108 protein-coding genes, 1 tRNA gene and 1 riboswitch (2 of these 110 running past the window's edge) are annotated in these 114365 nt (G+C 65.6%); of the genes, 41 read left to right on the top strand and 68 right to left on the bottom strand.

Annotated features, from left to right (window positions below; genetic code table 11):
• Together O1A05_RS06955 and O1A05_RS15640 are read left to right on the top strand one after the other, a co-directional pair.
• Nucleotides 1-1144: the 3' portion of a YihY/virulence factor BrkB family protein gene (locus O1A05_RS06955; RefSeq protein WP_270107305.1), read on the top strand. 113 nt of this gene lie to the left of the window's left edge; 1144 of the gene's 1257 nt are visible here — the last part of the coding sequence; its start codon lies beyond the left edge, outside the window; its stop codon occupies nt 1142-1144.
• Nucleotides 1141-2439, top strand: coding sequence for a methyltransferase domain-containing protein (locus tag O1A05_RS15640; protein WP_333482010.1), 1299 nt, complete (start codon nt 1141-1143; stop codon nt 2437-2439). The genes O1A05_RS06955 and O1A05_RS15640 overlap by 4 nt, the downstream gene beginning before the upstream one ends.
• A 112-nt stretch (nt 2440-2551) precedes the next feature.
• Here O1A05_RS15640 and O1A05_RS06940 read toward each other — a convergent pair whose 3' ends face one another.
• The gene (locus O1A05_RS06940; RefSeq protein ID WP_270107304.1) at nt 2552-3145 is read right to left on the bottom strand and encodes a hypothetical protein; all 594 of its coding nucleotides are present in this window, start codon (nt 3143-3145) and stop codon (nt 2552-2554) included.
• A 110-nt stretch (nt 3146-3255) separates the two neighbouring features.
• Nucleotides 3256-4002, bottom strand: a complete 747-nt coding sequence (locus O1A05_RS06935) for a TSUP family transporter (protein WP_270107303.1) — start codon at nt 4000-4002, stop codon at nt 3256-3258.
• Nucleotides 4003-4081: 79 nt separating this feature from the next.
• Here O1A05_RS06935 and O1A05_RS06930 point away from each other — a divergent pair, with 79 nt between their 5' ends.
• From O1A05_RS06930 to O1A05_RS06915, 4 genes are all read left to right on the top strand, one after another.
• Complete coding sequence (locus O1A05_RS06930; RefSeq protein ID WP_270107302.1) at nt 4082-4861, top strand: DedA family protein; 780 nt, start codon at nt 4082-4084, stop codon at nt 4859-4861.
• Nucleotides 4862-4939: 78 nt separating this feature from the next.
• Nucleotides 4940-7132 carry a penicillin-binding transpeptidase domain-containing protein gene (locus tag O1A05_RS06925; RefSeq protein ID WP_270107301.1) on the top strand — a complete coding sequence of 731 codons (2193 nt, stop codon included), beginning with the start codon at nt 4940-4942 and terminating at the stop codon, nt 7130-7132.
• Nucleotides 7133-7153: 21 nt separating this feature from the next.
• Nucleotides 7154-7921 (top strand): tRNA (guanosine(46)-N7)-methyltransferase TrmB, encoded by a 768-nt coding sequence (gene trmB, locus O1A05_RS06920; protein WP_270107300.1) that lies wholly within the window; start codon nt 7154-7156, stop codon nt 7919-7921.
• A 153-nt stretch (nt 7922-8074) separates the two neighbouring features.
• A complete protein-coding gene (locus O1A05_RS06915; RefSeq protein WP_270107299.1) occupies nt 8075-10150 on the top strand; it encodes a BCCT family transporter in 2076 nt (691 codons plus the stop codon).
• Nucleotides 10151-10233: 83 nt separating this feature from the next.
• Here O1A05_RS06915 and O1A05_RS06910 read toward each other — a convergent pair whose 3' ends face one another.
• From O1A05_RS06910 to dnaK, 6 genes are all read right to left on the bottom strand, one after another.
• Nucleotides 10234-13248 (bottom strand): ExeM/NucH family extracellular endonuclease, encoded by a 3015-nt coding sequence (locus tag O1A05_RS06910; protein WP_270107298.1) that lies wholly within the window; start codon nt 13246-13248, stop codon nt 10234-10236.
• A 102-nt stretch (nt 13249-13350) separates the two neighbouring features.
• Nucleotides 13351-14322, bottom strand: coding sequence for a hypothetical protein (locus O1A05_RS06905; RefSeq protein WP_270107297.1), 972 nt, complete (start codon nt 14320-14322; stop codon nt 13351-13353).
• Nucleotides 14304-14855 (bottom strand): heat shock protein transcriptional repressor HspR, encoded by a 552-nt coding sequence (locus O1A05_RS06900; RefSeq protein ID WP_270107296.1) that lies wholly within the window; start codon nt 14853-14855, stop codon nt 14304-14306. Before O1A05_RS06900 ends, O1A05_RS06905 begins: the two co-directional genes overlap by 19 nt.
• Nucleotides 14855-15832 carry a DnaJ C-terminal domain-containing protein gene (locus O1A05_RS06895; RefSeq protein WP_270107295.1) on the bottom strand — a complete coding sequence of 326 codons (978 nt, stop codon included), beginning with the start codon at nt 15830-15832 and terminating at the stop codon, nt 14855-14857. Before O1A05_RS06895 ends, O1A05_RS06900 begins: the two co-directional genes overlap by 1 nt.
• Nucleotides 15833-15901: 69 nt before the next feature.
• On the bottom strand, nt 15902-16585 hold the full coding sequence (locus O1A05_RS06890) for a nucleotide exchange factor GrpE (RefSeq protein WP_270107294.1): 684 nt from the start codon (nt 16583-16585) through the stop codon (nt 15902-15904).
• Nucleotides 16586-16774: 189 nt separating this feature from the next.
• Entirely contained in the window at nt 16775-18625 is a 1851-nt protein-coding gene (gene dnaK / locus O1A05_RS06885; RefSeq protein WP_270107293.1) for a molecular chaperone DnaK, read from the bottom strand.
• Between the two features lie 372 nt (nt 18626-18997).
• On the opposite strand from dnaK, the gene O1A05_RS06880 reads away from it, so the two are divergent.
• The 3 genes from O1A05_RS06880 to O1A05_RS06870 all read left to right on the top strand — a co-directional run bounded on the left by O1A05_RS06880 (nt 18998) and on the right by O1A05_RS06870 (nt 22785).
• The gene (locus O1A05_RS06880; protein WP_270107292.1) at nt 18998-21178 is read left to right on the top strand and encodes an HNH endonuclease signature motif containing protein; all 2181 of its coding nucleotides are present in this window, start codon (nt 18998-19000) and stop codon (nt 21176-21178) included.
• A gap of 281 nt (nt 21179-21459) precedes the next feature.
• Nucleotides 21460-21981, top strand: coding sequence for a Dps family protein (locus O1A05_RS06875; protein WP_270107291.1), 522 nt, complete (start codon nt 21460-21462; stop codon nt 21979-21981).
• A 126-nt stretch (nt 21982-22107) separates the two neighbouring features.
• A complete protein-coding gene (locus tag O1A05_RS06870; RefSeq protein WP_270107290.1) occupies nt 22108-22785 on the top strand; it encodes a hypothetical protein in 678 nt (225 codons plus the stop codon).
• Here O1A05_RS06870 and cls read toward each other — a convergent pair.
• Together cls and O1A05_RS06860 are read right to left on the bottom strand one after the other, a co-directional pair.
• The gene (gene cls / locus O1A05_RS06865; RefSeq protein ID WP_270107289.1) at nt 22771-24279 is read right to left on the bottom strand and encodes a cardiolipin synthase; all 1509 of its coding nucleotides are present in this window, start codon (nt 24277-24279) and stop codon (nt 22771-22773) included. The genes O1A05_RS06870 and cls overlap by 15 nt on opposite strands.
• A gap of 9 nt (nt 24280-24288) precedes the next feature.
• A complete protein-coding gene (locus O1A05_RS06860) occupies nt 24289-24891 on the bottom strand; it encodes a TetR/AcrR family transcriptional regulator (protein ID WP_270107288.1) in 603 nt (200 codons plus the stop codon).
• Between the two features lie 239 nt (nt 24892-25130).
• On the opposite strand from O1A05_RS06860, the gene O1A05_RS06855 reads away from it, so the two are divergent.
• Both O1A05_RS06855 and O1A05_RS06850 read left to right on the top strand, forming a co-directional pair.
• Nucleotides 25131-27767, top strand: a complete 2637-nt coding sequence (locus O1A05_RS06855) for an MMPL family transporter (protein WP_270107287.1) — start codon at nt 25131-25133, stop codon at nt 27765-27767.
• Nucleotides 27768-27928: 161 nt separating this feature from the next.
• The gene (locus tag O1A05_RS06850; protein WP_270107286.1) at nt 27929-28210 is read left to right on the top strand and encodes a DUF4235 domain-containing protein; all 282 of its coding nucleotides are present in this window, start codon (nt 27929-27931) and stop codon (nt 28208-28210) included.
• An 18-nt stretch (nt 28211-28228) separates the two neighbouring features.
• Here O1A05_RS06850 and mnhG read toward each other — a convergent pair whose 3' ends face one another.
• From mnhG to dcd, 8 genes are all read right to left on the bottom strand, one after another.
• Nucleotides 28229-28690, bottom strand: a complete 462-nt coding sequence (mnhG, locus tag O1A05_RS06845; RefSeq protein ID WP_333482009.1) for a monovalent cation/H(+) antiporter subunit G — start codon at nt 28688-28690, stop codon at nt 28229-28231.
• Nucleotides 28683-29189, bottom strand: coding sequence for a monovalent cation/H+ antiporter complex subunit F (locus O1A05_RS06840; protein ID WP_270107285.1), 507 nt, complete (start codon nt 29187-29189; stop codon nt 28683-28685). Before O1A05_RS06840 ends, mnhG begins: the two co-directional genes overlap by 8 nt.
• Nucleotides 29186-29878 (bottom strand): Na+/H+ antiporter subunit E, encoded by a 693-nt coding sequence (locus O1A05_RS06835; protein WP_270107284.1) that lies wholly within the window; start codon nt 29876-29878, stop codon nt 29186-29188. The genes O1A05_RS06840 and O1A05_RS06835 overlap by 4 nt, the downstream gene beginning before the upstream one ends.
• Entirely contained in the window at nt 29875-31593 is a 1719-nt protein-coding gene (locus O1A05_RS06830; RefSeq protein WP_270107283.1) for a Na+/H+ antiporter subunit D, read from the bottom strand. The genes O1A05_RS06835 and O1A05_RS06830 overlap by 4 nt, the downstream gene beginning before the upstream one ends.
• Nucleotides 31590-32123: a Na(+)/H(+) antiporter subunit C gene (locus O1A05_RS06825; protein ID WP_270107282.1), complete on the bottom strand. Its 534-nt coding sequence runs from the start codon at nt 32121-32123 to the stop codon at nt 31590-31592. The genes O1A05_RS06830 and O1A05_RS06825 overlap by 4 nt, the downstream gene beginning before the upstream one ends.
• Nucleotides 32120-35326: a Na+/H+ antiporter subunit A gene (locus O1A05_RS06820; RefSeq protein ID WP_442867671.1), complete on the bottom strand. Its 3207-nt coding sequence runs from the start codon at nt 35324-35326 to the stop codon at nt 32120-32122. The genes O1A05_RS06825 and O1A05_RS06820 overlap by 4 nt, the downstream gene beginning before the upstream one ends.
• A 93-nt stretch (nt 35327-35419) precedes the next feature.
• The gene (locus O1A05_RS06815) at nt 35420-36739 is read right to left on the bottom strand and encodes an MFS transporter (RefSeq protein WP_270107280.1); all 1320 of its coding nucleotides are present in this window, start codon (nt 36737-36739) and stop codon (nt 35420-35422) included.
• A gap of 101 nt (nt 36740-36840) precedes the next feature.
• The gene (gene dcd / locus O1A05_RS06810; protein ID WP_270107279.1) at nt 36841-37422 is read right to left on the bottom strand and encodes a dCTP deaminase; all 582 of its coding nucleotides are present in this window, start codon (nt 37420-37422) and stop codon (nt 36841-36843) included.
• A 63-nt stretch (nt 37423-37485) separates the two neighbouring features.
• Between dcd and O1A05_RS06805 the strand changes: the two genes are divergently transcribed.
• The 3 genes from O1A05_RS06805 to O1A05_RS06795 all read left to right on the top strand — a co-directional run bounded on the left by O1A05_RS06805 (nt 37486) and on the right by O1A05_RS06795 (nt 39879).
• Nucleotides 37486-37556: transfer RNA gene (locus O1A05_RS06805), tRNA-Gly, on the top strand.
• A 92-nt stretch (nt 37557-37648) separates the two neighbouring features.
• Nucleotides 37649-38632 carry an AEC family transporter gene (locus tag O1A05_RS06800; RefSeq protein ID WP_270107278.1) on the top strand — a complete coding sequence of 328 codons (984 nt, stop codon included), beginning with the start codon at nt 37649-37651 and terminating at the stop codon, nt 38630-38632.
• A gap of 92 nt (nt 38633-38724) precedes the next feature.
• On the top strand, nt 38725-39879 hold the full coding sequence (locus O1A05_RS06795; RefSeq protein WP_270107277.1) for a hypothetical protein: 1155 nt from the start codon (nt 38725-38727) through the stop codon (nt 39877-39879).
• 63 nt (nt 39880-39942) lie between these two features.
• Here the strand turns inward: O1A05_RS06795 and O1A05_RS06790 are convergent, their stop codons facing one another.
• Together O1A05_RS06790 and O1A05_RS06785 are read right to left on the bottom strand one after the other, a co-directional pair.
• Nucleotides 39943-40419, bottom strand: coding sequence for a flavodoxin domain-containing protein (locus O1A05_RS06790; protein ID WP_270107276.1), 477 nt, complete (start codon nt 40417-40419; stop codon nt 39943-39945).
• A 148-nt stretch (nt 40420-40567) separates the two neighbouring features.
• Entirely contained in the window at nt 40568-42679 is a 2112-nt protein-coding gene (locus O1A05_RS06785; RefSeq protein ID WP_270107275.1) for an NHL domain-containing thioredoxin family protein, read from the bottom strand.
• A 357-nt stretch (nt 42680-43036) separates the two neighbouring features.
• Between O1A05_RS06785 and O1A05_RS06780 the strand changes: the two genes are divergently transcribed.
• Both O1A05_RS06780 and O1A05_RS06775 read left to right on the top strand, forming a co-directional pair.
• Entirely contained in the window at nt 43037-44971 is a 1935-nt protein-coding gene (locus O1A05_RS06780) for an alkaline phosphatase (RefSeq protein ID WP_270107274.1), read from the top strand.
• Between the two features lie 37 nt (nt 44972-45008).
• Entirely contained in the window at nt 45009-46328 is a 1320-nt protein-coding gene (locus tag O1A05_RS06775; protein WP_270107273.1) for a WxL protein peptidoglycan domain-containing protein, read from the top strand.
• Here the strand turns inward: O1A05_RS06775 and O1A05_RS06770 are convergent.
• Both O1A05_RS06770 and O1A05_RS06765 read right to left on the bottom strand, forming a co-directional pair.
• Entirely contained in the window at nt 46250-47062 is an 813-nt protein-coding gene (locus O1A05_RS06770) for an ABC transporter ATP-binding protein (protein WP_270107272.1), read from the bottom strand. The two genes, O1A05_RS06775 and O1A05_RS06770, sit on opposite strands and share 79 nt — an antisense overlap.
• Nucleotides 47063-47116: 54 nt before the next feature.
• Entirely contained in the window at nt 47117-48241 is a 1125-nt protein-coding gene (locus O1A05_RS06765) for an ABC transporter permease (protein ID WP_270107271.1), read from the bottom strand.
• Nucleotides 48242-48393: 152 nt separating this feature from the next.
• Here O1A05_RS06765 and O1A05_RS06760 point away from each other — a divergent pair, with 152 nt between their 5' ends.
• A complete protein-coding gene (locus tag O1A05_RS06760; RefSeq protein WP_270107270.1) occupies nt 48394-49641 on the top strand; it encodes a sensor histidine kinase in 1248 nt (415 codons plus the stop codon).
• The gene (locus O1A05_RS06755; protein WP_270107269.1) at nt 49638-50249 is read left to right on the top strand and encodes a response regulator; all 612 of its coding nucleotides are present in this window, start codon (nt 49638-49640) and stop codon (nt 50247-50249) included. The genes O1A05_RS06760 and O1A05_RS06755 overlap by 4 nt, the downstream gene beginning before the upstream one ends.
• Here the strand turns inward: O1A05_RS06755 and O1A05_RS06750 are convergent, their stop codons facing one another.
• The 10 genes from O1A05_RS06750 to O1A05_RS06705 form a co-directional block, all read right to left on the bottom strand.
• Nucleotides 50250-51152, bottom strand: a complete 903-nt coding sequence (locus O1A05_RS06750; protein ID WP_270107268.1) for a hypothetical protein — start codon at nt 51150-51152, stop codon at nt 50250-50252.
• Nucleotides 51149-53341: a cytochrome c oxidase assembly protein gene (locus O1A05_RS06745; protein WP_270107267.1), complete on the bottom strand. Its 2193-nt coding sequence runs from the start codon at nt 53339-53341 to the stop codon at nt 51149-51151. Before O1A05_RS06745 ends, O1A05_RS06750 begins: the two co-directional genes overlap by 4 nt.
• Before the next feature lie 32 nt (nt 53342-53373).
• On the bottom strand, nt 53374-54030 hold the full coding sequence (locus O1A05_RS06740; protein ID WP_270107266.1) for a copper resistance CopC family protein: 657 nt from the start codon (nt 54028-54030) through the stop codon (nt 53374-53376).
• A 58-nt stretch (nt 54031-54088) separates the two neighbouring features.
• Nucleotides 54089-54739: a hypothetical protein gene (locus O1A05_RS06735; RefSeq protein WP_270107265.1), complete on the bottom strand. Its 651-nt coding sequence runs from the start codon at nt 54737-54739 to the stop codon at nt 54089-54091.
• 168 nt (nt 54740-54907) lie between these two features.
• Nucleotides 54908-55192: an HU family DNA-binding protein gene (locus O1A05_RS06730; protein ID WP_270107264.1), complete on the bottom strand. Its 285-nt coding sequence runs from the start codon at nt 55190-55192 to the stop codon at nt 54908-54910.
• Between the two features lie 285 nt (nt 55193-55477).
• Nucleotides 55478-55783, bottom strand: a complete 306-nt coding sequence (gene rpsN, locus O1A05_RS06725; protein WP_270107263.1) for a 30S ribosomal protein S14 — start codon at nt 55781-55783, stop codon at nt 55478-55480.
• 3 nt (nt 55784-55786) lie between these two features.
• Nucleotides 55787-55954, bottom strand: coding sequence for a 50S ribosomal protein L33 (gene rpmG / locus O1A05_RS06720; RefSeq protein WP_270107262.1), 168 nt, complete (start codon nt 55952-55954; stop codon nt 55787-55789).
• Between the two features lies 1 nt (nt 55955).
• Nucleotides 55956-56192: a 50S ribosomal protein L28 gene (gene rpmB / locus O1A05_RS06715; protein ID WP_270107261.1), complete on the bottom strand. Its 237-nt coding sequence runs from the start codon at nt 56190-56192 to the stop codon at nt 55956-55958.
• Between the two features lie 393 nt (nt 56193-56585).
• On the bottom strand, nt 56586-57101 hold the full coding sequence (locus O1A05_RS06710) for a MarR family winged helix-turn-helix transcriptional regulator (protein WP_270107260.1): 516 nt from the start codon (nt 57099-57101) through the stop codon (nt 56586-56588).
• Nucleotides 57102-57535: 434 nt separating this feature from the next.
• Complete coding sequence (locus O1A05_RS06705; RefSeq protein WP_270107259.1) at nt 57536-59092, bottom strand: MFS transporter; 1557 nt, start codon at nt 59090-59092, stop codon at nt 57536-57538.
• A 36-nt stretch (nt 59093-59128) separates the two neighbouring features.
• Here O1A05_RS06705 and O1A05_RS06700 point away from each other — a divergent pair, with 36 nt between their 5' ends.
• The 3 genes from O1A05_RS06700 (at nt 59129) to O1A05_RS06690 (ending at nt 61547) form a co-directional block, all read left to right on the top strand.
• Entirely contained in the window at nt 59129-59536 is a 408-nt protein-coding gene (locus O1A05_RS06700) for a YchJ family protein (protein ID WP_270107258.1), read from the top strand.
• Nucleotides 59537-59639: 103 nt separating this feature from the next.
• On the top strand, nt 59640-60608 hold the full coding sequence (locus O1A05_RS06695) for an asparaginase (RefSeq protein WP_270107257.1): 969 nt from the start codon (nt 59640-59642) through the stop codon (nt 60606-60608).
• A 72-nt stretch (nt 60609-60680) separates the two neighbouring features.
• Nucleotides 60681-61547: a transporter substrate-binding domain-containing protein gene (locus tag O1A05_RS06690; RefSeq protein ID WP_270107256.1), complete on the top strand. Its 867-nt coding sequence runs from the start codon at nt 60681-60683 to the stop codon at nt 61545-61547.
• Nucleotides 61548-61571: 24 nt separating this feature from the next.
• Here the strand turns inward: O1A05_RS06690 and O1A05_RS06685 are convergent, their stop codons facing one another.
• A complete protein-coding gene (locus tag O1A05_RS06685) occupies nt 61572-62144 on the bottom strand; it encodes a GNAT family N-acetyltransferase (protein WP_270107255.1) in 573 nt (190 codons plus the stop codon).
• Between the two features lie 2 nt (nt 62145-62146).
• Entirely contained in the window at nt 62147-63265 is a 1119-nt protein-coding gene (locus O1A05_RS06680; RefSeq protein WP_270107254.1) for a glutathione S-transferase family protein, read from the bottom strand.
• A 12-nt stretch (nt 63266-63277) separates the two neighbouring features.
• On the opposite strand from O1A05_RS06680, the gene O1A05_RS06675 reads away from it, so the two are divergent.
• From O1A05_RS06675 to O1A05_RS06665, 3 genes are read left to right on the top strand one after another with little or no spacing between them, the layout of a single operon-like run.
• On the top strand, nt 63278-64261 hold the full coding sequence (locus O1A05_RS06675; RefSeq protein ID WP_270107253.1) for an MBL fold metallo-hydrolase: 984 nt from the start codon (nt 63278-63280) through the stop codon (nt 64259-64261).
• Between the two features lie 57 nt (nt 64262-64318).
• Complete coding sequence (locus tag O1A05_RS06670; RefSeq protein ID WP_270107252.1) at nt 64319-65164, top strand: SDR family NAD(P)-dependent oxidoreductase; 846 nt, start codon at nt 64319-64321, stop codon at nt 65162-65164.
• A complete protein-coding gene (locus O1A05_RS06665; protein WP_270107251.1) occupies nt 65161-65682 on the top strand; it encodes a universal stress protein in 522 nt (173 codons plus the stop codon). The genes O1A05_RS06670 and O1A05_RS06665 overlap by 4 nt, the downstream gene beginning before the upstream one ends.
• Here the strand turns inward: O1A05_RS06665 and O1A05_RS06660 are convergent, their stop codons facing one another.
• The gene (locus O1A05_RS06660; protein WP_270107250.1) at nt 65683-67341 is read right to left on the bottom strand and encodes a mechanosensitive ion channel family protein; all 1659 of its coding nucleotides are present in this window, start codon (nt 67339-67341) and stop codon (nt 65683-65685) included.
• 150 nt (nt 67342-67491) lie between these two features.
• Here O1A05_RS06660 and hisD point away from each other — a divergent pair, with 150 nt between their 5' ends.
• The 4 genes from hisD (at nt 67492) to O1A05_RS06640 (ending at nt 71333) form a co-directional block, all read left to right on the top strand.
• Nucleotides 67492-68790, top strand: a complete 1299-nt coding sequence (gene hisD / locus O1A05_RS06655; RefSeq protein ID WP_270107249.1) for a histidinol dehydrogenase — start codon at nt 67492-67494, stop codon at nt 68788-68790.
• Nucleotides 68791-68904: 114 nt separating this feature from the next.
• Nucleotides 68905-69018: riboswitch (SAM riboswitch) on the top strand.
• A gap of 44 nt (nt 69019-69062) precedes the next feature.
• A complete protein-coding gene (locus tag O1A05_RS06650; RefSeq protein WP_270107248.1) occupies nt 69063-69629 on the top strand; it encodes a flavin reductase family protein in 567 nt (188 codons plus the stop codon).
• A gap of 18 nt (nt 69630-69647) precedes the next feature.
• Nucleotides 69648-70019: an RNA-binding S4 domain-containing protein gene (locus tag O1A05_RS06645; RefSeq protein WP_270107247.1), complete on the top strand. Its 372-nt coding sequence runs from the start codon at nt 69648-69650 to the stop codon at nt 70017-70019.
• Nucleotides 70020-70202: 183 nt separating this feature from the next.
• Nucleotides 70203-71333, top strand: a complete 1131-nt coding sequence (locus O1A05_RS06640; protein WP_270107246.1) for a hypothetical protein — start codon at nt 70203-70205, stop codon at nt 71331-71333.
• A gap of 24 nt (nt 71334-71357) precedes the next feature.
• On the opposite strand, the gene O1A05_RS06635 is transcribed toward O1A05_RS06640, so the two are convergent.
• From O1A05_RS06635 to O1A05_RS06570, 14 genes are all read right to left on the bottom strand, one after another.
• Nucleotides 71358-72635 (bottom strand): MFS transporter, encoded by a 1278-nt coding sequence (locus tag O1A05_RS06635; RefSeq protein WP_270107245.1) that lies wholly within the window; start codon nt 72633-72635, stop codon nt 71358-71360.
• Nucleotides 72632-73153, bottom strand: a complete 522-nt coding sequence (locus O1A05_RS06630; RefSeq protein ID WP_270107244.1) for a hypothetical protein — start codon at nt 73151-73153, stop codon at nt 72632-72634. Before O1A05_RS06630 ends, O1A05_RS06635 begins: the two co-directional genes overlap by 4 nt.
• Nucleotides 73153-74469: an MFS transporter gene (locus O1A05_RS06625; protein ID WP_270107243.1), complete on the bottom strand. Its 1317-nt coding sequence runs from the start codon at nt 74467-74469 to the stop codon at nt 73153-73155. Before O1A05_RS06625 ends, O1A05_RS06630 begins: the two co-directional genes overlap by 1 nt.
• A 25-nt stretch (nt 74470-74494) precedes the next feature.
• A complete protein-coding gene (locus O1A05_RS06620) occupies nt 74495-75049 on the bottom strand; it encodes an acyl-CoA thioesterase (RefSeq protein ID WP_270107242.1) in 555 nt (184 codons plus the stop codon).
• Nucleotides 75050-75080: 31 nt separating this feature from the next.
• Nucleotides 75081-76643, bottom strand: coding sequence for an o-succinylbenzoate--CoA ligase (gene menE / locus O1A05_RS06615; protein WP_270107241.1), 1563 nt, complete (start codon nt 76641-76643; stop codon nt 75081-75083).
• 125 nt (nt 76644-76768) lie between these two features.
• Complete coding sequence (locus O1A05_RS06610) at nt 76769-77791, bottom strand: ABC transporter substrate-binding protein (protein ID WP_270107240.1); 1023 nt, start codon at nt 77789-77791, stop codon at nt 76769-76771.
• Between the two features lie 142 nt (nt 77792-77933).
• A complete protein-coding gene (locus O1A05_RS06605) occupies nt 77934-79649 on the bottom strand; it encodes a thiamine pyrophosphate-binding protein (protein ID WP_270107239.1) in 1716 nt (571 codons plus the stop codon).
• A 65-nt stretch (nt 79650-79714) separates the two neighbouring features.
• A complete protein-coding gene (locus O1A05_RS06600; protein ID WP_270107238.1) occupies nt 79715-80737 on the bottom strand; it encodes an ABC transporter substrate-binding protein in 1023 nt (340 codons plus the stop codon).
• A 21-nt stretch (nt 80738-80758) separates the two neighbouring features.
• Nucleotides 80759-81697 (bottom strand): LysR family transcriptional regulator, encoded by a 939-nt coding sequence (locus O1A05_RS06595; RefSeq protein ID WP_270107237.1) that lies wholly within the window; start codon nt 81695-81697, stop codon nt 80759-80761.
• Between the two features lie 24 nt (nt 81698-81721).
• The gene (locus O1A05_RS06590; protein ID WP_270107236.1) at nt 81722-82744 is read right to left on the bottom strand and encodes an ABC transporter substrate-binding protein; all 1023 of its coding nucleotides are present in this window, start codon (nt 82742-82744) and stop codon (nt 81722-81724) included.
• Between the two features lie 241 nt (nt 82745-82985).
• Nucleotides 82986-83456 (bottom strand): MaoC family dehydratase, encoded by a 471-nt coding sequence (locus tag O1A05_RS06585; RefSeq protein ID WP_270107235.1) that lies wholly within the window; start codon nt 83454-83456, stop codon nt 82986-82988.
• Nucleotides 83457-83488: 32 nt separating this feature from the next.
• Nucleotides 83489-84673: an acyl-CoA dehydrogenase family protein gene (locus O1A05_RS06580; protein ID WP_270107234.1), complete on the bottom strand. Its 1185-nt coding sequence runs from the start codon at nt 84671-84673 to the stop codon at nt 83489-83491.
• Nucleotides 84670-85536: an amidohydrolase family protein gene (locus O1A05_RS06575; protein ID WP_270107521.1), complete on the bottom strand. Its 867-nt coding sequence runs from the start codon at nt 85534-85536 to the stop codon at nt 84670-84672. The genes O1A05_RS06580 and O1A05_RS06575 overlap by 4 nt, the downstream gene beginning before the upstream one ends.
• Nucleotides 85537-85607: 71 nt before the next feature.
• Nucleotides 85608-86531 (bottom strand): SDR family NAD(P)-dependent oxidoreductase, encoded by a 924-nt coding sequence (locus O1A05_RS06570; protein WP_270107233.1) that lies wholly within the window; start codon nt 86529-86531, stop codon nt 85608-85610.
• 171 nt (nt 86532-86702) lie between these two features.
• On the opposite strand from O1A05_RS06570, the gene O1A05_RS06565 reads away from it, so the two are divergent.
• Nucleotides 86703-87164, top strand: coding sequence for a MarR family winged helix-turn-helix transcriptional regulator (locus O1A05_RS06565; protein WP_270107232.1), 462 nt, complete (start codon nt 86703-86705; stop codon nt 87162-87164).
• 96 nt (nt 87165-87260) lie between these two features.
• Here O1A05_RS06565 and O1A05_RS06560 read toward each other — a convergent pair whose 3' ends face one another.
• The 4 genes from O1A05_RS06560 to O1A05_RS06545 all read right to left on the bottom strand — a co-directional run bounded on the left by O1A05_RS06560 (nt 87261) and on the right by O1A05_RS06545 (nt 90724).
• Nucleotides 87261-88112, bottom strand: coding sequence for an ABC transporter ATP-binding protein (locus O1A05_RS06560; RefSeq protein WP_270107520.1), 852 nt, complete (start codon nt 88110-88112; stop codon nt 87261-87263).
• 196 nt (nt 88113-88308) lie between these two features.
• Nucleotides 88309-89082 (bottom strand): ABC transporter permease, encoded by a 774-nt coding sequence (locus O1A05_RS06555; protein WP_270107231.1) that lies wholly within the window; start codon nt 89080-89082, stop codon nt 88309-88311.
• Nucleotides 89079-90086 carry an ABC transporter permease subunit gene (locus O1A05_RS06550; protein WP_270107230.1) on the bottom strand — a complete coding sequence of 336 codons (1008 nt, stop codon included), beginning with the start codon at nt 90084-90086 and terminating at the stop codon, nt 89079-89081. Before O1A05_RS06550 ends, O1A05_RS06555 begins: the two co-directional genes overlap by 4 nt.
• A gap of 152 nt (nt 90087-90238) precedes the next feature.
• Nucleotides 90239-90724: a DUF3237 family protein gene (locus O1A05_RS06545; RefSeq protein ID WP_270107229.1), complete on the bottom strand. Its 486-nt coding sequence runs from the start codon at nt 90722-90724 to the stop codon at nt 90239-90241.
• A 112-nt stretch (nt 90725-90836) separates the two neighbouring features.
• Between O1A05_RS06545 and O1A05_RS06540 the strand changes: the two genes are divergently transcribed.
• From O1A05_RS06540 to O1A05_RS06525, 4 genes are all read left to right on the top strand, one after another.
• Nucleotides 90837-92177, top strand: a complete 1341-nt coding sequence (locus tag O1A05_RS06540) for an MFS transporter (protein WP_270107228.1) — start codon at nt 90837-90839, stop codon at nt 92175-92177.
• A 34-nt stretch (nt 92178-92211) separates the two neighbouring features.
• Nucleotides 92212-93123, top strand: coding sequence for a LysR substrate-binding domain-containing protein (locus O1A05_RS06535; protein WP_270107227.1), 912 nt, complete (start codon nt 92212-92214; stop codon nt 93121-93123).
• Between the two features lie 666 nt (nt 93124-93789).
• Nucleotides 93790-95514: a sodium:solute symporter family protein gene (locus O1A05_RS06530; RefSeq protein WP_270107226.1), complete on the top strand. Its 1725-nt coding sequence runs from the start codon at nt 93790-93792 to the stop codon at nt 95512-95514.
• Nucleotides 95515-95516: 2 nt separating this feature from the next.
• Nucleotides 95517-95645 carry a putative transporter small subunit gene (locus O1A05_RS06525; RefSeq protein WP_270107225.1) on the top strand — a complete coding sequence of 43 codons (129 nt, stop codon included), beginning with the start codon at nt 95517-95519 and terminating at the stop codon, nt 95643-95645.
• A gap of 83 nt (nt 95646-95728) precedes the next feature.
• Here the strand turns inward: O1A05_RS06525 and O1A05_RS06520 are convergent, their stop codons facing one another.
• The gene (locus tag O1A05_RS06520; RefSeq protein WP_270107224.1) at nt 95729-96220 is read right to left on the bottom strand and encodes a DUF456 domain-containing protein; all 492 of its coding nucleotides are present in this window, start codon (nt 96218-96220) and stop codon (nt 95729-95731) included.
• A gap of 24 nt (nt 96221-96244) precedes the next feature.
• A complete protein-coding gene (locus O1A05_RS06515; RefSeq protein WP_270107223.1) occupies nt 96245-97078 on the bottom strand; it encodes a M23 family metallopeptidase in 834 nt (277 codons plus the stop codon).
• 277 nt (nt 97079-97355) lie between these two features.
• On the opposite strand from O1A05_RS06515, the gene O1A05_RS06510 reads away from it, so the two are divergent.
• The 3 genes from O1A05_RS06510 (at nt 97356) to O1A05_RS06500 (ending at nt 100319) form a co-directional block, all read left to right on the top strand.
• Nucleotides 97356-97637, top strand: a complete 282-nt coding sequence (locus O1A05_RS06510) for a hypothetical protein (protein ID WP_270107222.1) — start codon at nt 97356-97358, stop codon at nt 97635-97637.
• A gap of 17 nt (nt 97638-97654) precedes the next feature.
• Entirely contained in the window at nt 97655-98794 is a 1140-nt protein-coding gene (gene ald, locus O1A05_RS06505) for an alanine dehydrogenase (RefSeq protein WP_270107221.1), read from the top strand.
• A 175-nt stretch (nt 98795-98969) separates the two neighbouring features.
• Entirely contained in the window at nt 98970-100319 is a 1350-nt protein-coding gene (locus O1A05_RS06500; protein WP_270107220.1) for an MFS transporter, read from the top strand.
• 97 nt (nt 100320-100416) lie between these two features.
• Here the strand turns inward: O1A05_RS06500 and O1A05_RS06495 are convergent, their stop codons facing one another.
• From O1A05_RS06495 to ectA, 3 genes are all read right to left on the bottom strand, one after another.
• On the bottom strand, nt 100417-100842 hold the full coding sequence (locus O1A05_RS06495) for an ectoine synthase (RefSeq protein WP_270107219.1): 426 nt from the start codon (nt 100840-100842) through the stop codon (nt 100417-100419).
• A 57-nt stretch (nt 100843-100899) separates the two neighbouring features.
• Nucleotides 100900-102201 (bottom strand): diaminobutyrate--2-oxoglutarate transaminase, encoded by a 1302-nt coding sequence (gene ectB, locus O1A05_RS06490; RefSeq protein WP_270107519.1) that lies wholly within the window; start codon nt 102199-102201, stop codon nt 100900-100902.
• Between the two features lie 85 nt (nt 102202-102286).
• Nucleotides 102287-102874, bottom strand: a complete 588-nt coding sequence (gene ectA, locus O1A05_RS06485; RefSeq protein WP_333482008.1) for a diaminobutyrate acetyltransferase — start codon at nt 102872-102874, stop codon at nt 102287-102289.
• A gap of 354 nt (nt 102875-103228) precedes the next feature.
• Here ectA and O1A05_RS06480 point away from each other — a divergent pair, with 354 nt between their 5' ends.
• The 4 genes from O1A05_RS06480 to O1A05_RS06465 all read left to right on the top strand — a co-directional run bounded on the left by O1A05_RS06480 (nt 103229) and on the right by O1A05_RS06465 (nt 107039).
• Nucleotides 103229-104137 (top strand): MetQ/NlpA family ABC transporter substrate-binding protein, encoded by a 909-nt coding sequence (locus O1A05_RS06480; RefSeq protein ID WP_270107218.1) that lies wholly within the window; start codon nt 103229-103231, stop codon nt 104135-104137.
• Nucleotides 104138-104225: 88 nt separating this feature from the next.
• Nucleotides 104226-105257, top strand: a complete 1032-nt coding sequence (locus tag O1A05_RS06475; RefSeq protein WP_270107217.1) for a methionine ABC transporter ATP-binding protein — start codon at nt 104226-104228, stop codon at nt 105255-105257.
• Entirely contained in the window at nt 105254-105925 is a 672-nt protein-coding gene (locus O1A05_RS06470; protein WP_442867670.1) for a methionine ABC transporter permease, read from the top strand. The genes O1A05_RS06475 and O1A05_RS06470 overlap by 4 nt, the downstream gene beginning before the upstream one ends.
• Before the next feature lie 163 nt (nt 105926-106088).
• On the top strand, nt 106089-107039 hold the full coding sequence (locus O1A05_RS06465) for a universal stress protein (protein ID WP_270107216.1): 951 nt from the start codon (nt 106089-106091) through the stop codon (nt 107037-107039).
• Nucleotides 107040-107349: 310 nt separating this feature from the next.
• Here O1A05_RS06465 and O1A05_RS06460 read toward each other — a convergent pair whose 3' ends face one another.
• From O1A05_RS06460 to O1A05_RS06425, 8 genes are all read right to left on the bottom strand, one after another.
• Nucleotides 107350-108309, bottom strand: a complete 960-nt coding sequence (locus O1A05_RS06460; RefSeq protein WP_270107215.1) for a DMT family transporter — start codon at nt 108307-108309, stop codon at nt 107350-107352.
• A gap of 38 nt (nt 108310-108347) precedes the next feature.
• Nucleotides 108348-108890 carry a TetR/AcrR family transcriptional regulator gene (locus O1A05_RS06455; RefSeq protein WP_270107214.1) on the bottom strand — a complete coding sequence of 181 codons (543 nt, stop codon included), beginning with the start codon at nt 108888-108890 and terminating at the stop codon, nt 108348-108350.
• Nucleotides 108847-110370: an MFS transporter gene (locus O1A05_RS06450; protein ID WP_270107213.1), complete on the bottom strand. Its 1524-nt coding sequence runs from the start codon at nt 110368-110370 to the stop codon at nt 108847-108849. Before O1A05_RS06450 ends, O1A05_RS06455 begins: the two co-directional genes overlap by 44 nt.
• A gap of 71 nt (nt 110371-110441) precedes the next feature.
• Nucleotides 110442-110573 carry a hypothetical protein gene (locus O1A05_RS06445; RefSeq protein WP_270107212.1) on the bottom strand — a complete coding sequence of 44 codons (132 nt, stop codon included), beginning with the start codon at nt 110571-110573 and terminating at the stop codon, nt 110442-110444.
• Nucleotides 110574-110595: 22 nt separating this feature from the next.
• A complete protein-coding gene (locus O1A05_RS06440) occupies nt 110596-110856 on the bottom strand; it encodes a siderophore-interacting protein (protein WP_270107211.1) in 261 nt (86 codons plus the stop codon).
• Between the two features lie 131 nt (nt 110857-110987).
• Nucleotides 110988-111176, bottom strand: coding sequence for a hypothetical protein (locus tag O1A05_RS06435; RefSeq protein WP_270107210.1), 189 nt, complete (start codon nt 111174-111176; stop codon nt 110988-110990).
• 30 nt (nt 111177-111206) lie between these two features.
• On the bottom strand, nt 111207-112331 hold the full coding sequence (locus O1A05_RS06430) for an MFS transporter (protein WP_270107209.1): 1125 nt from the start codon (nt 112329-112331) through the stop codon (nt 111207-111209).
• Nucleotides 112331-112807: an N-acetyltransferase gene (locus O1A05_RS06425; protein WP_270107208.1), complete on the bottom strand. Its 477-nt coding sequence runs from the start codon at nt 112805-112807 to the stop codon at nt 112331-112333. Before O1A05_RS06425 ends, O1A05_RS06430 begins: the two co-directional genes overlap by 1 nt.
• 41 nt (nt 112808-112848) lie before the next feature.
• Between O1A05_RS06425 and O1A05_RS06420 the strand changes: the two genes are divergently transcribed.
• Nucleotides 112849-113898 (top strand): NAD(P)-dependent alcohol dehydrogenase, encoded by a 1050-nt coding sequence (locus O1A05_RS06420; RefSeq protein WP_270107207.1) that lies wholly within the window; start codon nt 112849-112851, stop codon nt 113896-113898.
• On the opposite strand, the gene O1A05_RS06415 is transcribed toward O1A05_RS06420, so the two are convergent.
• Complete coding sequence (locus O1A05_RS06415) at nt 113899-114027, bottom strand: hypothetical protein (RefSeq protein ID WP_270107206.1); 129 nt, start codon at nt 114025-114027, stop codon at nt 113899-113901. It lies immediately after the preceding gene.
• Between the two features lie 287 nt (nt 114028-114314).
• A protein-coding gene (locus O1A05_RS06410) for an ABC transporter substrate-binding protein (RefSeq protein WP_270107205.1) crosses the window boundary here: on the bottom strand, nt 114315-114365 show its 3' end. Its footprint extends 960 nt past the window's final position; 51 of the gene's 1011 nt are visible here — the last part of the coding sequence; the start codon falls outside the window, past its right edge — the gene reads right to left on this strand; its stop codon occupies nt 114315-114317.

Raw genomic sequence — 114365 nt, 5'->3', positions numbered from 1 at the left:
GCAGGTGTGGGACGTCGCCGGAACCATGACCTTCTACGCCATGCTCTCAGTGCTGCCCGCCCTGGTCTCCATCGTCTCGCTCGTTTCGCTGCTGGGATTGCAGTCGGAGACCGTAGAAGCCGCGGCCGAGCTGATCCACGAGCTCGTGCCCACCATGGAGCCGGCTGCTATCAGTTCGGCCGTGCTGGCGCTGGGCAACACCGGCGGCGGGGTACTTGGCCTGGTTGTTGGACTGCTGGGGTCGCTCTACTCGGCGTCGAATGTGTTGGCCGCGTTCCACCGGGCGATGCACCGCCTGTACGACACCCGTGAGGGGCGCCCGCTGCTGTTGTTCCGCGCCCGAGTCGTGCTGGAGACCATCGGGGTCATGCTGGTGGCTATTGCCGTGCTGCTGCTGATCACCGTCGGCGGCGAGTTCTCCGAACGCCTCGGCACCATGCTGGGCTTCACCACCGAAACTGTGGCCACCTGGAACACCGTGAAATGGTGGGTGATCCTCGCGGTACTCATCATCGGGGTCTCCACCGCCTACTATTCCACCCCCAACGTGAAGCTGCCCCGCTACCGGCTCGTCACCGCTGGTGGCGCCTTCACCGTGCTGGTGCTGTTCTTCGCCCTGCGCACCGTGGGCTGGCTACTGGACTCGGTCGGCTCTTTCTCGCAGATCCTCACCACCCTGAACGGGGTGATCGTCATCATCCTGATGACCTGGATCGCCACCATGGTGCTCATCGCCGGGGCGGCCTGGGACGCGGAGGTACTGCGCGCCCGCCAGCTCGCCGCCGGACTGCCCGCCTGGCACACCTTGCAGCTGCGCACGGTACACACCCGCGTTCTGAAGAAGCTGGACCGACAGGCCGCCGATGAATACCGCGTGGGCCGGATCATCGCCAGGGCGGCCAACACCGGAGAACCCGTCACCACGGTGAAAACCAGCCGACTCACCGAATCCGGCTCGCTGTTCGCCCTGAATGCGGGCAACCACCGCCTGACCACAGGCACCCCCTACGTGCGCGAAACGTTCCTCTCTCGCCACGCAGAACTCGCCGCGGCCGCCGAAGCCGCAGAAGCCGACAGCGACACGGGGGAATCTGATGCGGAAGACATGGCCCAAGACCTCCCCGAACGAAAGGACCGTGCATGACCACCGACCCGGCCCCGCACTACTTCCCCGATGAGCGTTCGATGCGCGAGCGCATGGAATCCGGGGACGTCTATTTGGCAGCCAGCGACGAGCTGGGCTCCGCCTCGGCTCGAGCTCAGCGGCTCACCGAAACATACAACGCCACCTCCATCGACGACGGCGCCACCCGCACCGAGCTGTTGCGCGACCTGCTCGGTGAGGTCGGCGAGCAGGTGGAGATCCGCCCACCCTTCAATGTTGACTACGGGCGCTACATTCGTATCGGGGCCCGCACTTTCGCCAATTTCGGACTGCTGGCTCTCGACGTCGCGCCCATCACCATCGGCGCCGACGTGCAGATCGGTCCGCGCGTGCAACTGGTGACTGCCTCGCACCCAGTGGAGGCCGGACCGCGTCGGGCCAAGTGGGAGTCCGGTGAGCCGATCGTCATCGGCGATAATGTGTGGTTGGGCGCTGGCGTGGTGGTCGGCCCGGGCGTGACCATCGGCGAGAACACGGTGGTCGGTGCCGGGGCTGTAGTCACCCGGGATCTGCCCGCCAATGTGATCGCCGTCGGGGTGCCAGCCCGGCCTATCAAGCCGCTGCCCGCTGATCCGGAGGCCGGATACTCCACGGTGGCTCTCGATCCGGAGCCGGAGTCCGCCGAGGCACCGGAAGCAGTAGTCGCGCCAGAGCCCGCAACCACCGGAAACGCCTGGACGCGTGCAGTCACCGCGGACCCGGGGCACTCCCAGCGCTATGCGGAACGCTGGCGGCGACTAGCAGCAGAAGGCTTCGACGTCGACGGCGAAGCCCGGCTGATCGACGCGATGGCCGAGCGCGAATCCCGCATTCTCGATGCCGGTTGCGGCACCGGCCGCACCGGAGGGTACCTGGCCGAGGCGGGTCACAGCGTGGTCGGTGTGGATGTGGATCCGCACCTGGTTGAGGTGGCCCGCACCGATTTCCCCGACGCCACCTGGTTCACCGGCGACCTGGAAAATCTGGAGTCTTCGCTCTCGGATGAGGCCCGCGAAACGCTGGCAGAGCCGTTCGATCTGGCGGTCAGCGCCGGCAATGTATTCGGATTCCTGGCCCCAGCCGGCCGGCGTCCGGCGCTACGCAGCATCCGGGAGCTGCTGGTCGATTCGGGCCGTGTGGTGATCGGCTTCGGCGCCGGTCGCGGCTACACCTTCACCGAGTTTTTCGCTGACGCCGCAGCCGAGGGTTTCACGGTGGACGCCCGGTACTCCACCTGGACGTTACAGCCCTTCACCGAGGAGTCCGATTTCCTGGTGGCCGTGCTGCGCCGCTGACCCGGACAAGCAGACAACAAGACCGCTAGACAGTCAGCAACAGCACGACGCCGGACCCCTGCAACGGAATCCGGCGTCGTCGTGTGTAGTGCTTGCTACAGAATCACGAAGCTTACTTGCCCTTGCGCTGAGCTTTCAGTTCCTTGCGGGCCTTACGCAGGGCGTCGACCTGCTCCTCGCGGGCCTGGTTGATGGCGTCCACGCGATCGGCGGCAGCCTCCTGAATGGCCTCCACCTTCTCGCTCTTGGCGTCCGAGATCTTGCGGGCACGCTTGTCGGCGGCTTTGCGCTTACTGGCCTTGCGGTTCACCAGCGAGTCCAGGGTGACAGCCACGCCGGCGCCCAGCATGATGACATCCTTGGCCACCGAGGTGCCCTCCTGCGAGGGACGCACGCCGTCGTCCTCGGTCATCTCCGGGGTGTTGAGGTACATGTTGACCAGGCCTGCGGAGAAGGCGCTCAACGCGGTACCGGCCACCCAGCCTGGAACCACCGGCAGCAGCAGGGCCGCGCCCACGCCGATCTCGCTGTAGGTCAGGAAGCGGCGGAACGTGGCGGCGTCCATGTCCTTGACGGCGGGCAGACCCTTCTCGGCCATCTGGCGCAGACCTTCGGCCTGCTCGTCGGTCAGTTTGCGCTTGTTCAGGCCCGAATTCAGCACGAACGCGCCGGTGGTCAGGCGCAGCGGGATCTGGACGATGCTCATGAGAGTCCTTCCGATGGGATCAGTTTCGACACCACTCTATAGTCACTCCCCCGTCCTCTGTCAGCCCTGGCCGCCCGCACGGGTCCTGTCGTACCCAGAATCCGGCACGCTCACAACGCGAGAATTCCCCGCACCACCGTGACAGCCGCGCCCACGCCCGCCAGCACGACGGCGAGGATCCGAGCCCGCTCGGCCTGCACGTGTCGGGACAGCACGGTGCCGAGCACAATCCCGACGACGACGCCGAGGCCCACCAGCGCGAAAAACCACCACGGCGGTAGCACCTCCACGACCGCCGCGCCGAGTAGCAGCTTGATCGCCACCGAAAACACCCCGAAGAGGAAGAACACCGGCTGCATGGTGGCGGCGAAAGCCCGTTGCGGCCACCGGGACACCTGGGCGAAAATGACCATCGCCGGCATCGCTACTCCGGCCACCGTGTTCAGGAATCCGCCGACGACGCCGGCTGAGAGTGCGGGCACCGGGCCGGTCCACTCGGGCAGCCGCGGCAGGGAGAACGTCATCACCAGGGCCAGCAACACCACCGCACCCACCACGATCTGCAACCACGCGGCAGGCAGCGCGGCCACGAGCGCCGCGCCGACGAGTGCGCCGAGCACCCCGATGGGCGCCAGCTGGCTCAGCCGTTTCCAGTCGATCCCGGCCCACACGGTGGTCATGATCAGCAACGCGGACACAATACTGGTGGCGTTGGTCAGCAGCACCCCGGCCACCGGGCCGAACAGCAGCACCATCACCGGGGTGACCACCAGGCCGACCCCCGCGCCGGAGACGCGCTGCAGGCAGGCGCCCACGAGTCCGGCGGCGACCGCTGCCAGCACCATCCACGTTTCCACGATCGCCACTCTAGCGGGAGTTCCCCCAGCAGCGGCGGCGGTTCAGCCACGGTTCAGCTTCGTTCTGCACAATGGAGCAATGCTTCCCTCGATCTCATCGTTGTCTGCTGCGGCGCACGTGCCCCTGACCACCGTTGCGCCCACAGACCAGGCGGTCGTGTCCTACGGGTGGCTCGGCGACGCCGTCGTCGCCGTTATGGAAGCCATCGGGCCCATCGGGGTCGGCCTGGCGGTACTCATCGAGAACATCTTCCCGCCCATCCCCTCGGAGCTGTTCCTGGCCCTGGCCGGCTTCACTGCCGCGTCTGGCGCGTTCACCGTGTGGGAGGCCGTACTCTGGGCCACGGTTGGTTCCGTGGTGGGCGCGGCCCTGCTCTACTGTTTGGGCGCCTGGTTCGGGCGGCGTCGGCTGTATCGCGCGGCGGATTGGCTGCCGCTGGTGGATATTGACGACGTCGAAAAAACCGAGCGCTGGTTCCTCCGCTTCGGCTACTGGACCGTGTTCGTGGGGCGCATGGTGCCCATTTTCCGCTCGCTGATCTCCATCCCCGCCGGGGTGGAGCGCATGCACATGGGGCTGTTCCTCCTGCTGACCACGGTGGGCTCGGGCATCTGGAACACCCTCTTTATCGGTGGTGGCTTCCTGCTGGGCGAAAATTTCCACCTCATCTCCGACTACGCCGACGTGTTCTCCAATGTGATTCTCGGACTGGTCGTGGCCGCGATCGTGGTGTGGGTGACGCTGCGGGTGCTGCGCAATCGTCGGCGCGCCCAGGATCCGAACTACCAGCCGCCCAGCGCCGACGAGGCCGCCCGCCGCATCGACGCCCTGGTCCAACACGGCCCCGGCCGCAAGTAGAGTCAATGCGGGCCTGACATGGACTTCACAGGCCTTGCTCCCAGGCCGAGGTGGCCCGGAACACTCTAGAATGCAAGCATGGCCGCAGCACTCACCTCACACCCTGCTTCCGCCCGTCCTGCTCGCAGGACTCGGCGCGCTCGATTTTCGTCACGCGCGCTCGGTCTCGGTGCCGCCGGCATCGCCTTCGCGCTGACTCTGAGCTCCTGCGGCACCTCCCTTCCGGATCCCAACGATACTGCTGAAGCCTGGGCTAGTCAGCTGGCCTCGGACGAGCTCACCGAGGTCGACACGGCGGCCCTGGCTGCCGACTCTTCGGAGCCGGATGCGCTCGTCGAAGCACTGGCCCAGCTGGAGTCGTACCCGGTGACGGTGACCCTGGACGAGGTCGCGGTCGATGAAGAAGCAGAGGGCACGGACGAAGCCGAAGACGCACCGGCGACCGCAACCGCCACCTACACGGTGACCTGGGACCTCAGCGGTGAGACATCCGAGGAATCTGACCAGTCTGAAGCCACCGAGAGCGCCGAGGCATCTGATTCCGCAGAGGCCTCCGCGGAATCCACAGACGAGTGGTCCTACACCGCGGAAACCACCCTGGTGTGGGACGAGGAGGCCGAGGCCTGGCAGCCGCGGTTGACCCCGGAATCGCTAGTGCCCGGGCTGGCCGAAGGCGGCGCCGTCGTCGTCGCTGAGACCGCCTCCGAGCGGGGCCGGATTCTCGACGGCGAGGGCGAACCCATCGTGACCAACCGCCCGGTGCAGCGCATCGGCATCGACAAAGCTCGGGTGATGGACGCCCTGCAGATCGAGGGCGAACCCACCGACGCCCAGCAAACCGAGGCCGAGGAGTTGCTCACCGAATCCGCCACCGCGCTGGCGGAAGTACTCGATCTCGACATCGACATCTTCACCGAGCGCACCCTCAACGCCGGACAGCGGGCCTTCGTCGAGTTCATCACCCTGCGTGCCGACGGTTCCACCGGGATTCCGTCCGAGGAGATCAACCAGATCACCGGGGCCCGAGCTATCGAAGACACCCAGATGTTGGCTCCGACCCGTAGCTTTGCCCGCTCCGTACTGGGCACCTTCGGCGAGCCCTCCGCCGAACAGGTGGAGAATTCCGATGGCACCCTGAAAGCCGGCGTGGCCACCGGGCTCTCGGGACTGCAGGCCACCTTCAATGACGAGCTCTCCGGGACCTCCGGGCTGGAAATCACCGTCGACAACGAGGCCGGATCCGACGACGCCGCGGCATCGGACACGGCGCCCGAGCACGACCCGGTCTCCTTCACCCGCGAGCCCATCGACGGCGCCTCCATCACCACCACGCTGCATCAGCAGGTCCAGCAGCTGGCCGAAGACACCCTTGCCGAGTCTGAGGTCCCCGCCGGCCTCGTCGTCGTGCGTCCCTCCGATGGGCACATCCTCGCCGCAGCGGACGGCCCGGAGTCGATGAGCTGGCCGGTGGCGATGTCCGGTAAATACGCGCCCGGCTCCACCTACAAGCTGATCACCGCCCTGGCCATGCTGCGCAACGGGATGACACCCGAGTCCACCGTCAGCTGCCCGGCCACCATCAACACCGACGGCACCGAGATCGGCAACTTCGACGGCTACCCCACCCAGTTCCTCGGGGAGATCACGCTGGCCCAAGCCATCGCCCAGTCCTGCAACACCGTGTTCGTGGGGCAGTGGAACGACATCACCGCCCAACAGGAGTACGACGCCGCGGTGGCACTGGGACTGGTGGCCGACCCCATCGTCGGATTCGACGGCGCCTTCTTGGGCAGCATCCCCGACGACGCCACCGGCGCCGGGCACGCCGCGAACCTCTTCGGTCAAGGCGTCACTCAGGCCTCGCCGCTGGGGATGGCCACCGTATCTGCTTCCATCGCCGCCGGCTCCACCGTCTCCCCCATCGTGGTGACCGACCCAGAGGTGGATCCCACCGAGAACGAGAACCTCCCCGGTAACACCCCGCTCACCGAGGAGGAAGCCGCCCAGCTGCGTGAGCTGATGGCCGGGCCGGTGAACGAGGGCACCGTGCCGATCCTGCAGCAGGTTCCCGGTGCTCCGGTGCTGGCCAAGACCGGCACCGCCCAGTTCGTCTCCGAGGGCGAGACCCTGGCCCACACCTGGATCACCTCCATCCATGGGGACCTCGCCGTCGCTCTGTTCTTCAACGAGGGCTTCGCCGGATCCCAGACCAACGGCCCGGTCCTGCACGAGTTTCTCACCGAGCTCGAAGAGATCATCCCCTCCGAGTAATCTGCTCTACCCTGGTAGACGATGACTGAGAATTCTGCCCCCGCCCAGCACCCCCACGGCCACAACCCGAACCCGGATCCCGGCCTGTACCGCACCCAGCCGGTGTCTTTCGTACGCCGCGGCGCCCGGCTGAATCCCGGCCGCCAGGCCGCCTGGGACCGGATGAGCCCGCATGCGGTGCTCGAGGTGCCCCGCGACCGCGCCGATACCTCGGTCGCCCCGAACTCCCACCTGCAACTCGAGCAGGTCTACGGACGCACCGCGCCCCTGGTGGTCGACATCGGCTGCGGGCAGGGCGAGTCCACCCTGGCCGGCGCCCAGGCCCGCCCCGAGGCGAACTTCCTTGCCGTCGAGGTGTACACCCCGGGTGTTGCCGCGCTGCTGTTGGGCATGGAGACCCACGAGCTGGAGAACATCCGCGCCGTACAGGCCAACGCCCCCGAAGTACTGGACCACCTGCTGCCCGAGGCCAGCGCGGACGAGATCTGGATCTTCTTCCCCGACCCCTGGCACAAAGCCCGCCACCACAAGCGCCGCCTGGTCAGCCCCACCCTGGTACCGAAGTTGGAGCGGGTGCTGCGCGACGGCGGCACCCTGCGCCTGGCCACCGACTGGGAGGACTACGCCTGGCAGATGCGTGAGGTGCTCGACGACGCCGCCGCCCTGCGCAACGTTCACGACGGCTTCGCCCCGCGCTTCGACACCCGCCCACTGACCAGCTTCGAAAACAAGGCCCACCGCGCCGGCCGCGAAATCTTCGACCTCACCTACACCCGCGTTCCTCGCTGAAGGGGGACCGTCGCTGAGTCGGGCTGAGCCGGCCGGCTGAGCCCCGCTCATCTGGGGCTGGTACCCTATGTGCTCGTAAACCCGCAGGTAACGACCTGCGTCGCGCGTCATCACTGAACTCGCCCTCCTCGCACCGCGGAGGTGCTGCGCCCGATGACGCTCGCACGGTACAACGAAGGGACCCCGGTGGCGACGAACCCACCCTCCACACCCGAAGACCAGCAGCCCGAGCAAGCCCAGCGCCGCACGCACCGCGGCCCGTTGGCCTCGCAGCTGCTGTCCCCGAACCGCGACTCCGCCGTCGGGCTCTACCCGCACGACATCCACCCCGGGCTGGTTCCCGGGATTTCCGTGGATGAGCAGCGCAACCGGTTCGGCATCGACTGGCTGATCTCCGGCGTCGTCGGCGTGCTCATCGTCGGGTTCGTCACCTGGGGCGTCCTCAGCCCCGAATCGGTGGGCACGGCGGCGTCGATCGGCTTCTCCTGGGCCATGGAGAACATCGGCTGGTTGCTGAACCTGACCATGATCCTCGGCGTGTTCGTGATGGTCTACGTCGCGTTCTCCCGGTTCGGACGCATCCGGCTGGGTAAGGACGACGAAACCCCTGAGTTCTCCCGGTTCTCCTGGATCGCGATGATGTTCGGCGCCGGTATCGGTGTGGGTATCTTCTTCTTCGGACCTTCCGAGCCGTTGGCCTTCTTTCTCGACCCGGCCCCGCACACCGACGCCGCTGCGCAGAACCAGCTCAACGCCATGATTGCGGCCTCCGGTGGCGAAACCGAGGTCAACCGGCAGGCTATCCACCAGGGGTTGGCCCAGGCCCACTATCACTGGGGGCTCAACGCCTGGGCGCTCTACGCGCTGGTCGGCGGCGCCCTGGCCTACTCCTCGTACCGCCGCGGCCGGGTGACTCTGCTGTCCTCGGCGTTCCGGTCCATTTTCGGCGCCCAGACCGATGGGGTTCCCGGCAAGATCGTCGACATGTTCGCCATCGTCGCCACCCTGTTCGGCACCGCCGCGACCCTGGGACTCTCCGCTGTTCAGATCGGCCAGGGCGTGACCATCATCAGCGGGCTCGGTGAGGTCGGCAATGCCGTGCTGATCCTCATCATCGGTATTTTGTCCTTGGGTTTCGTCATCTCGGCGGTGTCCGGGGTGGCCCGCGGCATCCGGTATCTCTCCAACATCAATATCACCCTGACCCTCGGGCTGGTGCTGTTCGTGTTCTTCACCGGGCCGCTGCTGTTCCTGCTGAATCTCATCCCCTCCGGCATCATGACCTACGCCGCCGAGTTTCTGACCATGATGGGCAAGTCCCTGTCGTGGGGCCCGGAGACCGTCGAGTTCCAGTCCTGGTGGACTGCCTTCTACTGGGCCTGGTGGATCGCCTGGACCCCGTTCGTGGGCATGTTCATCGCCCGGATTTCCCGAGGCCGGACCCTGCGCGAGTTCACCCTGGCCACCATGGCGGTGCCCACCATGATCCTGATCCTGGCATTCACCGTGTTCGGTGGCACCTCGATCATGAACTCCATCAACGGCGTGGAGGGCTTCGACGGCTCCGCCACCCCAGAGCAAGTGCTGTTCCACATGTTCGACCTGCTGCCGCTCAACGGCATCACCCCGTACATCCTGATTGTGGTGTTGGCGATCTTCTTCATCACCTCCGCCGACTCCGCCTCCGTGGTGATGGGCACCATGTCCTCGCGCGGGACGCCGGCGCCGAACAAGCTGCTCGTGGTGTTCTGGGGGCTGTGCATGATGGGCATCGCTGTGGTCATGCTGCTCGCCGGTGGTGAGGATGCGCTCTCCGGGCTGCAGAACCTCACGATCCTCATCGCGATGCCGTTCAGTCTGATCCTCATCCTGATGATGGTGGCTTTCCTGAAGGACCTGGCCACCGACCCGGCTGCCATTCGCCACAACTACGCTCGCACCGCCATCAAGAACGCGGTGGTGCGCGGCCTCGAGGAGCACGGCGACGAGTTCGAGCTCCAGGTCCGCCATGCCCCCGATGGCCGCGGCGCCGGCGCCGACTTCGACTCCACCGACGAGAAGCTCACCGAGTGGTACCAGCGCACCGACGAGGACGGCAACGAGGTCGACTACGACTACGAGACCGGTGAATACGCCGACGGATGGACTCCCGACGACGACGCCTCGGGCACCGAGGACAGCGCCGGTACCGAGTCCACCACCTCGGACGCCGCCGCACCGCAGCGGTAACCCTCCAGAACCACATCAGTCCCGCACTCCCAGATGAGGGGTGCGGGACCGATGTGGTTAACAGGTGGTGATGCGGTGTCTGGTCAGTCGACCGGGAACAGGGAGACCGATAGTGCACCGGTGTAGGTGCCGGCCTCGGTGTCGACCGGAACCTCAAGCACCAGATCGGCCGCGAGGTCCGAGGTGCCCAGGCGGGTCTCCTCGGTGGCCGAGCCCAGGGTGGCCGGGGCGGCCAGGCCCTCGCCGCCGACGAGCACGCCGCGGGAAACCTCACCCGGGGTGGCGCTGTTGGTGGTGTCGGTGACGAAGGGGGCCCAGCCGAGGTGGTCAGCCGTGACGGACTCGCCGCTGTCCCCGGCGATGCTCAGGTCGGAGGACTGGCCGGCCACGGCCCAGCCGGCGCCGGTACGACGGGTGTCGGTCACGGACACGGCGGGCAGTTCACCGGTCACGCGCAGCCGGTCACCGGCGTTGCGCTGGTTGCCCAGGGTGGCGGTGCCGTCAGCGATGGAGAGTACCAGCGAACCGGGCGCGTTGTCGTCGTCATCACCGGGCAGACCGGGGATCTCGGCCTCGACCGGGATATCGCCGTCCCCGGGCTCACCGGGCTCACCTGGCTCGGTGCCGGACTCGTCCAGGTTCAGACCGAACACCACCGGGTCGTGGTCCGAGGAGCGATACACATCGGGGGCATAGATGTCGTCCTGACGGGGATCGGTGTGGAACCGGGTCTGGTAGTCCAGCACCGAGATCTCGTCCGAGTTGGTGTGCCAGGAGGCCGCACCCGAAATGTAGGGCATGATGTCCTCGTGCGCCATCGCGTAGTCGAGGTAGCCCAGTTGGCCGTCAAACACGTAGGAGTAGGCTTCTTCACCCTCGTACTCCTTCTTCAGGTCCACGTAGCCGCGCTCGGTCAGGGTGGTGATCGGGGCCTCATGGTCGTAGGCGTTCAGGTCGCCCATGATCACCGGCTTCGGCAGCTCGGCGTCCACCGCCCAGTCCACCAGGGCCTCGGCGGCGGCGGTGCGCTCGGCGTCGCAGGAGCCCACCAGGTGGGTGTTGTTGTCCTCGGAGCCGCACTCGGAGCCCTTGGACTTCAGGTGGTTGGTGATCACCGTGAACTCGCCGAGCTCCCCGGTCTCCCCGGCCGCGGTGAAGGTCTGCGCCAGCGCCGGACGGTGGCGTGAGGTATTGAAGCGGGAGTCCACACTGCCGTCGAGCACCTGGTGCGCGCCGGCTGGGGTGACCGCCTCGGGGTCGTACATCATGGCGGTGGTGATCTGATCGGTGCCCAGGCGTCCGGTTTCCAGGGCCACGTAGCGGTCCTCACCCACGTAGTTGTTCACGCCATCGACGAGATCGCGCAGTGCGACGTCGTTGTTGTTTTCGATCTCCATCAACCCGACGACGTCGGAGCCAAGGTCACCGATCGCCGCAACCAGTTTCGCCTTCTGACGTTCGAACTCTTCGTCGTCCTGCGCGCCGCGGGAATTGAAGGTGGTGAAGTAATTGAGTACGTTGAACGCCGCGACCTGCACGTCACCGCCGACGTCAGGGACCTCGGACTCGCGCGGCACGGTGTTCTCGTAGTCGGCAGCCTCGGTGCGCTGAATCTTCCAGACGCTGTTGCGGAAGTCCATCACACCGGTGAGGTCGCGGAAGGTGTCGCCGCCACGGAAGTAGTTCTCGCTGCTGAACGGCTCCCCGTTGAGGTGCTCGGCCGGGTAGTAGTTCTGAAGTGAATTGCGGTCATCGATGGTGATGCGGTTCGCCTGGTTCGACTCGTAGAGTTCCTGGGCCTCCGCGGATTCCGGGGCGTGGATCGCGGTCGGGGTGAATTGGCGCTCGGGCCCGACGACGATCTCGCCGTAGCGACCGAACTGGTAGGTTTCCAGCACGATGGCCTCGGGGATCGTGACCCGCATGCCTTCGAGGTGCTCGTAGTCCTCCTCGACCGGGAAGCTGATCTCGACCGGGGCGGGCAGCTCGGCGGTGCCGCACTCGGTCATGGTGGTGTTGGAGAGCTGGGTCTGGTTGTCATACTCGCCGGCGCGGCCGGACACCGTGACCAGGGTGCCCTGCTCGGGTGCTTCGGCGTTCGGGTGGTGCACAAACACTGCTTCGCTGGTGGCCAGATCATCGTCCGCCGTCTCGTCGCGCTCTTGGACCCAGAAACCGTTGGAGCCACCCGAAGCGTTGAAGAAGTCGCCGACGACGACCCCGCGCACGGTGACATTCTGATCGTTGAGCGGGGTGGCGGCCCCGGCGCCCTGCACCTCGGAGATCGGGGTGACGTCGGCGTCGCAGACCGCACCGGGTTCGCTCGGCTCATCCGTGGGCTCTGTGGTGGGCTCATCCGTCGCCTCATCCGTGGGCTCCGGTTCTGGAGTATCCGCGCCCTCGCCGTTGGCCGTACCGGGGGTGCTCGCCACCTCAAACTGGCCCCGCGGTGCGGCGTCAATGCCGGGCAGTCCGGCGCCGTTGTACGCGTTGGGCACCCACGTGTCGGAACCGTCCGGAACGCGGGAGGCACCGCCGAGCGTGCCCGTGTACCCGTCGAAGTCGGAGGCGGACAGCTCAGTGCCCCAAGCCAGATCCCCAGAGTCGCCGTCGTGCAGACCCACGACGTCGAGCACCTCCACGCCCCGATCGGCCAGCGCGGCGTCGTCCAGCACACCATCCAACTCAGCGTCCATCTGGGTGTTAGACGCCACGGCGCCGTTCACCAGCGCTAGGGTGAGCGAACCGTTCTGGAAGCCATTCACCGGCACGGTCAGCACACCGCGTCCGTCGTCATCGAACTCCACGTCCGCCAGCGGATAGACATGCACGGCCTTGCCCTGGTTGGAGTTGCCGTCGCCCTCGATCCCCACCACGTGCAGTTCGGCGGTGTCAAAGTTTTCGGGGACCAGGATCTCCGCGAATTCGAGGACATCGGTCCCGGCGGTATCGGTGACGAACTCGTTGATCACCGGTGCATCGGTGAGCGACGCACTGGCCGCAGCTTGGATACCGACGAGCGCGGACACTCCGACGGCGGTCGCGGCGAGCCCCGCGATCACGGTGTTTCGGGTGGAAGCAGATAGGGGAACAGCCATGGAGGCCTCTCTCCAACAGGGCGAGTGAACGCCGGTGAGCACAACAGCTGTCACCCTAAGAGCCCCGTTTGGCCGGGACCGCACCCCCGCATGAACGCCCGCTTAATTCTGTGTGGCGCCGGCGATGGCCCGCAGACTGACCGTCCCCGGGTCCCGGTAGCCGCGCCCACCATGGGTGTTATGCCCGACGGCGGGGATCAGACCGGATTCCGGTGACGCAGGAGACCCCGCCTGCACGATCTGACCGCCCTGAGCAGTGTCCACGGGCACACGACGGCGTCCGGACAGCACCCGACCCAGCGGTGCCAGCAGGTCCCGGCGGGCACGGATCTCCGTGACCTGTGGGCCGCGGTGGAGACCACGTTCAGACCGTTCTGCCAGCGCCGACACCGTGCCCCACCAATGGTGCGGCGCGCCCACCGATCCGGAGAGCACCAGCGCATCGATCCGGCCCGCCGACGGCACCGTGCGCTCAAGCCGGGTGCGTGACCAGAGCGCCAACAGTCCCAACGCCCGCACAGCCACTGGCACCCCGTACGAATGGGCCTCCAGGCTGCGCCACGGGTCGAGCGCGGTTCCGGCACCCCGCCCAGCGCCCGTGCATTGCCAGAGCAGCGACGTCGTCCACACGTGCTCGGCCAGGCGTTCCCCGGCCCGGGCGGCGATCCGCGAGGAGAGCACCCCCAGCGGCGACGGCGGGCGGTAGCCCTGCCAGCTCAGCACCAGCGGGCGAGCCGCCCCCAGATGCCGCTGTTCCCGGTGCAATTGCGCCGCTTCGCGCGCCGCACCCCACGCCGCCTGCGCCGGGCCCATCGCCATGCCCGCGATCTGCCACGTCACCTGGGTGGGCGCGTGCAACTCCCCCACCGCGATCACCACGTGCGGGGTGGCCGAGTCATAGTCGATCAGGGTGCGCGCGGCGTAGTCGGCGTCCATCGAGTCAGGCTTGAGCGCGTGCACGGTGCCATCAAGCACCCGCCGTCGTCGTTCAGGCAGAGTCTCGCGCACGGCCATCTCCGCGCGTAGCGCCCTCAGTGCGACGGCGCTGCGGTGAATCAGCCCGTCCGCCGCCACGTCCGCACCTTCGGAACCCCAGCCCCCGGTTCCAGGGCCAGTGCCGGACGTCCCCGGCGGCGGACCGCCTCAGCAGCGGCCCGTTCGCGCTCCCGCTCTGCGGCGGAGCCAGTGGTGCCGGCCCGACCAGCCGATCCCTCGCCGGGGGTGGTGAACCGGGTGGTCACGTCCCCGGTGGTCCCGGCCGTGAAGGTGCGCGAGAACCGACCCTGGTCGTGCAACAAGTTCACCTGGTCCATCAGGTGCGCCACCGTCTGGCGCAACTGATCTACCTCGCCCTCTAGTTCCACAATCCGACGGATCCCTTCCAGGGAGACCCCCTCGCGGGAGAGCACCTGAATCCGGCGCAACCGGTGCAGATCCGCGCGTGAATACCGCCGCTGCCCGCCACCCTGACGCTGCGGCACCACCAGCCCGAGTCGGTCGTACTGGCGCAGAGTCTGCGGGTGCATATCGGCCAGCTCCGCCGCCACCGAAATCACGAAAATCGGTGTGCTGGCGTCGCTGAAACCGCGGGATTCGAAAGCCACCATCACACTCTGGCTTTCGCTGCCAGTCCCTCACGCGGATCGAAGCTCGACGTCGCCTCGGCCAGCGCTTCCACCGCCGCGCGAGCCTCGTCGCTGAGAGTCTTGGGCACGGCCACCTGCAGCTCCACGAGCAGGTCACCGGGCCCCTTCTTCCCGGGTACGCCGCGGTTCTTCAATCGCAGCACCTTGCCCGACGACGAACCGGCCGGCACCTTCATCCGCACCGGATCCTCCAGGGTTGGTACCTCAATGGTGGCGCCCAGTGCCGCCTCCGCGAAGCTCACCGGCACCGTGATCCGCAGGTTGTTACCCTCTCGGCGGAAGAACGGGTGCTCACGCACCTTCACCGTCACGATCAGGTCCCCGCGACCAGCAGTACCGTGGGAGCCCTTGCCGCGGGCGCGCACCTTCTGGCCATCTTTAATGCCGGCTGGGATGCGCACCTCGATCATCTCGCCGTCAGCCGCGCGCAGCGACACGGTGGTGCCGCGCATCGCCCCGCCAAAGGAGATCGTCGTCGTCGCCGTCCGATCGGGACCCTTCTGCGGTGGTGGGTTGTAGTCGCCCCCGCCGAAGCCACCGAAGCCCCCGAACAGATCGGAGAGATCCGGTCCCCCGCGCTGACCGCCTCCGGCGCGGGGGCCGCGGCCGCCGGTAAACAAGTCACCGAAAACGTCCTCGAAACCTCCGCCCCCGGCACCACCGGCGGGTCCGCCAGGTCCGGGCCCGGTGAAGCGTGCGCCCGAGCCCATGGCGCGAATCGCGTCGTACTGCTGGCGCTCCTCCGGATCGGAGAGCACCGCGTTCGCCTCCGAGATCTCCTTGAACTTCTTCTCCGCGGCCTCATCCCCAATATTCTGGTCCGGGTGGTACTTCCGGGCCAGTTTGCGGTAGGCCTTCTTGATATCGGCGTCCGAGGCGTCCTTAGAGACACCGAGGGTGGCGTAAAAATCCTTGTCCACCCAATCCTGTGAGGCCATGGTGCCTCCCTTCCTCTCTCGTGTGCTCAGCTGTTCGGCAGGCGCTGGTTCGGCACCTGCTCAGCAACCTCAATTCGCTCCGGCCGAGACCATCACCTGGGCGGCACGCAACACCCGCTCGCCGCGGACGTACCCGTTACGGAACACCTGAATAATGTGCTCCTCGGGCACCTCCTCCGACGGCTGACGCAGCATCGCCTCGTGCTGGGCGGGGTTGAACTCGGCCCCGGCCAGTGCCTCTTGGTCTTGGCGCTCCAGCCCATAACCGGTCAGCACCTGCTCCAGCTTCTTCGCGATGGCGGCAAACGGCCCGTCCGTGAGGTCCCCGGCGGTGCGTGCGGCATCGATATCGTCCAGCACCGGCAACAGCGACTCGAGCATCGAGTTCACCGCCTCCTCCTTGGCCACGCTGCGGTCCCGGTCCACGCGACGCCGGTAATTCACAAATTCGGCCTGGAGCCGCTGCAGGTCTCTGCGCAGCTCATCGACGACGGCGCCTGACGCCTCCGCGCCCTCGGATTCCCCTGCACCAGCATCGGCGTCCTCCGCCGCGGCCGCATCCTGGAGGATCTGCTCCGCCTGGCTCACCGCATCCGCGCCGTCTTCCTGGCTTGCCTCACCGGGCTGGCCCGGCTGATCGCGGCGCTTCCCGGTTTCCGGGTCGATCCGGCGCTTGTCGGTGAAGCGCACGTCCTCGCGCGGTTCCTGGGCGTCGTTGGCACCGTCACGGTGCTCATGTGGTTCGTTCGTCATGGTCTCTCCTGTCAGGCACTGTCTGATCTGGCGCTGTCTGAACTGGCGCTGTCTGGTCTGGGCTGGTCATGGGTGCTGATACCGGCCGGGCCGGCCGCACCCCATCTCCGGGGCACGGCCGGCCCAGAAACCGGATCCTTACTCGGTACGCGCCGAGCGCGGCTCGCTCTCACGAGCCGGTGGCGTCGGTCACTTCTTGGAGTCGTCGTCCTCGTCCACAACCTCGGCGTCGACGATGTCCTCATCCGCGTTCGCACCGGCCTCAGCGCCCTCGGCACCCTCAGCGGACTCCGAAGCGTAGAGGGCCTCACCGATCTTGACCTGAGAGGCCTGCAGCTTCTCATAAGCCGCCTGCACCTCGTCGTCGTTGTCCTGCTTCTCCAGGGCTGCCTTCAGCGCGTCAACGTCAGCCTGCACCTCGGTCTTGATCTCCTCGGGCAACTTCTCGTCGTTGTCCTGGAGTAGCTTGTCGACGGAGTAAGCGGACTGCTCGGCGGCGTTGCGGCGCTCGGCAGCCTCACGGCGCTTCTTGTCCTCTTCCGCGTGAGCCTCGGCGTCCTTCACCATGCGATCGATGTCCTCCTCCGACAGCGAGGTGCCACCGGTAATGGTCATCGACTGCTCGGTGCCGGTGCCCTTGTCCTTTGCGGACACGTGGACAATACCGTTGGCGTCGATGTCGAAGGTGACCTCCACCTGGGGCATACCGCGCGGAGCCGGAGCAATACCGGTCAGCTCGAAGGTACCCAGCGGCTTGTTGTCCCGGGTGAACTCGCGCTCGCCCTGGAACACCTGGATCGACACGGAGGGCTGGTTGTCCTCGGCGGTGGTGAAGGTCTCCGAACGCTTGGTCGGGATCGCGGTGTTGCGCTCGATCAGCTTGGTCATCACGCCACCCTTGGTTTCGATACCCAGTGACAGCGGGGTGACGTCGATGAGCAGCACGTCCTTGCGCTCACCGGCCAGCACGCCGGCCTGAATAGCAGCACCAACAGCGACGACCTCGTCCGGATTCACACCCTTGTTCGGCTCCTTGCCACCGGTGAGCGAGGTGACCAGCTCGGCGACGGCGGGCATACGGGTCGAACCGCCGACCAGCACCACGTGGTCGATATCGGAGACGGACACGCCGGCTTCCTTGATCACGTCGTTGAACGGCTTCTTGGTGCGCTCCAGCAGGTCCTTGGTCAGGTCCTGGAACTTGGCGCGGGAGAGATGCTCGTCCAGGTGCACCGGACCATCGGCGGTCACCGAGAGGTACTGCAGCGAGATGTTGGTCGAGGTGGCCGAGGACAGTTCCTTCTTGGCCTGCTCGGCGGCCTCCTTCAGGCGCTGCAGGGCGATCTTGTCGTTGGATAGGTCCGCACCCTTGGACTTGGCCTGGGCCAGCAGCCAGTTCACGATGGCCTCGTCCCAGTCGTCGCCACCGAGACGGTTGTCACCGGCCGTGGCGCGCACCTGAATGGTGGAGAAGTCGTCCTCGTCCTTACCGACTTCCAGCAGGGATACGTCGAAGGTACCGCCGCCGAGGTCGAACACGAGGATCAGCTCGTCTTCCTTACCGCGTTCCAGACCGTAGGCCAGGGCTGCCGCAGTGGGCTCGTTGATGATGCGGGACACCTTCAGGCCAGCAATCTCGCCAGCCTCCTTGGTAGCCTGACGCTCGGCGTCGTTGAAGTACGCGGGAACGGTGATGACGGCTTCGGTCACCTTCTCGCCCAGATACTCCTCGGCATCGTGCTTCAGCTTCATCAGCGTGCGCGCGGAGATCTCCTGCGCGGTGTATGTCTTGCCGTCCACTTCGGTGGTCCAGTCGGTGCCCATGTGGCGCTTGACCGAGGCGATGGTGCGCTCCGGGTTGTTGACGGCCTGGCGCTTGGCGATGTCGCCGACGAGCACCTCGCCACCCTTGGAGAAGGCCACCACCGACGGGGTAGTGCGCGAACCTTCAGCATTGGCGATGACGGTCGGGTCGCCGCCTTCAAGAACAGAGACGACGGAGTTGGTGGTTCCGAGGTCGATACCCACTGCACGTGACATAGCGATGTTTCCTTTCACTGCTTCGATAGTCCGCACGCTCAGGCAATGGACTCCGCGGGCCTACCGGCTGCGGCACCTTGAGCGTTCATGACTCAACATGCCACGTCGGAAAACCCTGTGTCAAGAAACCTGAGTCGCACTGACTCAACTTTGTGTCGATGAGTATAACCACGACCCCGCGAAGTTCATTCCCGACGGCGCACATTCCTCGAAAGCCACCCCTGATCCGACTCCTCCACAGACCCATGACACACGCCCTTCATCCAGAGATTCAACCCCTCTTCCCTCAGGGTCCTGCACCGCCGGGCAAACTAGTCGTAGAACTTGCGTACCAGTCATAAATCAGCAGCAGAGCAAGGAGAGGAGAACGTCATGACGGACACGACGACGAAGCCGATTCGCCCGCCGCACCCGCTCGAAGAATCGGAGAACCTCTTCGAGGAGCATCTCTCCGCCGCCGGAGACGCCCAGCAGTCCATGCGGGAAGAAGAAATCCGGGCGGCACGAGACTTTGCCGAATCACTAGGGCTCAACGATCTGACGCTCGAGCAGAAGACCGTCGTCCTTGTGGCCCTCAGCGCGGACTTGTCCCAGCAGCTCCTCACCGCACCCTCATCCGAGGTCTACACCCACCTCAACCTCATGGAGGCCGCCCCGGACGGCGACCAGGATTGGTCTACCCTCTGGTCCGCCTCACTGGAGGAACCCGCCCCCACGTCTATCGAGTCAAACGAGCACGGCGTACGCCACGCCCCCGAGTCGGACCGCCTCAATTCCTCCGCGGCCGCGCCAAACTCTTCACGCCACGCCACGGCTTGGTTGCCAGCCCTCCTGCAGCGCACCTCCACCGCCGGTCAGCTACTGGAAAGCGCCCTCACCTCCATGGCAGCCACCGTGGACCAGGTCTTCGACCGCTCCATGGAACGCTACGAGCTGCTGGGAGTCCCGGCCGGGCGGCGCTCCTTCCGCGACTCCGCCGCATACCTACGCGACCTCACCGGCCGCACCCGCACGCAGATCCGCGCCTGGACCGAAGTCGCTGAGAAAGTCTGCCCCGGACCCAAGGAACCCAACGGCCACCGGCGCCCGGCTCGCTACACCCACCTTTCGGCAAGCATTCACGACGGCACCCTGCACGTCGACAACGCGACCCTGGTCCTCAAGGCCATGCGCAATGTCGAGAAGTACGCCCAACAGTGCAAGGTCGACCCTGCCACCGCAGAATCCGCCCTTGCTGACGGCGAGCGCCTGCTGGCCAACCGTTCGCGCACGCTGCACGCCGATGGGCTGCGCAAGCTCTGTGACCAGTGGGAGACCTCCACCAAAACCAGCTTGGACCAGGACGGCGTCCCGCCAGACTCCGATGCACCGCATGAGAAGCAGGGACTGTCCTATAAGGGGTACAACGCCGAGGACGACCTCTACCACTGGGGAATGCGCCTGACGCAGATCCAGCACGAGATGCTCCTTGCAGCCACCTCAGCCGCCACCAATCCCCGCTCCCGCCACGCGCAGAAACGGGCCCAAGCCCTCACCAGCCTCTTTGAAGCCTTCCTCGAAGAGCACGGCCTGGACCCAGAAGATCTCATCCAGCCCGACGACGCCGACACCAACGATCCTGCCGGCGCCAACCCCTCGTCAGCGGATCCCGTCAGCGATAATTCGACGAATCGCACTGATCTGCCTCCGCTGCCCTCCCCGTCGACAGAGCCAGCATCACCCGAAGAGCCCACCCCATCTGGAGTGCCGAGACCACCTCAACCATCCGCCGATGATGCAGATCAACGACTTGGACAGCACACATTGCCCTTGCCTGACCTCACCGATCCTGCCGAGAATCTGCCCTTCGATCCGCTCGACGAGTCACACCTGCCCGAAATGGGCCATGTCGATCACCCCGCTGCGGTTCGAATGACGCGCCGAGTCAAAGAAGCATTGCAGCTCGAGGCCGTTTTCACGGCACTGCACCACGGAATTTCGTCACTCTCCGGCACACACCTGCTTCCGCGGTCTAATGGCGTATTGCCCAGACTGACCATCCTGATGGACTACGCCACCCTGCATCGGTCATTGACAGCAGATCCAGAGACGACGCGGGGCGACCCTCACCTGGCCTCGCAAGGACCACCGGTGTCCACCGCGCTATTCAGCGGCCACATCAATCCGCGAAATATTCGACACCTAGCTTGTGATGCCGAAATCCTGCCCGTCGTGATGGACGGCAAAAACGCCGTGCTTGACCAGGGCCGACATTTGCGCAACGCCACCGAGGCACAGCGCACCGCACTTCAAGCACGCGATCGGGGTTGCGCCGCGCCCGGATGTACCATGACCGCCGCATGGTGCCAGCCACACCACGTCACCCCCTGGGTCGATGGTGGAGAGACCGACCTCGACAATCTCGTCCTACTCTGCCCCGGGTGCCACCGAGCGACCCATGACGGTCGCTGGACGATCACCATCAAGGACGGCACACCCTGGTTCACACCAGCCAGCTACGTCGACCTCAATCAAACTCCACGGCGCAACGATCTTTGGCACACCAATAGCTGAACGACCCCGCGCAATCTTCGAAGTGAAGAATCAGCATTCCAACGCCAACCCAATCTCAAATTCGACAGCATCACCGCCGTTCAGAGAGTTAGGAGAGCCTAGGCAAACAGCCGGATCCGGGTGTTATTTTGATCCACTCAAAATACAGTTAGGATAGGCTCCTATTGCTTGCGGGGCCTGAGGTGGGGTGCTTGAATTAGATGCGTAAGGAGATGAAAGTTGAATAGTTCATCCGATATTCGACTCAGCGTCACCTTTCAATTCGCACCCTCGTGGAAGGAATGATCATGGCTGACAACGCAAGCTACACCGTACCTGGACTAGATCTCGAAGACGGCCGTCGTGTCGCCGACGTTCTGCAGAACCGACTTCACGCACTGAACGACCTGCAACTGACCCTGAAGCACGCTCACTGGAACGTGGTCGGCCGCGATTTCATCTCCGTGCATGAAATGCTGGACCCTGAGGTGGATCGTGTCCGCGATTTCGCAGACACCACCGCCGAGCGCATCGCCACCATGGGCGTCTCCCCGAAGGGAACCCCCGGCGCTATCGTCACCGATCGCACCTGGGATGACTACGCTCTGGGTCGCGCCTCCACGCTGGCTCACATCTCGGCACTAGACAAGGTCTACACCGACGTCATCGCCGATCACCGTAACGCGATTGCCGAAGTAGGCAAGGTGGACCCGATCGCCGAGGACATCCTGATCGAGCAGACTCGCGCTCTGGAACTGTTCCAGTGGTTCCTGCGCTCGTTCATCACCGACGCCGGTGGCGAGCTCTCCCATGTGGAGGCCTGAGCCTTCCGATAACACGCGCTCAGCGCATCGACCGCACTCACACCGCGGACGATGAAGCAATGGCCCCGTTCACTGAACGGGGCCATTGCCGTACCCGAAACGTAGCCGGGAGCTAGCATGGTGCCCATGTCTGTTGCGCGTCGCCCCCTGCTCATCGGCGTCGATGGTCGCTCCGGGGCGGGGAAAACTCAGCTCGTTGCCCGGCTGCGCCACCGACTCCAGGAGCGCGGCCACGTCGTCGTCGTCTTCTCACTCGATGAGATCTACCCCGGATGGGACGGGCTGGCCGCCGGCGTCAAGCAATACGCCCACTCCATCTTGCCGCAGCTGACGTCCGGGCGCCCGGTTCAGTATCGACGCTGGGATTGGTACGCGCGGGACCCCGGGGCCGGTGTTGGTGGTGCCCTCGGTCCCGCAGTGACTTTGCCGAGCGGGGACATTGTGCTGTGTGAAGGGGTGGGTGCGACCGCCGCGGAGGCCCGCCGATGGCTGGATCTGGCCGTCTGGGTGGAGGCGCCGGACAGGCTACGCCAGCGCCGAGCTCTGCAGCGCGACGGCGACACCTACCGCGGGCACTGGCAACAGTGGGCGGACCAGGAGGAACAGCTCTTCCACGACAGCACGGGGAACGGCCAGCGCGCGCCCGGGCACGACGTCGTCGTCGACACCGCGGAACCATGCGACACCCCAGATTCGAAACCGGACAGACCCGAAACGAATCCGGGAGAACCACAACGGAATGCGGGCAGCGATGAGGCGGTGGCCATGCTGGTGCGGCGGATCGAGGCGTTACTGCAGGGCTGAGGTGAGGCGGAAGACATTGTCCAGCCAGCGCTTGTGGCGCGGCCGCTTCAGCCACTCTTCCAGGGTGAGCTCCTCACACTGATCACGGTAACTGCGGATGATCTCGTTGACATCGCGGACTACGTCCTCGTCGGCCACCAGCACGGAGACCTCCATGTTCAACGAGAACGAGCGCATATCCATGTTGGAGGACCCGATCATCGCCACTTCGTCGTCGATAGTGAACAGCTTCGAATGCAGCACGTCGGGGTCGGGGTAGCGGAAGATGCGGATGCCGGCGCGCAGTAACTGCCGGTAGTAGGACTGTTGGGCGTGGTGCACCATGAACTGGTCGGCCTTGCGGCAGACGATCAACTCGACGTCGATCCCGCGCTGGGCGGCACCGGTGAGCGCGTAGAGCATCGAATCGTCGGGCACCAGATAGGGCGAAACCACGGTGAGGGACTGCTCGGCGTTGTAGAAAAGGTGGTTGAACGCGCGCAGGTTATTTTCGGTGGCGAACCCCGGCCCCGAGGGGATCACCTGGGCGATCGCCCCCTCATGGTCGTAAAATTCTTCATCGGTGACCCCACGCAGCACCTCATCCAGGTGCTCCCCGGTCTCTGAATACCAGTCGGTGGCGAACACCAGGTCCAGGCTGGCCACTGTGGGGCCGGTGACCCGGGCCATCACGTCGACCCATTCGCGGCCCATGTTCCACGACGACGGGCGCTTGTACCCGGGCTCGATCAGGTTGAGGGAGCCAGTGTAGGCCACTTCGCCGTCCACAATGAGCATCTTGCGGTGATTGCGCAGATCCGGGCGCTGGTACCTCCCGCGCCAAGGCTGGAAGGGCATGGCCAGGTGGAATTCGATGCCGCAACCGCGCAACCGGCGCAGCATTTTCCGGTAGCCTTTCACCCGCAGGGACGCGATGTGGTCGAACAGCAGCCGCACCTTCACGCCGCGCTGCTGGGCCCGCTCCATGGCCTCAATCACGACGTCGGCGTAACCTTTCCGCCCCTCCGGATCCACCGCCATGATGTAAAACATCACGTGCACGTAGTCGGTGGCCTGGTCGATGTCCGCGGCCATGCGGGCCAGGCACTCGCGGTAGTCGGTGACCATTTCGAAGCGATTGCCGTCGAGCATCGGGAATCCGGTGAGCGCGCGGGTCAGATTCGCCGATGCCTCCACGTATTCGGGCGCCTCGCCCAGCTGGTGCGGCAGTTCCAGGTGGCGGGTGGCGCGGGTGAGCTCATCGGTGACGGCGTCTTGGCGGGCTCGGCGTTGACCCCCGAGCCGGACGGTGCCCAGCAACAGGAACAGCAACAACCCGGGCAGGGGCATGATGAAGATGACCAGCAGCCAGGCCATGGCGACGGAGGGACGACGATTTCCGGGCACGATGCCCAGCAAGGCGAGCCGGATGATGATGTCGATCGTCCAGATCAGCACCGTCACCCAGGCAGGCAGGGCCACCAGGGCGGTCAGGTCATCGAACGGGGAGATCACCCTCTCATTCTAGGGGGCGCGCAACGGGGCCGGGCTGACGAAGTCCACGAGCTGATCGGCCCACTGGCTCGACGTCGGTTCGGCAAACATCAGGCGCAGCAGCAGCGAACCGGCCAGCAGTTCGGCTAGGAACTCCGGCGGGCCGGCCAGGGTGCCGGGGTGACGCTGATCATGGGCGATGAACCGCTGCTCCAGCGCCTCGCGCATTGGCATCACCAACCATTCGTGGACGGCCGCGGAGCGTTCACTGCCCCCGGCCAGCGCCACGAGCACGGCCTGAGTCAGGGAGGCGTCAGCCTCGCAGGCGATGGATTCGCGCATGGCGTCGAGCCAGGCACGCAGGTCGGCGCGCAGGTCATCGCGGCCGTCACCGCTGTGCTGCATGACCGGCAAACCGCCCGGAAAATACCCGGTAGACAGGGCCTCGACGACGACTTCCGACTTGGAGCTCCACCACCGGTACACCGTCTGTTTGGAGACTTCGGCCCGGGCGGCGATGCCTTCCATCGTCATCGCGGTAAAGCCCTGCTCTTCGAGCAGTTCGACCGCCGCACGCAACACTGCCTCCTGGGAGGCACGGCTGCGCGGTCGGCCCCGCGTGTTTTTCCTCACATCTGCTCCTGGTGGCTGGGTTAGTGGCTGGGTTAGTGGCTGGGCTGGGGGCTGGGTTGACAGCTGGCTGGCGGCTCAGTTGCGTCGTCGTGTCGCTATTGTGTCACCGCTCGCACATTTCGAGACGGTGCGTCCACTATAGTACGCTGAGTGCGGCGTCACTGTGTTTTACTGCCCAGTCACGCCCGCGCACTCACGCCGATGCACCGACCATCACCGACCACACTGTGAAGGACATCATGGCCAAACTGCTCTATCGACTCGGATTCGCCTCCGCGAAGCGCCCCTGGGTCGCCCTTGTTTCCTGGCTGGTCGCCCTGGGACTCGCTGTCGGCGGCTTCTTGGCCTTTGGTGGGACGCTTTCCTCCACCGTGACCATTCCCAACACCCCGACGGCGCAGGTCACGGACCGGTTGGCCGAGGAATTCCCGGACGCGTCCAAAGGCAGCGGCGGCATCATCTTCCAGACTGAGGACGGTTCCGAGTTCACTGACGATCAGCGCGACCAGATCGACGCGCTGCTGGACGAGGTCTCAGCGATGGAGGGCATCGACTCCACGGTGTCCCCGTTCGCCACCGAGGCGGAGCTGGAGAATCAGCGCCAGGAGCTGGCCGATGGCCGCGATCAGGTGGAGCAGGGCCGGGAGCAAGCCGAATCCGGGCGCGAGCAACTGGAGCAAGCCACCGCGCAGCTGGATGCCGCTGAGGCAGAACTCGACGCCGGCCAGGAACAGCTCGACGCCGGACGCGCTCAGGCGGAAGCCGCGGGCATGCCGGAGGCGGCCATGGCCCAGTTCGACCAGCAGCAACAACAGCTCGACGCCGGACGCGAGGACATCGAGTCCTCCCGCGCGGAGATCGCGGAACAGGAAGAGGCCCTCGAGCAGGGCCTCACCGACGCGGCCGAGGGTGAGGAAGCCCTTGACCTGGGCGAACGCATACTGGCGCTCACCGGGGATTACTCCCTCGTCTCTGAGGACGGTTCCACCGCCGAGGGCACCGTGATGTTCACGGCCGCCTCCACCGACGTCGATTCTGACACCAGTGACGCCCTGACGGCCGCCCTGGATGAGGCGGATATCGAGGGCGTGGAGATCCTGCCGAGCCAGGCCATCTCGCAGTCCATGCCGCAGATCATCGGGGTGGGTGAGGTGATCGGTCTGATCGTCGCCGCCATCGTGCTGGTGATCATGCTCGGCACCTTCGTCACCGCCGGGCTGCCGTTGCTCAACGCGCTGATCGGTGTGGGCGTGGGCGCCGTGGGTGCGCTGGCGTTCTCCTCCGCGGTGGAGATGATGTCGGTGACGCCGGTGCTGGGCATCATGCTCGGCCTCGCCGTCGGTATCGACTACGCGCTGTTCATTGTGAACCGGCACCGCCGCCAGCTGAAGTCGGGGCTCTCGGTGCTGGAATCGGCCGGGCTGGCCAACGGTACCTCCGGCAACGCCGTCGTGTTCGCCGGCACCACCGTGGTGATCGCCCTGGCCGCGCTGAACATCACCGGGATTCCGTTCCTGGGTTTGATGGGCACCGTGGGCGCTGCTTGCGTTGCCATCGCCGTGTTGGTCGCCATCACCCTGACTCCGGCGCTGTTGGGTTGGATCGGGCACCGGGCGCTGTCCCGCACCGAGCGCAAGGTGTTGGCCGAGCGCACCTCCTCCGGCGAACACACTGCATACTCTGCCGCCACCAAGAAGGCTATTCAACGCGAGCAGGTTGAGGTCAAGCCCATGTCGACGGCGCGCGCCGTGCTGACCACCCTGGGGACCGTGGCCCTGCTGGCGGTCATCGCGCTGCCGTTCTTCGACATGCGGCTCGGCCTGCCCGACGGCTCCTCCGAGCCCGAGGATTCGGCGTCGTACCAGTCGTACGTGGCCACTGCGGAGGCCTTCGGTGAGGGACGCAACGGCCCGCTGGTGGTCACCGTGGACCTGCCCGAGGAGGCCGCGGGCGACGAAAACGCGATTCTGTCCGAACAAGCAACGATCGGTGAGCAGCTCAGCGAGCTGGACCATGTGGCCGCCGTCGTGCCCGCAGCAGTGAACGACGACGAGACCATCGCGATGTTCCAGGTAATCCCGGAGGAGGGCCCGAACGCGGTCTCCACCGAGGAACTGATCCATACCCTGCGGGACACCACCCCGGACACCGAGTCCACCCACCTGTCGGTGGCGGGCATGACCTCAGGCTTTATCGATGTGTCGGAGGCGCTCTCGGATGCGTTGCCGACCTACCTCGGCGTCGTCGTCGGGCTCTCGCTGATCATCATGGTGCTGGTATTCCGCTCCATCCTGGTGCCGCTGATCGCCACGGGCGGGTTCGTGCTCTCCGTGTTTGCCGCGATGGGCGGTGTGGTCGCGATCTACCAGTGGGGCTGGCTGGGCGAGATCTTCGGGGTGCACTCCCCCGGTCCGGTGCTCAGTTTCCTGCCGACCATCATGATCGGTGTGCTTTTCGGGCTGGCGATGGACTATCAGCTGTTCATTGCCTCCGGAATGCGCGAGGCCTACGCCCACGGTTCGCCGGCACGGCTGGCGGTGCAGGAGGGCTTCCGTGCCGGACGCGCTGTGGTGGCCGCGGCCGCCATCATCATGATCTCGGTATTCGGAGGGTTTATCTTCGCCCATGACGCGATGATCCGGCCGATGGGCTTCGGTCTGGCCTTCGGTGTGCTGCTGGACGCGTTCGTGGTGCGTATGGTGCTGATGCCGGCGCTGATGCATCTGCTGGGCAACTCCGCGTGGTGGCTGCCGAAGTGGCTGGACAAGATCATGCCCAACGTCGACGTCGAAGGGGCGGAGCTGGAGCGCGACCACCCCGGATTGGCCGGTGCCGATCCGCAGCAGGTCGAGGTGGTGAGCACCGACCGGACGTGATGCTCCACGGTTGACTCAGTTCGCGTAAGACACCGAGGCCCGCACAGGTTCTGCTGTGCGGGCCTCGGCGTCTAAGGTGGAGACCAGAACGATCACCCCCGGTTCCGGCCCGTGTGCTGTCGTACGTGTGGAGGAACCGGCCAACCTGTGAAGGGGCATTCATGAACAACCTGGCCGACAAGCTGCTGACCACCGGGATCTCACTGGCGGGAGGCTACATCGGGACGAAGGTCGTGGAGGCCGGCTGGAAGGCGTTCACCGGTGAGGATGCTCCGAAAGACGTTGACGACGCAGATCAGTCGCTGGTGCGCGCCGTCGTGTTCGCCACCATTACTGCGGGTATTTCCGCGCTGATCCGGGTGGCGTCGCAGCGCGGTGCGGCGAAGGCGATCGTGACCTTCCAGGATCGCCGAGCCGCCAAGCTCGGCCGCCTCGAGGTCTGATCCGCTCGCCGAGCTCGCTTATTTTGCGGGCTTAGCCGGTTTGGCTACCTTCGCCGGGCGCGGGTGCGGGCGTTCGGCCCGGGGCGGCTTGGGCGCCGTCGTCACATCCGTTTCTTCCTGGCTGACCACGACGTCGAACAGCTCGTCGGTGTAGAGGTATTCGGGTTTGAGGTGCTTGGTCCGGTAGGCTGCGCGGCCGACCAGGTGCGCCGAGACCGGGGCGGTGATGAGCTGCAACGCCCAGGCCACCACGAGGATCGGCAGCCACACCCAAGCCTGCCACACGCAGGCGAGTCCGATCAGCACGAGAAGCAACCCGAGCACCTGCGGCTTAGTGGCCGCGTGCATGCGCGAGAGCACATCCGGGAAGCGGAGCAGACCGATACCCGCCACGGCGGACAGGGCGGTGCCGGCGATGATGAGCACGGCGGCGGCGACGTCCCACCCATCGGCGGCCTGCAGGATCCCAATATCAGCCACGGTCGTTCTCCTCTCGCTGCGCGCGCTCGGCACCCCGGTGGTCGGCACCGTGCAACGTACCCTCTGGGGAATCCGGGGCGTCCACGCTGCCGGTCATTCCCGCTACCGCACCGGTCTCGCCCAGGGTCTCCTCGGCGTTGCGCCCGGTCACCGAAGAGCGGCCTGCCTGGTGCTCATGGTCGGTGTGTTCGGCGTCTTCCATATGGCGTTTGACTTCGGGGACGGCGTCCACCGTGTAGCGCGCCAGCGTCACCGACCCCACGAACCCGATGACGGAGGCGACCACCACGAAGATGATGTAGTCGGTGGTGTCCAGCAGCACCATGGCGACGACGAGGCCGCTGGACAAGGTGATCAGCAGGACGTCGGTGGCGATGGCGCGGTCCAGGATGGAGGGCCCGCGCACAATGCGGTAGACCGCACCGATCAGACCGATGGTGAGGAACACCAGGCAGATGGCGGCGGCCCAGTTCAGCAGGCCCCATTCGGCGATCATCATGCGCGGTCTCCCTTCTCAGCCTCGGATACGGCGTCTGCCCCGGCGTCGGACCCAGTGTCGGACGCGGTGTTCTCCAGATGGCGGCGGATCACGCCGTCGCCGGCCTGATCTTCGGCACGCACCAGGGCGTAATCCTCGCGGGAGCCGATGGCGCGGATAATCCGTGCCTCAATCGACAGCGACTCTTGACGGAAGGCATCCACCTGTTCCTGGTTTTCGGCGTCGAGCACGTGCAGGTACAGCGTGGAGGAGGGCCGGTCGACGTCGATCACCAGCGACCCCGGGATCAGAGCGAGCGCATGACCGACGGCGGTGACAATCAGGTCGTCGTGGCTGCGCAGCCGCACTGCGACCACCGAGTTGATGATGTTGGGGCCCTTCACGATGGCGTCCCGGGCGACGTCGATGGAGGCGAGTACGATCTTCCACAGGAACACCACGGTGAACACGACGGTGTACCAGAGGTTGATCCGGCCCGGGAAGGGTACGCGCGGCAGCCGGAACGCCCAGAGGACGAAGAGGGCGACGACGAGGCCGATCAGCAGGGTGCCGGGGCGGAAATCCTGCCATAGGGCGCACCACAGCAGGGTCAGGCCGATGACGGTGGGCCACTGGCTCCACAGGGAGATCTGGTCTTCAATGGTGTGGCGGTAGCGCGGTGCCGCACTGGATTCGGTGGTGTCGCTCACGGCTGGCCTCCCGTCTCGTCGTCGGATTCCGAAGAGTTGTGGCCGTTGGAGTCCCCCACGGAGCGGAACTCACCGGGCGAGTCGCTGGAGTCCGCGGGCATCTCGATGCCGTAGTCGGTGAGAACTTCCAGGTCGAGGGAGCCCTGGGAGGCCGCCTCTGCGCCGAGCACCGCTTCAATGTAGGGGGTGCGGACCAGCATGTCCTCGGCGGCTTGATCGGAGAGGTCGTAGAGCGGACCGGCCACCACGGTGAGGGCGACGCCGAGGCCGACCAGCCCCATGGTGGGCAGCGCCAGTCCGGCGTTGGTGGTGCGCAGCGGTCGGCGTCCGGTCTCGACGCGCTCGAGCTCCTCGACCAGGCGCGAGGGCGGGTCTTCGACGTCTTCGACCTTGCGCCAGAACACGCGGGCCCAGATGCGCATCATCACCAGCAGGGTGAGCAGCGAAGTCACCACGGAACCGACGACGAGCAGCATCGCCAGCCCGCTGCCCTGGCCCACGCCCGCCTGCATGAGTCCGAGCTTGCCCAGGAACCCGGAGAACGGCGGGATGCCGCCCAGGTTCAACGCCGGGATCAGGTAGAGCACCGCGATCAGCGGGGAGAGCTTCAGCATGGAGCCCAGCCGAGTGGTGGAGGCGGTGCCGGCCCGGAATTCGATGAGTCCGGTCACCAGGAACAGTGAGGTTTGCAACGTGATGTGGTGAACCACGTAGAAGATCGTGGCCCCCAGACCGACCACATTGGACAGGCCGAGCCCGAATATCATGTAGCCGATGTGCGAGACCAGGGTGAAGGACAGCACACGTTTGATGTCGGTCTGCGCGAGCGCGCCCAGAATACCGACGATCATGGTCAGTAGGGCCACGATCATCAACAGGGTGTTCACCCGGTCGCCGGGGAACAGCAGGGTCTCGGTGCGGACCAGCGCGTAGACGCCGACCTTAGTGAGCAGTCCGGCGAAGACAGCGGTGACCGGGGCCGGCGCGGTCGGGTAGGAGTCGGGCAGCCAGAAGGACAACGGGAACACCGCAGCCTTGATGCCGAATCCGACCAACAGCATGATGTGCAGCACCTGTTGCAGCGCCGGGTTCAGCTCGGCCAGTTTGATCGCCAGGTCCGCCATGTTCACGGTGCCGGTGGCCCCGTAGATCATCGCGATAGCGATCAAGAACACGATGGAGGAGACCACGGAGACCACCACATAGGTGACGCCGGCGCGCACACGGGGCCCGGTTCCGCCCAGGGTGAGCAGCACATAGGATGCGGTCAGCAGAATCTCGAACCCGACGTAGAGGTTGAACAGGTCTCCGGCCAAAAACGCGTTGGACACCCCAGCCACCAGAATCAGGTAGGTGGGGTGGAAGATCGAGACGGGCCCGCCCCCATCGGATTCGGCCACGCCCTGCGCCGAGGCGTAGAGCAGCACCGCAAGCACGATCGCCGAGGAGATCACCAGCATCAGCGCGGAGAACCGGTCGACCACCAGGGTGATGCCGATCGGCGCCTCCCAGCCACCAAGGAAGACTGCGACGGCGCCGGTGTCCCAGACGTGGGCCAGCAGGGCGATATCGAGGATCAGGGTGAGCACGATCGCGGTGACGGTGACCGCGATCTGGGCCTTGGGACGGCGCACCATCATGAACGCCGCGGCTGCGCCGAAGATCGGCATGATGATGGCCAGCGGGGCCAGGGACACGAAGTGGAAATCGGTCATCGTACGTCGTCCCCCTGGGTGGAGCGGTGTGCCCGGTCAGTGTGCTGCGTCCGGGCGGGGGCCTTCGGGGAGGCTTCGGTCGCGTGCTCGTAATGGGCGTTCGGGTCTTCGGCGTCGGTGATGAACTCGGAGTCCTCTTCGTGCAGTTCGGCATCCTCTTCGGCGTCGAAGGAGGGCTGCTCGGCCACCTTGAGGTCTTCGGTGTCTGCCTGGACTTCATCGCGGCGGGCGAGCTTCCAGGAGCGATAGATCATCGCGAGCAGGAAGGAGGTGGTGGCGAAGGAGATGACGATGGCGGTCAGCGTCAGCGCCTGCGGCAGCGGGTCGAAGTACTCGTCCGGGGAGACCCCGTTGCGCACCAGCGGGGCGAGCCCGGCGTCTCCGGCCATCAGCACGATGAGCAGGTTCGTGCCATTGGTGAACAGCACCAGTCCGAGCAGCACTCGGGTCAGGGTACGCTCCAGGATCAAGTAGATCGCGCCGGTGAACAGCACGCCCATGGCCAGGATCAACACAGCGGTCAAGGTCATCGGCTGTTCCCTTCACTGGGGCCGGACGGGGCCGGAGCGGACGGGGGCGAGGTCGGTGCTGAGGCGCTCTGGGCTGCGGCGGCGTTGCGGCGGGCCTGGCGGCGACGTCGTTCGGCCTCACCGTGGCTGCGGGTATCGGCCTCGGCACGGCGGTCCACTTCGGAGCCCAGCGAGCGCAGCACGTCCACCACGAGTCCCACGACGACGAGGTAGACACCGACGTCGAACGCCACGGAGGACACCGGGTGGATGTAGCCGAAGAGGGGCAGCGTGGCTTCCAGATCATAGGACTGGAAGACCTGGCCTCCGAAGATCAGCGGCACCGCGCCCGAAATCGCCGCAATGGCCAGCCCCGAGCCCAACACCACACCTGCCGGAACCGGGAGTGCTTGTTCGAGCTCATAGCGGCCCCCCGCCAGGTAGCGGATGGTGAGGGCGAGTCCGGCGATGAGTCCGCCCGCGAAACCGCCGCCGGGGGTGTTGTGCCCGGCAAGCAGCAGGTAGATGGAGAGCACGATGACGGCGTGGAAGATCAGCCGGGTGACCACCTCGAAGATGATCGAGCGGCGTTCCGGCGCCAGAGTGCGCCCGGCGACCAGCCATGCGTCGCGCTCCACCGTAGCGAAGCGGCGCATGGTGTCCAGTTCGTTCTTGGCGATGCCCTTTTCGGGGACGCGCACCCGACCCACGGAACCATCAGCGATGTCGCCAAGCTGCCGGCGGCGGCGGTCGCGCTGCTGGATGAACACCAGCGAGGCCACGCCCGTGGCGGCCGCGGCGAGCACGGTGATTTCGCCGAAAGTATCCCAGGCGCGGATGTCTACCAGGATCACGTTGACGACGTTAGATCCGCCGCCGATGTCATACGCGAGTTGCGGCATGTCCAGCGAAATCGGATCCGCCACCCGGGAAGCCATCACGGTGGCAGCGACCCACATCATCACCAGGCCGAAGCTGACGGCGAGCAAGGCGCGGGCCCAGCGGTCGTTGCGCCCGCGGGCACCCTCCACGCGGGACGGCAGCACGCGCAATCCGAGCACCATGGCCACCAGGATGATGGACTCGACGAGCAGTTGGGTCAGCGCCAGGTCAGGGGCGCCCTGGAGTGCGAAAATCGCGGCCAGCCCGTACCCCGTCACGGAGACCAGCATGATGGTCATGAAGCGTTTGCGGGCCACCATCGCGGTGAAGGTGGCGGTGATCATGGCCAGCACCACCACGATCAGCGCTGGGCTGGCGGTGAGTTGCCAGTCGGCAAAGAATGCGACGTTGCTCAGCGTCACGGCGCCTTCGTCGTCGTGCCAGGGGAACAGCATCGCGATCAGCGGGCCGCCCACGGTGACGCCGAGAATGATGAACAGGTAGAAGCTGAGCTCACCGCGCTGGGTGCGCCCGGTGACCCACACCCCGAACGCATCGAGCTTGCCCATGAAGGTGCGGTATGCCCGGGCGGCGTCGAACCAGGTGGGCACCTGGTCCTGGGCTGCGGATACCCTGTCGCGCAGCAGGAAGGCACCCAGGCCGAGGACCAGCATCACCCCGGACAGCAGCAGTGGCACATTGAACCCGTGCCAGAGCGCCAGGTAAGCGGGCTCGTCGTCGGGCTGGAGAGGCGCGGCGGTGGCGCCGAACGCGGTGGGTAGCGCGCCGGTCCATTCGGGCACGAACGGCAGCACCAGGCAGGCCAGTGAGAGCAGCAGCACGGGGCTGAGTCCCAGCCAGGACACGGTGCGGCTGAGCTCGGTATCGGGCATTTTCTGGTTCGGGGCCAGGGTGGCGACGTCGACGTCGGGGTCCAGTGCGGCCGGTTTGGTGGCAAAACCGCCCCAGATGAAGCGCGCCGTGTAGGCCACGGTGAACACCGAACCGATGACGATGGCCACCAGCGGGGCCCACATCCAGGCGGCGTGCCAGAAGGAGTCCCCGATAGCGCCGGTGTTCACCTCGGCCCAGTGGAGCGCCTGTTCCAGCACAGACTCTTTGGCCATGAAGCCGAACAGCGGCGGAATGCCCGCCATCGAGGCAGCGCCGACGAGCGCGCAGGCAAACAGCCACGGCTGGCTGCGCCACAGTCCGGAAAGCTTGGTGAGGTCGCGGGTGCCGGCTTTCTTGTCGATGGTGCCGACGATCATGAACAGCGGCGCCTTGAACAGTGAGTGCGCCAACAGCATGGCGAGTCCGGCCATAGCGGCGTCGCGGTAGCCGAAACCATTGGCGATCATCAGGAAGCCCAGCTGGGAGACGGTTCCGTAGGCGAGCACCAACTTAATGTCGGTTTGGCGCAGGGCCCGCCAGCCGCCGACGAGCATAGTCCACATGCCGACGCCGAGCACGAGTCCCTGCCAGGTGGCCATTTCGGCGAAGCCCGGGGCCAGGCGGGCCACCAGGTAGATGCCGGCTTTCACCATCGCGGCGGCGTGCAGGTACGCAGACACCGGGGTGGGGGCGGCCATGGCGGCCGGGAGCCAGAAGTGGAAGGGGACCTGGGCCGATTTGGTGAGCGCGCCGATGAGCACCAGCGCGATGGCCCAGCCCATGAACGCCCCTGCGTAGGGCCCGGTGAGCATCTCGGGGGCAGCCAGCACGATGTCGGAGATGCGGTAGGTTCCGGCGGCTTCGCCCAGCATGAGCAGGCCAATCAGCATGGCCAGGCCGCCGAAGGTGGTGACCACCAGCGCGGTCAGCGCGGAACGGCGGGCGAATATGCGGTGACCGGCGTGGCCGATCAGCAGGAAGGAGAGCACCGAGGTGATCTCCCAGAAGATGTAGAGAATCAGCAGGTCATCGGTGGTCACCAGCCCGAACATGGCACCGGCGAAAGCCAGCAGCACCGCGCCGAAGGAGCCGAGTTTGGGGTCGCCCGCGGAGAAATACCGGGCACAGTAGACGAGCACCAGCGCGCCCACGCCGAGCACGATGAGCCCCATGAACGCAGCCAGGGTGTCCATCCGGAAGCTGAGCTGCACTCCCAGGGACGGCAGCCAGTCGAAGGTCTGGACCAGCGGGTCCCCCGCGCCGTCGGCCCCGGATCCTGCGGCAAGCAGTTCTTCGGAGTCAAGAATGTGCGGCAGCTGGGCGCAAAGCCAGATGAACCCCGCCGCCGGAACCGCAGCCAGCACCAGAAAGCCGCTGCGATCCATCACACGGAAAATAAGGGGGGCCACCATGGCGACCGCGAACAGTGCAATCAAGACTATGAGCACAGGCGGGCCTCCGTCGGGCTGGGGGGCGGGGACCTGTTTATTCTACAGTCTCGTCACCTTCGCTCCGCGCGCTTAACATGAGCTTCATCACAGTCAGCCGGCGGCGACCTCTTCGTGTTGCACCGGATCCGTCACGCGCAACAACAGCAGCGCCCCAGCCACCAGCACGAAGGCGATGGCGACGATCATCCAGCGGGAGTCCCCGAAGATCCCCACCAGCACGGCGATGAGAGCAGGAGCCAGGAACGAGACCGAACGTCCGGTGGTGGCGTAAAGACCGTAAATTTCGCCGGCCCGCTCCGGGGTGGTCAGCCGCCCCAAAAACGCACGCGACGCCGATTGCACGGGGCCGACAAAGAAGCACAGCACCAAACCGAAGATCCAGAATGCCTGAGGGCCTTCCAGGAAGAACAGGATGATCGCTACCGAAATCAGCCCCGCCAGGGAGGCCATGATCACGGATTTCGGGCCGAAGCGGTCATCGAACCATCCACCGGCGAACGCACCGGCGGCGGCGATGACATTAGCCACGATCCCGAAGATCAGCACATCCCCGGTGGCGATGCCGTACACGGTGGTTCCCAGGATTCCGCCATACGTGAACACGGCTCCCACGCCGTCACGAAACACCGCCGAGGACACCAGGAACCAGAAGGTATTGCGCTCTTCGCGCCACAGCAGGGCGATGGTGCGGAACAGTTCCCGGTAGGAATCCAGCAGGCTCGGGCGCGGTGCGTTCGCCTGCTCAGCAGAGGGCCGCGGGCTGGGCGCGGTGAGCATCAACGGCAGGGAGAAGATCAGGAACCACACGGCGGCGAACACGGCGACGATGCGGACGTTCATGGCGTCGTCGCCGGTGATGCCCAGCCAGTGGGTGTCGCCGGCGATGAATCCGACGTAGACGATGAGCAGCAGGAAGATCCCACCCAGGTAGCCCGCGCCCCAGCCGATGCCGGAGACCTTGCCCATGGTGGAGCGGGTGGCGATCTGCACCAGGATCGCGTTGTACTGGACTTCCGCGAATTCGAAGAACACGTTGCCGGCCGACAGCAGCATCACGCCGAGCAGCAGGTGGGATTCTTTCGGTTCGACGAAAAAGCAGGCCGCCATGGTCGCCAGCACCGCGAGGGTGTTCAGGGCGAGCCAAAAGCGACGACGGCCGCCGCGATCGGCGCGCTGACCCAGAATCGGCGCGCTGATCGCCACGATGACTCCGGCGATGGCGGTTCCGGTTGCCAACCAGGAGGTGCCTCGATCGTCGGGACCAAAAGCACCGGAAGCGAGGTAGGTGCCGAATACGAAGGTCACCATCACCGCATTGAACGCAGCGGACCCCCAGTCCCAGAGCGCCCAGACGAGAATCTGACGTTTGCCTCTGGAACGCGCGGGATTACTCTGAACAGTGCTGGTCATGAGCCGCATCGTAGTGCAGGTCGATCCTTCAGCACCATGCTCCGGGTGACGCAGAGGTTAACGCAGAGGTTAACAGAGCCCGACCGCAGGCTCGCCCCGCGTTAGTTCTCGATGCTGGTGCGGTGGAAGTTTTGATGCGAACGCGACGCCGTCGGGCCGCGCTGCCCCTGATAGCGATTCTTGTTCGGCCCGGTGCCATAGGGGTGCTCGGAGGCCGAGGTGAGCCGGAAGAAGCACAGCTGGCCGATCTTCGAGCCGGGCCACAGCTTGATGGGCAACGTCGCCATATTCGACAGTTCGAGAGTGACGTGGCCGGAGAAACCCGGATCAATGAACCCGGCGGTGGAATGGGTGAGCAGCCCCAGGCGCCCCAGCGAGGACTTACCCTCGAGGCGGGCGGCGACGTCGTGAGGGAGCGTGACCTGTTCATAGGTGGAGCCCAACACGAACTCCCCCGGATGCAGAATAAACGGCTCGTCCGGATCGACCTCCACCAGTCGGGTCAGCTCGGGCTGCTCTTCGGCGGGATCGATGTGCGCGTAACGGTGATTGTCGAACAGGCGGAAGAACCGGTCAATGCGCACGTCGATGCTGGCGGGCTGGACCATCTCCAGCTCGAGCGGGTCCAACATGATGCGCCCGGAATCGAGTTCGGCACGGATGTCACGGTCTGAGAGAAGCACGACACCACGGTAGCGCATTCCGGCCCGGATGCCCGGATCGGTTCTGATAGTCTTGACCCGTTCGCGGGTGTAGCTCAATGGTAGAGCGCCAGCTTCCCAAGCTGGATACGCGGGTTCGATTCCCGTCACCCGCTCTGTTTCTGCCCTCGCGCACTCCGCGTGAAGCAGCGCACCACCGGGCCCGCCACGGACCCTCTGGATCCGCACCGAGCAGGAGGTTGCATCCGTGGTCGAGGTCCTCTCCGGGTTCACGATCGTCTGGGTCATCATCCTGGTGGGGTACATGGTCGGCAAGACCGGCGTCCTCGGCGAACGCGGTCAACCGGTGCTCTCACGTCTGGCGTTCTTCGTCGCTTCCCCCGCGTTGCTCTTCGATACGCTCTCCCACGCCGATATTCAGGCGGTGCTGGGCCCGCAGCTGTGGGTGGCCGGAATTTCTGCGCTGCTGGCGGCGGTGATCTATCTCGGCCTAGCCGCCTGGGTGTTGCCGCGACGTCGGAACTCCGAGCGGGTGATTGCCGCACTGGGTGCCTCGATGGTGAACTCCGCCAACCTCGGGCTCCCGATCGCCGCTTATGTGTTGGGCAATGCCGCCTATGCCGCGCCCGTGATCATTTTCCAGCTGGCCCTCTACACCCCGGTGTACGCGTTCACCATGGACATGCTGACCTCCCGGGAGCGCGCCGCCGCCGAGCCCAGCGAGGGACCGCGCAAGGTGGGACCGTCCACGATGCTGCGCGGCACCCTGCGGTTGTTCGGCACGATTCTGCGCAACCCGATGATTGTGGGTTCCGGTGCCGGGTTGCTGGTGTCGGTCACGGGCGTGCCACTGATCGATCCACTGGCCGAGTCGATTCATCTCATTGGCGGCGCCGCCATTCCGGCCATGCTGATCGCGTTCGGTATGACCCTCGTGGGCTCCCGCCCCCTGGAGAAGTCCTCGGCCCGCCGGCTCGACGTCGCCGTCGCCTCCCTGATCAAACTGGTGGTGCACCCCGTGCTGGCCTGGGTGCTCGCGGCTTTCGTGTTCCAGCTGGAGGGTTTCGATCTGCTGTCCGCTGTGGTTCTGGGGTCGCTGCCGACCGCGCAGAACGTGTTTGTGGCGGCGTCGCGCTATAACGCCGGGCTGGTGGTGGCCAAAGACACCGTGCTGGTGACCACCGTGGTGGCGATTCCGGGCATGATCGCGATTGCGGTGCTGTTCTCCTGATGTGGGTGCCTTACACTGCACAACAGACCAGATTCTCACGCAACCCTGTTCGACACTGATGAACGACGCCGTGATCACACCAGGAGGGGACCATGACCGGTGACACCACAGCGCCCGCGCTCGGTCAGGACGCCACCCGGCCGGGTGGCTCCCGCCGCCGCTGGGGCTGGATCTGCGCCGGGGCGGCCGGGGTGACGCTGATCGCCGGTGCGGTGACCGTGGCGGTGCTCAACTCCACCGTGTTTACCCCCGAGGCCGTGGTGGAGCGCTACCTGGATGCGGTGCGTGAGGGCGACGGCGCCACCGCGTTCGGTCTGGCACAGGCCCGGTTTGCCGATGCCGAGGCTCCCGGAGAGAACCCGGATGGGCTCTCCACTGCGCTACTGGACGGCGAGGCGCTGGCCTCCACCCTGACCGGGGTCGAGGACCTCCAGGTCACTGAAGTCTCCGCGGACGAGTCCGATCTCGCCGGCACTGACGAGGCTGACGACGCTGATGCCGTGGTGCGGGTGTCCTTCACCGTGGACGGCGCCGAGCACCACAGCGATTTCGGGGTGAACCGCACCGGCCGCGACTGGTTGGTGTTCCCGCGCTGGAGCATGCAGGAGGTGGCCCTGCAGGAGGTGGTGCTGGAGCCGTCCGGGCTGCCCGAGAACGCCGCAGCGGATGCTCCGGTCGCCGATGTCAATGAGGTGCCGGTGCCGTTGACCGGGCGCGATGCCGAGTCGCAGTCACGGTTTGCGGTGTTGCCGCCGGCCGTCGTGACCGCCGAATACGAAGGTAGCTTCGTGGCCAGTGTGTCGCCGGGGCGCGCCATCGTCGAAAATACTGGAGCAGCCGCGGGAGAAGACGCCGAGCAGGCGCACCGACTGGAGCTGACACTGGGCGCCACCGAGGCCCTCACCGCGGAGATCCAACGCCAGATTTCCGAGCACCTGACGTTTTGTACCGACCAGAAGGTACTCCAACCCACCGGCTGCCCAATGCGGTACTGGACCAGCAACCGGGTGACCCCCGACAGCATCGAATGGTCCATCCCGGAGGACCCGAAGATTTACCTGGAGCACGAGAACGACGCCTCACAGATCCGGATTGCCGGGGTGGACGCGGTCGCGCGGATCACCCTGGAGGAGATCGACCTGGTCACTGGTGAGGCCCGCACCGTGGAAGAGGATCTCCCCTTCGAGCTGCAGGCCGAGCTGACCGTGACCCCGGAGCGCGTCGTCGTCCGTCCTGATCTGAGCTGAACTGCACGACGCTGCGGGCCTGGAGCGTGCCCGAGGCACACCGGGACACAGGGGGTGTGCGTGTCAGACGGCGCCGCGGGTGCCGACGTGCTTGGCCCATTCTTCGACGGCGTGCCAGTTGCGGAAATCTCCGTACTGGCCGCCCGCCACCTTGATCTGGAGCTTCTCGAGGAAACCCAGCTTGTCTTCAAACACCGCACCGCGCAGGTAGGTGACGTCGCGGGCACCGAGGGTGTCTAACTTGGCGCGGATGCCGGCGTCGAGCTCGGGGCTACCGCCGGAGGCCGCCAGGAACAGGGACTTCTTGTCGAGCTCGGCCTGGTGGGCGGTGACGAACGCGGTGGCGGGCTTATGCCAGGCGTTCCGGTACACCGGGGCGACCACGATGACGGCGTCCACGGAGTCCAGGATCTTCGAGGCGGCGGAGACGTCTTCCACGATGGCGTTGACCCCCTTGGCCTCCCGCAGGGTGGTGCAGATACGCTCGGCGATCTCGCGGGTGGATCCGTGCCGGGTGGAGGCGACAACCAGGGTGGTCATGAAGTTCTCTTCCGTCTCGTGTCTGTCTCGTCCGGGCGCCGCGCGGGCGATCGGCCCCGCAGGCGTGCGGGCACCTCACAGTCTAACCGCCACCGTTCGGCGACGTCAGCGGCTCGTCGGTCGCGGTTCTGGCGTCGGTCCCAGTGGCTCAGTGCATCCCACGCAGGTCGAGGTCGAGGCGTGTCTCACCGGCGGGCTCCACGGTGACCGGGATGCCCCAGTCCTGCTGGTACAGGTGGCACGCGGCGAAGTCCGGGATCGGCTGACCGGGTTCGCCATCACACGCAGCAGCACGGGCGGTAATGTGCAGGACGCCCTCGGTGACCTCCGGGTTCAGCCGCAGGGTGCGGGTGAGCCCGGTGGTGGAGCCGTCGCCGTCGAGCAGCAGATTCTCCGGGGAGGAGGAGATCTTCAGCTGGGTGGGGTCCCCCCAACGGTCGTCGAGCTTCTGGCCGGTGGGGGCGGCGAAGCCGATGCTGATCTCGAAATCGCCAGCCGCCACCGAGGTGCGGGGGCGTTGGGTTTGCAGGGCGCCCTCGTCAACCTGGAGAAACTCTTCCGGCACGGCCAGGCGTACGAGCTGATGCGCATTGGTTTCGACGACGATGATGCTCACAGGTTTGCCCTCGGCGTCGTGCTCGACGAGGACGTCCGAGGGTTCGGCCAGACCGCGGGCCACGGTAGAGACGCTGGCCGGAACCGGACGACCGTCGGCGCCGGTGGTCTCGGGGGCGTAGCGGCGGATCGCGCCGTTGTAGGTGTCGGCCACCAGCACGGAGCCATCGGGCAAGGCGGTGACGCCGAGGGGGTGCTGTAGGCGGGCCTCGTCCGGGTCGCCGTCGCGGAAACCGAAGTCGAAGAGTCCCTCGCCGATCACGGTGCCCACGGTGCGGGCGTTCTCGTCATCGGCCGTGTCAGTACCGGCAGCGTTGCCGGGGCGAACCCAGCGCAGCGCTGAGGTCTCAGAATCGGCCACCCACAGGGTGCCATCGGTGCCCACCGACAGCCCGGAGGACTGCGCGAACCAGGACGAATCGGCCGCGCCGTCGAGCAGGCCCTCCAGGCCGGTGCCGGCGTAAATGGCCACCGCGCCGGTGTGCGGGTCGAAGCTGAAGAGTTGATGCACGCCTGCCATGGCCACCACCACGGTCTGCTCAGCCTCGGACCACACCACGTCCCAGGGGCTGGACAGCGAGGTGTCCAGAGGTGCGGTGGCGAAGGGCTCCAGGGAGACGGAAACCTCGGCGTCAGCGGCGTCGGAGCCGGCGCTCTCCGGCCCCGGGGCGGCGGCTTCCTTGGCGCGCTCGGAGTCAATCAGGCGCTGCACGCCGTTTCCGGCCAGGGTGGTCACAGTGCCGTTGCCCAAAGAGACCCCGCGCAGCCGGTGGTTCACGGAATCGGCGACGACGAGGTCGTAGCCCACCTGCTCAGCCACCTCAGCCGGAAGCAGGGCGACACCCTGGGGCTCGTTGAACAGCGCGGTGTCTCGGCCGCCGTCGGCGTATCCCTTGGCGCCGATGTGGTCCGGGTGCTGGGCGTATTCCGGGGCCACCGGGGCTCCGGTGCCATTGCCGCCGATCACCTGCAGCACCTCGGTCAGATCAGCGTCGACCTCCACCAGGCGGTGGTGGCCGGTGTCGGTGACCAGCAGCGAGCCCGGACGGCTGCCGCGACCGGACAAATCCAGCGCCTTGGCCGGGAACTTCAGGTCACGGGCCACCGGTTCGGGGGCCACGTAGGGTCCGTCGCCGCGATGCAGGGTGCCCTTGGCCTCATGCTCGGCCACCAGCTCGGTGACCAGGGAACGCAGTCCGGCCACATGACCTTCGCCGGAGAGGTGAGCCACAATGTAGCCCTCGGGGTCGACGACGACGAGAGTCGGCCACGCGCGTGCAGAGTACGCCTGCCAGGTGGTCAGCGCCGGGTCATTCACCACCGGGTGGGTAATGTCGTAGCGCTCTACCGCGGCGGCCACGGATTCGGTCCGTCCCTCATGGTCAAATTTCGGCGAGTGCACGCCCACCGTGACCAATACATCGGAGAACTCTTCCTCGAGCGGGCGCAGTTCGTCGAGCACGTGCAGGCAGTTAATGCAGCAGAACGTCCAGAAATCCAGCAGCACAATCTTCCCGCGCAGGGCAGCCAAATCCAGGGCTTCCCCACCGGTGTTGAACCAGGTCTCCCCCACGAGTTCGGAGGCGCGCACCCGGGGGGCGCGTGGTGCGGTTCCTGCTGCTGAGGGTGAGGTCTCTGTGGTCATGTCTCCATTGTCCTCGAAGTCGCGTGGACGGCGGACGCGGTAACGTCACCGTCGGTCATCGACAGTCACAACAGGACCTTCGGCCCGGGCATTCCCACACCCGGTCCGCGCCGAACTCACCGTAGTGAACACCAGGTTAACTCGGCTTCCTCCGCGTCATGGTGCGGATGTACCGGCGCCAGCCCGTCGGAACCGACGAGTAGCGGATTCTTGCTCAGCCAAACGTTCACCTTCCGGTGCTCCGCTCGTCAAACCCGCCCCCTAGGGTGATCCGTGGTCGTCGCCCCCGCGACGACAACCGGGGGCCTACCCCGGTTGACGCACGCTCTCTCACGAACCGCACAGAACGGAAGAGAAATGATGTCGAAGAAGACCACCACCCGCGCCGCCGCCGGCGTACTGGCCACCGCCGTGGTTGCCGGCGCCTCGCTGGCTCCGGCCTACGCCGATCAGGCTGACCAGAACGGCTCCGGTGACAACGGGCCCAAAAACGTGATCGTGATGATCGGCGACGGCATGGGCTACAACCACGTCGTCAGCACGAACCTCTACGAGACCGGTCAGTCTCAGTTCATCACCGAGGGCTCTCCCGGCGCCGTGATCGAGCTCGACGGCGACCCGGTGCAGAGCTACGAGAGCTTCAACCTGCTGGGTATGTCCACCCACTCTCAGTCCAGCATCAACGCCGGCTACGACTACGATTCCGAGGATGCCTGGGGCAGCTTCGGCTGGGCGAACAACACCCCCACCGACTCGGCCGCCGCCGGCACCGCTATGGCCACCGGCACCAAGACCGACAACGGCATGCTCAACGTGGACCCCGAGGGCAACGAGCTGAAGACCGTCTCCGAGGTCGCACACGAGACCGGCCGTTCTGCCGGTGTGGTCTCGTCCGTGGACTTCAACCACGCCACCCCGTCTGCCTACGCCGTCGCCAATGAAGACCGCAACGCGTTTCCGCAGATCGGTCACGACATGATCGAGGCGGAGTACTTGGACGTCATCATGGGTGCCGGTCACCCCGGTTACGACGACGACGGCGAAGCGCGCACCCCGAACTACGGCAAGTTCGCGCAGGCCGACTTCGAAGCGCTGTCCGCCGACAACACCGGTTGGGACTACATCGAGTCCAAGACCGACTTCGAAGCGCTGGCACGCGGTGAGATCACCTCCGAGAAGGTCTTCGGCCTGGCTCAGGTGGCCTCCACCCTGCAGCAGAACCGCAGCGGCGACTCCGCGGGCACCCTGCCCGGCGAGGTGGCCTTCAACGACAACGTCCCGGACCTGCCCACCATGTCGGAAGGCGCACTGAACGTGCTCGGCCAAAACGACAAGGGTTTCCACCTCATGATTGAGGGCGGCGCCATCGACTGGACCGGCCACGCCAACCAGACCACTCGCAACATCGAGGAAACCCAGGATTTCAACGCCGCGGTCGACACGGTGATCGACTGGGTCGAGGAGAACTCTTCTTGGGACGACACCCTGCTCGTCGTCACCGCTGACCACGAGACCGGCTACCTCGGCGGCACCGAGGATGACCCGGACTTCACCCAGATGTACGGCAACGCCGGCGAACTGCCCACCGTGAGCTGGTCCTCACCGAACCACACCAACCTGCTGGTGCCCTACTTCTTCAAGGGTGCCGGCTCAGAGGCCCTGCAGAACGCTGTGGTCGGCACCGACTCGGTGCGCGGTGACTACATCGACAACACCACCCTGGCCACCCTGCTGAAGGAAGACCTCTGGGCCGATGAGACCACTCCGGTCGAGCCGGGCGAGGGCGATATCCCGGTCGAGGCCGAGATCCCCGGTCTGCCTGGTGACGATGACGACAACAACGCGCCCGGTTCGCTGGTGCTCTCCATCGCTGACGGCACCGCCACCCTGGGCAACCAGCGCAACGCCGGTGACCGGCTGCGCGTGACCGGTGAACTGCCCACCGTGTCCGTCACCGACACCCGTCGTACCGGCGCCGGCTGGGCCGTGGCCGGCCAGTCCTCCGACCTGAGCATCGCCGGCGACAGCGACGAGTCCGTCACGGCTGACCACCTCGGCTGGGCCCCCTTCGTCACCGACACCACCAACAGCGCCACCCCGGGTGAGGTTTCCCGCGGCGTGCTCGCCGGCGGCGAGGGCCTGGCCGCCCCGGCCACCCTGGGCTCGGCCACCGAGGAGACCCGCCTGGGCACCTCGGACCTCGCGGCCGATCTGGTGCTCGAGGTTCCGGTCGACACCGAAGCCGGCACCTACACCGGCGCACTGTCGGTCTCCCTGTTCCCGGTCGACTGACCAGGTGTGAACCACTGAAAACACTGATCAACCCCCGGTGACGACGCGGTCCCGCACCCCTCATCTGGGAGTGCGGGACCGGCGTCGTCTCGCCACTGCCGCCGAAATACCTGATCTTCCTGACGTCCCTGGTATCCCGGTCGACGTCGACTTGACGAAAGAACACCACCCGATGACTCTGTTCTCCGCCGCCCGGCCCTCGCCGCGCACCGCTACCTCCGGCGCCCTACTGCTCACCCTGCTGCTCGCGCTGCTGGGAGCGGGTGCTGCCACGGCCGACACCACGGATGAGGCGACCACCACTGAGGAGACCACCTCCGCCGAGCGCACCGTGTGGTCCCTGACTCCGGGCCACGACGCGGAAGAAGCCGACACCACCGAACCGCGGGTCTCTTTCCGCGCCACCGTGGACCCGGGTGCGACCTGGGAAGATGCGGTGACGCTGACGAATTTCTCCGCCGCCGAGGCAACCTTCACCCTGCAGGCCGCCGACGGGGTGGTCTCCGATTCCGGCGCCTTCGATATTCTGCGCCCCGGCGAGGAGAACACCGCGGCCGGGCAGTGGATCGAGCTGGAGCAGACCGAGGTCACGGTGCCCGCCGATGAGTCGGTGACGGTGCCCTTCACCCTGACCGTGCCCGAGAATGCCACCCCCGGTGACCACCCGGCCGGCATTGCGGCGTCGGTGTCCAGTGGCAGCGACGACGACGTCTCCATGGTGTCCCGAGTGGGCACCCGCATCCACCTGCGCGTCACCGGCGATATCGCCCCGACCCTGGCCCTCGGCGGCCCGGAGGTCACCTACCAGCAGAACTGGAACCCCTTCGCCCCCGGCACCGCCACGGTGACCTGGCAGGTGGCCAATGAAGGCAACGTGCGCCTGGGGGCCGAGCAGTCGCTGGTCTCCTCCGGACTGTTCGGGCTGGCCGGGGCCACCGCCGAGGTGGAACCGATTCGCGAGGTGCTGCCCGGCGGGCAGGCCCTGGTGAGCGTGGAGCAGCAGGTATGGCCCTTGTTCGGGCTGACCTCCGAGGTGACCGCGCAGCCCGTGGTGGTGGGTGACGACGACGTCGACGCCGAGCTGTCCGCCGCCACCGGCGAAGCAACCACGATGGCGATCCCGATCCCGCAGCTGATTCTGTTGGTGCTACTGGCCCTGCTGATCTGGTGGTGGGGGACCCGCAAGGCCCGCCAGCGCAAGAAGTTCGACGCCGCCGTGGCCGCTGCCGCCGCGAAGGCCAGTCAGAATTCCGCCGCGACCGATCAGGCCAGCATAAATCAGACCCGCGCGGTAGAGCCGGCAGCAGAACCGGCTGCCGTAGTCGATGACACGGCGCCGTCGCGCAGCACCACCTGAGCGTCCGTGTAGTCCACCAGATCCCGGTCGTGGGTGACGATCACCGAGGCCAGGTCGAAGCGTGCGGTGACCTCGGCCAGCAGCGCCATGATCTCGTGCGACCGGGACTCATCCAGGGCGGAGGTGGGCTCGTCGGCCAGCAGCAGGGTCGGCTGCCCCATCAACGCTCGGGCGATGTTAACTCGCTGCCGCTGACCACCCGAAAGCTGGTGGACCCGGCGCTGGCCCATGCCGGCGAGGCCGACGGTGTCCAACAGCTCCTGGGCGTAGTCCCGACGGGCCCGCAACCGGCGTCCGCGCACTCCCCGCACGTGGTCGGTGACCAACAGCTGTTCTTCTGCGGTGAGACCAGTGAGCAGGTTGGGCTGCTGGAAAATGATGCCGATGCGTTCGCGGCGCATCCGGGCCCGTTGCGCTTCCGAGAGGTCGGTGACCTCCACGCCGTCGAGACGCACGCTCCCCGAGCTCGGGGTGATCAGCGTGGCCAGTACCGACAGCAGCGAGGACTTACCGGAGCCCGATTCCCCCATCAGCGCGGTGACCTGCTGACGCGCCGCGGTCAGGCTCACCGAATCCAGGGCGGTGACGGTGCGCGGCCGCCCCTGCTCGTCAGTGCCATCGGGGTAGCTCAGGCTCACGTGGTGAAGTTCGGCAACGGCAACGGTAGCCGCGGCAGTAGCAGACGTGACAGGGGCGTGGGGGACGGTGGGGTTCGTCGTCGTAGGGTTCGTCATGATCGGTCCTTTCGGGGATCGGCAAGTAGGCGACAGCGGGGTGAAGGCGGGAGCTTAGTTGCCGCCGAGGGCCAGCATCGGGTCGACGCGGGTCACCTTGCGCACTGCGAGTGCGGCACCGAGGACCCCGAGCACCCAGATGCCGAGCACCGGCAACCCCACCGTCCACGCGTCGAGGGTGAAGGGCACGGCGGATCCGGCGAGCGCGCCGAGTCCGGTGCCGAGCGCACCGCCGAGAATCACGCCGACGGCGAGCACCACGCAGGCCTGGCCGAGCCCGTCGCGCAGCAGGTACCCCGGTGCGGCGCCGAGGGCGCGCAGCACGGCCAGTTCGCGGGTGCGTTGGATGGTCCACACCGTGACGAAGGAGACGATCACCAGGGCGGAGATCCCGTAGAGGAAGCCCTGCATGGTCAGCAGCGAGCCCTGTTCGGAGGAGTAGGCGGGCAGTCCGTTGAATGACTCTTCGGTGGTCACCGCCAGCATGCCGTGCTCGGACGCGCCTGCCGACCAGTCCGGGTTGCTGCCCGCTGCCGTCTCGTCCGCGGTCAGCGCCAGTACGGTGCCCACGGTGGGCCGGTCCCCGGCGTCGGCGTGGGTGAGGCGTACCCAGTCGGCCGTTTCTACCCACACCACCGGGGAGTGGGCGTAGAACTGATCCTCGGTGATCTCGGCGACGGTGAGCTGAACCTGGCCGATTTCCACCTCGTCGCCGACGCTGAGCCCGGCCTCCTCGGCCACCGTGGCGGACACGGTGATCTCCCCCGCGTGCGGGTCGGAGAGGGTGTCGTCGTCGAGGGTGGTGGACACCATTCCGGAGCCTTCGGGTACGCCGACAACGGCGACGGGCGCGGAGCGATCCTCGGCGGCGAGCAGGGTCTGGGCGAACCCGATCGGCACCGCGCTGGCCACGCCGTCGGTTTCCGCCCAAGCGTCCACTTGGTCTTGGGTGACCGCCGATTGCGGGAAGGACACCTCGTCCGGGACCTCGTCGTCGACGATGGATCCCACGGCAAAGCGGTCCGGGTTCAGGCCCTCCAGCACGGCAGTGTTCTGGTGACCCAGCCCGGAGGTGAGCCCGGTGAGCATCACCAGCAGCACGGTGATCATCCCGACCACCGCGCCCATCAGGGTGAAACGGCCGGCGGCCGCGCGGATTTCTCGAAGTCCAACAAACATGGTGCGTCCCTTCCTTCGGTTCTCGCCCGATGTTTTCGTCTGTATCCATCCCATCGCGGGCGCCCGGGTGCGCACATCGTGAGGAGGGGTGAAACCGGAATCAACCGATCGGTGGATAACCAGGCTTCAGCGCCACCAGCTACCGTGGAGGGATGAGGACTGTGTCGGGCGAGATGCCGGTATTGCGCTGGCTGCGCGTCGGGGTGCACGTCCTCACCGCGGCCCTGCTGCTGATCGGGTTGGGACGCGCGTTCACCGGGATCACCGTGGGGCTGGCGCTGGCTTTCGGTGCGGTCTATTTGTTCGGCACCGCCTGGGAGTACCGCCGGATGCGTGCGGGTGGTCCCGCACCGTCACGCAGCATGACCCTGGGGTGGCTCACCGCCGTGCTGGTGCTGTGGGCCGGTCTACTCGCGGCCGACGCCGGATTCGTGTGGCTCGCGTTCCCGCTGATGTTCCTGGTGCTGCACCTGACCGGCGGCCCCACCCACCCGATCTCGCTGACCGGGGTGGCCCTGCTGTGGAGCGCGACCTGGGCGCTGCCCTGGTGGCATACCGGCAGCTCCCCCAGCCTGCCCGAGGTGCTGGGTCCGGGTCTGGGCGCGGTGGTGGCGGTGCTCATTTCTGCCGCCTACCGGTCGCTGCACGCCGAGGCGCTGCACCATCAGCGCATCGCCGAGGCCCTGCGGGCGGCCCAGGCGGAACTGGCCGCCACCGAGCATCACGCCGGCCAGCTGGCCGAACGGGAACGGCTCTCCCGCGAGATTCACGACACCCTGGCCCAGGGGCTCTCCTCCCTGGTGCTGCTCTCCCGGGCCGCACAGCGCCCGGGGCTGCCCGCCGACACCACAGACGCCCTGGAGCTCATCGAGTCCACCGCCGCCGAGAACCTCACTGAGGCGCGCCGGTTTGTGCAGCGGCTGGCCGCCGTCGACACCGTGTCACTGCCGGAGACCCTGCAGCACCTGGTGGATCGCACCCGGGCCGAGCTGGCCCTGCTCGGACGGCCGGCTCATTGCTCTCTGAATTGGCAGGGCGACTCCGCGCTGCAGCTGCCCGAGCCCCTGGCCGCCGTGGTGCTGCGTACCGTGCAGGTGGGACTGGGCAACGTGGTGGCCCACGCTGCCCCCGCCCGCGTCGTAGTCACGGTGGGCGTGTTTGACGACGTCGTCACCGTGGATGTTTTCGACGACGGCGCCGGCTTCACCGTCTCCGACCTCGACGACGACGGCGCCCCCATCACCGCGCCGCGCCCCGATCATTCCGGCCGCGGTCTCACCGGGCTGGCCCGCCGGGTGCGGGGCGTGCAGGGCCGGCTCGAGGTGGAGTCCTCACCCGGGGAAGGCACCGTGTTGGGGGTGCGCGTCCCCCGCGGCGGCTTGTCCGAGGAGGTTTCATGAGGGTGCTGTTGGTGGATGATCACCCGGTGGTGCGCGCCGGACTGCGCGCCCTGATCTCCGGGTTTGATCAAATAACCGTGGCCGCCGAAGCCAGCCACGGAGCCGAAGCGCTGGAGTTGCTGGATGCGGGGCTGGACGTCGACGTCGTGGTGATGGATCTGCAGATGCCCGAAATGGACGGGGTGCGCACCACCGCGGAGGTGAGCCGTCGGGGCGGGCCACCGGTGCTGGTGCTGACCACTTTCGACACCCAGGCCGACGTCGTGGCCGCCCTGCGGGCCGGGGCGGTGGGGTATCTGCTCAAGGATGCCCCCGCACCCACCCTGCGCCAGGCGCTGATCGATACGGCGCAGCGGCGGGCTACCCTGGCCCCGGAGGTAGCCTCGGCGGTGGTCCAGCAACTGCATCGGCCCCAGCCCACCCTCTCGGCCCGGGAAATCGAGTTGTTGGAGGCCCTAGCCACCGGTGCGTCGAACCGTGAGTTAGCGGCCACACTGTTCATTTCGCAGGCCACCGTGAAAACCCACCTGGTGCACATCTACGACAAGCTCGGCGTGACCAATCGCACCGCCGCCATCGCCGCGGCCCGCGAACAGCGCCTGATCTGACTACTCCGCGTCCGGGATCATGCTCAGCGCACTGGTGAGCACCTGGTCGGCGATCTGCTGGAACTCGACGTCGCGCACCTGCTCGGGCCCGACGAACGAGACCATCGCCACGTAGCCGCCCTCTTCGCGCACCAGCACCAGGGCGGTGCGTTCGTCTCCCGCCCCGGAACCGGAGCCGGTGGTTTCGGGGATCCGCTGCCAGATCAGCCCAGTGCCTTCCTCGTCCTCGACCGACTCGGCGGTGAACCGATAGGAGGCAGACTCCTCGTAGCCTTCTGGCACGGTGGTGTCGCTGATCCGCATGGTCAGCTCCGCGCAATCGGTGGTGAGCTCACCGACGATATCGATGTAGTTCTGCACCTGGTCAGCCGCCTCGGCTCCCCCACCCACGTCTTCGGCGACGGCGGCGACCTCCACGGTGCCGGTGCCGTCGAAGGTCTCCGAGCTGAAGTCCACCCGGGAGGCGTACTCGCTGGTGGTCAGCAGCGGCGACCAATCCAGGGCGGCCAACGGCGCGGTGCATTCGGCCGGGGCGATGCGGGTGCCGGACTGATTCACCGCCCGGGACTGGGCCTGTTGGCGGAACGTGTCGATCTCCGCCTGGCTGGCGGCCCGCTGCTCGGTGAAGCCCAACTCTGCGGCGTGCGCTGCCGCTGCACTGGAGGCCTGCTGGTCCACCCGTTCCGACGGCGACGCCGCCACCTCTCCCGGGCCCTCGCTCGCGTCCCCGTGATCCGCTTCTTCATCGGTCTCTGTGGTGTCGACCTCGGGGTGGCCGCCGGGCAGTTCCAGGGCCGACGCCGAAGCGTCCGCATCAGGGTCCGTGTCGTCGCCGGCTCCGCAGCCGGTGAGCACCAGGGCGGTCACCCCGAGGGCGGCCGTCAATTGCAGGGTTCGGATCATCGGGGTGTGCCTCCTGAAGGCGAATCGGGGGTGCCACCGCGGCGGGCGGCGTCGTCGTGGGCAGCGTCGTGGGCGGCCAGGCGGGCGAACATGTCGTTCCATTCGGCCAGCTCCTGGTTGCCGCTGGCGTCGGCACGGCGGTCTTCGTTTTTCTCGGTTTTCTTGTCGTGGCGCCACCATTGCCACACCGTGATGACCGCCATCACCACGGTCGGGAACTCGCCGATGCCCCACATGAAGGCGCCTCCGAGCTGTTGGTCCTCAATCGCGCTGACTCCCCAGTCGCGGCCCAGCGACGAAAACCAAGCCGCCTCGAGCAACGATTCGGAGCCCATAATGGCCACCCCGATGAAGGCGTGGAACATCATGGTGGCCAGCAGCAGCACCAGCCGCAGCGGGTACATGGGCCGGTGCGGCAGCGGGTCGATGCCGATCATCACGGTGGCGAACAGGATCCCGGTGATCAAGAAGTGCACGTTCATCAGCTCGTGGCCGACGTGGGCGTCCAGGGCGAAACCGAAAATAGGGGTGTAGTAGAACAGCAGCAGCGAACCGGCGAAGTTCATGCCCACAAAAATCGGGTGCGTGACGAAGCGTCCCCAGCCGGAGTGCAACAGCGCCAGCATCCATTCGCGGGGTCCCCGGGTGCCATCCTTGCGGGCGGTCAGCGAGCGCAGCGCCAAGGTGATCGGCGCACCGAGCACCAGGAACAGCGGAGCGATCATAGTCAGCGTCATATGCGCCACCATGTGCGCGGAAAACAGCACATTCGAATACACCGCCGGCGCACCCGAGGTGGTCCAGTGCAGCACCACCAGCCCGATCAGCCAGGAGATGCTGCGCAGCACCGGCCAACGGTCACCACGACGGCGCAATCGCATCGCGGACCGCACGTACCACAGGGCGAGGAACACGATGATGGCGACCCACAGCCAGTCCAGGCGCCAGGTGTCGACCCAGCGGGCGGCGGTCAGCTCGGGCGGCATGTCGTAGCCGGTGAGCAACCGGGCCGGGGAAGCATTCGGCGGTTCTTCCTCGGGTTTGGGCGGGGCGGTGCGTCCCAGAATGGTGGCCACCGACATCACGGCCGTCATCACCAGAATCTCGACAGCGATCAGCCGCCACAGCAGCCGGTTCACCGGGGAGCCCGGGTCCCCCAGCCGCGGAATCAGCCACTGCCGGTGGGCCAGCCCGATGAATCCGAGCAACACGGTGCCCACGAATTTCGCCATCACCAGCACCCCGTAGGGGCTCAGCAATTGTTCCAGGTGCTCCATGCGCACGGTCGCGTTGACCACCCCGGAAATAGCTACGGTGAACAGGGCCAGCCCGGCCAACGCCGAATACCGCTGCAGTGTGACCTGCACCAGGGGCCGCTGCTGGTCAGCACTGCCCCGTTCGGCGGCCCGTACCTTTCCGGTGAGCACCGGCACCAGCAGCATCAGCAGAACCAGCCCGCCCATCCACAGCAGCACGCCCAGCAGGTGCAGGCCGATGGAGTTCACGGCGGCGGTGTGGTCATCACCGGAGGCGGAGTGACCGATCAGCGCCATCGGCACCACCCCCATCAGCGCCAGCACCGCGGTGAAACCCAGCGCGGTGGGCGAGCGCAGGGCGAACACCAGAGAGGTAACGACGGCGGCGATCACCGTCATCCAGAACCAGGCCTGGCCCACGGAGATCGACTGGACGTAATCCACCAACCCGGAGGTGAACCCGGCCGAGGAGTTCAGCGGCATCCCGGCCAAATCCGAGTAGGTGAACACCGCTTGACCCAGCGCCGCCAGCGTCCACACCGCACCGGCAGCGGCAGCCACGGTCAGGGTGCGGCGGTAGGCCGGATGCTCATCGTCCAGGGTGCCGGCCGAATTCTTCTTGCTGGCGCCCTTCCGCGACCGCCCGGCCGACCACCTCGGAAGAATCCCGGCCGCAAAGACCAGGGCTCCCACGGTGATCGACCAGGTGATGTTGTGCACGGTTTTGGTCAGCGGCAGCCCCCACCGGGTGATCGCGCCGGGGTCAGCGAGCTGCTGCACTGCGGTCACCCCGGTATAGAACCCGGCCAGCACCAGCACGAGAATCCCGACGACGACGGCGCCGGGCCACACCCAGGTGGTAGTGCGGCGCAGCGCGGGGTCGATTCCGCCGGGGCGGCTCGCGTCTCGAGAGGTCTTCGTGGTGCTCGGCATGGGTCCTTCAGGGGTTGCGGGGTTGTGCGGGGTCAGCCCTGTTCGGGGCCGGATCCGTTCGTGCTGGCTCCATCGTGCTGACGCACAGTACGGATCACCCAGACGGCACCGATGGCCATCACGACCACGGCGACCAGCACCGCGATCCAGATCCATCCTGGCACGGCCGGGGCCACCTCAGCTGCGTCCACCGACTCATCGGTGTCAGCAGGTTCGGCGCTCTCTACCGCACTCGCGCTGTCGCTGGGCTCAGCAGCCTCGCAACCCGCCTCGGGGGCAACGACCTCCTCCGCGCTGGGCGCTTCCGGATCATCCAGGGTGAAGGAGAAGCTCTCCTCACCCACGTGCCCGTCGGAATACACCACCCGATAGCCCAGGGTGTAATCACCGTTGGGCATGCCCGCACAGGTGTCGGTGGTCAGATCGTAGCCGTCAATCGTCACCTCGCCGCTGGTCCAGGAGTTCCCCTCGGCGTCGGTGATGTCGATGAGATTGCTCAGCCCCTCCCCATCCAGCGGGGCGCCCGAAAACGTCAGGACGACGTCTTCCGGAGTGGTGGTGAGCGTCTCGCCCCTGGCCGGCGTGGATTCCAGCAGCTCATCGTGGGCCAGCGCGGTGGTGGCGGTGGCCAACAGCAGGGCGGTGCCTAGTGCTGCGGCGGTGCCGGTGGTACGGAAAAGTGTGTTCATGAAGTGTGGTCCTTGCGTCGCCGCCCCGTGCTGAGGGGCGGATGAAAAATGACAGTGTTTAGGGCAAGGAGAGCACGGGCGGCCCGCGAGGAGTCGCGGAAGAAACCAACACCAGCCGGCGCTGGGCCGACCGCGGCGCGGTCGCCACCAGGCGCGGCGGTGTTGCGGAAGTTTGCTCGAGCGCCCGCAGTATCCGTCGGGTGCCAGCGAGCAGCAGCAGATCGATCAGTCGGTAGGCGGTGGCTTCGCCGTGATGCACGACGGCGTAGGCGCCCACCGCGGCCAACAGGTGCGCTAGCACCATCAGCCCGGACGCCACCGATGAATATACCGCGCTCTGTGAGGTGACTTCGACCGGGGCGGCACTGAGCACGCTCAGCGATTCCACGTGGTGGGCGTGCCCCGGGGTACTCACGGAATTCACCGCAGTCACGGTGGTGCCGGCGCTGCCGAACAAGGTGAAGAACAGGTGGAAGAACAACTGGCTCAACCCGATCGCGCCCAGGGTCCGCAGCCGGGACCAGCGCAATCCCGCCAGTGCGGTGCAGAGGGGCCCGGCCAGCACCAGGGTGAACACCCAGACCATGGGTGCCACACCCGTCTCGGCACCGTGCCCGGTGGCACTACCGAGGTGAGCCAGGGAGTGTCCTCCGGCAGCGAGGAGGGTGATGAGTCCGGCTGCCAGCCAGCCGCGTAGCAGCCGCTTCATGCCGACACCTCCCCGAACCAGTTCATGCGAGGGCGTCTTCGCCCTCACTATATTCTGTCACGACCCGACAGCCCGGGTTGAACTCGGGCGGAGGCAGAAGGTGGTTAAACAGATGGCGGGTGACTCACCGTGTGGTGAGTCACCCGCCATCAGGGGTGTTTCAGGAGATCACTTGCCGGAAGCAGCGTTCTTCAGCTTGGAGCCAGCGGAGATCTTCACGCCGTAGCCCGCGGGGATCTCGATGGACTCACCGGTGCGGGGGTTGCGGCCGGTGCGAGCAGCACGCTCGGTGCGCTCCACGGAGAGCCAGCCCGGGATGGTGACCTTTTCACCCTTGGAGACCTGCGAAGTGAAGACCTCGAAGACGGCATCCAGCACGCCGTTAACGGCTGCCTGGGAGTTGCCGGACTTCTCAGCAACGGCGGCGACAAGTTCACTGCGGTTAATAGCCATGTGTCCTCCTGGACGTTGATTCGTGGCCCCGACTCGTGCCGGGTTCATTGGAAAACTACCATCATCTGCGCCGACATGCCTTATTTCACGGCGTTTTCCGGCCGATTTTCGCGGATTCCCGGGAAATTTCCAGTCCACGAGCCCCGCCAGTGCACTTTCGTCACACCCTCGTAGCGGGGCGGATCAGTGGTGGATCAGTGGTTAAACGACGACGGCGGCAACGAGACATCTCGTTGCCGCCATCGTGCGGGTCTGTTCAGTGAATCGCCCTGGGAGATCCGTGGATCACCAGGAGGACTTGGTCACGCCGGGCAGCTCGCCACGGTGTGCCATGTCGCGGAAGCGCACACGGGAGACACCGAACTTCTGGAACGTGCCGCGGGGGCGGCCGTCGATCGAGTCGCGGTTACGCACGCGGATCGGGGACGCGTCGCGGGGCAGCTTCTGCAGGCCCACGCGAGCGGCTTCACGAGCCTCGTCGGTCGCGTTCGGGTCGATCAGGGTCTTCTTCAGCTGCTCGCGCTTTTCGGCGTAGCGAGCAACGATCACTTTACGCTGTTCGTTCTTAGCGATTTTGGACTTCTTCGCCATGCCTTAGCGCTCCTCTCGGAATTCAACGTGCTGTCGTGCCACCGGATCGTACTTCTTCAGCGTGATGCGATCCGGGTTGTTGCGGCGGTTCTTACGGGTCACATAGGTGTACCCGGTGCCGGCCGTGGACTTCAGCTTGATGATCGGGCGCAGGCCTTTGTCTTTTGCCATATCAGAGCTTCACTCCCTTGGCGATCAGTTCGGCGACCACGGCGTCGATACCGCGAGCATCAATGGTCTTGATGCCCTTGGTCGACAGGGTCAAGGTGACGTTGCGGCGCAACGACGGGACCCAGTAGGTCTTCTTCTGGATGTTTGGGTTGAACCGGCGCTTGGTGCGGCGGTGTGAGTGGGAGATGCTGTGGCCAAACCCTGGCCCAGCCCCGGTTACCTGGCAGTGCGCTGCCATGATCACTCCTCGTGTCAGTAGTAGTAAAAGAACGGGCGGAACCCGCTAACGAGCCCCGCCACCAGTTGTGACACCGCGCTCTTACTGCGACTTTCCGAAGGTGTACCAGGCTGGGTGAGAACCAACCGAAGTGCCCTTTTGATCGCTAGGGGAAGACGGTGAGCCCCGCGATACTGCCCACCGACAGAAGTCGGCAAGCCGAACGTGGGATCCGGTTTACGGGATTGCACTGTTTTCCGACGCCAGCTCCGACCGCTCGAGCACAGGGCTCCATCGGCGCACACTGGCACAGCGCAGTTAACGCCCTATTATCTTAGGGCAGGTCGACGCAACGATCAAACCGCGCGGGCATCTGTTATTCGCTGGGGGCCTTCGCGGCCTCCACGTCACGGCTCAGTACTCGTCGTCCTCGGCAATCAGCCAGTGCGACGGGTCAATGTTCGCCAGCAGCGCCTCGGCGAGCGTTTCCATGGCGTCCATGCCCTCGGGGGTCAAGGAGTCCAGCACGCGACGGCGAATCGATTCGGCGTAACGACCCTCAACGCGGGTCACATCGGACTTGCCCTGCTCAGTGAGCAGCGCCATCGTAACTCGCTTGTCATTGGCGGCCTGGCTACGATCAATGGCGCCGCGCTCTTCGAGCTTACGGGCCACGTGCGACAGTCGCGACAGCGAGCAGTTGCAGCGCTCAGCCAGCTGCGACATCGTCAGTTCACCGTCGGCGTCCTTGAGCGAAGACAGCACCTGGAATTCGAAGAAGCTCAGCGATCCGGCCTTCTGAAGGTCGGCTTCCAACATCGGTGCGGTGAGCATCGTCGCAGCTACCACCTTCCGCCAGATTTCACTTTCCTTCTCTGACAGCCAGCGGTAGTCCGTCTTCTCCTTCTTGCGCGTCATCACCTGTGCCATGATGGGCACCCCTTCCTGAGAGTTTTCCCTTGCCAGACTATATATTCGAGGTCACTTCAAACACGCCGACCACGACCAACTTTTGCCGGTCGTGATGATGGCGTACCGTGATTGCCCCCTCCGATGAATTCCGACACGGTCATTCGCACCACACCCACGCACCTCTGGTGCCTTCGGGACGCGTGATGACTGCCTGAAACCCTTCGGATTCGTTAAGGCCCCAATTCCTCAACGTGTGACCCTCAATTGTAAAAGAGAAAACTGTGTCATCACCCCTGAGATACTGACGAGCCCCTGAAAGTTCTGCCGTAATTCCCTGGAATTCTGTCCAGTTCAATCTCTTGTTCCCTTAGAGTAATGCCCCTGACCAGGAAGTTCGAGAATTCGCGCACAGGTTTGACCATTCCGTCGCATGATTGTCCAAATGTCCAATCTCACAGTTCTGAGTTGGTGGTCGCCGACGAAGAGCCCGCTATCGGGCTGGCTTCCTTTGGAAAAGGTGCCTCACGACGTCGCTGGCGATGATCCAGCACCGCAAACACCAGAGCCAACGCGCACATCAGCATCAACACGACCATGGAGGCGTCGAATGCCGTCCGGTAGGTCTCCAGCGCGACAGGATCGTTCGGATCCACCAGTCCGCCGCTGGTGCGTGGCACGGACGACACCAGGGCGTAGAACACGGTGGTAGCCACCGCGATACCGATCGCGTTACCGAGGCGCTGCCCGACCTGCTGAAATGACCCGGCGACTCCGGCCGAAGCCAACGGCACATGCATCAGGGTGCGCATCTGGTTGGCCGACATCACCAGGCCGGGGCCGACTCCGCATAGCGCCAGCGACGCCGCCATAGCCCAGGGGGTATGGGCGGGTTCGACAAACCGGGCGATCAACGCCAGCGCCACCAGCCCCACCAGGAATACCGAGATTCCGATGATGACCAGAACGGTGGCATGACTGAACGTATAGCGCCCCGACAGCCAGGCGATGATCGCGGAAATGATGGCGTACGGGATGGTGATCATCCCGACCACTACCGCGGGATGGCCCAGGCCCTGCTGGTTGTACAAAGTCATCACCAGGAAGGTGGCGGGCATGGCGGCAAACCACAGGCTCGTGATGATCACGCCGTTGCGGTAGGAGGGGTAGGAGAAGAGCCGGAAATCCAGCACGGGTGACCGGCCGCGATCCCGATACCGGCGCTCCCACCAGATGAAAACCGCCGCAAGCACTGCCCCGGCCAGGAGCAATAACCAGCGGGCTGGGACGTCCTGGTCGGTTCCGGTGGTGAGCACGAAGGGTAGCATGACGAGCAGCACGGTGGCCGCCAGCAGTGAAACGCCCACCAGGTCCAGATCCCGTGCGCTATCCCGTGCGCTGCGGTCGCGGGCCTGCCGTCCGGGGAGCAGTCGGATGGCCAACGGCACGATGATCAGGGCCAGCGGCACGTTCATCCCGAAGGTCCAACGCCAGCCCAGTTCCGGACCCAGGGTTCCGATGAATAGGCCACCGATGGTGGGCCCGAAGGCGGTGCCAAAGCCAATGGAAGCGCCAAAAATCCCGAAGGCCTGCCCACGCTGGCGGCCCTGAAAGAAGGTCTGGATCATGCCCAGCACCTGCGGCATCAGCACGCCGGCGGCCAGCCCCTGGATGATGCGGGCGACGACCAGGGCGTCGGCGGTGGGGGCGAGCGCCGAGGCCAAGGAGGCCACGGTGAACAGGGTGAGCCCCAGCAGGAACATCGCCTTGCGGTTCCACTGATCACCGAGCCTGCCGGCCGGTACGAGCGTGATACCGAAGGCCAACACGTAACCGGCCACGATGAGCTGGGTTTGCGTCGTCGTCGCCCCGAGTGTGGACTGCAGCGGGGTGAGGATGACGTTGACCTTGACCAGGTCGAGGATGGTGAGGATCGCTACCGAGGCGCAGACGGTGAAGCCCGCCCAGGGCGAGTGGGCACGCGAGGGTGCGGAAGACGTTTCGGACATCATCGGCCATGCTACGCCTCCACCCGATAGTCTGCTTGCATGCCCCGCGACGACGATCCCTGCCTGTGTGGCGCCGAAGCCGTGTGGACCGAATGTTGCGGTGCCGTGCTGGCCGGACGTCGGGATGCGGCCACGGCGGAGGCGCTGATGCGCAGCCGCTACTGCGCGTTCGTCGTCGGCGATACTGAGTATCTGCTGGCCAGTTGGGCCTCGGCGACGCGTCCACAGCAGTTGAGCCTGGAGCCCGGGATCGACTGGAGGCGACTGCGGATTCTGGATACGGTGGCCGGCGGCCCAGAGGACGAGACCGGGGTGGTGGAGTTCGTGGCGCACTATCGCGAACCGGATGGCACCCGGGCGATGCAGCGGGAGCGCTCCCGGTTTCTGCGCGAGGGCGAGGCGCGTGCGTGGCGCTATCTGGATGCCGCGGAGCTGTCGACCGGCTGACAGCTCCCGGGCCCGGCCGGTATTCTGGAGACAGTGATCGAACTCACCGTTCGAACCTCGGGCGCAGGGTTCGCTGCACGCTTCGACGAGGACGGTGAGTCTCATGACACACGTACATCTCATCAGCACCGGGGGCACGATCGTGTCCCGCAACACCGGCGACGGGGCACGCGCCACGACCTCGGTGGACACGCTGCTGGCAGACATCGACGTCGAGATCGAGACCACCGCCGACGAGCTGGTCAACGTCAACAGCTTCCGCCTCACCCTGCGCCAGCTCGCCGAGCTGGCGCGCGCCGTGGACCGGGCCTGCCAGGACGCCTCGGTGGCCGGGGTGGTGATCACCCACGGCACCGACACGATGGAGGAGTCCGCGTTCCTGCTGGACCTGGTGCACCGGCACCCGCAGCCGGTGATCCTGACGGGCGCACAGAAGGGCGCCGACCGGGCCGATACCGACGGGCCGCAGAATCTGACGGATGCCCTGGTGGCGGCGGCGCACCCGCGGCTTCGTGAGACCGGAGTCTCGATCTGCTTCGCCGGCACCGTGCAATCGGCGCGCGGCGTGCGCAAGGCTCACACCCTGGACCCCTCCCCCTTCGACGGCGGCACCGCGCTGGCCACTGTGGTGGGTGACCGGGTGATCCGGCACGGACAGGTGCGCAGACGCTCTCCGCTGCCGCTGCCGCACGAGGGCTTCGGCCAGATTCGTGTGGACGTGGTGGATGCCTCGGTGGGCTCGCGCCCCGATCAGATTCCGGACGCGATCCGGCGCGGCGCCCACGGTGTGGTGATCCTGGGAACCGGCGCGGGCAACGCGCCCGACGGATTCGTGGATGCCGTGCAGCGCGCCACCGATCAGGGCGTCCCGGTGGTGCTGGCTACCCGGGCCACCCACGGGCCGGTGGTGCCGATCTATGGAGACGGCGGCGGCGTGGACCTGGTGCGGGCCGGGGCGAAGCCGGCCGGGATGCTCAGTCCCGCCCAGGCGAGGGTGCTGCTGATGTTGCTGATCTCGCAGGGGCTGACCGGGCCGGAACTGCATTCGGCGTTCACGTCGTCGACGTTCTGAGCAGTCCTCGCCTCTCGACCCACGAGCGCTTAGAGTGGTCCACACCACGCCATCGACCCTCGGAGATCACTCATGCGCCGTCGTCCATCCACCATGATCACTCTGCTCGGATGCGGCGGGCTCGTCATGGCACTCACCGGTTGTCAGTCCACTGCCGACGGTCCCGGTGGCACCTACGCAACGGGTGGATCCTCCTCGGCTGCGGTGGCGTCGCCGGCGCTGGAAGACGGCGAACTGCAGATCTGCTTCACCGGAGACTACCGGCCCTTCAGCTACGTGGATCCCGAGACCGAGGAACTCGAAGGGATCGATGTGACGCTGATGTCCGATCTCGCGGAGACCCTCGCAGTAGACAGTATCGAGTGGGTGCAGACCACCTGGTCGGATTTGATGACGGACTTCCTAGATCGCTGCGACCTCGCCGTGGGCGGTATTTCGCTGACCGAGGAGCGGGCGGAGCAGGTCGCGTTCACAGAACCGCTCATCGAGGGCGGCAAGGCTGCTATTACCACCTGTGGGCGCGAAGAGGAGTTCGACACGATCGAGGAGATCAACACCACCGCCACCACCGTGATCACGCCCATCGGCGGCACGAACGAAGAGTTCGCCGACGAGAATTTCGCGGAGGCGGAGATCATCCGGTTCGGTGACAACAACACGATCTTCGATCAGATCGTCGCCGGCGATGCAGACGTGATGGTGACCGATGCCCCCGAGGTGGTGTGGGCCGCGCACGAGCACGAGACGCTGTGCCAGGTCAACGCAGACGAGCCCTTCTCCGAGGCTGCGCTCGCCTACATGCTGCCGCAGAACGACACCGCGCTGCAGGACGCGGTCGGAGCCTGGGTGGAGGAGATCTTCGCGGACGGCACCTGGGACGCGGCCGTCGAGGAGTGGTTCGGCGCGGACTCAGTGTTTGCCGCCGAGCACCATGACTGAGCACCGGGTGCGCGGTGACGAGGATTAGCGCGAGGGCGAATGCGGCGCCGCCCAGTCGCGGCGCAGCAGGGCGAGTTTGACCGAGTCCCAGCGGCGGCCGCGCCAGAAGCGAGCCTCCGGGATCCGGGCGCATTCGCGATAGCCCACCGCGTGGGAAGAGCGGATCATGCGCTCGTTGCCGGACCAGGTAGTCAGGGTGATGACGTGCACACCAGTGCTGCGGGCGAAGGTTCGGTCCGTCCACAGGCGAAGCGCGCGCCGGCCGATGCCCCGGCCCCACCACTGGGGGTCGAAGATGACGATGCCGAGCTCCCACCAGCCGCCGCCGACGGGGGATTCCTCATAGCGGGACACGAAGCCCACCGGGGCGCCGTCGATGAGGATCATCCGCTGGTGCGGGTGCTCGATGCGGTGGCGGTTCTGCGAGCGAAACTCGCTGAGATTCAGGCGCGGACCGTGGGAGAAATAGGGGGCGTCCCAGAGCTGCCAGGCGGCGTCGTCGACCTCGTGATTCCAGTGCCACAACACGTCCAGATCAGCGACCGTCATGGGGCGCAGGTCAATTTCCGGGCCGGGCACGGGATGCGGACGTTCCATGACTAGCCGTGGGCGTCCACCAACGGGTTGTGCCCTGCGGTGACCCGCTCTTCCGCGCGCACCGGGCCCGGCGCGGTGCCGTCGCCGAAGGGGCTGCCGCCGAGGTCTTCGCGACGGTGGGCGGTAAGCCACTCGTTCAGCACGGGTCCTTTCGGCACGATGCCGGTGGGGTTCACATCGGCGTGGACGATGTAATAGTGATCCTTGATCTGAGAGAAGTCCACGGTGTCGCCGAAGCCGGGGGTCTGGAACAAGTCGCGCGCATAAGCCCAGAGGGCCGGGAATTCGGAGAGCTTGTTGCGGTTGCATTTGAAGTGACCGTGGTAGACCGGATCGAATCGGACCAGGGTGGTGAACAGGCGCACGTCGACTTCGGTGATGGTCTCCCCCATCAAGTAGCGGCGGTCGGTGAGGCGCTCCTCGAGCCAGTCGAGTGCGGTGAACAGCCGGTCATATGCTGAGTCATATGCGTCCTGGGAGCCGGCAAATCCGCAGCGATACACCCCGTTGTTGACCTCGGTGAAGATACGGGTGGTGACCTCGTGCATCTCCTCGCGTAACGGTTCGGGCAGCAGGTCGGGGGCGCCGTCGCGGTGGAACTGCGTCCACTCGGTGGAGAAGTCCAGGGTGATCTGCGGGTAGTCGTTGGTGACCACCGCGCCGGTGGGGACGTCCACGATGGCCGGCACGGTGATTCCGCGCGGGTAGCCGGGGAAGCGGCGCAGGTAGTTTTCCATCAACCAGTGGGTGCGCAGCACGGAGTCTTTTTCGTCGTCGTCAAGATCAAAGGTCCAGGAGCGCATGTCGTGGGTGGGACCGGGGGTGCCCAGGGAGATCGCGTCCTCCAGGCCCAGCAGCCGGCGCACGATGATGGCGCGGTTGGCCCAGGGGCAGGCCCGGGCGGCCACGAGGCGGTAGCGTCCGGCCTCCACCGGCCAGGCTTCGGCGCCTGCGGTGAGTCCGCCGCCAATGTGGCCCACCTTGTCTGATTCCAGGGTGGGGGCGGAGCGGACGGCGTCGACGTCGGCGACAATCCGGTCGGCGATGTACTGGGTGTCGCGGGTGAATTCCTGACCCGCCGAGATGTAGCCGGTGGCTGACTGGGAGGCGCGTTGTTCCATAGACTCAACTGTATGAGCCTCACCGAGCAGATCACACCCTTGGTCACCGCGATCACCGCCGCCAATTCTTCCGGGATGACCCTGCAGGGCACCACCACGTATCTGGTGGCCGATCCGGAGTCGGACACGGTGGTGCTGGTGGACCCGGGGCCGCGGCAGGGCGCGGAAGCCCATGCGGATGCAGTGGAGGAAGCGTTGGACGGGCGTGCGGTGGAGCTGATTCTGGTGACGCACCGTCACGAGGACCACACCGGCGCCGTCGATGTGTTTGCGCGGCGGTTTGCCGCGCCGGTGCGTGCCGGGGATCGGACTTGGTGCCGGGAGGCGGAGCCGCTGATTCCGAACCTGGTGTTGGAGGTGGCCGGCACGGTGATCTCGGTGGTGCACACCCCGGGGCACACCTCGGATTCGTACTGTTTCTGGTTACCCGAGGACGACGGCGAGCGCGGCAGGCACGAGCATGAAGACGGCGACGGGCCGGAGGCGGATGCTGCAGAGGCGAGCATGCTCACCGGCGACACGATTCTGGGTGAGGGCACCACGATGCTCGATCACCCGGACGGCACCCTGGCGGATTATCTGGCGAGCCTGGAGTTGCTGCGGCTGATCGGTGAGGACATTCCCACCCGGGTGCTGCCGGCTCACGGCCCGCTGCGCTGGGATCTGGCCAGTGCCGCCCAGGAGTACGTGGAGCACCGGGAAGCGCGGTTGGATCAGATCCGGAGCATGGTGGCTGAGCAGCGCCAGGATGCCACCGCCCTGGCTCGCGCGCTCGCCGTCGCCGATCAGGACGGAGCCACGGGCACTGCGCTGGAGGGCATGGAGTCGGCGGATGCGATGGACGTCGTGGAAACCCTGATGGCGCGGATCTATCCGCAGCTACCGGAGGTGGTGCGCGGCCCGGCTCGGCGCACGCTGGCGGCGCATCTGCGCTACCTGGGTGAGGCGGCAGGCTCGGATGTGGGCGACGCGGGCGACGGTTCATCGCCCCGGTAGCGTCCAGCACGCACAATGGTGGAAAGACCCCGACGAGATTTCTCAAGGAGCTGCCCCGTGCCGAAGCAGACCCCACCACCGCTGGCGCCCGTGGATCCGGGCACCGCACTGATCACCGGTGCCAGTTCCGGGCTGGGCGCAGCATTCGCCCGGCACCTGGCGCAGCAGGGCTACCGATTGGTGCTCACCGGACGCTCGGTGGACGCGCTGGCGGAGTTGGCCCACACCCTGGAATCCGACTATGACGCCACGGTGGAGACTCTTCCAGCTGATCTCAGTGACGACGAGGACCTGCAACGGGTGGTGGACCGGCTGTGTTCCCCCACCCACCCGGTGGGGTTCCTCATCAACAACGCCGGGGTCGGGGTGGCCGAGGAGCTACACGCCTCGGAGCTCGACGACGAACTGGCCATGCTGCGACTGAATGTGGAAGTGCCGTTGCGGCTGTGCCATGCGGTGTTGCCCGGGTTGTTGCGCCGCGGCGGGCGGATTCTGAATGTGTCGTCCGTGGCCGCACTGATGCCGCGCGGCACTTACGGGGCATCGAAATCCTGGCTGCTGGCGTTCTCCGAGTGGGCGCACACCCGGTACCGGGCCGAGGGCGTGCACGTGACGGCCCTGTGTCCTGGCCCGATGCGCACCCAGTTCCACGACCGGGCCCGGATCAGCCTGAGGCGCCGACCGGGGTGGTCGTTCACCGACGTCGACCAGGTGGCGCTGGAGGGCATTGCCGCCTGCCAGGAGGGTCGGGCCGTGCACATTCCGGGCCGGGCGGCGCGGGTGCTCTCCCGGGTGTCGCGGCTGGCGCCGTCGGGTGTGGTCGAACGTCTGGCCCGCACCGGCGTCACCGCTACGGGTTCAGTGGACGCTACTTCGACGAAAAGAACTGAGAGGACATCATGACGATCATCGTGGGGTACACCCCTTCCGAACAAGCACAGGCCGCCTTGGATCAGGGGTTGCGCCTGGCCCGGCTCTCCGGTGAGAACGTGGTGGTGGTCAATGCGGGCCCCGGTGGTGAAAACCGACACCCCTCGCAGTTGCGTGACAAGGACAAGGTGGCGCTGCAGGAGAAGCTACAGGCTGCGTCTGATGTGGAATCCGAGTACCGGGAGCTGCTGCGCGGGAAGTCCACGGTGGAGGAGTTTGTCACCCTGTGCGCGGAGCTGGACCCCTCGTATGTGGTGATCGGCAACCGCAAGCGTTCCGGATTCGGCCGGTTCATGATGGGCTCGGTGACCGATGAGCTGCTGCGCGCCCTTCAGCACCCGGTGCTGTGCGTGAAGCCCGCGGCCTCCCCGCGCCCGGAACACCTCCCCACGGTGGCCGACCCGGATGTGGAACTCGCCCCCGAGACACACCTCGAACAGCGCGAGCAGCTGGAGCAGCTGGAGGATCTGGGCGAGCAACCCGAGCGCTGATCAGCCTTCGGTACGGCGCGGCTCGTCCTCGGTGCTCTGGTCGTGCTCGTCCTCGGCGGCCTCGTCGGAGGGCTCCACCACGTCGAGCTCGCCGGTGCTCTCGGCCTGCTGTCGCTTCCGGTCTTCGTAGACGTCGTCGCCGGGTCCGGCCAGGTCGCGGTTGCGCTCAATGGCGGAGATCGATCCGGTGAACACCGAGGAGTGCTCCGAAGAAACGGTCAACGGCACCGAACCGGTGGACTCACGGGGTGCCTCGGTATCGGCGGACTCCGCACCGGGCACCGTGGGCTGAGGCTGGGTGGCCGGTGCCTCCCCGGGGCCCGGCACCTCGCCGGTGGTCCCGCTGGGAATGCGCGGCATCGAACGAGCATCGGTGGACTCGTCCCGGGGGTCGGAAGACGGTGCCGTAGCCGAGTCGGCCACGCCGCCGCCGTCAGTCGGGCTGACCTCGTCCAGCTCGTCTTCGTCGTCGTTGTCTTTGTCTTTGTCGTTGTCGTTGTAACGCACCGCGTAGAGAGCCTCGGGGTAATCTGCGTGAATGAACGCGACCAGGTCCTCGCGCACCAGGCAGCGCAGATCCCACAAATCGCCGGAGTTCCGGGCGGAGACCACCGCGCGGACGCGGACCATACCGCCCACCGCGTCGGTGACCTGCATGGAGGCGTCGCGGCCATCCCACAAGTCCGTGGATTCCAGGAGCGCCAGGAGTCTGGCGCGCAATGGCTGCATCGGTACCTGCCAGTCCAGGTCAAACTCGATGGTGCCCGAGAGCGCCGACCCGGTACGGGTCCAGTTCTCGAAGGGGGTGGTGGTGAAGTAGCTGGAGGGGTAGATCACCCGGCGCCCGTCCCAAATCTTGACCACCACGTACGACAGGGTGATGTCCTCGATGTTGCCGAACACGTCGTCGACCTGCACCACGTCCCCGACGCGGGCAGCATCGGTGAAGGCCAGCTGCACACCGGCGAACACGTTGGTTAGGGTGGACTGCACGGCCAGGCCGGCCACCACGGAGATCAGACCGGCGGAGGCGAGAATACCGGCGCCGAGCGCGCGCACCGACGGGATGGAGAGCAGCACCGCGGAAATCGCAATCACGATGATGACCGCCACCAGGATCCGCTTGATCAGCCGCATCTGGGTCTGCACCTTGCGGTCACGTCGGTCATCAATGCCGTCGGACCCGTACTTGGACAACACCTGGCGCTCCACGATGCCCAGAATGCGCATGGCCAGCCACGCTACCGAGGCGGCCAGACCAATCAACATCGCGAAGCCGACCATCCACACCCAGCTCTCGGTCTGGTCGGAGATGCTGACGGCGATCCGGGCCGCTAGGAAACTGAGCACCGCGGCGATCGGCACCAGCAGGCGCAGCATGCGGGGGAAAGTCTCCGGGCGGCGGTGCAGCACCACCCGCGCCACCAGGGCAATCACCATGACGACGGCGAGCGCGATACCTACCGCCACCAACACATTGATCACCAGCCCGAGCACCGGGCCCACCGCTTCGATGGTCTCCTCGCCGGTGGATTGCACCCCTTGGGGGACGGTCGGCCCAAGTGTCTCAGACGAGCTGGGCTCCTCGGTGGCCGCGGTGAGCAGCGTCGAGACGGTACCTGATGAGGGCAGCGCAGAAAGTCGGTCAACAAGCGTCATGGTTCTACTGTGCCAGATCGAACTGACATGATGCTGAACAGCACCCCACTGCGAGAGGATTCTCACGCACTGCCCACCCGAGGTTTAAACTGGACACAGCTCTGACCGACTCTGCTCCATCACGCCGTCTGACAATTTTCCGGAGGACCCATGCTCACGATCACTGACCTACGCGGCACCGAGATCACCGCGGAGGTTTTGGAGTCTGTGTTGCCTCGCGCCGAGGTGGACGTCACCGCGGCCGTGGAGACGGTGCGCCCCCTGTTGGAGCGGGTGCGCGCCGAGGGTGCTTCCGCCGTGCTGGAGATCGGTGAAGGGTTCGACGGCGTGCGCCCGACCTCGCTACGGGTGGCCCCGGAGAAACTACAACGGGCCCTCGACGAGCTGAACCCCGACGTGCGGGCCGCCCTAGAAGAATCCATCCGCCGGGCCCGGCTGGTGCACGCCGCCCAGCGCCCGGCCGATTCCACGGTGGAACTCGGTGAGGGTGCCGTGGTGGAGAACCACTGGGTGCCGGTGGGACGCGTGGGCCTCTACGTGCCCGGCGGCCGAGCCGTATACCCGTCCTCAGTGGTGATGAATGTGGTGCCCGCCCAGGCTGCCGGGGTGTCTTCGCTGGCGGTGACCTCCCCGCCGCAGCGCGATCACCACGGTGACCCGCACCCGGTGGTGCTCGCTGCTTGCGCCCTGTTGGGAGTCGACGAAGTGTATGCCGCCGGCGGCGCCCAGGCCATCGCCATGCTCGCCTACGGTGTGGAAGGCTGCCCGGGCGTAGACATCATTACCGGGCCCGGCAATGTGTATGTGGCCGCCGCAAAAAGGGCCGTGCTGGGCACGGTGGGCATCGACGCCGAGGCCGGTCCCTCCGAGATTGCGGTACTGGCCGATGATTCCGCGAACCCCGCTTGGGTGGCCGCGGACCTGATCAGCCAGTCCGAGCACGACCCGATGGCCGCTTCGGTCCTCATCACGAATTCCGCCGAACTGGCCGATCAGGTGGTCGCTGAAATCGAGGCCCAGGTGCCCGGCGCCACCCTCGAGCAGCAGATCCGGCAGGCACTCACCGGCCCGCAGTCCCGGGTGCTCATCGTGGACGATCTGGATACCGGCATCGCCGTCGCCAATGCCTATGCTTCCGAGCACCTGGAAATCCACACCCACGACAACGAGGCGGTGCTGGCCAACATCAGCAACGCCGGCGCCGTATTCGTCGGCCCGTACTCCCCGGTGCCTTTGGGGGACTATTCCTCCGGGTCCAACCACGTGCTGCCCACCTCCGGCTCAGCACGATTCTCCTCGGGCCTGAACACGGTCAGTTTCCTGCGGTTGCAGCAACGCATCCGGTATCAGGAGACCGGCCTGAAGGAGTTGCAGCGCGGAATTGTTGCGCTGGCTCACTCCGAGGGGCTGCACGCCCACGGCGACGCCATCGACATCCGCTTCGACTGATGTCTGCGCAAACGTCCACGAACGTCGCCAGATGACGTTGCCCCGTCATCTAGGGACATAGTGGCGCAGACGACGTTGACCCCGTCGCCTCATCGCACCTATTCTGAACATCAGAATCACGAGTTCCCGTGCGTAGCCCTGGCTAACGGGACGGCAACCCTCTTCGCGTAGTGGGGTGCTCCAGGTGATGATTCGGCCACCGGGTCCACCGGCCGGCAAGTACCGCGTCTCCGCCGCCCACGGTGGCGGAAGCGCCTTCCAGAAAGGCTGATATGTCTGCTGTGACCTTTGCCCAGAAGAACGACACCACCGACTTCCCCGAGACCCGCGTCGGACTCTCTGATGACGTCTCCGCCCTGAGCCTGCGCCAGGCGTTCTCCCAGTTCCCCTCCGGGGTGGCCGCACTCGCCGGCTACGCGGGCGGAGTCAAGGAGGGCCTGGCCGCCTCGTCCTTCACTGTGGGCGTGTCCCTGGATCCGCCGCTGGTGGCCTTCGCCGTGCAGAACACCTCCCGCACCTGGCCGCGACTGCGTCACGCCGAGCGCATCGGCGTCTCGATTCTGGGCGAATCCCAGACCGGGGTGTGCACCCAGCTGGCCTCCAAGAACGGTGACCGCTTCGAGGGCCAGAACCTGCAGGTCTCCGAACAGGGTGCCGTGTTCTTCGATGACGCCGCCCTGTGGTTGGAAACCTCCGTGTACGCCGAGCTACCCGCTGGCGACCACCACATGGTGTTGCTCCAGGTGCACGGGGTCTCCGCCGACACCGACGCCGCCGAGCCGCTGGTGTTCCACCGCTCCGCGTTCCGAAACCTGCGCACAGCCGAAGGCAATGAGTAAGCGGGTACCCTGGATCGCATGACCCGCACCCGTCTCGATGCTTGGCTGTGGGCGGTGCGTATGTATAAGACCCGCTCCGCCGCCACGGCGGCAGTCAAGGGCGGTCACGTGAAGGTCAACGACGCTCCAGCCAAGCCCGCCCAACCGGTCGACATCGGCGATACGGTGCGGTTGCGTCAGCCCGGCCGAGAGCGGATTCTCGAGGTCACCGGTCTGATCGCCAAGCGGGTGGGAGCCCCGGTGGCCGTGCAGCATTATCGGGATCACTCCCCCGAGCCGATCCCGCGGCACCTGCTCGCTGTACCCCGTCGGGACCGCGGCGCCGGGCGTCCCACCAAGAAGGAGCGCCGTCAGCTCGACGAGCTCCGCGGACGCGACGCCCACCAGTGAACGCCTACTGAAGGCCAGCTGGTAACCGAAGTAAAGTTCATCCCCGGCCCGATCAGGTCTTTTTCTCTAAGAGGCCCGATTGTTACGATGTGATAAACGTGTTTGGCGCGCTCCTACCGTGTGCGAATCTCGCCGACGCGTCTGCCCGCGTCGATCGGCCGAGACCACAGGAGGTGCTTTCGCATGTCGCGTCCACGCACCTTCTCCACCACCTCATGCCGTCGTGCCGGTGTGAGCCTCGGTCTCGGGCTCCTCCTCGTTCTACCCGCCGGCACCGCTCTGGCCACCCCAGAGCAGCCGAGTCCCGAGCAGGAATCCAGCGGACAGCTCGATCAGGTTGAGTACAGCCAGCTGTCGGCGTCCCCGGATACCGGGGCCTCCACCGCGCTCGGCACCACCGCTCCCGTGACCCCCGGCGAGAACGAATCCGACGCCGCAGAAGAGTCCGACACCCAGTCTCCAAGCGTGGCGCCCTCCACGCCGTCGTTCGAACTGGATTGTCCCGTGCATGATGGTGCCAGTCTGGAACCTGGCGAAGAAGTCACCATCAAAGTCCAGATCAATGGTGATGCAGCCGAACCGGTCACCATGACGGTTGACAAGCCTTCCGCGGGGGGAAGCGTTCAGGTTCAAGGCACCACTGCGGTGTATAGAGCACCGAGTTCCTACACGAGCAACCAGGACTACTTCAATCTGACGGTCACCGATGCCGACGGAACCCGGAAATCGTGCAACGTGACGGTGATCTTCGGCCCGACAAAATCCCCGACGCCCACGGAGATTATTAGCCCCACACAGTCCCCGAGCCCCTCGCCCACGCGCACGGAGCCAACCACCCGCACGCCCACCGCACCCCAGACCCAGACCGCCACGCAGACGGTGACTGTCCCGGAGCCCTTGCCCTCGGTGACCACGCGAACCCCCTGGTTCCCCGGTGGCGACAGCGGGAACAACTCCGGCGGAAATTCGGGCGGCAACACCAGCTATCAGGGCCCCTTCGCTCCGGTGCCGCCGCACCAGAACGGCGATAATGGCACGGGCGACGACGGCACCGAGGCACCCACCGCGACCGATAGCGCCACGGTGTCGGTCACCAGCGTCCCGCCCAGCCCGGAGCCAGAGAACACCAGCGCCACCGAGGCCGACGCCCAGCCGGACGCCTCCGATGCCGAGGCTGCGGGTCAGCAGGATCCGGCGCGCATGGCCGCCCCGGGGTGGCTGCTTCCGGTGGGTCTGATCGCCATCGTGTTGCTCATCGCCGCCGGGCTCCTCGCCTGGACCAACCGTCACCGCGGCGGCGGCAACCACCGCTAAACCGCGGTCCCACTGAGCTCCCGCTTAGTTCGAGTCGGCGTCTCGGTTCTCGTCGTTCGGTCCGGTGCGGTGATTGATCAACCGTTCCGTGCCGGAGACCGCCAGCATCGCGCAGGCGAACCACACGCCGCCGCCCGGCCCCAACGGCCCGGCCACCACACCCGCGGCCACCGGTAACACCACCTGGCCCACCCGGTTCGTCATCAGCCGCAGCGCCAACGCCGGGCTGCGCCACGCATACGGCACCGCCTGAGAGATCAGCGTCATCGACAACGGCTGACCCAACCCCAGGGTGAGACCGCCTAGCGAAATCAGCACCCCGGCTGCCCAGAACGCGCCGTCGAGTTGCAGAGTGAACGGCACCATGGCGATGGCCAGGGCCGAGACAAACAGCGACACCAACACCAGGTGGCTACGCCGGAAGCGGCGCACCAACATCGGCAGGAAAATACGCGATACCACCGAGGCCGCCCCACGCAATGCGAGCAGCACACCCACCGCCAGCGGAGACACCCCGGCCGCCTCGCCCACCAGCGGCAGAAACGCAATCAGGATGTCCAAAATGGCCAGCAGCGCCAGCGAGGCCAGCATGTTCGAGGCCACTCCGGGACGGCGCACAATACTGAGCATGGTTGGCTTCTCCGCACCCGCCGGCGGAACCTGCCGCAGCTGAGAGGTGGTCGGGTCCGGCAACGGGCGCAACACGAACAGCACCGGCGCCGAGAGCACCGCGGCCGCCGCGCCGATCCACAACGCCAGGGTGATGCTCTGCCCCAGACCGGCCCCGGAAGATTGTGCCACCGCCAGCGAGACATTGCCCAGCAACAGCCCGGACAGCAAGGGACCCGTCATCTGTCCCACGGAGAAGGCTGCGGTGAACCAGCCAAAAGCGGCATCCATCTGCTGGGCCGGCGAGCGCCGGGAGATCATCGACTGCCCCGCGATCGTGAAGATCAGATGCCCGACGCCCAGTACGGCCGAGCCCACCATAATCAGCCACGCCTGGCCAGCCAGCGCCAGGATCGCCCCGCCGAGACCAATCAGCACACCACCGGCCGTCATCAGACCCCGCAGCGAGCCGACCTTCGAAGTCAGCCGCCCGAACGGCATCGCCATGAACAGCGGCAGCAGCGCATACAGCGCCGTCGCCACACCAATGGCGGTCTCCCCGAACCCCATCGACAGCAGTTTGTAGGACGTCACCGGGCGCAGCAGGTTGATGGAGGTCTGCGTCAGAACGGCTGCGCCCACGATGAGCCACAGCCACGCTAGCGAGGTCGGTGAGGACTTCGGCCGGGTCATTTCCCTGGTGCCACCTCCGGCGCCAGTATCCGCTTCACGCCGAGAACCAGGGCGGTCACCAGCAGCACGATCAGTAGCGCATCGGCCGCAATGTACGCGTAGTGCATGCCCGATCCGCCATCAGAAACACCGGCCAACACCGCATCAGTATGCGAGGCCAGCAGCGGGCGAATCACCGCCGACTTCACCGCCAGCACGGCCAGCGCGCCCAGGTACCACCAGCGCCCACGGATGCTTGGCCACGCGGCCGCCCGGCGCCAGAGCACCACCAGTGCGGCGATCAACACGACGGCGAGCGCCAGCTCGGTCAGGTTCATCGCCAAAAACACCCGCCGGCCGATGCCCAGTCCCAGCGGGATGGTGATGCCCGGGGCGGTGAATTTCAGCGGCGCCTCGATCAGCGAAATCCCGATGATCAGACCCAGCCACACGGCCGGAACCCACAGCAGTGCCGCCCGCGCCCACCGCGGTCCCACAGTCAGTCCACGAGTCGACGCAGGATTCGGATGAGGAGTCATCACGCATCACCTTTCGTGTAGTGGGTTGAACGCAGGCGCCGTCCGTGGGAGCGCAGGGCCAGGGCGAGGCCCACGCACACCAGGTACGCCGCCGTGACGAGCAGCCATCCGGAGTCGAAGCTGCCGGTCAGATCGTGCAGCCAGCCCATCAGCAGGGGCCCGAGCGCGAAGCCCAAGTACATGCCCATCGAGTTCATGCCGGAGGCCGCCCCGATGCGGTGGGCCGGAATGGTGCTCATCAGTCCGGCATTGATCACCACATTCGCCCCGAGCACCGTCATCCCGTGCAGCGCGGCGCCCACCCAGACCAGGGCGGCGGTCCCCGTGGCCCCGGCCACCAAAAACGCGGTGACGGCGAGGAGCGCACCCAGGCAGATCAGTAGCAACAGGGTCGAGGGGCGCCAGCCGGCCTGCATGCGTCGTCCCCACCAGATGCGGAAGACCACACCCACCACGCCGGATACGGCAGCGGCTACCCCGCCGAGCACCAGCGAGAAACCGATCTCCTCCACAGCGAACAGGGGCAGGTACACGTTGGTGGCCTGCATGCCCAACCCGGAAAAGAGTGCAATGGCAGCGAAGTAGTACACCACCCGGGGCAGCCGATCCTCGGTGGAAGTCGTCGATCCGGTGGTCACCGGGGTGGACGCGGAGCGAGAAGGGGACCACGACGGATCAGCGCCAGACCCAGAAGCCGTGTCGGCGGGGCGGCGTGAAGCCAGCGCGCGGGCCGAGGGCACCACCTTCAGGCTCAGCGCCCAGATCACCACGCACACCAGGGCTGCTCCCAGGGCGGCGCCTGTCCACCCTAGAGCCAACGCAACCGCGGGAAAAAACAGTCCGGCAAACAGCTGTGAGGCCTGAACACCGGACTGCTTCACGCCCACCCAACCGGTGCGCTGGGCGGCGGGGACGGCGCGGATGATGATCCGGTTCGTCGTCGGATTCGAGATCGCCTGTGCGGGGCCGGCCAGCACCGCCGCCACGATCAGCAGCCAGTACTGCGACGAAAACGCAGCCACCACGAGGGCCACCGCCGAGCCGCCGAAAATCAGCAACATCTGCGACCGGGCGCTCATCACGTCCGCGCGCCGGCCCAACCAGATACTCATCACGGCCGCGGAAGCGAACACCACTGTCACCACTCGGCCCAGCTCACCGGCGGTCATGCCGAAACGCTCAATAATCAGCGCGGACGAAACCGATACCCCGTAGTTGAACAGCGGGCCGGCGCCCATGGCGCACAGCAAAATGAGCAACAACCCCACCGACGGCCGGGAGGCCGGGGCTGGGGCGGGCTGCGCGGGGAGAGTCACTCCCCCAGCCTACGCCTGGGGACGGTTACCAGCGGTGTGGCGCAGGCTTTCGTGACGAGGGCAGCGCCGCCTGCTCGCGCCAGGCCAGCAGCCATTCCGGGACCTCGCGGTCGGCCGGGATCGGCTGACCCTTCTCGGCAGCCACGGCCAAGATCTCTTCGTTGGGCACCGGGCCGTTCGGGCCGCGCAATCGGCCGGCGATGTAGCCGCGGGCGTAGATCTCCCCGTCGACCACAAAACGCTGTTCGAAGTACATGGAGCGATCGTCCACCCCGAGGAACTTGGTTTCCAGGGTGTAGGACTGCCAGAGTTCCAGAGACTTGCGGAAGGTGATCATCTCCGACTGCACCACCGGCGTCCACTTGCGCTGGCGCATCTCATTCCACATATCGCAGCGCACCAGCAGGTCGAACCGGCCCAGATCCATCAGCGAGAGGTACATCCCGTTGTTGATGTGCATGGCAATGTCGACGTCGGTGGGCAGCGCCTTCAGCGGCAGCGAGGAGGTGTCCCAGAGGGTGAGTTTCGAGCGACGACGCGAACGGATCAACAGCAGGAGAGTGCGCAAGAGCAGATGCATACCCCCATGCTACCTGCGAGTATGCTCCCGGTCACACCGTACCGTACTGCTTGCGCAGATCGGGCTTGCGGATCTTGCCCGACGCCGTGCGCGGCATCTCCTCGACGAAGATCACCGACTTCGGAATCTTGTAGCGGGCCAGCCGTCCCTGCAGGTGTTCCAGCACCTGAGCCTCGGTGAGCTCGTGGCCGTCCCGAATCACGATGGCCGCGCGCGGCACTTCACCCCACTTTTCGTCCTCGACGCCGAACACCGCGACTGCTGCGACGGCGTCGAGCTGAGCGATTTCCTGCTCGACCTGGGCCGGATAGATGTTCTCACCACCGGAAATGATCATGTCCTTGATCCGGTCCGAGATAAAGAGGAAGCCGTCCTCGTCGAAGTAGCCCATGTCCCCGGTCTTCAGCCACACACCGTCCTCGGCGTGCACGAAGGACGACTGGTTCGCTTCTTCTCGGTTCCAGTAGGAGGCAATAACGTTGGGGCCCTGCACCTGGATCTCGCCGACCTCGCCGGCGGGCAGCACCTCGTTGAGCGGGTCCACCACGCGTACCTCAGTGTGGAAGTGCGGCAGGCCGCCCGAGCCCTGCTTATCTCGCGAGTAGCGGCCGGGCAGGGTGGTGGCGCCGGGCGAGGTTTCGGTCATGCCGTACCCCATGGTGAAGCTCAGCCCGCGCTGTTCGTAGATGTCGAGCACGCGCAGCGGCACCGCAGAACCACCACAGGTCAGGTTGCGCAGCGAGGAGAGATCGGTGGAATCCCAATCCGGGTGCTCGGCGAGCATCTGGTAGGTGGTAGGCACTCCGGAGATGCCGGTCGCGCGATGCTTCTCAATGAGGTGCAGCACCCGGCCGGGCTCGAATTTCGGTTCGAGCACCACGGTGGCACCCTTGAGCAGGGTGGGCAGCACGCCCATACCCAGGGCGGCCACGTGGAACATCGGGGCGATCATCAGCGAGACATCCTTCGAGGTGTAGTCGAAGTCGGTGATGACATTGAGCGCGTTCCAGGTCAGGTTTCCATGGGTGAGCATTGCACCCTTGGGGTTGCCGGTGGTTCCGGAGGTATAGAGAATCACCGCCAGGTCGTCCAGCCCAATCTGCACATCGGGGTGGACTGCCGCACCGGAGGCCAGCAACTCTTCGAAATCCATCGGCTGCAGGTCACCGTCGGCGGGCTCAAGGGCGGCGGCCGGCCCGTCGTCCACTAGGGCCAAGGTCTGCACAGGAGTCTTCCGCGCGGCGGCGAGCGCCATCGGGGCCAATGTAGTTGAGGCAATCAGCACGGTCGAGCCCGAGTCGTTGAGCTGGAAGCCCACCTCGGGCGGAGCCAGGCGGGTGTTCAGCGGAACGAACACCGCACCGAGCGCGGTGGTGGCGAACAGGGTTTCCAGGAAAGACGGGTAGTTCTCGCCCAGATAGGCCACCCGGTCGCCCTGGCCGATCCCGCGATCGGCCAGGGCGGACGCCAGGCGGTTGATCCGTTCGTCGAGTTGATCGTAAGTGAGTTCACCGGCGGCAGAGACCAGGGCGATCCTGCCTGCGGACTTCACTCGACGACGGTGGATCCAGTCACCCAGACCTCGGTTGATCATGCTCTGCACTCCTTGGAAGCAGTTGGGAATCAGCGGCGTATGTGCCGCGCCTCACATCTGATTCCATTTTGCGCTCTGTCATTGAGAAAATCAACCATTGAGTTCAAGTATGACTGGTGCGGTGTTTAGGCGCCGTCGTAAATGAAGTCCTCCAGCGCTACTTCATTGTCGATCAGCCCGGTTTCCAGGGAGAGCTCGATGATGCGCTGTACCGAATCGGTGTTAATCTCCTGCGGGAAGCGGGAGATCGTCAGCTCCTCAATGATCTCTGGATCCAGGCTGGTGTACTCGGGCAGAATCTCGCGCACCGCGTCCGGGTTATCCTCGGCGAACTGCTGAGATTCCTTCATCGCCGTCACGAACGCATCAACCAGCTCCGGATCCTCCTGAATGCGCTGCGAGGTGGTGAAGTAACCGGCCACGGTCAAGTCCTCAATGGGCTCAGCGTAGGGTGCGTAGATTTCGCGCGCCCCGGTCTGACTGACAATGGTCTTGAACGGCTCCACAGCCATCACCGCGTCGACATTGCCCGCCTCCAGCTGACCGGGCATCTCAGGGAAGGCCACCTCAGTGAGATCCATCGAATCGGGATCGCCACCAGCCTGACGCATACCCTCCTTGAGCACCGTGTCATTGATGTTATTCAGAGTATTGACGGCGATACTCTTCCCGGCCAAGTCCGCCATGGATTCGATATCCGAATCTTCGGGCACCAGCACTGCAGAGAAGTCGTCGTCAGCATTGCCGGTGGTCTGCGGGCCCGCGGCCACCAGCTCCATTTCCAGACCCCGCGAGGTGGAAATCACCAGCGAGGTAATGTTGGAGAACCCGAAGTCCATATCCCCGGACTGCACGGCCGGCACAATCGCGGCGCCTCCCTGAGCCAGGGTCAAATTCACATCCAGACCATGCTCCTCAAAGATGCCCTCCTGGACGCCCAGGTAGATCGGAGCGACATCGACGATCGGAATCACACCAACCTCAATGCTGGTGAGCTCCCCATCGGCCGCGGCCCCCGAGGCGCCCGAATCATCCGCATCGCTACTGGGCGAACCTTCTCCACACGCAGTGAGCGCCAGGAGCGAGGCGGCTGCGATGGCCGTGAGGCCAGCCCGCCAACGGGCAGGGCGAGAGTGAGTGATGAACATGAGCAGTCTCCTCATAACTAATGTGTTAGGTAGCTCACACTTTAGAAGCGCGCGCAACGAACTTCAAGACCTGAAGCAATTTTGTTGACAATCTTCACGATCCCCGGCCCCGTTCCCGGACTAGAGGGCCCCATCGGGGGTCTCACTCGTCGGCGCCGAAGGTGTGCGCCAGCACCCAAGAGGCGAACTTCGCGATCTTCGCATCGATGACCAGCGGCGTGGTGCGCGGCCCGGCCACCCAGTCGGCCACGGGCGCCAGATCCTCTACGGAGCGCACCGTCAGGGCCTCACAGCCGTATCCGCGGGCGAGCGCGGCGATGTCGGTCGCGGGGAATACCACGGTATCGAGCTGATCGGTCTCGTGCTCGAAGTGATGCACCTCGGCCCCATAGGCGTCGTCGTTGTACACGACCACCACCAGGGGAAGCTGTTCACGAACGGCCGTATCGAGTTCGACATGGGACATCATGAACCCGCCATCGCCGACCCCGGCGATCGCCACGCGTCCGGGCTGTGCGGTCGCCGCCCCGATCACCGAGGAGATCGCCAAACCAATGGACTGAAAAGCCAGCGGCACCGAGTAGCCCCGGGTATCCGGCACCCGGAAGTGCATGGCCGGGTAGGCGTTGAAGTTCCCCCCGTCCGGGGCCACCACGCGGTCCATGGGCAGCATCTCATCGAGGGCATTGGTCAGCGTGCGCGGGTCGATCACCCCACCGCGCCCCTCGGCGGCCGGCTCGGAGCGGTCCTCGAAGGGCTGATCCCGCCAGTGCAGTGAGTCGCGCACTCGGCGGCCGACCTCCTCGGTGCGGTAGCCGGTCCGCGGCAGCGAACCGACCTGCGGGTGCTCGGCGACCTGGGCCTCGAGAGCGGCACAGAGCGCTACGGCGGCGAGCGCGGAATCGGAGAGCACCGAGCGCGTCACGGGATAGTGCAGACCAAAAGCCGAAACCGTATCGTCGATCTGGATCACCGTTTTGTTGGCCAGCAGCGCCCCGGAGCGGGTGGTCCAGCGGTTCAGGGCGGCGCCGAAAACCACCAGCAGGTCTGCCTCGGCCACCAGCTCGGCGGCGCCGTCGGTTGCGAAACCGCCCATCACATCGGTGTGCCAGGGATCGTCAACGAACAATCCGCGCCCCGCCGCCGAGGTGGTCAGCAGCGCCCCGCTGAGCTCACCCAGTCGCAGCAAGGGCTCCTCGGCATGGTGGGCACCGCGGCCGGCCAGCAGCACCGGCCGCTCGGCGGTCAGCAGGGCATCGGCGATCTCGCGCGCGGCCTGATCATTCAGCCCCGCCGGGTCCGGGTGCGCTGGCGGCGCCGCAGCCTGCACCTGCTCGATCTGGGCTTCGGGAATCTCCGCTTCCTGGATGTCCAATGGCATGGACAGCACCACGGTACGCCGATCTACGACGGCGCGCGTCACCGCCCGCACCGTGTCCTCTATTGCACGGTCGGCGCTGTGTAGCCGCTCCGCGACAGCCCCCATACCCTCGATGACTTTGTCCTGGTCGATCCAGAAGTTCGACCCAAATTGGCCCCCCGGGGTGTCGCCGGAGATCACCAGCAGCGGGGTGCGGGCCTTGGCCGCCTCTCCCAGTCCGGTCAGGGCATTCGACAGCCCGCACCCCTGGTGGACGGTGACCACCGCAAAGGTCCCGGTGACCCGCCCGTAAGCATCGGCCATGCAGGCGGCCCCCATCTCATGGCGGGTTGCGGTGAAGCGCGGTGGGTGACCAGCGGGCCCCGCGGTAGCGAGTAGTGCGTTGGTGGCCCGGAAGTTTCCCGAGCCCACCACGCCGAAGACATGCCCGGCGCCCATACGGGCGATGATCTGGCCAACGGCCTCACTGACTTTCATGGTTCTCCTGGTGTTCAACCCGGCAGGGTCGGTGCTGTGTAGTCACTCTGCTCTTCCGGGGACGATCACTGCGGCGGCAGCAACTCGTCGAGGTTCGGCTCCTCGGAGATCACCCCATGCCGCGCTGCGGCCTCGCCGAGCACAGAGAGCCCCTCGCGGGAGAATTCGGAGCTAAATCTGGGCAACGTGATCCGCTCCAGCATCTCTTCGTCGATCGTGGCGTAGGTGCCGATCACCTCGCGCACTACCTCCGGGTTGTCCTGGCTGAACTCCAAGGACCGCTCCATGGCACGTTGAAAGGCCTCTACGGTGTCGGGTCGATCAGCCAGGGTTTCTTCCGAGGTGAAGTATCCGCCGATGTCCAGGTCGGGGTGCGCCTCGGCATAGGGCCAGGCGATGGGCTTCAGCCCATGGTCGAGGGCGGCGGTGAGATAGGGCTCCAGCAGCAGGGCGGAGGACACGTTGCCATTGGTCACAGCTGCTTCGGCCTCACCGAAGGCCAGCTCCACGAATTCGATGTCTGCACCATCAGCACCGGCTTCGTCCACGGCCAATCGGATGGCGGTGTCGCCGATGTTATTGAGGTTATTCGAGGAGGTTTGCTCCCCGGAGAGGTCGGCTGTCTCGTGGAGCTCAGAGTCTTCAGGGGCGACGACGGCGGCAAAGTCCGCACCGGGTTCACCGGTGGTGGTGGCCCCGTTGGAGACATAACGCAACGGTAGTCCCTGATCACGAGCGACCATCAAGGAGACCGTGTTGCCAAAGGCGAAGTCGTAGTCGCCAGCCACCACACCCGGGACCGCGACGGCACCGCCGGTGGTGTTGACGATCTCCACCTCCAAGCCCTCTTCCTCGAAGAAGCCTTCGCTGATGGCCACATGCAGCGGAGCCACGTCACCGATCGGAATAGCACCGACGGTAACTTGCTCCAGTTCGGCATCGTCGCCGTTGCCCGTGGCGTTGGTGGGTTCGTCGGAGCCGCACGCAGCCAGTCCAAGTGCCAGACTGGTAACGCCCAGCACCGCAATGAATCGACGGCGTGTACCGAGGCGAGTAGAGGGACGCGGGTCAGCGATGTGAGTAGTCATGCTCACACGCTATGACGCAGCTCACATCTCGTCTACGGATACTTCTGCATCGATTCCATCAGCCACACTGATGGGTTCGCGCAACCCGGAATCTCGCAGCAACGATATCGCAAGATCGCCAAACCATGACGACGCCCGCGTGCGCGGAACCCGAGGCAGATGCGCCATCACTCGAACCCTGGCGTGGTCGACGGGGGCGGGCCAGTGCTCAATATTCCACCGGGATCCCCAGCTGGCTCGCAGCGCATCGGGAACGAAGGCAATGAGATCAGCCGCGACCAGCAAGGCGGGGATGCCGGCGAAACTTTCGGTATGCACGGATCCCGGGGGCGCGGCGGGCAGATCCCGCTCGATCAGGGTATGCCCGGTCACCGAGGAGATCACCACCCGTGGGCGCCGGATCACCTCGTCCCGGCTGGGGCCCTGCGACCCAAAGGTGCCCCGGCGCGCCACACACACGTAGTGGTCGTAGCGCAGCAATTCCGATCGCACAGCACCGTGCACTTCGGTGGACATCACGGCCAGATCCAGCTCCCCTTCAGAGAGCTGGGTAGCGGCTTCGTCCATCTTGGGTGAGCTCACCACGAGCCGGGCGTGGGGCGCTTGCGCGTGCAGGCCCGCGACCAGGGTGGGCAGGAAGGTGTGCTGTCCGACGTCAGTCAGCGCCACCCTGAAGCTCGACGACGTCGTACGGGGATCGAAGTGCACCACCCGGTCGACCGCACTCTCGCCCGCTCGCACCAAGTCCGCGGTGTCTGCATAGAGTTGCAGCGCCACGCGGGTGGGCACCACACCCCGCCCCTGCTTGACGAAGATCTCGTCCCGGGTCAGTCGCCGCAACCGGTTCAGCCCGTGGGTGATGGCGGGCTGGCTGAGCTGGAGCCGCTCTGCGGCGGCCGTCACCGTCCCCTCCTCGATGACGGCCGCCAAAACCCTCAGCAGGTTCAGGTCGAACGTCATCGAGGCGGGCGGTGTCAGGGTGAATCAGTCGATGTACAGGTCTTCATCGGCCGGTGCAGCACCGATGAAGTCGTAGCGCACGGCGAGCTCGCTGATCTGGCTGATCTCGTCCTTCGGAATTTCGCCATCGAGGCGCTCCATACGCAAGTTCTGCGCGGCCTCGGGGCTGATTTCCATGAAGTCCGGTAGCAACTCGCGGGCGCCTTCCTGGTCGGCTTCAACACCGGCCAGCGACTCCTGCATGGCCGTAGCGAAGGCTTCGGCCACCTCCGGGTTCTCTTCGGCAAAGGATCCGGAGGTGAAGGTCACCATGGTGGGCATGCCCGGAATGGCGTCCTGGAAGCTGTAGCCGACCAGCTGGTTCGTCTCTTCGGCCAGGGCGTTGGACAGGAACGGTTCCGGGACCCAAATAGCGTCGGTGTTACCGGCTTCGAGCTGTGCCTGCATGTCTGGGAACGGCATTTCGGAGAAGTTCAGCGAGCTCGGGTCCGCGCCTTCTTCTTCGGCGTCAGCCATGATGGTCAGATCTCCCAGTGTGCGCAGGGCGTTCACAGAGGTGGTCTTGCCTTCAAGGTCCGCGTAGCTCTCGATGTCGGAATCGGCGAGGGTCACCACACCGGCGATGTCATCCCCCTCACCGAGGGAGTTGGAGTAGCCAGCCACGATCCGCATATCCAGGCCCTGGTCCACAGCGGTCAACACGGACAGCGGGTTGCCCACGCCGAAGTCGAGCTGGCCGGAAGTGACGGCCGGGAGCATCGCCGCTCCAGCATTGGAGGTGGAGATCTCCACATCCAGGCCATGCTCTTCGAAGATGCCCTGTTCGATGCCGTATTGCACGCCAATGGACGGGGCGATTGGCAGCACACCGACGGTGACTTGGGTCAGTTCGCCGGAATCAGCGCCGCCGCCACCGCTGGCAGCGTCGTCGCCTTCGGCGCCGGACGGGGAACCGGAGCCACAAGCGGTCAGGGCCAACAGGCCGGTGGCAGCCAGTGCCGTGAGAGTGGCGCGAGCGCCTCGGGAGTGAGTTGAGATGAACGACATGGGAGGTCTCCATTCATGGTGAACGAAATAGACTCAAGCGCTAGCGAATGTTAGCTGGGTCACACTCTATCTAGCTATGAAGTGGGCTACAAGATATCTGCACTTATGTGACGAAGAAAATTGTTGAATTTCTGCATCCTGGTCGTTCTCAAAGATTCTGAAGCGGGGTTCAGTGACGCTTCAGGCCCCGCAACATCGTGTGTTGCGGGGCCCGGCGGACACTTCTGAGTGGGCGCTAGCCTCAGGCGTAGAAGCGCGAAAGGAAGGTAGCGACCACGGCCGGGCGCTCCTCGCCTTCGATTTCGATGGTTCCGTTGGTCACCAGGTGCAGACCGTTACCCTTGACCTCGGAAACCTCAGCGATCACACCGTGCATGCGCACACGGGAGCCGACCTTCACCGGCGAGGTGAAGCGGACCTTGTCCAGCCCGTAATTCACCTTGGTGGATAAGCCGGTGACGTCGAAGAGGTCGGTCCAGAACGGGATGATCAGCGACAGGGTAAGGAAGCCGTGAGCGATCGGGGCGCCGAACGGGCCGTCCTTGGCGCGCTCGGGATCGACGTGGATCCACTGGTGATCGTCGGTGGCGTCGGCGAAGGTATTGACCATCTCCTGCGTCACCTCGATCCAATCTGAGTAGCCGAGGTCTTTGCCGGCCAGGCCGGAGACCTCGGAGAAGTCGACAACAGTCTTCGCGGTGCTTTCAGTCATGATGGGGGTTCCTTTCCAGAACTATGAGGGGGTTAGACGAAGGCGCTGGTGCCGGTAATGGAGCGTCCGACGATCAGCGCGTTGATTTCGTGGGTGCCTTCGTAGGAGTAGACGGCTTCGGCGTCCGCGTGGAACCGAGCAACATCGGTGTCCAGGGTGATGCCGTTACCGCCGCAGACCTCGCGGGCCAGGGCGACGGTCTCGCGCAGCTTGCTCGCCGAGACCATTTTCGCCAGGGCGGAATTCTCGTCCTTGTAGACGCCCGACGCCTGCTGTTCCGTCAGCTGCACGGCCAGGGCGAGCGACGAGGTCACGTTCCCCAGCATCCGGGCCAGCTTTTCCTGGATCAGCTGGAATCCGGCCAGTGGACGACCGAACTGTTCACGTTGGGTCACGTAGCGCACCGCAGCCTCATAGGCTCCGGCCATGGCGCCGACAGCAATCCAGGTGACGTCTGAGCGCATCAGCCGCAGGCACGATGCCACGTCCTTGAACGAGTTGATATTGCGCAAGCGCGCATCGGCGTCGACCACGACATCGGTGTAGGCAATCTCCGCGTTCTGCATGATGCGCAAGGAGGCCTTGCGCTGGATCTTCTCCAAGGTGACCCCCTCAGCGGTGCGGGGCACCAGGAAGGCCTTGACCTGGCCGTCAGCAACATCTCGAGCAAAGGTGCACAGCACGTCGGCGTCGAAGGCGCCGCCGATCCAGCGCTTGGCGCCGTTGATCTTCCAACTACCGTCCTCCAGCTGCTCCGCCCGTGTGGCGAGCCCACCGGCCACATCGGAGCCGTGGTCGGGTTCCGTGAGTGCGAAGACGCCGCGCAACTGGTACGTGCGGATCTTCTCGTCCAGCTCACGTGCCTGCTGCTCGTCGCCGCCCACCACACAGGCGGTGCGGAACAGCCCGGCTTGAGCGTTGTAGAACGTCGCCATGTTGATGTCGCAGCGAGCCAACTCGAAGTTGCGGAAGGCCACCAGCAGATCGCGCACCGGTTCACCCGCTGCGGCCAGTGCAGGCGGGTCCATCAGCCCCAGTGACTCCAGCGGCTCCACGACCTCGGTCGGGAATCGGTCCTCGCTCCACGCGTCATTGAGATAGGGGTGAACCTTCGTCTCGAGCACGTGGCGTAGCTCGGCCAGCACCGACTTCTCGGTTTCGGTGAGCCGGTCAGCGAAGCCCAGAACATCTGAATCAATGGTGTAGGGCCTGCTCATGACGGGACTCCTTCCTGGGCCGCGGCAGAGTCAGCGAGACCGAGCACTTTGACGGCGTTGTCCTTGAAAATCAGCGGACGGACTTCATCCTTGATCGGGAGATCATTGAACGCTTTGATCCACTTTTCTGCAGGAATCAGCGGGTAGTCCGTACCGAACAGCAGCTTGCGCGAGAGCACGTTGGAGGCCTGTCGCACCAGCGACTCCGGGAAGTACTTAGGCGACCAGCCGGAGAGGTCGATGTAGACATTCGCTTTGTGGGTGGCGATCGAGTTGGCTTCGTCCTGCCACGGCACCGAGGGGTGAGCCATGATGATGGTCAGCCCTGGGAAGTCCGCAGCGACATCGTCAAGCAACAGCGGGTTCGAGTACTTCAGCTTGATGCCCCGGCCGCCAGGCAGCCCGGCCCCCATCCCGTTCTGGCCGGTGTGGGAGACGATCGGCAGACCGAGCTCTTCCAGGGTTTCCCAGAGCGGATAAAACTCCCGGTCAGAGGGATCGAAACCCTGCACCGAGGGGTGGAACTTGAAACCGCGCACGCCGAGCTCGGTGGCCTGACGACGCGCCTCGGTGATTGCTTCAGCACCGGTGCGTGGATCAACGGAGCCGAAGGGAATCAGCACGTCGTTGTGCCGCGCGCAGCCGGCCACGAGATCGTCGATAGAGTTCGGCTTATGACCGAACTGGGTGCGCGCGTCCACGGTGAACACCACCCCCGCCATGGACTGGCCACGGTAGACCTCGGCGATGCGATCCACCGAGGGGGTGCGCTCGTCGGCTTTAAAGTACTTCTCGGAGGCGGCGTAGAAGTCCTCCGGGAGCGACTTATGGCCGCACTCGTCGATCTCAAGATGGACGTGCATGTCGATGGCGTCGACCGCGTCTACGTCCACCGCGCAGGTGTACAGGGTGCTGTTCGTCACGATGGATCGCCTCAGGCTTCAGGCTGCAGCTCGGCCGGCAGTTCCGGGAAGCGCTCCCCCACGGACTGTTTGTTGCCCTCGAGGATGGCTTTGCCTTCCGACTGCATGGTGGCGTAGTCCCAGCCGCCGTCGTGGAATTCCTGCACGACGGGTTCCGGGTGGCTCCACACCTGCAGACGGTCGCCACCCACGCCCACGGCTTGGCCGGTGATGCCCTCGGCCGCGTCGGAGGAGAGGAAGGCGATGACGCCGGCAACATCCGCGGCGGTACCGAAGCCGAGCTCCTTGCGGAAGAAGTCAGGCATAGCCTCGCCGCGCTCGTCGGCTTCCACAGCCTTTTGGAAGAAGGGCACGGTCTTAGTCATAGCGGTGGCGGCCACGGGGATGACGGCGTTGACAGAGACGCCCGCCTTCTTCATCTCCAGCGCCCAGGTGCGGACCATGCCCACGATGCCGGCCTTAGCAGCCGCATAGTTGGTCTGGCCAAAGTTGCCGCGCTGGCCGGTGGGGGAACCGATGCAGACGATACGCCCGGCCACGCCGTTGGTCTTGAAGTACTCGAACGCCGCGCGCACGCAGGTGAAGGTGCCACGCAGGTGCACGCCGATGACGGCGTCGAAGTCGTCGTCGGTCATCTTCAGCAGTGACTTATCGCGCAGGATGCCGGCATTGTTGACCAGAATGTCGAGTCTGCCGAATGTTTGAACCGCGGTGTCGACCAGCTGCTGAGCGGTTTCGGAGCTACCCACGGGAGCGACCACGGCGACGGCCTCGCCGCCAACGGAAGTGATGGAAGCCACAGCCGCCTGGGCAACCTCTTCGTTGACGTCATTGATGACGATCTTCGCACCCTGACGGGCGAGCTCCTGAGCGTAAGCAAGGCCTAGCCCTGCGCCGGAGCCGGTAACGATCGCGACCTTACCTTCGAGTGACATGGCAAATCTCCTTCGTTTATGATGTGCTGTTATACATCACAACCGATATAGTTGAGTTTGTCAACGAAGAATCGTCGATCGGCATCAGAACGGGCTTTTCTGCGCGTCATGGTGCGTAGGATGGTGGACCGATTCGAGCAGTACCACCGCTGGTCAGACCGAAAGAAGCAGATGAGCACAGTATCCGAACCCATCGCCCCCGGCCTGGAACGATTCTTTGATTCCGACTTGGCTCAGGAAGTCCAGTTCTTGGCCGCCCGCGCCCGCGCCCGCGGCTCGGCTCACGCTAATGCGCAGTTGCAGGACCTCGGGATCAAAGTGCGGCAATATTCGGTGCTATCGCTGGCAGCCTCCGGCCTCAACCCTTCCCAGCGCGAGTTGGGGGTGTTTCTGGGGCTCGATCCGTCACAGGTAGTGGCACTGGTTGATCAGCTGCAAAACGATGGGCTGGTCGAGCGTCAGACCGACCCGAATGACCGTCGCTCCAAGATCGTCATCACCACGGATGACGGGCAGAAGCTCTACCAGCAAGCGCATGAAATCGTGACGGCGTCGTCCGACGTCACGCTGGGAACATTGTCCCCGCGCGAGCGCAAGCAGCTGCGCGACCTGCTCATGAAGGTCGCCTTCTAATCAACGGGAACTCTAGAAAGCAACCGGGGGCGATGCAGATGATCTGCATCGCCCCCTTTTCATGCCCCGCACAGGCGAGACGCTTCTACCTCGCGATCAAAGCCCTCCACCGTGGGTGACACTGGGCTTGCCCTTGGGCCGGGAGTCGCCCGAGGTCGCCGATAGCGTGTCCTCGGGACGGAAGCCCTTCTTGGCGAGCTGGATTTGCTCGTAGACGTGGTGGCGCAACTCGGTGAAGCGCTGCGAGGAACGGGTCTCCAGCTGATCACGCTCGTCGGGCAGATCAATCTTCACGTCCTGCTGCACCACGGTGGGCGAGGAGGACAGAATGATCACACGCTGACCGAGATACACCGACTCGTCGATGTCGTGGGTCACGAACAGCACCGAGACGCCGAGCTGCTTCCAGACCCGGCGTACCAGGTCCTCCAAGTCGGCGCGTGTCTGCGCGTCCACCGCGGCGAAGGGCTCATCCATGAGCAGGACTTCCGGCTGGTAGGCGACCGCACGGGCGATCGCCACGCGCTGCTGCATACCGCCGGACAGCTGCCACGGATAGGAGCGCGGAACGTGGGCTAGACCGACGGCTTCCAGCGCGTTATCGACGAGCTCCTTGCGGCGAGCCTTGTCCATGCCCTGATTCTTCAGCGGCAGTTCCACATTTTCGCGCACACGCATCCACGGGTACAGCGACCGGCCGTATTCCTGGAAGACGACGGCCATGGACTTGGGCGGCCCAGTGACCTTCTTGCCGTGCAGGGTGACTTCGCCGTTGGTCGGCGCCAAGAGCCCGGAGATGCACTTGAGCAGTGTGGTCTTGCCAGACCCAGAGGGCCCCACCAGGCAGGCGAGCTCGCCCTTGGGCAGGTCGAAGGTGAGGTTCCGGACGGCCTCGATGTCGCCACCGTCGGTGTGATAGACCTTCTTCAAGTTGCGCACCGAGAGCATGGCCTCGCCATCGGGCAAGGTCAAGCCCACCGGCAGTAGCCCGTCGGCGGTTTCTGCGGTGGTCCCTTGGTTCGGGACGAGAGTGGATTCGGTGGGGGTGGGTTCGGTCGTCATGGCCGGGGTCCCTTCAGCTGGTGTGGTCGATGCGGGCGCGGTACGCCGGGATGCAGGGTCGGGGGCGGGGGTGGAATGAGGATCATGCGGCATTCTCAAGCTCCCGCTGACCGTGGTACCACTTGAGCAGTATGCGTTCGACCGCCTGGAAGATGAACGAGAGGATCACGCCGATCAGACCGAGCACCACGATGCCAGACCACATCTCTGGGATGGCGAACGAGCGCTGGAACTGAACGATCAGGTAGCCCAGGCCGGCCGAGGAAGCGAACATCTCCGAGATCACCATCAGGATCAGCGCGATCGACAGTGACTGGCGTACGCCCGCCATGATCTGTGGCAGCGCCGAGGGCAGGATCAGGTAGCGCACCAGGGCGAAGCCGGTGATGCCGTAGGTGTGGGAGGTGTCCGAGAGAACCTCATCCATGGAGCGCACACCTTCGATGGTGTTGAGCAGAATGGGCCACACGGCACCCAACACGATCACCGCCACTTTCATATCGTCGCCGATGCCGATCAGCAGCATCATGACGGGGATGAGCACGGTCGGTGGGATCGCGCGGAAGAACTCCAGCGTCGGTTCCAACAGCTGGCGCAACCAGCGGAACGAGCCGATCAACAACCCGCCGATGACGCCGATGACGATGGAGAGAACGATACCGATGAACAGGCGCCCCACGGAAGGCAGCAGGTCAGACTGGATCCGACCCCAGGTCCACACATTGGAGAACGCGTTGGTCATCTGCCCCCAGTCGGGAACGAAGAAGCTGGAGGACTGCGAGGACCAGATCACCCAGGCGACCAGCAGCAGAACGGGCAGCGTCACAATGAAGAACAGGTCTTTCAGGATTTTCAATTGACGACCTCCGAACGAACCGAGGTGTGCCAGGACAGCAGCTGCCGTTCCACCACACGCATCACGAGATTGATCAGCACGCCCAAGATGCCCGTCGCCAACACGAGCGAGTACATCGAGACGTAGGCGCCACCGGACTGGGCCTTGGCGATTTCAGCACCAAGCCCCGGGGAGCCGATAATCAGCTGGGCGGTGATGGCCAGAATCAAGGCAACCGCCGCCGCGAGACGAACCCCGGTCATCAGGTAGGGCAGCGCCGTCGGAAAGACGACGTAGCGCAGGCGGGCGATCGGACCCAGACCATAAGAGCGGGCGGTGTTCATGGCCACGGTGTCCACATCGGCCACTCCGTAGAGCACCTGGATGAGGACCTGCCAGAAGCACGCATAGACAATGAGCAGCAGCGCCGATTCGATGCCGATGCCCAGCAACAGCACGGCCAGCGGAATCAGGGCCACCGAGGGCACCGGGCGCATGAACTCGATCGTCGAGTTGGTGAACTTCTTCAAGAATGGCGAGGAACCGATGATGAAGCCCAGAATGGCGGCCGCGCTCACCGCGATGAGCATGCCGATCAGCCAGGCTTTCAAGGTGTCCCAGACGGCCACCCAGAAAAGCGTCAACCCAAAGTTGCGGAACAAATCGACAATGGCCTCGGAAGCCGGCGGCATGAAGCGGGCGTTGACGATGCCCAGAATCGGCATCAGCTCCCAGATCACGAGGAAGCCGAGGATACCGACTGCGCCCAACAGTCGTGACTTCCAGCCGCGGCGCTTCCGGCGCACCGCCCGAGCGGGTCCGGTTGCCGTTTTGCGACCCGTCGCGCCGGCCTGGGCGACGGAGCCGAACGGTGCGCCCGGGTCCGGGCGCGTGGAGATATCCAGCCCGGCACTTTTATAGCCGGCGGGGTATCGATCGGCCTCTCGTCCGGAGGCCGAGGACTCCAGCCTATGGAGGCGATGGACGTCCTGTTCTTCACCCCCAGGTGATGGTTTTTCCGTCATGGTCACCCTGACTCTCTTCTGCGGCGAGTTCACTAAGTTGTGAGTTATGACACACTAGAATCAGACTAGACGCCTCGAGCGATCAATACAAGCCATCAATAGTTATGTTTCTTAACTACTTTGCTCGGTGTCGACCCGGCCGAATTCGAGGGTCAGCGGACGACCCACAGATCAATGATCACCCGGTCTGGCTCGCGTTGGCCCGAACCGATCACAATCGACGTCGACAACCAGCCCCAGGCACTCTCGTCCGTGTCTGCCACTTCGAAATGCGGGGCACACCGGAAGTAGATCCGCTCCGGCGGCACCGCCTCTCCGCGCACCAGTGCCTGGATGTCTTCTACGGCGCCCGTGCGGTAGGCAGCGTTGGTGACGAAGAGCCGCGCGCCGTCCTCCATGGCCACCACATAGCGGGCATCCAGGAATGCCTCAGAGGGCGTGCGCAGCAGTTGGAAATCTGCACCAGCGGCCAAAATCTGCCCCTGACCGCGCGGACCGGCGAAGGTGCCACCAGTAATCGGGATCACGCGGCGCTGGCCGGCGTGGGTATGCCCCACCTCAACCGGCGCGGCAACGTGCACCTCGAGTCGTCCGAGGTAGTCGAGGGCAGGCGGGGCAGGAGAAAGCGTCTGATTCATGTTCACACCTTCCTCGCCAGCAGTTGAGGATGTCAAGAATTCTGGTTGCTCAATTTTGCGACATCGGATACACATTATTTGTCTTTGCGGGACTGAGAAGCCGGCCGCATAGTTGCGCCATGACTCACACCAACTCACTGACCGCGGCGCCACCCACCGGGGTATCGCGCCGCAAGCGCCGCAAGGACCTCGTCGCCTCAACCTGGGCAACGCCCTGGAATGGTTCGACTGGAACGTCTACGCGATCTTCGCCCCGTTCTTCGCGGCCCTGTTCTTCCGCTCGGATGATCCGCTCTCTAGCCTGCTCTCGACCCTGGCCGTGTTCGCCGTTGGATTCTTGATGCGCCCCGTCGGCGGTTGGCTATTTGGACGTCTCGCCGATGAGAAGGGCCGACGGTTCAGCCTCACCCTGGCGATCCTGCTCGCCTCGGCCGGTTCCCTGATGATCGCCGTCGCCCCCACCTTCGACAGCATCGGGGTATTCGCCGGGGTGATCTTGCTGGTGGCTCGCCTGGTTCAGGGGCTGTCCCACGGTGGTGAGACGGGCAGCGCATTCACCTACCTCGCCGAAATCGCTCCGAGTCACCGGCGCGGCATGTGGGCGTCGACGCCGTGGCTGGGTGTCGCCGCGGGAACGATGCTCGCCACCGGGATGGGCGTGCTACTGACCGCGATCCTCGACGACGCGCAGATGGCGGAGTGGGGCTGGCGGGTGCCGTTCGCCGTCGCTGCGTTGCTTGGCCTGTACGCGCTGTACATCCGCCGCACCATGACGGAATCCGAGGTACACACCGCGGCGGTCACTGACGCGGCCCACGAAGCGGGCGCTTCCGCACCGAAGACCCAGCCGCTGGGCGAGGTCATGCGCGAGCTGCGCCGGGAGTGGAAGCCGCTACTGCAGATCATCGGCCTGACCATTTCCGGCGTTGTCGCCTTCTACACGTGGTTCATTTTTGCCCCGGGGTATGCGGCGCAGCAGTTTGGCATGGATGCGACGGCGTCGCTGGTCGCAGGATTGTTGGGGCAGGCGGTGTTCCTGGTGGCTATTCCGTTCATGGGGATGTTCTCTGATCGCATTGGACGCCGTTCGGTGTTGATGATTTTCGCGGCGGGCTTCGCGCTGTTGGCCTTTCCAATGGAATGGCTGCTGGGCCCGAGCCCACTGATGCTCTGGGTCACCATGGCCATGGGTTCTCTGTTGTTGGCCGCTAACTGTGCGCCGTTGGGCGCTGTGTTTGCAGAGCTGGTGCCTACCCGCCAGCGCGCCACACTGATCGGCATCGGGTATGCCACCTCTGGCGCTATCTTCGGCGGGACGGCACCGTACCTGAACACGTGGTTCTCCTCCCTCGGTCTTCACGAGTTGTTCGTGGGATATATGGTGTTGCTGTGCGTGATCAGCGTCCTTGTCATCTGGCGCATGCCCGAGACCGCGGGGCGTGCCTTCCGCTGAGGTCCCCTGAAGATCGGCGGTGGTCCTCGTGCGCATGACCTTGAGGCAGTTGGAGTGCTTCGCCTCGATTGCCCAGATGGGCAGCATCGCGGCCGCCGCCGAGAACCTGCACATCTCTCGGACCTCCGTAACGGACGCCTTGGATACATTGGAGAAAATCACCGGAACCCAACTATGCGTGCGCAGCCGCAGCACCGGGGTGGAGCTGACGGTAGCCGGCGAGGATTTTCTCACCCGGGCCGAGGAGATCCTCGCGGCGGCTGAACGACTGGAATCACCGGTATCGGATCAAGGGGTCCAGGGGGCACTCTCGGTGGGGTGTTTCTCTTCACTGGCGCCCACCGTGTTGCCCGCGGTGTGGGCGGAGCTGTCGCAGGAGCACCCCGAGCTGGAGTTGACGGTGACGTCGACGAACCGCGACGACATGCTGGCCGGGTTGAACAGCGGTGTTTTCGACGTGATCCTTGGGTACAACCTCAACGTGCTACCGGGCATCTCCACGGCCACGCTGTACGACACCCAGATGTACGCGCTCCTACCAGCAGATCATCGCCTGGCGGCGGGGCCGATGGCGCGGATCGAGGATCTGGCCCAGGAACCACTGCTGCTAATGGATGTCTCCCCCAGCCGCGAAGACATCCTCTCGTATTTCGCCCACCACACGGTGACGCCCCAGGTACGGTTCCGAAGCCCGCATTTCGAGCTGATTCGGTCGCTCGTGGCGCGCGGGTTGGGCTATTCGTTATTCATTCAGCGCCCCGCCGGTGACCAGAGCTATGAGGGACTGCCCCTGGCGTGCTTACCACTGGATCCACCCACCCATGTCGAGCGGACCTGTGTGGCGTGGTCGCGCAAGCGGGCACCGTCCGCACTGATCCGCGCGTTCGTTGCGGCTGCACAACGTCATGGTGAAGGGCTGCGCCCTTCCTCACACGGCACGGCCTGAGCCGCAGCCCGAATCACGCTCCGGCATTGCGGCCCCGCGGAGGCTTCTTCGGCGGGAGTGGAAGCGGCGGGTTCTTGGGCTGCGAGCACGGCGGCTCCAGCCAGAGTGCAGGTCACAACGGAGGCCACGGCAACGCCCCCAGCTCCAAAGCGTCGAGACGCAACGGAGCGTGAGGATCCGGGGAAGGAAACCATGTATTCAGCACCCGCTTCATCAGTAACACCGCATACCAGTGTCCGGAGTTTTCGGGCACACTCGTCAACACGGTAGAAGATGGAGAGGGAAGCCACTTGTCATCCCAACGGGACCCGACAAAGAGCACTAGAGATGTGACAGCATTTACGACGACGGCACGGTTACCAGCGCTACTGAAACGTCACTTCGGTTAGCTATCCTCGCCCCACTGTGCCAGAATGAGCACGTTCAGCCCGAGCTGAAGCTCATGAGATGTGAGCGACGCAGGCGCGCGCCGACCCCACAGGGTCGGGACTGTGCAGCCGGTCGACGATCCAGCATGAGCGCCCGACGCGGTCCGAGAGGGACCCCCGCTGGAAACGCAGCGATGGGACGAGCGTTCATTCACGCCTGAAGAGGGCGCTCGTCAGCGAGCCCGGGCCCTGCGGCGCCACCCGCGCCGCAGCCTGACCGACGAGCGAAAGGAAACGCGTGCCGCCTGCTACGGATGCACCAGAACTCAGTCAACTCTCCATTCCCGTGGTGATCCTGCTTATTGTGATCTTCTACGGGGGAACCCTGTTGATGTCCTTCATAATCGGGCGCAAGAAGGAGAATGCCGACGCGTACATGACCGCGGGAAACCGCATCGGCTTCGGCGTTTCAGCCGCTTCGATGACCGCCACCTGGATTTGGGCATCATCCATGTACGCCTCGGCGGAAGCCGGCTACAACTACGGCGTCTCCGGACCGATCCACTATGGTCTCTGGGGCGCGCTAATGATCCTGTTCATCTACCCGTTCGGACGGCGCATCCGAAAGGTCGCCCCACGCGCGCACACGCTTGCCGAGGTCATGTACGCCCGGCACGGCCGGTCCTCCCAGCTGATGCTGGCCGGCTCGAATGTGCTCGGTTCGGTCATCTCGCTGACCTCCAACTTCATTGCCGGTGGCGCACTGATCGCCATCCTCTCCCCGCTGAGCTTCGGCGCAGGCATTGTGATTGTCGCCGCGGGTGTGCTGCTCTACACCCTGTGGTCCGGATTCCGCGCCTCGGTGCTTACCGACTTCGCGCAGGTGATGGCCATGCTGGGTGCCGCCGCGATCATCATCCCGGTGATCTTCTTCGTCGCTGGTGGCCCGGGCATGTTCGAGGCCGGCGTGGCCTCGGGTAACGTCACCGCCCAGCAGCAGAACTTCTTCTCCTCGGATGCGTTCATGAACCAGGGCGCACCCTACATCGCTGCCGTGCTGGCCTACGCCATCGGTAACCAGACCATCGCCCAGCGTCTCTTCGCGGTGCGTGAGGACCTGATCAAGCCGACCTTCATCACCGCGACGGTAGGGTATGGCGCCACCGTGATCGGTATCGGCATGCTCGGCGTGATGGCACTCTACCTGGGCGTCGAGCCGCTGCAGGGCGACACCAACAACCTGATCCCGCAGATGACCGGCACCTACCTCGGCCCCGTGCTGCTGGCGCTGGCTTTCATCATGATCATCGGTTCGCTGTCGTCGACGGCGGACTCTGATCTGTCGGCGCTGTCCTCGATCGTCATGACCGACATCTACGGTCAGGGCAAGGGCCGCAAGAACGTGAACCCTCGGTTCATGCTCCTCGTCGGCCGCATCACGATGATCGTCGCGACCGCCGCAGCGTTATATTTCGCCACCGCCCGGTTCAGCATCCTGGACCTGCTGGTGTTTGTGGGCGCACTCTGGGGCTGCTTGGTCTTCCCGGTGATCGCCTCGTTCTACTGGAAGAAGGTCACCAACGCCGCCTTCACCGTCTCGGTGCTGGCCGCCCTGGCGTTCTTCCTGCCGGTGCGCTTCGACTGGATTCCGGCCGTGGGCGCCTGGGGCATCGTCGTCGAGGCCCTGGCGATCGTCGGAATCGGCGTGGTGCTGGGCATCATGTCCTTCGGGTTCTTCGGCATGCGCACAGCGATCATCGTCGGCACGGTGGCTGTCGTTGCGGTGCTGCCCTTCGGCTTCGGTTACCTGCGCGACTACCCGGTGCTCTCCGGTTCGCTCGTCGCCTACGCCGTGAGCTTCCTGGTCTGCTACTTCATGTCGTTCCGGTCCAAGCAGGACTACGACTTCAGCAAGATCGCCAAGGTGACCGGCAACTTCGATGAGTCCACCCCGGCCGCCACCGACGTCAACGGCTCCACCGACGAACTCACCGCATCCGCTTCAACCCAAGGAGAGAAGTAACCATGACAGTGGGACTGACCATCTATGTTCTGATGTGGCCGATCCTGGTCGCCATCATCATGTTCGTGATCGCCCGCGGATTCTTCGCCGACTGGCGCGAGGCACGCAAGGAGGGCCGGTCGATCATCTGATCCTCCGCCCGCTGATCGCAGCAGCGGTCTGCACGACGTCGGCCTCCGAGCTCACCGCTCGGAGGCCGACGTGTTTAACTGATTCAGCCCATGAAGTGCAGCAGCACCCCGAGCCCGAAGACCCCGGTGGCGAGAATGGCGCAGCCGCATTCGACCACCATGCCCCACCCCATGGCCCTCAGTGCTTGCAGGGAGGAGCGCAACGCCAGCTGCAGGTCGCGACGGCGGACGTACTCGGCGGCGAAAAGACCCAGGGCGAAGCCGATGAACAGCCCCACGAAGGGGATCACGAAAATGCCGACGACGGCGCTGGCGGTAGCCACGAGAATCGGACCCTTGGGGATGGCTTCGCGCTTCATGGTGCGCCCGGTGAGGACCAGGGAGGCCGACATGCCCACCAGGGCGAGAGCGGCGCCGATGACCCCGGTGGACCAGGAGGCGGATGATCCCAGGATCCAGGCCCAGGCGATCAGGGTGACGACGGCGACGGGCGATCCAGGGATGATGGGAAAGATGGTTCCGGCCACCGCGACGAGCATGAGCAGGGCCGCGACGACGGTGACGATGATCTCCACGACAGTGAAGTCTACCGCCGGGGATCAGTTGGTGCTGGCGGTCTGAACGTCACTGTCTGACGAGTCAGTGGCGGTGCCGCGGCTTAGCGGCGGCAGGTAGAGCGCCGGGTCAACGGTTTCGCCATCGACGATGATTTCCAGGTGCACGTGCGGGCCGGTGGAGTTACCGGTCGAGCCGGCAGCGGCCAGGGTCTCGCCTGCGCTGACGGCCTGGCCCACGGAGACGTGCAGCTGCGAGTTGTGGCTGTAGGCCGTGGTGACGCCGTTGCCATGGTCGATCTCCACACGCCAGCCGCCGGTGACGTGCCAGCCGGCGAAGGTCACGGTGCCGTCGCCCGAAGCCTGCACGGGGGTTCCGGTGGGCACGGGGTAATCCTGGCCGATGTGGAACTGGTAGCCGTAGCCGGTGGGGTTGGAGCGCATGCCGTAGGGCGAGGAAATGCGGTTCGCGTTCACCGGGTGCGCCAGGCGCAGGTCACCGGGGAGCTCGAGCTCGCCGCCTGCCATCACGGCCTCAACAGCGGTCGAGGCGCTCCGCAGGCCCAGTTCTTCAACGGTCGGCGCTCCGGCCTCCGTGGTGGCTTCTTCATCCGAGGCGGCGGCTTCAGCAGCAACAGCAGTGTCGGCAACATCGCTTCCGGAGCCGCTGGCTTCAACAGTGCCGCCCTCGATGACGAAGCTCTCGCGCTCGGCGATGGAGTCGGATTCCTGCGCGGTCACCGAGGTGCGCTCGACGTCGAGGTTTTCCGGCTGAGCAACGAGTCCAGCAGTGAGGACCGAAAGTCCGGTGGCGCACACAGCGGCAGAGGTGAATGCGAGACGTCGAATGGAACGACGTACCGGACGAATTTCGGACACTCTGCACCCCCGGTGCGCTGTACTGGATAGCTGATCTGAAAGATCACCGTTTGATAACTTTTCGGATGATCCTGGATCAGCTTAGGGGAGATTCGAGGGAAATTCCACCGGCAAAGCGGCCGATCTAGCGCCACAAACGGCGAAAAACCGCCAAGATCCGCATGATCTCAACGGTTTATCGGTTCGTGATCATTTTGTGACCTTCAGGGGATTCACAGCCCCGACGAGAGCGGCATCACGAATTCCACTCCACCAGCGCCGAGTAGTTCGTGCCGTTATGACTGCAGTCACGCTCGGCCAGCACGAACGGCTTCAGCCCCTGGCTACCAACATGGCGGCAGCACCGGCCGCGGACATCATTTTCGTCATGCGCTTCATCGTCGCTCCTTTGTTCACGTTTGTTCACGGACGGCGCGATCTCGATCCACACGACCGCGTCAGCCCGCTTTCTCTAGTGACTCGCCACACGCGACGCAGGCACGCAAACAGCCTCAAGACGTGGATCTCTGCAAAAATCCAGGGAATCACCTGGTTGCCACCTTTGATGAATGTGGCCTGACTCACTAGGCTGAACTCATGAAGATCGGTGTACCCCGCGAAATCAAGAACAGTGAGAATCGTGTGGCGCTGACCGACGTCGGCGTCAATGAACTCACGCGCGACGGGCACGAGATCTTCGTGGAACGCGGCGCCGGCGTGGGCTCGGGCATCACCGATGAGCATTACGAGCAGGCCGGCGGCATCCTGATCGACTCCCCCGATGATCTTTGGGCAGATGTCGAGATGATCGTCAAGGTCAAAGAGCCGGTCAACGAAGAGCTCTCCCGCATGCGCCGCGGCCAGATCCTGTTCACCTTCCTGCATCTGGCCGCCTCCGCGGAATGCACCCGTGCCGTGCTGGACTCGGGCACGACGGCGATCGCCTACGAGACGGTCCACCGTGACGGCGCCCTGCCGCTGCTCGCACCAATGAGCCAGATCGCTGGCCGTATCGCCCCGATGGCCGGGGCTTACCACCTCACCCAAGCCCAGGGCGGCTCGGGCATCTTGCTCAGTGGCGCCACCGGCACCCGGCGGGCGAATGTGGTGGTGATCGGCGGCGGCGCAGCCGGGGAATCCGCCGCGGTGGTGGCGGCCGGCATGGGTGCGAACGTCTCCGTCATCGACGTCAACCTCACCCGCCTGGCCCACCTCGAGCACACCCACCAGCAGCGCTTCGCCACGCTGGCTTCCTCGGCCATGACGATTGGCTCCGCCGTCGCTGATGCCGACCTGGTGATCGGCTCCGTGCTGATCCCCGGCGCGGCCGCCCCGAAACTCGTCACCCAGGACATGGTGGCGGCCATGCGCCCCGGATCCGTACTGGTCGACATTGCCATCGATCAGGGCGGTTGCTTCGAGGGCTCCCGCCCCACCACACATGACAATCCGACGTACATCGTGCACGACGCACTGTATTACTGCGTGGCAAACATGCCCGGAGCGGTCCCCCAGACGTCGACAGCAGCTCTCAGCCAGGCCACGCTCCCCTATCTGCGCCGCGTAGCCGGTCAGGGTTGGCGAGAGGCACTGCGCGCCGATGAGGGGCTGGCAGAGGGCCTCAACGCCCACGACGGCGTGCTCACCCAGCGCGGAGTCTTCGACGCCGTCGCCGAGGAACTGCAGCTGAACGAGCAGAGTCACCTGCGCACCATCGACGAGGTCCTCGCCGGTTAGCGCGCCCCGCACCCCACACCCCGCACCAAGGAAGACGAACGGCCCGGACACCCGGGCCGTTCGTCGCGTTCAGGCCACCAATTTCATTGCACCCTTGACTGACTGTGATCTAGGTCATAGTCTGCATGCAACGCTGTTGCGTTGAACGCACCCTCATTTCAAGGATCTGCACATCATGTCTTCAGACCACCCCACCATGACCTCCGCCGAACACCGAATATCAGAACCTAAGCCCAACACCGCTGGACTCGTCCCCATCACGCCGGGCACCCGGCGTCGCGTCGTCGGCGCCACTTTTATCGGAAACTTCGTCGAGTGGTTCGACTACGCCGTCTACGGCTACCTCGCTTCGACCATCGCCGTCACCTTCTTCCCACCGGGCAACGAGACGGCCCAGCTACTCAGCGCCTGGGGCGTCTTCGCCGTATCGTTCCTCATCCGCCCGATCGGCGGCTTCGTGTGGGGCTGGATCGGCGACCGTTACGGCCGCAAGACCGCCCTGTCCTGGTCGATCCTGATCATGTCACTGGCGACCTTGTGCATCGGGTTGCTGCCCACCTACGAAGCCATCGGGATGATTGCTCCCCTGCTCCTGCTGCTGATTCGCGTGATTCAGGGATTCTCTGCCGCGGGTGAGTATGCGGGCGCCTCGGCCTTCCTGGTGGAGTACGCACCGCGGGGAAAGCGCGGCCGCTATGCCAGCGTGGTGCCAGCTTCGACCGCCAGCGGCTTGCTGTTCGGACTGCTCTTCGTCACTGTGCTGACCGGCGCCCTCGGTCAGCCCACAATCTCCGAGTGGGCTTGGCGCATCCCCTTCTGGCTAGCCGGGCCTCTGGGCATCATCGGCCTGTACATCCGGATGCGACTGGAAGATACCCCCGCTTTCGCGGAGCTCGCGGAAAAGGACGATGTCGTGCGCGCACCCTGGCGTGAGCTATTCGTGGACAACTGGCGCGTGCTGCTGCAGACATTCGGAGCCGCGCTGCTGAACGCCGTCGCCTTCTACGTGCTGCTGAGTTACATGCCGAATTATCTGGAGACGCAGCTGAACCTGTCGGTCACGGAAGCCAATGTGATGACGTCGATCTCGCTGATCACCTACATCGGGTTCATCGTGATCACCGGCGGCCTCTCGGACCGACTGGGCCGCAAGAAGGTGCTGCTCTCTGCCTCCGTCACGATGTTTGTGCTGGCGATCCCGGCATTCATGCTGCTCGACGAGGGCTTTTTCATCGGCACCTTCGTCCTGGTCATCATGGGCGCCACGCTCACCCTGAATGACGGCGTGCTGCCGAGCTACCTCTCCGAGCAGTTCCCCACGAAGATCCGCTATTCGGGATTCGCGGTGTCCTTCAATACCGCCAACGCCCTGTTCGGTGGGTCTGCGGCTTTCGTTGCCACGCTGCTGATCTCTTGGACCGGATCGACGCTCGCCCCGGCATGGATGCTCATGGTGGCAGCTGCTATTGCGTTCGTATCCGTCATGATGTCGAAGGAGACGTCGCACCAGGCACTGCGCTCCTGATCTGAAGACACAGACGGCGGTCCGCCCCACGGAATGAACCGTGGGGCGGACCGCCGTCGTTCAAGCAGCCGGAACTAGCCGGCACAGACCGTCTCGATCAGACGCGAGCCTTGGTGGGCACCTTGCGTGAGGAGCCTTCCTCGGTCACCAGCGGGTAGACGCCGTTCTCATCGTGGGTCTCACGACCGGTGACGGGAGGGTTGAACACGCAGGCCATCCGCAGTTCGGTTTCGGCGCGCACAGTGTGCTTCTCGTGGCCGTCGAGCAGGTACAGGGTGCCGTCCTTCAGCTCGTGTACCTCACCGGTCTCCTCGTTGGTGAGGGTGCCGGTGCCCTGCACGCAGTACACGGCCTCGATGTGGTTCTGGTAGTGGAACGTCGAGGTGGTGCCGGCGTAGATCACGGTGTCGTGCATGGAGAAGCCCACGCCCTCGCGAGCCAGCACGATCCGGCGCGAGCGCCAGGTCTCGGACTGGACATCGCGCTCGGTGTCGTTCAGGTCGTTCAGGTTCGTCACGATCATGGAAGATCCTTTCTCGAAAAGTCAGCTCAGGGGTGAGACGGCGCAAAACCGTCCGGATCAGGAGGTCACCAGGGTGTTGTCGGTGGTGTCTTCGACGGCGATCTCCACACCGGTCACGGCGCTCACGGCCTCGGTAATGATGTTGAGGCCACGCTGCAGCTCCTCCAACGGGGTGGTCAGCGGGGGCATGACCTTCAGCACCTCGTCCTGAGGGCCGGAGGTCTCCACCAGCAGTCCGCGCTGAAACGCCTCGGCGGCCACCTTGCCGGCCACCTCCGGGTCCTCGAAGCAGACGCCAGTGAGCAGTCCGCGGCCACGCACCGAGGAGCCGTCTACGGCAGCGGCGATCTTCATCAGCTTGTCCTGGGTGAGATCAATGGCCTGAGCGAGCTGGCCCTTCTCGAAGGAGTCATCGCTCCAGAATTCCTTGAATGCGGTGGTCGCGGTGACAAACGCCAGGTTGTTCCCGCGGAAGGTGCCGTTGTGCTCGCCGGGCTCCCAGACGTCCAGCTCGGGCTTGAACAGGGTCAGAGCCAGCGGCAGGCCGGAGCCGGAGATCGACTTGGACACGCAGACGATGTCCGGGGTAATGCCCGCTTCCTCGAAGGAGAAGAACGAGCCGGAGCGGCCACAGCCGGCCTGAACGTCGTCGACAATCAGCAGAATGTCGTGGCGCTGGCACAGATCGGCCAGGCCGCGCAGCCATTCGGCGCGAGCGGCACGCAGGCCGCCTTCACCCTGAATGGTCTCGACGATGATGGCGGCGGGCTTGTCCACGCCGGAACCGGAGTCTTCCAGCACGCGCTCGAGCCAGATGAAGTCCTCGGTTTCGCCGTTGAGGTAGTCATCGTAGGGGATCTTGGAGCTGTTGGTCAGCGGGATGCCGGCGCCCTTGCGCTTCATCGAGTTACCGGTCACCGACAGCGACCCCAGGGTCATGCCGTGGAAAGCGTTGGTGAAGGAGAGCACGTGCTGACGGCCGGTCACCTTACGGGCCAGCTTCAGCGCAGCCTCCACGGTGTTGGTACCCGTCGGGCCGGGGAACATCACCTTGTAGTCCAGATTGCGGGGCTCCAGGATGAGCTCGCGGAAGGTGGTGAGGAATTCGCGCTTGGCCGGGGTCATCATGTCGAGCGAGTGCAGCGGGCCACCGCCAGCAATGTACTCGGAAATGGCAGCCACCAGCTTCGGGTGGTTATGGCCGTAGTTCAGCGCGCCAGCGCCGGCGAAGAAGTCGAGGTACTCGGTGCCATCTTCGGAGACCTGCTTCGATCCGGATGCCTTCTCGAAGACGGCGGGCCAGCTGCGGCTGTAGCTGCGGACGGCGGATTCGGTGGTTTCAAAAATCTCGTTGTTCATCATTGGTCCTTCCTGAAGGCCATGTTGAGGTGAGGTGTTCGAGTAGTGGTGAGTGGGGGTTATGGGAGGGGATCGAGATGGATAGCTAGCGGATGCCTGCGTCATGGTTCGCATCATCAGAGCCGAACAGCGGCTCGATGCGGTGGAGGAACTCGGTGTCGTGACCGTCCGGGTACATCTCGGGGGTGAACAGAGCCGTGACCACATGGTCGGCTCCGCGACGACGGGCCAGCGAGGCAAACAAGGCTTTGGAGCCCTGGTTGTCGTCGGTGATGGTGGTTTCCAGGGCGTCAGCCCCGGTGCGCTCGACCAGTTCGTCCAGCATGAGGGAAGCCAGGCCGACTCCGCGGGCGGATTCGCTGACTGCCACCTGCCAGATCATCAGGGTCCGCGGCTCATCGGGGCGCAGGTACCCGGTCACGAAGCCAATGGGGGCTCCGTTGCGCTCGGCCAGCAACGAGGTGCTGCCGAAATCCCTGCTCCAGAGCAGGTAGTAGTACGAGGAGTTCAGGTCCAGGACCTGGCTGTCTCGTGTGAGCGTCCACAGGGCGGCACCGTCATTCACCGTCAGCGGGCGAAGAACGACGTCCTGGGAGTCAGGTGAAGTGCTATCTCTCGTTTCAAGGTTGGTTGTGGTGCTGTCTGTTCCGGTGGTGTCACTTTCATCAGGCATCGCTCTTCACGATAGCGACCTGAGAAATGCTTTCAACCGCGCCAGGAGCGCGATCCGGGCTTATTCGTGACCGTTCAACCCCGGTGCATCGGCAAGGGCACAACGATTTCCACGGGGCCGGTCAGGTCCTCACACACCGAATCGATTTGTTACCAAGTTGTGACCTTTACTGTGACCTGGCTCTCTAAAATGGCGGCCAGAAGCGTTTCGCTTCCCCGACGTGGCTGGAATCTCCGCGCCGACGCGCGCCGATGTCCTTATTTAACGGCATATAACGGCGCATGACGCCCGCGTCGCAGTTCTTCATATACTTGATCCGCCTGTCTATCACTAGCAATTACCGAGGAGCCACCCATGCTTACTTCGTCAACGCGACGCCACGCGCGTCTACTCTCCGTCTCCGGAATCGTCCTGGCTGGCGCCTTGGCACTGTCCGCTTGCGGTGGCGACAGCGGCGCCGAACTCGGCACCGAGGAGAACCCTGTGCAGCTGGGCGTCGTCGGCGCTTCCGAGCCGTACTGGGCCACCTTTGAAGAAGCCGTCGAGGCAGACGGCATCAGCATCGACATCGTGGACTTCACCGAATACACGCAGCCCAACCCGGCCCTGTCTGAAGGCGAGCTGGACATCAACCAGTTCCAGCACATTCAGTACCTGGCCGACTACAACGTCTCCGCCGGTGACGATATCCAGCCGATCGGCGCCACCGCCATCTACCCGCTGGGCTTCTACTCCGAAAAGTACGACTCCATTGACGAGATTCCGGACGGAGAAGAGGTCGTCGTTCCCAATGACTCCGTCAACCGTGCGCGCGGCCTGCTGGTGCTGCAGTCTGCCGGGCTGATCACCCTGCGCGACGGCGGCAATGCCTCATCGAACCTCGAAGACGTCATTGCCGAGGAGTCCCGCGTGACCGTCACCGAGCTCGACGCCGCAGTCACCGTGACCTCGCTGCCCGACGTAGCGGGCGCCATTGTCAACAACGACTTCATCAACGATGCCGGCCTGAGCCCAGAAGACGCTCTGGCCGAAGATGATCCGAACGACGAGGCCGCTCTGCCTTACGTCAACATCTTCGCCACGAAGGCCGAAGACGTCGACAACGAGGTGTTGAACCGCCTCGTCGAGATCTACCAGACCGACCAGGCCGTGCTGGACGGCGCTCAGGAGTCCGCTGGTGGCACCGCCGTCTTCCTCCAGACTCCGGCATCCGAATTGCAGGAATCGCTGACAACCACCGAGGACGCACTGCGGGCCGAGTAGAATCGTCTATCCCAGCCTGTCGTCGGCCGGTGTCCTCCTCGAGAGGACGCCGGCCGACGACGGGCATCACAGGAAGGACCATCCACTTATGGCCCATATTTCGCTGAAGGGCGTCTCCAAGGTCTACCCCGCACCACGCCGCGGATTTGCAGAGACGGTGGCCGTGGATGATGTCACGCTCGACATTGAACGGGGCGATGTTTTCGGAATCATCGGCTACTCCGGTGCCGGGAAATCGACCCTCGTCCGGCTGATCAATGCACTCGAGCCGGTGACCGCAGGCTCCATCACTATCGACGGCGTCGACATCACCGCCCAGTCCGCGTCAAAACAGCGTGCCATGCGCACCGGAATCGGCATGATTTTCCAGCGGTTCAATCTGCTGTCGTCTCGTTCGGTGCGTCGCAACGTGGAGTATTCACTCGAGGTCGCCGGAATGGGGCGGAGCGAACGCAAAAAGCGTGCTCTGGAACTGCTCGATTTCGTCGGTCTTGCAGACAAAGCCGGTGCATTCCCGGAGCAACTCTCGGGTGGGCAACAGCAGCGCGTTGGCATCGCCCGCGCGCTCGCTGCGGATCCGCCGATCCTGCTCGCCGATGAGGCCACCTCCGCGCTGGACCCGGAGACGACGGACGAGGTCCTCGATCTGCTGGCGCGCGTCAACCGCGAGCTCGGTATCACCATCGTGGTGATCACCCACGAGATGGACGTCATCGCCCGGATCGCCAACAAGGTCGCGGTCATGGAGCGCGGCCAGGTCGTCGAGACCGGCAACACCTACGATGTCTTCACCAATCCGCAGACCGCCACGGCGAAGCGCTTCGTGCGCACCGTGGTGCGCAACCTGCCCTCCGGCGACGAGCTCACCGAGCTGCGCTCCCACCACGAGGGCCGGCTCTTCACCATCTCCTTCACGGACGAGGGTGTCTCCGAAGCCCGCGTGTTCGGCGCCCTGGCCCGAGCAGGAGTGGACTTCAACCTCGTCTACGGCGGGGTGGATTCCATTCAGGGCCGCGTCTATGGCCTGCTGACCATCGCCGTGCGCGGTGATGCGACCGCCGTCGACCAAGCGGTCGGCTCCATCGGTTCCAGCGTGAAAGTGGAGGAGGTCTTCGCATGAGCGACATCATCACCGAAGTCAGCGCGCTGATGCCAACCCTGCTCGACCAGGCCGGCATCATGCTCTGGATCGTCGCACTGTCCTTGCTCTTTGGCGGAATCGCGGGGCTCATCCTGGGACTGTTGCTTTATGTCACCCGCAAGGGCGGCATTCTGCAGCAGCCAATCATCTTCTGGGTGATCAACATCCTGGTGAACACCTTCCGCCCGGTGCCCTTCATCATCTTCATCGCCGCCGTGCAGCCTTTGGCACGTGTGGTGGTGGGCCGAGGCATCGGTGCCGAAGCGGTCGTTTTCGGCATCTCGATCGCGGCCAGCTTCTTCATCGCCCGCCTGGTCGAGCAGAACCTGATGTCGGTGGACCCCGGCGTGATCGAGGCTGCTCGCGCGATGGGCGCAGGCCCCTGGCGCATCATTTGGACGGTTATTCTTCCCGAAGCACTCGGACCGCTGGTGCTGGGCTACACCTTCGCCATCATCGCCTTGATCGATATGTCCGCGGTGGCCGGCATTATCGGCGGCGAAGGCTTGGGCAACTACGCCGTCGCCTATGGCTATCGGCAGTTCAACCCGGTGGTCACCTGGTCCGCGTTGTTCCTCATCGTGATCGTGGTTCAAGTGATTCAGGCGCTGGGCAATGTTCTGGCCCGAAAGATCCTGCGTCGATAACAACCGACCACGCGAACGAAGGCGTTCCAGGAGTTCTGGCTCCCGGGACGCCTTCGCCGTTTTTCGGGTGCCCAACCCCTAGGAAACCGTTGAATCTGAGCGTAACCTGGAAGGACACTCCGGTCCGGTAGAGCACATCCGCAGTCGAACAAAGGAGTTGGCCATGGATCGCCCCGACCTATCCCCCTCATCCCATGACCCGCTGGGAGTTCTCGTCGGTTTCGACGGCTCCCGTCACGCCACCGCCGCGCTGCATTGGGGAGCCGCCGCTGCCCAGCGCCGCGGCACGACCTTGAGCGTCGTCGCAGCGTTCACCGCTCCGATGCTGATCACCGGTCACGTGGACGCCGCAGGCGGCAGCGTCGGAGTCGATGCCGCACGCCGCGCCACCGAGCAGGTGCTGCAGTTGGCTCGTGACACCCTCGATGGCGCCGGCTTCACCTCCGAGAGCCTGCCCACCCGGTTCTTCACCGTGAATGAAGACGCCACCGGCGCCCTGGCACGGCTGTCGGAGAATGCCGATCTGATTGTGATCGGCCGGCGTGGCCACGGCCGGTTCTGGTCGCGGGTGCTCGGTTCCGTCTCCGCCGCACTGCCGGCCCACGCCCAGTGCCCGACGGTGATTGTGGGCGCCAGCGACGAGGACGTCGAGGACATCACCCGGGTCACCGAGGACACCCGCCCGGTGACGGTCGGCGTCGACACCTCACCCACCTCCCGCAAGGCCGCCCTGGTTGCTGCTGACGAGGCCATCGCCGCCGGTGTGCCACTGCGCGCGGTGCTGGTGCTACCGTCCTTCACCGGCCCGCCGTCCACCTACACGGACGCGGCAGCGCAGCTGGATACCCAGTCCAAGGACGCCGCCCAGCGCGGTCTCGATGCCGAGCTGAACTGGATCCGCGAACAGCGCCCGGATGTGGAACTGCAGGGAACCATCATGCGTGGCGTTCCCGCCGAGGCGTTGATCGAGGCGTCGGGTTCGTCTCAGTTGACCGTGGTCGGTTCCCGCGGACGCGGTGGCTTCGCCTCGCTGCTCCTCGGTTCGGTCTCCCGAACCACACTGTCGAACGCTCAGGGCACCATGATGGTGGTACCCAAAGACCGGAAACGGTAAATTCCGCCACACAACGATGATGCGGGGCGCTCCATTTCCGGGGCGCCCCGCGTTCCTGTTGTCTAAGAAATCAGCTCATCAGTGGCGATCAGATGTCGCTCCGGAAATGCGACGAGCTTCGATAACATCAATGCCCTGGCGATGAGAGCGCCCACCATAGCCAGGACACTGGCGAGCGCAGACTCTCCCCAACTGACGCTCAGCACTACCGCGAGCGTTATCAACAGCGCTGTGCTGATCCCCAGCACTGCATAGTGGGGTTTGCCATGGCGAGTAGGTGTGCGATGGCTTCTTCAGATCGCTGCGACATTCAGACTAACCGGACGAGGATGACGCCGAGGGCCATCACCACCAGGGCGAGGAGTTGGGCGGGGGCCACCGGTTTGCGCTGAACGTGGACCAGTCCGAAGTGGTCCACCAGCAAGCTGCCCGCCATCATGCCGAGCAACACCGCGACGACAGTGGCACCGGCGCCGATCTGCGGCACCAGGAACGCGTTGCCTGCCACGTACACGGAGCCGAGCACGCCACCGAGCCACATCCACCAGGGGTTGCGTCCTGCAGTTGGTCGCGTCAGCTGGAGGCGAGGCCGGGTGGCTAGCAGAATCATCAGTAGCACGACGACGCCGGTGGCGAAGGACACGGTGGAGGCCTTCAGCGAGGAGCCCAGCTCCTGACCGAGGTGTCCGTTGATCGCAGCCTGGGTGGCGAACATCGCCCCGGCGATCACCCCGGCACCGCGCCACCACCACAGGCTCCGGTCCCGCGACTCCGACGTCGTGTTGACTGGCGGAGACGTCGCCGAGCGCAGCCTGCAGGCGGTCCGTTGGCCTACCAGCACCACGGCGAGCACACCGGCGAGCATGAGCAGCGCCCCGGCCACCCTGGTCAGCGTCAGGGGTGCTTCCGTGACCCCGAACCAGGCGAACTGGTCAACCAACAAACCCATCAGGATTTGCCCGGCCAGCGGAATGATCGCGGTCTGAACGGCGCCAATTTTGGGGACCAGCAGCACGGACGTCGTCATCGCCACCACGCCCAGCGGTCCGCCCAGCCACGACCACCAGTCGAATCCGGCCGCCTCCGCGGGGTCGAAGAAGAGGCTCCGTTCCACGGACAGGGTCAGCACCGTCAGGAAGCTCAGGCCTACGGTGAACGACACCAGCGACATCACCCAAGGGCTGACCACCGCGGCGCGCAGGCGCGCGTTGATCCCGCCCTGGATGGGCAACAGGAAACCGGTGACGACACCGAGCAACAGCAGATTCACACCAGCTACCGTATACCGCCGACCGCAGAGTTCGCGGATCAGGCGTCGTCGGGAATCATCTCCAGGATCCGCTGCGACAGCACGGCCCGTTGCTCCTCGCTCAGAGCCGGGGTGTGCACGTAGTCGTGGAGCCAGAGCCCGTCGGCAAGGAGTTGAACGAGGTAGGCCTGCTGGCGCAGCTCGTCGTCCTCGATCCCCTCAATGTCCGGGGACCAACGGCGATCGACCTCGAGCCAGCATTCGTCGAACTCGGGGTGGCTGCGGGCGTCGATTTCTAACAGCAGCTCGGCTTTGGTGGCCGGGCGGGTCAGAGAGATCACCATTGCCCGCAACCGGCGCGCCTGAGACACCTCGTGCGCCGGTCCACCGGCGGCGGCGATGAGCTCGGCTTCCCAGTTCGCAGCCATGTACTCGTGCAGTGCGCGCAAGATCGCGTCGCGGGAGGGGAAGTGGTAGATGATGCCGGATTTCGACATGCCAGAGGCTTCCGCCAGCGACTCATAGGAGATCGCCTCCAGTCCTTCGGCCTCGATCAGCTCAATGGCTCGTTGCAGAATGCTCTCGCGCTTGCTCGTCCTCAACAGCGACGGCTCCCTTCGGGTTGTCTCGGAAACAGTATGCCGTGATGGCGGCGGAGAGCACAGCCACCGCGGCAACGATGATGAGCACGGTCAGGTACGCGGTATCGTAGGCTCCCACCGCAGCAGCACCGTGCACGGCATGGTCCACCCCGTGGTCGACGTCGTGCGCCACCGCCTCCGGGGCGTTCAGCGCATAGACCAACGGCATCAGACTGCCCAGCACCGCCACCGAGATCAGGGTGCCGAACTCATAGGAAACCTCCTCGACGGACGCGGCCATGCCGGCGCGGCTGCGCGGAGCCGAACCCATGATGGCGGTCGAGGCCACGGAAGCAGCCAGCCCGCCGCCCATGCCCACAAGCATCAGCGACACCACGAACATCCACAGCGGGCTGGACGCGATGAACGCCAGAATTGCTCCGGTCAGCCCCAGCGCCATCAGGGTGAACCCGCCGGAGATCAACGGGAGGAAGCCCAACCGGTGCAGGTTCGCCCCGCCCAACACCGCCATCGGAATGGCGGGCACGGCCACGGATGCAACGAGCAGCCCGGCCTCGAGCGGGGAGAAGTCCGCCACGGTCTGGAAGCGCTGGGTGGTCATCAGCTCGGTGCCGGACATGATGACCATCATCAGCCCAGCCGCCAGCACGCCGCCGGTGAAAATGCGGTTCTTGAAGATACCGAACACCAGCAGCGGCTCGGTGAGGCGCTGCTGCCGGCGGACAAAGAGGACCGCGCCGACCACGCCAAGCACCAGCCCGGCAGCCAGCAGGATTCCGGAGCGGTCGGCGTTGGCGACCTCCTTGATGCTCAGCACCATTCCGACCATCGCCGCCATGGCCCACACCGAGGAGACGGCGTCCCAGTGCTTGGCCGGGTTGGCGAGATTCGGCGGGGCAATCAGCGCGGTGAAGATCAGGATGAGCACCACCACCGGCACGTTGATCAGAAACACCGAGCCCCACCAGAAGAACTCGAGCAGTAGTCCGCCCATCACCGGTCCCATCGCGGCGCCCACTACAGCCACGGAACCCCAGATGCCGATGGCGGTGTTGCGCTCTCGCTCGTCGGTGAAGGTAATACGAATCAGCGCCAGGGTGGCCGGCATCATGGTGGCCGCGCCCACTCCGAGCAGGGCGCGGGCGGCCACCAGGAACCAGGCGCTGGGCGAGAACGCCGCGGCCAGCGAGCCGAGCCCGAAGAGAATCACTCCGAGGGTGAACATGCGCCGGTGCCCGATGCGGTCACCGAGGGTGCCGGTGCCCAGCAGCAGCCCGGAGAGCACCAGTGGGTAGGCGTTGATGATCCACAGCGACTGGGTGGCGGTGGTATCGAGCTGATCGCGCAGCTCGGGCAGGGCGGTGTAGAGGATCGAGTTATCGGCGCCGACCAGGAAAAGTCCGGCACTGATCACGACGAGGAACGTCCAGCGCTGAGCCGCACTCGTGGGCGCGGTGGCGTGCGGTGAAAGAGCTTGCATGCCCATAACTGTACCAAACGTTCGGTACAGTTATGAACCCGGGGAAGGAGACGTTCGCCACCTGGAACGGCTTAGCTGAGTGCGGATTTTCCGCGCTTCCAGTAGCCGCAAAAGGTGACATGCGACTTCGGAATCCCGCAGCCCTGGTCGATCATGGCGACCTCGGTACCGGGCTGCACCGCGACGGCCCAGGGGCCGGCCACGCGTTCCTTGAGGCAGGGTGAGTTACTTCAGGTAGCCGCCCATGCCGAACCGCCGCGACATCCGCTCGAAACTGGAATTCTCGGACACCGGGATGGCCAGACGGAACCACTGATCAAAGCCGCGTGAGCGGAATCGGTCGAGCTGTCCACCTGAGAAAGTCGCCCGGGTCATGTGTGGGGTGATGCGCTCGGTGCGGAGCACCTGGGTGGTCACCAGCCCGGAGTCGGCGTGGGCGACGGTGATGTTGCTTATGGGGCAGTCCTGTCTGATCGCTGGCGTCACGGATCACACGGCGCGGTAATGACAGGACGTAGACCATCGGGCTCCCCTCCGCGATGGGCGTTGTCGTTGATGGTGCTCCTCCAGGGCGCCTAGAACAAGCCTCAGCGGCAAGCTAGTAGCGCGCTAAGGCGTCAGGCCAGGTCATGGCGCAGCCCGTGGTAGATGGTGACGCCGAGGAACAGAACGATGGCGGGCCAGACGTTACCGGCGGCCTCCAGGAAGGGGCGGTCGAACATCCAGGCAGCCAGGCCCACCATTCCGGCCACCGCCACGGCGTAAAGACCTAGCACCAGGGCCAGGTAGGCGATTCGGTTCAGCATCGTCACTCGTTCTCCCACCCACAGGGAAACTCATGCCAGGGCCAGCACCGACACCAGCGCCGCACCCAGTCCCAGCCCGACGTCGAAGATGATGTTCCAGGCCGCACTCATGCGGTCGGTTTGCAGCCGGGTGTGGGCCCGGCGCATCAGCACGGTGAGCACGGTGGTCTGCACCACGCCCGAGGCCGCACCGATCAGGGCAGCGGCGATCATCACCGTGGCGGGGCCAGAGCCGACCATAAACCACACCGTCCCGACGGCGAGCACCGCCAGCGCGGCACCAGCCAGCACGCGGGCCGAGACGTGGTCGATGACGGCGCCGGTGGCCAGCCTACCCAGGGCCACCGAGAACTGGGTGGTGGCGGTCGCGAGCACGACCACCCAGGCGGCCGAGGTCAGAGCGAGCACGCTCATCGACGACAGCGCCACCGCGTAACAGGTGACGGCAATCAGGTGCCCGGTCAGCGCCACACTGCTCAGCCACAACAGTGGACTCCGCAACATAGACTTCCCACGGCGTCCCGTCGAAGATGCTGCGTCGTCGGTATCACCGACATCCGCCGCCTGCAGCGCCTCGCCGGCGTCGTGCCCCGAACCGACCTGTAGTTCCGCCGTACCGGCAGGGACCCTGACCAGCGTGGTCGCGGCCAGCCCGAGCCCGGACGCAATGCCGGCCATGGTCAGGGTGCCGCCGGGGCCCACCTGAGTGACCAGCAGCATGCCCAGCGGACCGCCGATCAGCCCGCCCACGGCGTTGGCGAACCCGAATAGCGCCAGGGCGGGGGCGATGCGCTCCGGCGCCACCACCTCTTTCGCCCAGGAGGTACAGGAGATCACGAACACCCCGAATCCGGCACCGAACAGCACGATGCCGGGCCAGTGGTCCAGCCAGGGCAACGCCACCGCCCCGGCCACCATCAACGCCAGCCCCAGCCGCACCGCACGCACCCGAGGCGTCAACCAGCGCCCGGCCCACACGATCACCGGCTGAATGAGCACCACCACGGCCATCAGCACCGCCACCAGGGTTCCCGGCGCCACCGAACCGCTCGAGAGTATCAGGGCCGCGCTCGGGTACACCCCAAAGAAGCAGGCGAATGCCGCCGCAGCGGTGAACGCGACTCCCACCTCGGGCCGCAGCGGTGCTCGCCTCATCAGCGCCCGTACCGGTACGGGTGGCTCCAGGGCCAGGCCACCGCAATCCAGTCCACTAACGCGAGCGCCAGCACTTCATCCAGGTGCGCGTGATCAGCGCGCACCCAGGACTGCACCGATACGTCGTGCTCGGGCAGCCGCGCAGCCTCCGGAATCTCCGCGGCCGGGTACAGGTATACGCACCCCACCACCTCATCGGCCGGGTTCAGCACGGTGGAGGTGAATCCGCGCCGGGCCTCGAAGTCGCTCGCATGCCGTTCCAGGTCCGCCCGGTTCCGTTCCGGCGTCATCCCCTCCACCGGCGGCCACGACCCATCGGGATACCCCGGGGTGGCCCGAATGTGTTCCACGCTCGAGCTCCACGCCGCCAGGTCCGCCTCGTTATGCTGCGGCCCCAGCGGCTCGAGCCGGAACTGCTCGGTGACCAGCGAGCGCGGCGGGTCGAAATCTGCGGGGAGGAACTCCTGCGGTGCCATGAACCGAGCATAGCCCCGGGGCCATCTGATAAACAGGAGGCATGACGACGAACGCCACCGCCCTGATTGCCCCCTCCACTGGCGCCGCTTTCGAGCGCGGCCAGATCACCCGCCGCGACCTCGGTGCCGACGATGTACGCATCGCCATCGCCTACGCCGGAATCTGCCACTCCGATATTCACCAGGTGCGCAGCGAATGGGGCCCGGGCACCTTCCCCATGGTGCCCGGCCACGAGATCGCCGGTGTTGTCACCGAGGTTGGCCCGGAGGTCACCGACTTCCAGCCCGGTGACCGGGTGGGTGTCGGATGTTTCGTGGACTCCTGCGGTGAGTGCGAACCGTGCCAGGCCAGCGAAGAGCAGTTCTGCACCCGCGGCACCGTGATGACCTACAACTCTCAGGAGTATTCGGGTGAGCCCACCTACGGCGGCTACTCCACCGAAGTCGTGGTGCGCGCCGGCTACGTGCTGCGCATCCCCGAAGAGCTCAGCCTCGATGCCGCCGCTCCCCTGCTCTGCGCCGGCATCACCACCTACTCCCCGCTGCGGCACTGGAATGCCGGACCGGGCAAGCGCGTCGCCGTGATAGGCATGGGTGGACTCGGCCACATGGCGGTCAAGTACGCTCACGCCCTGGGCGCCCACGTCACCGTGCTCTCGCAGACCCGCTCCAAAGAAGACGACGGTCGCCGATTCGGCGCCGATGACTACCGCGCTACCTCCGAAGAAGGCACCCTGGAGTCGTTGCGAGGCAGCTTCGACCTGATCATCAACACCGTCTCCGCCGACGTCGATCTAGACGCCCTGCTCGCTACTCTCACCCTGGACGGGGTCCTGGTGTTCGTGGGCCTGCCCGAGAACCCGCAGACGCTCTCCGTGTTCTCACTGACCTCCGCCCGGCGCGTGGTGACCGGGTCGAATATCGGTGGCATCCGCGAGACTCAGGAAATGCTGGACTTCTCCGCCGAGCACGGCATCGCTGCCGAGGTGGAAGTGATCTCCGCTGACGACGTCGACGCGGCCTACGAGCGGGTGCTGCGCTCCGACGTGCGCTACCGGTTCGTCATCGACGTCGACACCCTGCGCGACTGATCAGGCGTCTTCAGTCTCCCAGGCAGCCGAGACGTTGATACTCGTGGCGCGGAAGGCCTCCGGGATCTCGGCCGGCTCCTGCTGCGTGAGCCCCTGATCCAGCCGCGCCTGCCGGATAGCCAGCCCCACATCGATATCTACATTTTGGACGATTCCACGTGCTGAGGTCTAAGCCCGTCGAAGATCAGTCGTCGCCCTCGAAGAGGCCACCGTCGAGCAGCCAGTGGTAGCGCAGCCGCAGAGCACGCTCGATGCTGGCCAGCAAGGCGGCCAGCACCAGGGTTCAGTTGCCGCCAGCGGAATCGCGGCATCGGATGACCGTCACCTGGCTTGATCTTGCGCGCCGCGCGGCGTCGTCGCCATTCGGCGAAAACACTGGCGAGCGTAGCAAATCGAGATGACGCCTGCCTCGGGGATCAGGCGCCGTCGTTGAGCAGGTCTTCGATGGCGATCGGCTCGTCGATCAG

This window comes from Citricoccus sp. NR2, from assembly GCF_027594385.1.
GTDB lineage: Bacteria > Actinomycetota > Actinomycetes > Actinomycetales > Micrococcaceae > CmP2.
The sequence above is the reverse complement of the archived record's forward strand: the minus strand, read 5'-3'. Positions and strand labels throughout refer to the sequence as shown.

Coding starts and splice junctions, on each gene's coding strand:
- O1A05_RS15640 (WP_333482010.1), top strand. CDS start 1,141: ATGACCACCGACCCGGCCCCGCACTACTTCCCCGATGAGCGTTCGATG.
- O1A05_RS06940 (WP_270107304.1), bottom strand. CDS start 3,145: ATGAGCATCGTCCAGATCCCGCTGCGCCTGACCACCGGCGCGTTCGTG.
- O1A05_RS06930 (WP_270107302.1), top strand. CDS start 4,082: ATGCTTCCCTCGATCTCATCGTTGTCTGCTGCGGCGCACGTGCCCCTG.
- O1A05_RS06925 (WP_270107301.1), top strand. CDS start 4,940: ATGGCCGCAGCACTCACCTCACACCCTGCTTCCGCCCGTCCTGCTCGC.
- trmB (WP_270107300.1), top strand. CDS start 7,154: ATGACTGAGAATTCTGCCCCCGCCCAGCACCCCCACGGCCACAACCCG.
- O1A05_RS06915 (WP_270107299.1), top strand. CDS start 8,075: ATGACGCTCGCACGGTACAACGAAGGGACCCCGGTGGCGACGAACCCA.
- O1A05_RS06910 (WP_270107298.1), bottom strand. CDS start 13,248: ATGGCTGTTCCCCTATCTGCTTCCACCCGAAACACCGTGATCGCGGGG.
- O1A05_RS06900 (WP_270107296.1), bottom strand. CDS start 14,855: ATGGTGGCTTTCGAATCCCGCGGTTTCAGCGACGCCAGCACACCGATT.
- O1A05_RS06895 (WP_270107295.1), bottom strand. CDS start 15,832: ATGGCCTCACAGGATTGGGTGGACAAGGATTTTTACGCCACCCTCGGT.
- O1A05_RS06890 (WP_270107294.1), bottom strand. CDS start 16,585: ATGACGAACGAACCACATGAGCACCGTGACGGTGCCAACGACGCCCAG.
- dnaK (WP_270107293.1), bottom strand. CDS start 18,625: ATGTCACGTGCAGTGGGTATCGACCTCGGAACCACCAACTCCGTCGTC.
- O1A05_RS06880 (WP_270107292.1), top strand. CDS start 18,998: ATGACGGACACGACGACGAAGCCGATTCGCCCGCCGCACCCGCTCGAA.
- O1A05_RS06875 (WP_270107291.1), top strand. CDS start 21,460: ATGATCATGGCTGACAACGCAAGCTACACCGTACCTGGACTAGATCTC.
- O1A05_RS06870 (WP_270107290.1), top strand. CDS start 22,108: ATGTCTGTTGCGCGTCGCCCCCTGCTCATCGGCGTCGATGGTCGCTCC.
- O1A05_RS06855 (WP_270107287.1), top strand. CDS start 25,131: ATGGCCAAACTGCTCTATCGACTCGGATTCGCCTCCGCGAAGCGCCCC.
- O1A05_RS06850 (WP_270107286.1), top strand. CDS start 27,929: ATGAACAACCTGGCCGACAAGCTGCTGACCACCGGGATCTCACTGGCG.
- O1A05_RS06840 (WP_270107285.1), bottom strand. CDS start 29,189: ATGATGATCGCCGAATGGGGCCTGCTGAACTGGGCCGCCGCCATCTGC.
- O1A05_RS06830 (WP_270107283.1), bottom strand. CDS start 31,593: ATGACCGATTTCCACTTCGTGTCCCTGGCCCCGCTGGCCATCATCATG.
- O1A05_RS06825 (WP_270107282.1), bottom strand. CDS start 32,123: ATGACCTTGACCGCTGTGTTGATCCTGGCCATGGGCGTGCTGTTCACC.
- O1A05_RS06815 (WP_270107280.1), bottom strand. CDS start 36,739: ATGACCAGCACTGTTCAGAGTAATCCCGCGCGTTCCAGAGGCAAACGT.
- O1A05_RS06795 (WP_270107277.1), top strand. CDS start 38,725: ATGACCGGTGACACCACAGCGCCCGCGCTCGGTCAGGACGCCACCCGG.
- O1A05_RS06790 (WP_270107276.1), bottom strand. CDS start 40,419: ATGACCACCCTGGTTGTCGCCTCCACCCGGCACGGATCCACCCGCGAG.
- O1A05_RS06785 (WP_270107275.1), bottom strand. CDS start 42,679: ATGACCACAGAGACCTCACCCTCAGCAGCAGGAACCGCACCACGCGCC.
- O1A05_RS06780 (WP_270107274.1), top strand. CDS start 43,037: ATGATGTCGAAGAAGACCACCACCCGCGCCGCCGCCGGCGTACTGGCC.
- O1A05_RS06770 (WP_270107272.1), bottom strand. CDS start 47,062: ATGACGAACCCTACGACGACGAACCCCACCGTCCCCCACGCCCCTGTC.
- O1A05_RS06765 (WP_270107271.1), bottom strand. CDS start 48,241: ATGTTTGTTGGACTTCGAGAAATCCGCGCGGCCGCCGGCCGTTTCACC.
- O1A05_RS06760 (WP_270107270.1), top strand. CDS start 48,394: ATGAGGACTGTGTCGGGCGAGATGCCGGTATTGCGCTGGCTGCGCGTC.
- O1A05_RS06755 (WP_270107269.1), top strand. CDS start 49,638: ATGAGGGTGCTGTTGGTGGATGATCACCCGGTGGTGCGCGCCGGACTG.
- O1A05_RS06750 (WP_270107268.1), bottom strand. CDS start 51,152: ATGATCCGAACCCTGCAATTGACGGCCGCCCTCGGGGTGACCGCCCTG.
- O1A05_RS06745 (WP_270107267.1), bottom strand. CDS start 53,341: ATGCCGAGCACCACGAAGACCTCTCGAGACGCGAGCCGCCCCGGCGGA.
- O1A05_RS06740 (WP_270107266.1), bottom strand. CDS start 54,030: ATGAACACACTTTTCCGTACCACCGGCACCGCCGCAGCACTAGGCACC.
- O1A05_RS06735 (WP_270107265.1), bottom strand. CDS start 54,739: ATGAAGCGGCTGCTACGCGGCTGGCTGGCAGCCGGACTCATCACCCTC.
- O1A05_RS06730 (WP_270107264.1), bottom strand. CDS start 55,192: ATGGCTATTAACCGCAGTGAACTTGTCGCCGCCGTTGCTGAGAAGTCC.
- rpsN (WP_270107263.1), bottom strand. CDS start 55,783: ATGGCGAAGAAGTCCAAAATCGCTAAGAACGAACAGCGTAAAGTGATC.
- rpmG (WP_270107262.1), bottom strand. CDS start 55,954: ATGGCAAAAGACAAAGGCCTGCGCCCGATCATCAAGCTGAAGTCCACG.
- rpmB (WP_270107261.1), bottom strand. CDS start 56,192: ATGGCAGCGCACTGCCAGGTAACCGGGGCTGGGCCAGGGTTTGGCCAC.
- O1A05_RS06710 (WP_270107260.1), bottom strand. CDS start 57,101: ATGGCACAGGTGATGACGCGCAAGAAGGAGAAGACGGACTACCGCTGG.
- O1A05_RS06705 (WP_270107259.1), bottom strand. CDS start 59,092: ATGATGTCCGAAACGTCTTCCGCACCCTCGCGTGCCCACTCGCCCTGG.
- O1A05_RS06700 (WP_270107258.1), top strand. CDS start 59,129: ATGCCCCGCGACGACGATCCCTGCCTGTGTGGCGCCGAAGCCGTGTGG.
- O1A05_RS06695 (WP_270107257.1), top strand. CDS start 59,640: ATGACACACGTACATCTCATCAGCACCGGGGGCACGATCGTGTCCCGC.
- O1A05_RS06690 (WP_270107256.1), top strand. CDS start 60,681: ATGCGCCGTCGTCCATCCACCATGATCACTCTGCTCGGATGCGGCGGG.
- O1A05_RS06685 (WP_270107255.1), bottom strand. CDS start 62,144: ATGGAACGTCCGCATCCCGTGCCCGGCCCGGAAATTGACCTGCGCCCC.
- O1A05_RS06680 (WP_270107254.1), bottom strand. CDS start 63,265: ATGGAACAACGCGCCTCCCAGTCAGCCACCGGCTACATCTCGGCGGGT.
- O1A05_RS06675 (WP_270107253.1), top strand. CDS start 63,278: ATGAGCCTCACCGAGCAGATCACACCCTTGGTCACCGCGATCACCGCC.
- O1A05_RS06665 (WP_270107251.1), top strand. CDS start 65,161: ATGACGATCATCGTGGGGTACACCCCTTCCGAACAAGCACAGGCCGCC.
- O1A05_RS06660 (WP_270107250.1), bottom strand. CDS start 67,341: ATGACGCTTGTTGACCGACTTTCTGCGCTGCCCTCATCAGGTACCGTC.
- hisD (WP_270107249.1), top strand. CDS start 67,492: ATGCTCACGATCACTGACCTACGCGGCACCGAGATCACCGCGGAGGTT.
- O1A05_RS06650 (WP_270107248.1), top strand. CDS start 69,063: ATGTCTGCTGTGACCTTTGCCCAGAAGAACGACACCACCGACTTCCCC.
- O1A05_RS06645 (WP_270107247.1), top strand. CDS start 69,648: ATGACCCGCACCCGTCTCGATGCTTGGCTGTGGGCGGTGCGTATGTAT.
- O1A05_RS06640 (WP_270107246.1), top strand. CDS start 70,203: ATGTCGCGTCCACGCACCTTCTCCACCACCTCATGCCGTCGTGCCGGT.
- O1A05_RS06635 (WP_270107245.1), bottom strand. CDS start 72,635: ATGACCCGGCCGAAGTCCTCACCGACCTCGCTAGCGTGGCTGTGGCTC.
- O1A05_RS06630 (WP_270107244.1), bottom strand. CDS start 73,153: ATGACTCCTCATCCGAATCCTGCGTCGACTCGTGGACTGACTGTGGGA.
- O1A05_RS06620 (WP_270107242.1), bottom strand. CDS start 75,049: ATGCATCTGCTCTTGCGCACTCTCCTGCTGTTGATCCGTTCGCGTCGT.
- menE (WP_270107241.1), bottom strand. CDS start 76,643: ATGATCAACCGAGGTCTGGGTGACTGGATCCACCGTCGTCGAGTGAAG.
- O1A05_RS06610 (WP_270107240.1), bottom strand. CDS start 77,791: ATGTTCATCACTCACTCTCGCCCTGCCCGTTGGCGGGCTGGCCTCACG.
- O1A05_RS06605 (WP_270107239.1), bottom strand. CDS start 79,649: ATGAAAGTCAGTGAGGCCGTTGGCCAGATCATCGCCCGTATGGGCGCC.
- O1A05_RS06600 (WP_270107238.1), bottom strand. CDS start 80,737: ATGACTACTCACATCGCTGACCCGCGTCCCTCTACTCGCCTCGGTACA.
- O1A05_RS06595 (WP_270107237.1), bottom strand. CDS start 81,697: ATGACGTTCGACCTGAACCTGCTGAGGGTTTTGGCGGCCGTCATCGAG.
- O1A05_RS06590 (WP_270107236.1), bottom strand. CDS start 82,744: ATGTCGTTCATCTCAACTCACTCCCGAGGCGCTCGCGCCACTCTCACG.
- O1A05_RS06585 (WP_270107235.1), bottom strand. CDS start 83,456: ATGACTGAAAGCACCGCGAAGACTGTTGTCGACTTCTCCGAGGTCTCC.
- O1A05_RS06580 (WP_270107234.1), bottom strand. CDS start 84,673: ATGAGCAGGCCCTACACCATTGATTCAGATGTTCTGGGCTTCGCTGAC.
- O1A05_RS06575 (WP_270107521.1), bottom strand. CDS start 85,536: ATGCACGTCCATCTTGAGATCGACGAGTGCGGCCATAAGTCGCTCCCG.
- O1A05_RS06570 (WP_270107233.1), bottom strand. CDS start 86,531: ATGTCACTCGAAGGTAAGGTCGCGATCGTTACCGGCTCCGGCGCAGGG.
- O1A05_RS06565 (WP_270107232.1), top strand. CDS start 86,703: ATGAGCACAGTATCCGAACCCATCGCCCCCGGCCTGGAACGATTCTTT.
- O1A05_RS06560 (WP_270107520.1), bottom strand. CDS start 88,112: ATGCTCTCGGTGCGCAACTTGAAGAAGGTCTATCACACCGACGGTGGC.
- O1A05_RS06550 (WP_270107230.1), bottom strand. CDS start 90,086: ATGACGGAAAAACCATCACCTGGGGGTGAAGAACAGGACGTCCATCGC.
- O1A05_RS06545 (WP_270107229.1), bottom strand. CDS start 90,724: ATGAATCAGACGCTTTCTCCTGCCCCGCCTGCCCTCGACTACCTCGGA.
- O1A05_RS06535 (WP_270107227.1), top strand. CDS start 92,212: ATGACCTTGAGGCAGTTGGAGTGCTTCGCCTCGATTGCCCAGATGGGC.
- O1A05_RS06525 (WP_270107225.1), top strand. CDS start 95,517: ATGACAGTGGGACTGACCATCTATGTTCTGATGTGGCCGATCCTGGTC.
- O1A05_RS06510 (WP_270107222.1), top strand. CDS start 97,356: ATGACTGCAGTCACGCTCGGCCAGCACGAACGGCTTCAGCCCCTGGCT.
- ald (WP_270107221.1), top strand. CDS start 97,655: ATGAAGATCGGTGTACCCCGCGAAATCAAGAACAGTGAGAATCGTGTG.
- O1A05_RS06500 (WP_270107220.1), top strand. CDS start 98,970: ATGTCTTCAGACCACCCCACCATGACCTCCGCCGAACACCGAATATCA.
- O1A05_RS06495 (WP_270107219.1), bottom strand. CDS start 100,842: ATGATCGTGACGAACCTGAACGACCTGAACGACACCGAGCGCGATGTC.
- ectB (WP_270107519.1), bottom strand. CDS start 102,201: ATGAACAACGAGATTTTTGAAACCACCGAATCCGCCGTCCGCAGCTAC.
- ectA (WP_333482008.1), bottom strand. CDS start 102,874: ATGCCTGATGAAAGTGACACCACCGGAACAGACAGCACCACAACCAAC.
- O1A05_RS06480 (WP_270107218.1), top strand. CDS start 103,229: ATGCTTACTTCGTCAACGCGACGCCACGCGCGTCTACTCTCCGTCTCC.
- O1A05_RS06475 (WP_270107217.1), top strand. CDS start 104,226: ATGGCCCATATTTCGCTGAAGGGCGTCTCCAAGGTCTACCCCGCACCA.
- O1A05_RS06470 (WP_442867670.1), top strand. CDS start 105,254: ATGAGCGACATCATCACCGAAGTCAGCGCGCTGATGCCAACCCTGCTC.
- O1A05_RS06465 (WP_270107216.1), top strand. CDS start 106,089: ATGGATCGCCCCGACCTATCCCCCTCATCCCATGACCCGCTGGGAGTT.
- O1A05_RS06450 (WP_270107213.1), bottom strand. CDS start 110,370: ATGCAAGCTCTTTCACCGCACGCCACCGCGCCCACGAGTGCGGCTCAG.
- O1A05_RS06435 (WP_270107210.1), bottom strand. CDS start 111,176: ATGCTGAACCGAATCGCCTACCTGGCCCTGGTGCTAGGTCTTTACGCC.
- O1A05_RS06430 (WP_270107209.1), bottom strand. CDS start 112,331: ATGAGGCGAGCACCGCTGCGGCCCGAGGTGGGAGTCGCGTTCACCGCT.
- O1A05_RS06425 (WP_270107208.1), bottom strand. CDS start 112,807: ATGGCACCGCAGGAGTTCCTCCCCGCAGATTTCGACCCGCCGCGCTCG.
- O1A05_RS06420 (WP_270107207.1), top strand. CDS start 112,849: ATGACGACGAACGCCACCGCCCTGATTGCCCCCTCCACTGGCGCCGCT.